The following is a 111,557-nucleotide window of genomic DNA, read 5'->3' as shown; positions in this document are numbered from 1 at the left end:
CTACATCGAAATTCATAAGCGGTTCGCCGCCAAAGAAATCGATTTCACAGTGCTGCCGCTTGCCTTCTGTGCTTTTAATAAGCAGATCGACGGCCCGTTTTGCCACGTCGAAGCTCATGAGTTCCCGTTTATGCGTGTCATAATCACCCTGGGATGCAAAACAGTATTTGCAGCGCAGATTGCAGTCGTGGGCAATATTGAGGCACAACGATTTGATGACCGGTTCTTCCTCAGCCACGACTTTAAAATTATCACACATGGGTGCGAAGAGCATTTCTTTTTCTATCAGTTCATCCAGTTCGGAAAGAGATTCATCTAGTTCACTCCGGGAATACGTCGTCCCCAGTCCTTCATAGACGGCGTTTTTATTCGTGCCGTCATAAATGTCGAGGATATCGTAAGTCACCTTGTCGATGACATTGATGATGCCGCTATTGACGTCGAGCAGCATGTACGTTCCGTTCTGGCAATATTTATGGATCATCGGATTAATTTGTTCAGACATAGTTCCTCCATACAAAAAGAATACCCTTTACCTTCCGGTAAAGGGTGTCCCCTCAGTGTTCAACCTTATTTTGTGCAGACCTGATTGCCTACCGTGCAGGATGTCTTGCAAGCGGACTGGCAGGATGTCTGGCATTCGCTGCAGCCAGCGTGCTGCGCCGTCTTCTGGATAGATTCTGTATTAATAGTAATGATGTGTTTTGCCATGATATTCACCTCTCATAATTATAACTGGTATTATTGTAACATAGAACCGTATTTTCTACAATGTCTTATAAAAGACTGAATCCTTCAAAAACAAAATTTTTCCCAACCCGCACGACGATGGATCGTTCCTGGAACAGCTCATTCGTGTCAAAGAAAATGTCGAACCCGCCACGATAGGTGACATAGACGGAGTTGATATGTTTCAGATATCCCCGGATTTCTTCAGCGGAAATTTCCGGTTCCCCGTCGGACCGCCATTTCTTATTCTTAAAATTGGCAATGAGCGGTGCATGGGCCAATACACGGACATGATGCTGATGAATCCAGTCCCATATTTCTTTGCTATACCGTTCGGCTTCTTCCTTCTGGTCTTCACCGAGACCTTCCAGCGTAAATAATACAGGCTTGTCACCGTACATGACTTCATCCATATAACTGCCTTTTACATATTGTAAACTCATATCGATTGAACCCTCCACCGTACAAATTCACAGACACATATCAATCACTGTGCCCTTTTATACTACAAAATTCTACAACATTTGTCAAACTGAGATAGCAAAAACAGGACAATATATTTTATATTTTTCAATTTCAGTACGTTATATACAGATACCCCGTCAGATGTTCAGGCCCCGTTCCGGTTCATAAATTCACCTTTTTCAATCTATCTCTACACAACCCATTCTTTTCATGCTACAATGATACCAATCTTGAGAATACCAAAGAGGCGATACGTATGATTGAATATATCATCCGTCATACTGTAAAGAATTACAGCAATACAACTGACAAAAAGGTCCGCGAGCAGTACAGCATCGTCGGCGGCATCCTGGGTATTATCTGCAATCTCTTCCTGTTCATCGGGAAGTTTCTCGTCGGCATGACCAGTGGCAGCATCGCCATCATTTCCGATGCCTTCAACAACCTGAGCGATATGGGATCGTCTTTTATTTCTATAATAAGCGCCAAGCTGAGCAATCGTCCTCCTGACGAAGACCACCCCTTTGGTCACGGGCGGTTTGAATACCTGGCATCCCTTACTATTGCCATCCTGATTCTCATCGTCGGGTATAAGCTCTGTGAAGCATCGGTTACGAAATTCTTTGAACCGGAAATATTGGATTTCTCGTTGTGGGGAGTCATCATCCTCGTCGCATCCATTGCCGTCAAAGGATGGATGTGCCTGTATAACCGCTATATTGCCAGGCAGATTCACTCCAGTGTCAATGAGGCGACTGCATCCGACAGCATCAACGACGCCATCGCCACGACGGGTGTCCTGCTGGCCACCATTGCCCAGCAGTTTACGACTCTGCCCATCGATGCCGCTGCCGGTACGCTCATCGGACTGCTCATTCTCTATTCCGGTGGCAGCCTGGCAAAGGAAGTCATCAACATTCTCCTCGGCAAGGCACCAGACCCGGAACTGGTACGGGAAATTACCGACTGTGCTCTGCACTGCCCCTATGTCGTCGGCGTCCATGACCTGAAAATCCACGACTACGGCCCCGGTCGTACCTATGCTTCCATCCACGTGGAAGTGCCTGATACGTCCGATATCGTAGAAGTCCATTCGGCTGTCGATGAACTGGAGGATATTCTGAAAGAGAAATTCCAGATCAATATCAATGTTCACATGGATCCGCTCTGCACGGATGAGAAAATCATTTCGGCCATGCGCCACGATATCGACACGTTGATCCAGACGGAATATCCCCAGTATCATACGGATAATCTCCGCTTCACTGCCGGTGCGCGCCATCCGAATATCATCTGCGACCTCCATATCCCGCCGGAAGAATACTCCGAAGAAAACATCATCGCCATCCGTAAAAAAATCAATGCATCCATCAAAAAATATAACGAACGGTACCACGTCGTCCTGGCAAACATCCTGCCAGAAGGAAAACAGTGACCGGCAACAGGCCCGGTGGCAACTTCCATGAGATTGCTGCCGGGCCTGTTAGTTCTGATACTAAAAAATACAATCCTTTTGCCGGCTGTACCGCCTATCCAGCCGAAAATAGTGTATAATAAAAGCGATAGACAGATTCTGAGAAAGGTGGCATATATGTGAACATTCCCAAACTAATAGAAGCAGCTGTTGCCTACGACCATGGCGATCCCCGGCGTATCCAGCATTTCCTCAAAGTCTACGCCTACGCCGATTTGATTGGTCAGCTGGAACACCTCGCTCCGGATACGCAGGAAATCCTGGTAACGGCAGCCGTACTCCACGATATCGGCATCCACGCGGCAGAAGAAAAATATGGCAGTTCGTCCGGCAAATATCAGGAATTGGAAGGGCCGGCTATCGCCCGCAAGCTGTTGGAACCCTTCTCTTCTTCTTCGTCTTTTACCGACCGCGTCTGCTGGCTCATCGGCCATCATCACACCTATACGGGCATCGACGGCCCCGATTATCAGATACTTTTGGAAGCGGATTTTCTGGTCAACGCCTACGAAGATCAGCTGGATGCAGACGCCATCCGCACCTTCCGGGATAAGGTGTTCCGCACCGGGTCAGGTATTTCGCTGCTAAACACTCATTTTGATATATAGATTAGTTCAGAAGTAGTTTTTCGCGTTTGGAAAGGAGCGGTCCTCATGTCTGCTATTGATACGTTTCTCCAGATGGTCCATGATTCGGACAATATTGTATTCTTTGGCGGTGCCGGCGTTTCTACGGAAAGCGGCATTCCTGATTTCCGCAGTAAAGACGGACTCTATAACCAGCACTACAAATATCCCCCTGAAACGATGCTCTCCCATACGTTTTACGAACAGCATACAGACGAATTCTATCGGTTCTACCGGGATAAAATCCTGAATGCGTCTCTTTCGGCCCAGCCTAATATGGCTCACAAGAAGCTGGCCGAACTAGAACAGGCAGGCAAGCTGAAGGCTGTCATTACCCAGAATATTGACGGACTGCATCAGAAAGGCGGCAGCAAAAATGTTCTGGAACTGCACGGCAGTATCCACCGCAATTTCTGCCAGCACTGTCATAAATTCTTCGATGCCGAATATATCAGGCAGACGACAGGTATTCCTAAATGCGATGCCTGCGGCGGTACCATCAAGCCCGATGTCGTTCTTTACGAAGAAGGCCTCGACAATGATGTCATCGAACAATCGCTGTACTACATCAGTCATGCCGATATGCTCATCATCGGCGGTACCAGCCTGGTTGTCTATCCGGCCGCCAGCCTCGTGCGTTACTATCACGGCCACAAACTGGTACTCATCAACAAATCAAGTACCGATATGGACCATACGGCCGACCTGGTACTCCACGATTCCATTGGCGAAGTCTTTTCCAAGATAAAACTCTGACCCAACCGGGCCCGGGATATACCAGACAGACAAAAACAGCTGCGTTACACAGAATGTAATGCAGCTGTTTTTTAGTATAAAGACGATAATGGTAGATGTAAACACACCTATTTTCCTGCTTCCTCTTTCTGCAATACGCTATGACGGTTGCCATATACGAGGTAAATCAGCAGTCCCAGTACAGACCATCCGCCAAAGAGGAGGAGCGTATGGGGAGATAATTCCGAGAAGATGAAGGCACAGCAGATAAATCCCAGGGGAGCAATGATGTGCACGGCCGGGCAGCGGAATCCGCGCGGCTTGTCGGGATAGACGCGGCGCAGGATGAGAATGCCCACGCAGGAGCAGAGGAAGGCAAAAATCGTTCCGGCACTGCACGTTTCCGCTACGATGTGTATGGGTGTGAATCCCGTGATACAGGCGACGACTATGCCTATGATGATCTGAATGATATAAGGCGTATGGAATTTCGGATGCACTTTGTAGAGACTCATAGGCATGAGGCCGTCCCGGCTCATAGAATAGAGAGCACGGCTCTGGGCAAAGAGCATGCCAAGGACGACTGTGGAAAGGCCACAGATAGCGCCCGTACCGACGATAGCCGACCCCAGGTGCAGGCCGATGTATTCGAGGACATACGAAGCAGGAGCCGCCGTATCCAGCATCGGATATGGTACGACGCCGGTCATGGCCGCACAGACGGCAATGTACAGGATGGTGCAGATGGCCAGGGCCAGAATGATTCCGATTGGCATATCCCGTTTCGGATTCTTCGTTTCTTCTGCTGCCGTAGATAAGGCGTCAAAGCCAAGGTAGGCAAAAAACAGCACGGCTGTGCCGGCAAATACGCCCTGCATGCCAAAGGGCAGGAAGGGCTGCCAGTTGACCGGCTCAATGTGCGGCGCTGCCAGGAATAAGAACAGGAAAATCGTGCCGATTTTGACAAAGACGAGAATCCGATTGACCCTGGCACTTTCCCGGACACCGACTACGAGAAGGGCCGTTGCCAAAAGGACGATGAGCACAGCCGGCAGATTGATGATACCACCATCAGCGGGTACGCTGGTCAGTGCCTTGGGCAGGTCGATACCGCAGGAATGAAGGATGCCGACAAAATAGGCAGACCAGCCACCGGCCACGGCACTGGCTCCGACGGAATATTCCAGAATCAGGCTCCAGCCGACCCACCAGCCGAATATTTCACCCAGCGATGCGTAGGCGTACGTATACGAGCTCCCCGATACGGGAAGAAACGATGCCAGTTCGGAATAGGCCAGACAGACAAAGGCGCAGGTAATGGCCGCGAATACAAAAGACAGCATGAGTCCAGGGCCGGCATATTTGGCCGCTCCAATACCCGTCAGGACAAAAATCCCCGTTCCGATGATGATACCCAGCCCCATAAGGGTGATGTCAAAGGCGCCCAATGCCTTGGTCAACTTTTTCTCCTGCGTATGGGCCAGCAAGTCGTCGAATGATTTACGACGTAATAAATTCATATACTTTCCTCCATTTCTTACTATATTTTCCCATTTTACGAGAAAACATAAAAAATATCCCTTTGTGGACCTATTCTATCATATAACAACGCAAAAATCCATGACTATATTTCATCGCCTGTATAAATATTTGTAAATAGTAAAAAGACGCGGAAACAGTCATTACAACGTAATTCCGCGTCTTTTTACTATGCTAAAAATATACTAAGGTGACACCGTCTCCGCCATTTTGGGCATCGTCGAGTTTGTACTGTCTGACAAAGGGCTGTTCATCCAGGAAGGCGTGGACGGCTCTTCGCAGGGCACCGCTGCCTTTGCCATGGATGATGCGGACCGGACTGAATCCGGCAGCCAGTGCCTGATCGAGGAACCGTTCGATTTCGGGGATGGCTTCGGGTCCGGTCTTGCCGATAATGTTGAGCTCTGTCGCAACAGGGCCGGTCCGGATTGGCCGGAAGGACGAACGGCTCTGTTCCCGTTTCTCTTCCTGCTTTTCTTTCTTAATTTCTGACAAATAAGGGGCACTGATATCCTGTATCTTGACGCGGACGGTCATGCCGCGCACCGATACGGTCACCTTCTTGCCATGGATTTTTTCTACTGTTCCCAGCCCGTCGAGAGAATTGATATAGACCTGCTGACCCGTTTTGAGCTGGGCCGGGTCGATGGGATCGCGGTGCGGCTTTTCTGCTTCGGGCAGGGAAATCTGCTGGATGGCGCGGCGGGCCTGTTCGATGGCCTTCATCCGTTCCTTTTCACTCAACGATTCTTTCGACTGGGCTTTTAACTCCCGGATGATTTTTTCTGCCTCCAGCCGCAGATTGCGTTTCATATCGACGGCCTGACGCCGGCTGGAATCGATAATATCCTGCCGCTTGGAAGTGACTTTTTCTTTTTCCCTGCGCAGTGCCTCTTCTATCTGGCGCGCGCTGGCCAGTTTCGCCTCTAGTTCCTGTTCTTCTTCATCCATGCGTTTGGACTGGGCATTTAGTTTGGTCAGGATGGCTTCCATATCGACGTCCTGAGCCCTGCTGCGCAGTTCTTTCGCTTCGTCGAGAATCTCTTTGGGCATGCCCAGCCGTTCACTGATGCTGAAGGCATGGGAACTGCCTGCCGAACCAATGCGCAGCTTGTACGTCGGTTTCAGTGTATTCACATCGAATTCCACATGGCCATTTTCGATGCCCGGCGTATTATAGGCAAAGTTTTTCAAATCATTATAGTGGGTCGTCACCATGACATAAGAGCCCTTGGTGTACAAATTCTTGAGGATGGCGATGGCAATAGCACTGCCTTCGGCAGGATCCGTGCCAGATTCCAGTTCATCTGCCAGGATCAGATCGTCGGGACCACAGTGTTTCAGGATATAAATGAGCTGCTTCATGTGGCTGGAAAAGGTACTGAGATTCTGGGAAATATCCTGTTCGTCACCAATATCGGAAAAAATGTCGCGGAATATGGGCAATTCCGACCCCTCCATGACGGGCAGGAACAATCCGGACTGATGCATGAGTGCCAGAAGGCCCAAAGTCTTCATGGAAACGGTCTTGCCGCCCGTATTGGAGCCCGTAATAAGGAGTATGCGGTATTCTCCCCCTATGACAATTGTATTGGGTACGACCTTGACTGCATCAATTAGAGGATGACGGGCCTGGATGAGTTTTACCATCCGCCTTTTGGAAATAACCGGCCGCGTCGCTTTCATAGAAAGAGCCAGCTGTGCCTTGGCAAAGATAAATTCCAGCTTTCCTACGGCATAGGTACTGTCGTAGAGATTTTCATAATCTCCGGCGATAAGGGCCGTCAGGCGGCGGAAAATTTTTTCGATTTCCCTCGTTTCTGCGATACGGGCCGCCTGCAGGTCGTTATTGGCGTTGACGATGGCCATGGGTTCAATATACAATGTAGCCCCGCTGGCGGAGGTATCGTGGACAATGCCGGGGAAGGCATGACGGTATTCCTGCTTGACAGGAATGACGTAGCGGTTGTTGCGGACCGTTACCAGGGCATCCTGGAAATACTTCTGATATTCTTTATTTTGGAGTACATTGTGGACGTACCGTTTCGTCTGCCGTTCCAATTCAGAAATCCGCGTTCTCAGGCGCAAAAGCTCGACAGACGCATTGTCGCGGATCTGGTGGTTCTGGTCGAATACCTGGGCGATTTTGTGAATGATGAGGGAAAAATCGCCGATGTGGGAGGCCTGACCGGACAGACGTGGATAATCGCCTTCTTTTTCCGCAAAATACACCCTGATTTCTCCGTACCGCTGGGCATTGTGCCAGATATCAATGCAGTCCTGCCCGTCGAGTGTCACATCGCGCTTTGCCTTTTCCAATGCCGGACGGATATCGGTGATTCCTCCGAAGGGCACAGAGGCTTCCCGCTGCAAGCAGTGCCAGGCTTCTTCCGTATCAGCCAGGCGCGCTTCCACTACATCTGCATCGGATTCAGGACGCAGACGGCGGGCTATTTCCTTGGAAAGACGTGACGGAGCCAGCCTGACGAGCTGGTTCTGCACCTGATAAAATCCCAAAATCCGCATACTACGTTTATTCATATAGGGTAAAACTCCTTTTATTTCGTTTACTAATCGCTATCTTTATTTCTTATATAATGCCATGGAAGAAATGCCCCCGCGTGACATGCTGGTCTTCTTTCCCCAGAAGCATTGTTTCCCGGCCTTCCCATAATCGTACGTATCGGGCTGTCTGCACCGATACCCAGTCTGCACTGCGGCCCCGGCCTTCGATACGCAGCCGGCTGATATGGGCTGCCCGGAGATCCTTATAGTACGGAGCCATGTCCAGATCACGGTTATTGAGGATATGATTGCGGCAGAACGGGTCAGTCACGACAGGAAAATGCATGCCATGGCGGTCTTCCAGTGACAGATGGCGGCCGCTACAGGCACCATTGCAATGCCCTTTCCCTTCTTTGCTGAGACAGGCCGCCGCCTGGCAAAATTCGGTAATCATCATTTCCAGCCGGCCTTCTGCCAATACTTCTATGGAAACGGGTACCTGCCGGATAATCCGTCCAATCTGCCTCAATGTTAGTTCCGGAGACAGAGTCAGTTCACTACATCCGACATGAATGTAGGCCTGGGCGCTCTGGTTGTTAAAAATATTGAGTGACCAGTCGGCACTGCAGGGAAAGGACAGTCCTTCTGATTCCAGTAACGGAAATATCCCCATATTGCCAGCATAGATGCCAGATATACCCGCTTCTACTGCCAGGCGGAGTTCCGTCCGCACGGCAGCCACCTGACGAGGCCACAGGACCCGCGGCGTCGCGGCCCATAATTCACGGCCATACGATGCGGTCAGGGCCGATACCCGTTTCCATTCCTCTGCCGTCACGAAATGATGATCGTACGTTTCTCCTCCATATATGATACGGCCGGCTCCTGCCCTGAGTGCCGCCTCGGCCTGAGCGGGTGAGTCACAACGCACGGTAATACAGGGTGCCGTATCCGCTATAGATGCCGCCCTTACAAAAGTCGTATCCGTTTCTGCCCTTCCCGCAGAGGGGCGATCATAACCGGATAGGATATCCTCTTCTAGCCGGTCTGCCGCCTGACGGCGCAGTTCATTCAGGATACTGGCCGGAATCATGTGCGATTCATTCCAGACAGATGCATCTGCCAGAGTAAAACAGGTGTCACCCAATCGTTCCAGCTGCCCTTTGACCCAGTCACGCGTCGCCGGCCGTCGTGTTGCCCGTTCCGGCTGAAAAGAAGAGACGGCTTCAGCCGTATGGCCGTCTTCGTCCCACAGGGTCAGGCGCAAATTTCCCTGGTCAGTGCAATCTACATGACCGTAGACGGGTATATGACGGGTCAGGCCCGGATCTCCGCCTCCCGTATTGGGCACGCGGTTTCCCGGTATACCTGCCGTGATGGTGTGCCGGCCCAGATGATCCTTCAGAAAATCGGCCTGATAGGTGCGGTTGAAACTCTGTTTCAGCTGTTCTTCCGCTTCACGAAGACAGTGTTTCTGCTCTGTCGCAGGCTGATGCCAGCTATCCAAAAGGCTGCGATAGGCTCCCACAACGGTACGCACGTAACCGCATCCTTTCATGCGCCCTTCAATTTTGAGGGAGGAAACGCCGGCAGACAGGAGTTCATATATCTTAGAAGAACTGTTCAGGTCTTTCAGGCTCAGTATATAAGACGCTTCTCCGGTCAGGAGATCATCGCCGTCATACAGCTGATACGGCAGGCGGCACGGCTGGGCACAGGCGCCGCGATTCCCGCTGCGGCCGCCGATAAAACTGCTCATCAGGCACTGTCCGGAATAAGCCATGCACGATGCGCCGTGAATGAAAACTTCAATGGCAGCGTGAGCATGGGCACAGATATAGCGGATTTCCGAAAGAGGCAGTTCCCGCGCCAGTACGACCTGGGTAAAACCGAGCCGTTCCAGGAAACGCACGCCATTCAGATCGGATACGGTCATCTGGGTGCTCCCGTGAAGCGGCAGCTTTGGTACGACGCGCCGGGCAATCTCCGCCACAGCCAGGTCCTGCACGATGATGCCATCGACAGACAAATCATCCAGCTTTTTCAGATAGGCCGTCAAATCAGATAGTTCCGTGTCTGCCACGAGAATATTTACGGTGACATAAATCTTAACGCCCATCAGATGGGCTATCCGCACGGCCTGAGCCATTTCCTCATCGCTCAGATTGTGAGCAAATTTGCGGGCATTAAACCCTTTCCCACCCAGATAAATCGCATCGGCACCGGCGTCGATTGCCGCCCGTACCGTATCCAGTGAACCTGCCGGAGCCAGTAACTCTGCCATAATTCCTCCTTATATTCTCCTTCGTATGCCAGCTATCCTGCAGAGATACCTGGACAAACTAACTCTATATTCTGAAGTGAAATATACTCAACTATCTTGTATACGTGACTTTTATTGTACCACTTCTGTTTTATCCTTAGCAATGTCTTTTATTCGAGCCATCAACGTTCTCCCAGAAAAAAAACGGCCACATGCCAAAGCATGTGACCGTTGTACGACCTGTGAAATTAGTGTTTCTTTGTAATCTGGCCGGAGATAACGATTCTCTGTACTTCGTTGGTGCCTTCATAGATCTGCATGATTTTAGCATCACGAACGAGTTTTTCAACCGGATATTCACGGCTGTAGCCGAAACCGCCGAGGATCTGGATAGCATCGAGAGCTACCTGTACGCACATATCGCCGCAGAAGCATTTGCAGATAGCAGCTTCACGGGAGTAGTTGTAACGGCCATTCTTTCTTTCGTCATAGTATTTGTTGAGGAAGTTGATGATGGAGGAACGGCCAACTTCTGTCTGGATATCCATATCAGCCAGCTTGAAAGCGATAGCTTCGTGTTTGATGATCGGCTTGCCAAATGTCTGACGAACCTGAGCATATTTAACAGCTTCGTCGATACCGCGCTGAGCAATACCAACTGCCAGGGCACCAATCATAGGACGGGCGAGGTCCAGTGTCTGCATAGCATAGATGAAGCCTTTGCCTTCTTCGCCTACGAGGTGATCAGCCGGGATATGAACGTCCTGGAAGATAACTTCTGTCGTGTTGGAGAGGCGGATGCCCATCTTGTTTTCTTCAGCGCCAATGGAAACGCCTTCGCGGTCACGTTCAACGATGAAAGCAGAGATGCCTTTTACGCCCTTCGTCTTATCCGTTACAGCGAATACGGTGTAAACGGAAGCAACGCCGCCGTTGGTGATGAAGCATTTCGTGCCGTCGATAATATATTCGTCACCAACTTTTTTAGCTGTCGTCTTGCTGTTGGAAGCATCAGAACCAGCATCCGGTTCGGTTAAGCAGAATGCGCAGAAGCCCGGTACCGGAGCTTTTTCAGACGTCTTTTCGCCGTTGAGGAAATCGGCATAGAGTTTTTTCTGTTCGTCATTGCCGTGCTGGAGGATCGGTTTCAGGCCGAGGGAAGAAGCGGCTACTGCTGTAGCAAAGCCAGCATCAACTTTGGACAATTCTTCGTATGCAGCGGCTACGGTGTAGTAGTCCTGGCCAAGGCCGCCGTATTCTTCCGGAATTTCCAGAGTCGTCAGGCCAAGGTCAACAGCGCCCTGATAGAGGTCGAGAAGTTTTTTGCCTTCTTCTGTTTCCGGTGTCAGTTCCGGAGCGTTGTCCAGTTCCGGTACGAGCGGCATAACTTTCTTTACTGCATAGTCTTTTGCCAAATTAACGATGTCCATCTGGTCTTTGTTAAGAATATAACCCATTTTACATCTCTCCTTTGATTAAAGTCATAGCCAGGAAATAGTATAGTACAGGCTATGCCATTTGGGGCTATTAATTATATCATACAGCTACCCGTTATGACGGTGGCTGCTGAAATCAATGATAGGTACTCGGTGATTCACGCTTTATGTTCATTATATCACATAATATCTGTTTTGTAGACTCTTTATTTAAATATTTACAAAAATATTTAACGATGGCACCGTATACCGGACACAGGGTCCTTCCCTTTCTGCTTGCATGCCAGAAATACGGAGGAGCAACGATTCCTTTTATGTTATTTCCATCACATACTCAGTATGATATACTTTTTTTTCGCAATTGTCTATCCCTTTATGCCAATAATTTCAAAATATTATGCTTGTATTGCATTTTCTTAGTTCTGGCTTATCATGTATATAAAAACCGGCTCTGTGTAAAGCTATCCCTTTTCACACAAAGCCGGTTTTCATCCGGTACGGCACTCACGGTACCCGTCTGGTTCAGGCCAGTTCCCGGTACAGACGGGCAATGACTTCACCATTCACTTCATAAGGTGTGGACGCAACTGCTCCCGTAGGCAGCGTCAGCCGGACATACTCTTCTATTTCCTCTTCCGTAAGGAAAACCCGTTCCGGCATGAGACTGTGCAGGCAGTCCGCAAAGTCCTGCAGGCCGGAAAATCCCAGGATGTCCCAGATTTTTTCCACCTTATCTTCCATCGTTTCTGTCATGAGCCGCATATACCCCGGCAATAACAGGCCATTCGCCCGGCCATGGGACAATCCTTTATAATAAGTCAGCTGATAACCCATGCCGTGTACCAGAGTCGTTCCCGTCTGGGCGATGACCATACCGGCAGTCGTCGCGCCGTACATCAAGTCTTCCCGGACGACATAAGGGATATTTCCTTCCAGATCAGTCAGATGGGGACCGAGGAAGCGCATCGCTTCTTCTGCCCATACGTCACTCATGGGAGTCGATTTCCGCGACATATATCCTTCTATGGCATGGGATAGGGCATCAACGGCCGTATCCATAGTCACAGTCGTACTGACGCTTTCTGTAAAGGACGGATCCGCATAGGACAGTACGGGGAAAATAAGGGGTGTATTGACCGATTGTTTCGTCCCGGCATGGTGATTGGTCAGTACGCCTACTTTCGTCACTTCACTACCCGTTCCGGATGTCGTCGGAACGGTCACGATAGGCAGCGGCCGGACATAAGGACCGGTAAATAACGCCGCATCATCCAGTTCATTCGTACACAGAAGGGCTATGACTTTCGCCGCATCCATAGGGGAACCGCCGCCGATACCGATAACGAAATCGGCATGCTGGGATTTGCCAAAGTCAGCGGCCCTGCGGACGGTGTCGATAGAAGGATTGTTTTCTATCTGGTCAAACAATACCCAGGCTACACCCTCTGATTCCAGCGCATCCGTTACTGCCTTCTGAGACCCATTGATTTTCGCGGAATGGCGTCCCGTCACGATCAGTGCCTTTTTCCCCAGCTGCTTCAGATCCTTCCCTGCTCCCTTCAGACAATCTTTGCCAAAATACAGGCGGGTCGGCATTTCATACATAAACATGAGTAATCCCTCCTATTTTTTCTGCTGCATCGTTTTCTGCATGGCCTTGTATTCCTGCCCCAGCGCCTCGTATTCCAAGATATCTTTACGAACGGCATCGACTTCCTCCTGCCGCAGAGATCGGACGAATTTAAAGGGCGTCCCATACACCATGGAACGGGGCTGGATAACTTTATTCTGCGTAATCATGGTTCCTGCCCCAATGATGCATTCTGCTCCGATATCGGCATTAGCCAGTAAAATGGCACCCATGCCAATCAGTGTACCACTGCCGATATGTTTGCAATGGATGACGGCACTGTGGCCAACCATGCAATAATCGTCCAGGACGAGCGGATCGCCGGGATCCACATGAATCACCGTATTGTCCTGTATATTGACGCCTTTACCGATGATAATTTCGTTATCATCACCACGGACGACGACGCCAGGCCACAGGTTTGCTCCTTTTTTTATGGTAACCTTGCCGACAACCGTTACATTATCTGCCAGATAGGCGCCGGGATCAATATCCGGCCACTGGCCGCGGAAGGGATAAATATATGCCATACGAATTCCTCCTGTACTATTTCATTATGTTACACGCATCTATTATATACCATTTCGATGGCAGGCACAAAAGGTACTGCCTATTTCAGATTGTTCCGGAAAAACTCCCGGTCCTCCGGCAGGATGCGCCAGGCCTGGGAATCGTCAACTGTAATGGGCCGGATGGGCTTGCAGGGAACGCCAAAAGCCAGATAATTGTCAGGAATATCCTTTGTCACGACCGATCCGGCTCCGACGACCACGTTGTCACCGATATGAACACCGCCCAGGACGGCTACATTAGCAGCAATCCAGACATTATTACCGATATGGATATCCTCGGCAAATTCGGCCATAGTCATCCGCCCTTCTTCACTCAGGCCCAGCCGTTCCTGTGGAAGAAGGGGATGATTCGTTGCCAGAAGTGATACATTGGGGCCGATACATACGTTATCGCCAATGAATACGCGGGCATCGTCCATGACGACCAGATTGAAATTAGCAAAAAAATTTTCCCCGATAAACGTATGACAGCCATAGTTGAACTGGAGCGGTCCCTGAAAATAAAATATCCGGCCGATGGATCCCATGACCTGACGCATGATATCCGTTCTTGCGGGGTCAGCCTCATCGAGGCGATTATATTCCCGGCACAGCCGGTGGGTGCGCCGCTTGATTTCTACCAGTTCACTACAACGGTTGTTAAAGATATGACCTGAAAATATTTTTTCTTCTTCTGTCATAATATACCTCCATTATTCTACTCCGGGAAAACTATGGACAAAACGGATACGGATATCAGGGAACGAATCGACAAACTGGATGGTAAAATCTTCCCCATAACTTACAAACTGCCACTCACCAATGCTATCGGGAAAGGAATCGACAACTTTAACACGTAAATCAGGAAAGCTCTGAACGACCTGTACCCGTATATCGGGAAAGGAATCGACAACCCGTACTTTTCCTGCAAGGCGGATATCTTTATAATAGCCATCGCTGTTGATGACGGTCGCTGCCTGCACTCCAGACAGGACAAAGAAACAACCAAAAATTAGTAAAATAAAGCGCATGAGGGACATCCTGTATTTCATAGTACGAACATCCTTTCTATGGTTTTCTCTATTAAATCGGTTCATTCCATGATACAATCAGTACGATAACAATTCTGAAACGAGGTGTTTCTATGCCAAAAAAAATATATGCCGTACGAAACGGCCGCCAGACTGGACTGTTTACCACCTGGGCTGAATGCCAGAAACAGGTAACCGGCTATGCCGGAGCCCGTTTCAAAGGATTTACCAGTGCAGAAGAGGCGATGCGCTGGCTGTCTGGTGATGATTCCGCCGGTTCTCATACGGCACAGTCCTCCGGTCATCGCCTGTTCCACGGGGAAAAGGTCCCCCGGCTGCATCAGGAACAGCCGGCAGATACAGATCAGGACTACATCATTTATACCGACGGGTCCTGCCTGAGAAATCCCGACGGTCCCGGCGGCTGGGCTATGGTTGCCCGTACTATTGCCACAGGGGCCGTTTCCGAACAATCTGGCGGTCATCCTTCTACGACCAATAACCGGATGGAACTGACAGCAGCAATCAAAGCCCTGCAGTGGGCCCCGGCCGGTTCACGGGTCGCTCTCTATACGGACAGCCAGTATTTAAAGAACGGCATCACCCGCTGGCTGGCTGCCTGGAAGCGCCGGGGCTGGAAAAAGGCCGATGGGACTCCCGTACTCAACCGGGAACTGTGGATGGCTCTCGACGCTCTCTATGGCAGTCATCACGTAACGTTTCACTGGGTCAAAGGCCACGCCGGTGTCGATTTGAACGAACGATGCGACCAGCTGGCAAAAAAAGAAGCCATGAAATACTAAAGCCGCCGCCAGACGATACCGGCCAGGACGATTCCCACACAACCCGTTACTATCTGAGGCCAGCTCATCATAAAGCTGAGTGTCTGCCCCACTACATCCGGTAGTGCCACTATGGCTAGGACGATGTTTGTACCTCCATAGAGGATGCCCGCTTTCACGAGCGGCCCGGCAAAAAGGGCAGCCCGGCTGCGGCGGAAGCGATATACCCAGGCCATGAAGCAGGCATTGCCCAGACCGATGACAGGAATCAGGAAAACCAGTGGCAGTTGTCCCTGCAGAAATGCCCCCATAGGCAGTATCAGACCGATAATACAGGCCCGGTACGAACGAGTCTGCCAGATAGACAGAATCATGACTGCATTGAGCAGACTGCCAATAAAAAACATATTTACCGGTCCCGGCAGCGGTACGACCAGGCGGATGCTCTGCAATACCAGCGCCAGTGCCAGAAACGATGCCAGCCGGACCGAAACTTTCCAACGATCTTGCATATCCAGTTCTCCCTGCCTGCTTCTGTCTTGTCAGAAGCAGGCATTTTTCTATGACCTCAACGCCGGAACGACGTTCTTGTCTGAAACGATTTTATTGACTAACTACATTGATAGGATTCCCATCGAAGAAATGACGGACGTCATCGGCTATGATATGAACCAGCCGCTGCCGCGTTCCCAAGCCTTTCCAGCCCATATGAGGTGTGAGGATTACATTGTTCATCGTATAAAGCGGGCTGTCCGCTGCTGGTGGCTCCGTTTCCTGCACATCCAGTCCTGCCCCCGCCAGACGATGCTCCTGCAGAGCTTCTATGAGTGCCGGTTCATCAATGATGGCACCGCGGGCCGTATTGATGATGCAGGCTGATGGTTGCATCAGTGCTATGGCGTCCTTATCGATAAGATGACGCGTCTTGTCCGTCAGAGGGCAGTGAATAGATAGATAGTCGCAGGTCCGGAGAACCGTTTCCAGATTCGTATAGGTAATGTGATTTTCATCCGGCCGGGGCGTACGCGTATACACGACGACTTCCATTCCGAGAACGATGGCTATGTTCATGACTTCCCTGCCAATATGACCGGCTCCAATAATGCCCAGTATTTTTCCATTGACTTCTCCATGGGGCACCATGAGATGTTCCGTAAAGTTGCGCCGGTCTCCCTTTGCCAGCATAGCCATCTGCTCTCTCATGGACGATGCCAGATTCAGGAGAAGCATAATGGCCGTGTGGGCCACGCGCTGTGTGCTGTAGGCCGGGATATTGCATACGGTAATCCCTTTTTCTCTTGCTGCCTCTATATCAATATTGTTATAGCCCGTCCCTGCTTCCACGATGAGTTTCACGCTGTCGGGAAACCGTTGTATAATATCAGACGGAACGGGCATTTCCTTCGTGATGACGGCCGCCGCCCCGTCAATCCGTTCCACAATTTCGTCCGCCTGACTGTCATCATAAACGACCGTATCGGGTGAAAGGACGGAGAAATCCAGTTTCCCATCATAATTCATCTTGGCACCATTCAGTACGACTACACGTTGGTTCATCATCATTCACTCCTTATGTATAGATATTATAAACAATATTTTCATCCTTTATCTGCCGGCAGTATCCGGTCAGCCAGATGTTCTTCACCCCAGGCACACATAGCCTTCACAATCGGTGACAGGGTTTCTCCATACGACGTCAGGCTGTATTCCGTCTTAGGCGGAACGATAGGATAGACTTTTCGATGAATAATACCGGCTGATTGCAGTTCACGCAACTGCTGGGTCAGCATTTTAGCCGTTGCCTGCGGAATGAGGTGGCGCAGTTCAGAAAAGCGGAGCGTCCTTTCCGCCAAATGGTATAAAATGATGCATTTGTATTTTCCGCCAATCAGACTCAGCGTCGCTTCAACGGGACAATGAAATACTTTTTGTTTATTCGTACTCATAAAATCCTCCGATAGTTTCTTTTAGAAACCTCATCACTTAAAAGTGCATACTTACGTATTTACACTATTTATTTTATACTAAAGAATAGAAAAAAACAAAGGAGGAATCTGATTCATGAAAATAAAAAAAATGATATTTGCCACGCTTTGTATGTTTGCAATGGGCAGCACAGCATCGGCCCAGTCATCAGAAGATACGATTAAGCCGGTTTCTGCCAAAGGGACTATCCTCGTCGTCGCTTCGAGTCAGCCCCAGATGGAAATGAAAGATGGATCACTAAGAGACATCGGTTTCTATCTCAATGAACTGGCCGTCCCATCAGAGTATCTGGCAGACCATAACTATCGTATCGTCCTGGCTACACCAAGCGGAAAAAAGCCCCTCATGGATGCCGGCTCAAATGACAAAAAATTTTTCCAGAATGACGATAAAACCCGGGCAAAGGCAGTCCAGTTCGTCCATAATCTTCCCGTCATTTCTCTGAAAGATGCCGTCAGACAGTTAAACGAATACGATGCCCTTTTCATCCCTGGCGGCCATGCCCCCATGGCGGATCTCATGCAAGACCCACAGCTCGGCATAATCCTGCGGGATTTCCACACAAAAGACAAGCCGACGGCCTTCATCTGCCACGGTACGGTTGCCGCTCTTGCTGCACTGCCCGACGCGGCGGTTTACCGCAAGGCCTTAGTCAGCGGTGACTTCCCATCAGCCCGGAAGGCTGCTGCCGGCTGGATTTATCAAGGCTACCACATGACGGTATTCTCCGATGCAGAAGAATGGCCCGGGGAAGTCCACAGTGGTATCGAAATGCCTTTTCATGTCGAACCGGCACTGCAAATCGCTGGTGCCCATATGCATGAAGGCCCGCTCTATCAGAGCAATATCGTACGCGACCGCGAAGTCGTCACCGGCCAGAATCCGGCCAGCGACATCGCCCTCGCCCAAGAACTCTTGTCTATGCTGAAAAAATAACAGCTGAAGACAGACCGGAAACATGCAAAAGAAATAACCAATAGACTATATAGCCAAAAGACTGGTACACGGGAAACGGATACTCCTGCACCAGTCTTTTTTGCCGCCTGTATGAAGCGAAGCAGTTATAATTTATTGTTTTTGCGCTTGTACGGTAGCAACCAGCCCTTTTAACCAATCCTGATGACCTATATTCATGGGATCCGGATTCGCTTCCTGTAATTCCCGGGCCGGTTTTCCTACCTGTGATTCCTGCGTCAGGATGCGGACCCGGTTTTCCGGCAAATCTTCGATTAGCCAGGCGTGAACGACATCGAGCCGGTGGTCAGCATCCCCTTCAGCCCAGCCATGCCATGCCAGACGGCCCGGACGGCCATCAGATGGCTCTTCAAATTCAATAATCTGGGCTTCAATAGGAAAACCAAATGTCTTGAAGCGAAAACGTGTATTTTCTCTTAAAATAGTTCCCGGAGTATTGTCGAATTCGACATCAGCAGAATTTTTGTAATACGATTCCCAAAGACCGGCATCAATCAATGTATCAAACACTTCTTTCGCCGATGCATTGCGGACGATGACCTCATTTGAAGCAAAATTATCTGTATATCCTGGTAAATATTCGTGTGGCCATTTGATTTCGTGTAACATATCTTTCTCCTCGTGTATTAATTCATCCATTTTATTTCTACCTGTTTATATGGCATCAGACAAGCCAATCATAAAACGGTAATCTGTATATAGGTCATAATTATTTATCCATATACATCACTATCACTGGGGCCCTTGTGATGATTGCATTATATCTGCTTTAGTATATTTTAACAAGTATGTACTTTAAAGTCATATAGTATACATTTATATACTTAATTACTTTTTAATTAATAAACCATCAAAACAGGGTAAACGAAAATCACCTGGCTATGCAGGAAAACAGAAAACACCATCACTGGATGCTCTATGCACCTGCGATGGTGTTTTTACCGTACGGCTTACCAGGCAATGCAGCCACACGACCTCTATGTCTCATTTTAGTATATCAATGTTTTTCCTGTCTGTTATACCAGTCGTACGTCTTTTGTATCCCTTCGGGAAGTTCCATAGCCGGAACAATGCCCAATGCCTGTTTCAATGCATCATGACTCAGCACGGAACGAAGGATGTCTCCCGTACGCGCTTCAGTGTAGTGCACGTCGGCAGAGTGTCCGATAGCGTCTTCAAAGCAGCGGATCAAATCATTGATGCTCGTTTCTTTTCCCGTCGATACATTGAACGTGTGAAATCCTTTGAGCGGCAACGCTTGTATGATGGCATCGGCTATATCCCCGGCATAGACAAAATCCCGGGTCTGCCTGCCGTCGCCGTATACCGTAATGGCCTTGCCCATCGCCAGGAGCTTGCAGAAAATGCTGACTACGCCGCCCTCTCCTTTTTCTCCCTGACGTTCGCCATACACGTTGGCAAAGCGGAAGACCGTCGCATCAAGGCCGTACAGTTCATGATAGACCCGCAGATACTGTTCTGTCGTCATCTTCGTAATCCCATACGGCGAAGAAGGCATAAGCCGTTCCGTTTCCACCAGAGGAACATGCGGATTATCCCCGTACACAGCAGCACTGGAAGAAAACAGCACGTGATGTACATGGTAGGTCCGGCAACATTCCAGAATATGCAGGATTCCTTCCAGATTAACCTGAAGATCCATCACGGGATCGGCAACGGAAGTCGGCACTAATGTCTGTGCAGCCAGATGGATAACTGCATCAAAATCATGGCTGGCAAACAAACTTTCAAGGGAATCCGTATCCCGTACATCTCCCCGTACCAGTTCCATACCCGGCAGTACATTATCGGGTGAACCACTCGTCAAATTGTCAAAGACTACGACCTGCCTGTCTACCATAGCATGAAGTTTTTCCAATACGTGGGAGCCAATAAAACCAGCCCCACCTGTCACTAAAAGCTTCATCATATCCCTTTTCCTTATATCAGTTTTATTATCTGATAAAATTACCAATATTTTATCATTACGAATTCTATTATACACCTCTTATAACGTAAATGGGATATGCGCTAATAAAATTTAAATTTATTTAAAGACCATCCTGATTCTGCTGATTTCCGAGGCACTTTACGAGACTGCGGATTTCATCCATCCGGGCTTCTGTCTGCCGATTGCGGGAATGGAATTGGAGGAGTTTTTCATAATAGCCCTGTTCCTTTACCAGTTCCCGGCTTACAGCATATGACAGTTCAAAATATAGGCAGAGTACGCCTGCATAAAAATCCATGCGGGTCTTTTTGTCTTCTGTACGGATAGTCCGCATCCTTCGGGCCTGTGCCATGACAGCATTCGATATGGGCTGCTCTTTCAGCCGGGACAAATCGGTATGCCAGACATTATCCGGTTTCTCCAGATGCGTTGCATAGACACGGAAAATGTCAATCTTATCGGCATCCCGGATGAGCTGGCAGAACTGCCTCTGCCGGGGTGTGAGCTCACAGGGGAGCTGAAAGACGTTGTGCAGTCCCACGGCCAGCCGGATTACGTCGTCTTCGGACGCATCAGTCAGGAAATCCCGGATATGGCCTTCGCCGAATAAGTACTTTGCGCCATATTTTGCATGGTCTACAGAGCGGTAATCAATGAAGGTATGATATTCCCGGAGCTGTTCAAACCGCCCGATATCATGGAGCACCCCTATGCACCAGGCAAGATTTACATCCCCGTCAGACAACGATATACCACGGGCAATATCCTCTATAATCCGGCTCACCCGCATGGAATGCTCATATTTGAGCACGACGCCGGCATCGGTATGATCAAATTTCTGAACGTATGCTGTAAAGCGCTGGATGACGCGATGGCGGTCTATGTTCATGTTCCCGCTCCTTCATAATCGCTGTGTCTGAAACAAGTCTGGTCCATAGCCTGTCCCCGGTCCATCTTATTTACCCTGTTCCTTTCCCGGGCACAGATCTTGGAGGAAACACTGGTCACAAAGTGGTTTCCTCGCCTTGCAGACACGGCGTCCATGCCAGATAAGCCAGTGATGGGCCCGGCTCCACCACTCTTTGGGAATGGCCCTCTGAAGCCCTTTTTCCACTTCAAGGGGCGTACTGCCAATGTCCAACTGAAGCCGGTTCGCCACGCGGAATACATGGGTATCAACGGCGATGGCCGGCGTATCGTATAAAATGCTTACCAGTACGTTGGCCGTCTTGCGGCCCACGCCGGGAAGTTTGACCAGTTCATCAAATGTGTGCGGTACCTCTCCATGATATTGTTCACAAAGAATGGCACAATTAGCCAGAATATTTTTTGCCTTGCTGTGATACAACCCACAGGTACGGATTTTTTCTTCCAGACCTTCAAGTCCCAGTGTCAGTATTTTTTCTGGCGTATTGTATGCAGGAAACATTTCTGCTGTTACTTTATTGACCCGTTCATCCGTACACTGGGCTGACAGGATGACGGCTATCATCAGTTCAAAGGGCGACGTATAATGGAGAGCCGGTTTCATGATGCCATATTGATCTTGAAACCGCTGCAGCATTTCCTGTTTGATTTGTTTCGTTACTTTCATTTATCTTCCTCATCTGTTTCAATTACTTCATTGAGACTTCCCATTTCGTAACCGCCCAGATCGAGCGACACATAGGTAAATCCACAACGGCGCAAAGCCTGTACGATATCCTTGCGGTGAGCCAGGATAGCCGGGATTTCATCTTCTCTCACCTCGATGCGTGCTACATCGCCGTGATAGCGGACGCGCAGCGACCCTGTGATATAGGGCGCAATGTATTGTTCTGCTTTATCAATCATGGAAAGGCGCTGCGGTGTCAGTTCCACACCATAAGGAATGCGGCTGGCCAGGCAGGCGGCACTCTGTTTATTCCAGGTCCTGAGGCCCAGTTCCTGCGAAAGTGCCCGGATATCGGCTTTGGTAATTCCCGCTTCTATCATCGGACTGCGGACGGCATCAGCCATTTCTTCCAGAGCTTTCATCCCCGGCCGGAAATCGCCCAGGTCATCGACATTCCCTCCATCAACAACCCAGTGAAAGCCCTCCTGTTTTGCCAGATTTACCAATGCAGTAAAACGGATTTTCTTGCAGATATAGCAGCGGTTCTTAGGATTTTTTACAAACTCCGGATCAGAAAATTCCGTCGAATGGACGACGAGATGACGGATACCAATGCTGGCAGCCATATCACGGGCATCCCGTTCTTCGCTTTCCGGCAGCGTCGGTGAAACGGCGGTTACAGCGAGGGCCTGGTCCCCCAATACATCGTGCGCCGTATAGGACAAAAATGTACTGTCTACGCCGCCGGAAAAGCCGATGACGACGCTTCCCATTTCTTTTAATATAGCGCGTAATTTTTCATATCGTTCTTTCATTTCTGGTTCTATCATGATAGCCCCCTCTTTCTGTTATGTATATAGGCATACAGCCGCTCAACCTGTTGATGAATGTCTGCTGGCAAATAGGATGTCGCTTTCTGGCACATCCTTTCCGGTATGCCATAATATGCTTCGGCCATACTGCCGGCTATGGCGGCCTGTGTATCCGTATCTCCCCCGAGGGAAATAGCATTGCGGACGGCATCTTCATAATCGCTGCTTTCGAGAAATGCTTCGATGGCTTCGGGTACGCTCCGGGATGTCCGCGAAGTAAACCCATAATCCCGGCGTATCTCATTGAGGCTGCGGTCCAGTGGATAAAAGTGGTCTTGGAGATACACACGTATGTCATCGCGCCGGATGCCCGCACGGGCCAAATAAATCGCCGACGAAACAGCCACAGCCCCCTGGATAGCTTCTTCCGTATTATGCGTAACTACGGCCGACAGTTCTGCCAGATATTGTGCTTCTGCCAGAGTATCTGCCAGCCATCCTGCCGGAGCGACGCGCATAGCGGCTCCATTGGCCCAGCTTCCATAAGGCCCCATGTCATCACTTTCATACCAATGGATAAAACGCGGCCCGTACCCGACGCCGGGAAACCGGCGGCACCAATAGCGGAGATACCGACAGAGTAGAGGCGTAACCGCCTGTCCTTTCATCCGGCTTTCCATCAGTGCCTGTCCGACCGCCACCGTTGTCACCGTGTCATCGGTAAACCGGCAGCCTGTTCCCCAGAACGGGAAGTCTTTTGTCTTGATGGAAGCAGCCCCATCTACGGGCATTTCATAAACAGAACCGGCTATATCACCGATAATTGTTCCCCACATTTGATGATCACCTCACCGGTAAAGAAATTAGAATCGTATTTATTATATCACAGGGGATAGGAGAAAAAAAAGCATACAAAAAGAGATTTTATCCCCGTTTGTACGCTTTTGAACCAGATTCTAATTATTGAAAATGAGCAGCTTCTTCTGTCAGAATCTGATGACGCAGTTCAGAGAGGCGCGTGCTGCGCTGTACCCACATGGTTTCCGGATTGACAAGTCGCTTGTATTCCGGCCACAAAGTATCAATTTCCTGGTCTGCATATGCCATGATATCCTTCAGCGTCGGCGGCGTATAGACGAGTTCGCCTTTGACGAACACCGGCTGCAGCATCGTTCTTACCGTAAAGGAACCAGCCGGAATGATACGGGAGCGCCAGGGCGTCTTATCACTGGAAAGGCGCAGATCTTTGGACGGATCAATCGTTTCTCCTTCGAGAATGATGATATCGGCCTTCATCTTGCCCGTCGTTTTATCGTAAATGCGCAGTACATTCTTGCGGCCCGGATTGGAAATTTTTTCAGCATTATCGCTCATCTTGATTTTAGGTATGAACTTGTCACCTTCATATTGGCCAGCCATCTTAAACACGCCACCCATCGACGGGCTGTCCTTGGCGGTAATGAGATTAGTCCCTACTCCCCAGGAGCTGATAGCACATCCCTGGAGCTTCAGTTCGGCAATCAGGTTTTCATCAAGATCATTGGAAGCGGCAATGACGGCATCAGGGAATCCCGCTGCTGCGAACATTTTATGCGCTTCTTTAGAAAGGTATGCCAGATCGCCACTGTCCAGACGGATGCCATAGAAAGAAGGCAGTGTTCCCGCTTCCTTCATTTCCCGGAATACCGTAATAGCATCGGGAACCCCTTGTTTCAGTGTATTATACGTATCGGCCAGGAGGATAAGACTGTTGGGATAATGTTTGGCATACGTGCGGAATGCTTCCAGTTCAGTCGGAAAACTCATGACCCAGCTATGGGCCATCGTCCCCATGACAGGCATGCCAAATTTAGCTCCCGAAAGCATATTGCTCGTGCCATTGAATCCGCCAATCATGGCAGACCGTGCACCATACACACCGGCAGAAGCCCCCTGGGCACGGCGCAGGCCGAATTCCATCAGGGTATCATCACCAGCAACACAGCGGACACGGCGGGCCTTGGTCGCAATCAGGCTTTCGTGATTCATGATCATAGACATGCACGTTTCCAGTAAAAGGGATTCATCTTTTGTCGTTTCTACACGCAGTAATACTTCCTGCGGAAATGCGACAGTCCCTTCTGGCATAGCATAAATGCTCCCCGTAAAATGGAATCGTTTTAGATAATCCAGAAAGGTATCTTCGAAAATCCCCGTACTCTTCAAATAAGCCAGATCATCATCACTGAAATGGATATTCTTGACATAGTCAATGAGATGTTCCAGTCCGGCCACTACCGTATAACCCCCATTAAATGGATTATGCCGGTAATACCGGTCAAACACGCAGGCCTGATTGTGTTTGCCTTCGAAATACAGTCCCTGCATCATTGTCAGCTGATAAAGATCAGTCAACAAAGCATTTGTATACAATATTCTCGCCTCCCAATCATATTGACTTTATTATACATCAAATTTCAGCCCCATGCCAATGATTCGTTGACATTTTCTTTACATTGATGATTTACACCTGTCATGTCATCTTGTAGTAGGCGTATATGAACAAAACTACTTGCAGAATTATAGTAAATAAATACGCCGCTATATGGTATAATACGTATATTGTAAATTTTTCAAAAGGAATGGATAACCATGATAAAAGACCGTTTTTTCTTGTTAACCGCCACGTTTTTCTGGGGTTGTGCCTTTGTCGCCCAACGGGTAAGCACCGATACGATCGGTGCCTTTGCCTTCAATGGCATTCGCTTCTGGGTCGGAGCCCTTTCCATTGTGCCCGTCGTCTGGTGGATCAGTCGTAAACAGGCACCGGATTTTGACACGCCTCCTTCCTACTTGTCACTCCCGGCTGCTTGTGCCATCCTCGGGTTCGTATTGTATGCCGGCGCATCACTGCAGCAGATAGGCATGTTTTATACGACAGCGGGCAAAGCCGGCTTCATTACTGCTTTATACATCGTCGTCGTCCCGATTCTCGGACTGTTCCTGCGCAATCCCCTGCGTCTGTCCCATATAGCAGGATGCCTGACCGCTCTGGCCGGCCTGTACCTGTTGGCCTTCCACAGTGACGGCCAGCCACTTAATATCGGCGACGTGCTGGAACTGGCCGGCGTCCTCTTCTGGGCCCTCCACATCCTCATTGTCGATCGCTTCGTCCGCTATTATCGCGGCGTCTACCTAGCTTTAGGCCAATTCATATTCTGTGGCATTTATAACTTTCTTTCTATGCCCCTGGCGGGAGAAACACTGACCCTGGATGCCGTTGCCGCATCGGCTATCCCCATCCTCTATTGCGGCATTTTTTCCAGCGGTGTCGGCTATACCCTACAGATTGTCGGACAGGAACACGTGCCACCTACAGAAGCTTCACTCCTTCTCAGCTGTGAAATGATTTTCAGTGCCCTTGCTGGATTCTTTATACTCGGTGAATCGATGACTCTGCGGGAATTATCAGGATGTATCCTCATGTCTATCGGGATTTTTGCCGCCCAGATTCCCAGCCGTATCCTGTTTAACCCGGACAGAAAAGAGCAATAGATAGTCCTCATCAGATTTTTCATACCACACAGGTCCGTATAGCTGTATATACAGACCTGTGTGGCATGAAATCGGCTTTATCTCATTGCATCTGTATAAATCGAAAAAAAAGACTTGCATTTTTTCTTCAACTGGTGTAATATTATCAATGTGCTCAGCAAGAAGACACATCGCATGGACCATTAGCTCAGCTGGCAGAGCACCTGACTCTTAATCAGGGTGTCCAGGGTTCGATCCCCTGATGGTCCACCATAAAAGACACGGATAGCCATCGCATTTGTGCGGTGGCTATTTTTTATACGGTTACCGGACCCGTTGTCTTTGCCCCCATTTTGACCTCTGCTGCCTATAGGACCCAGGAACCATTCCACGCACGGGTATTTACAAAAAGCCCCTATCTTTTCAGAGAGCAAAATGATAAAATTAGATGTTCATACAAAAGGAGGAACTATGTTAGAAAAATTTCAAGAACTTAATATCAGTGAAGTCATCATCCGTGCCCTGAATGAAATGGGTTTTGAAGAACCAACCCCGATTCAGGCAGAATCCATACCTGTCGCCATGGCCGGCCGTGACATGATTGGCCAGGCACAGACCGGTACGGGAAAAACAGCCGCCTACGGCATCCCCGTATTGGAAAAAATCCTGGCAGCCCCACCCAGCAAAGAAATCCAGACAGTCATCTTATCGCCTACACGCGAACTGGCTATGCAGGTAGCGGAAGAAATGAATCATCTGGCCCAGTTCACACCGATTCAGGCACTGCCGATTTACGGCGGTCAGGATATGGAACGGCAGCTGCGCCGGCTCCGGAAATGTCCTCAAATCATCGTCGCCACACCGGGGCGGCTCATCGACCATATGAAGAGAGGCACTATCCAGCTCAGTCATATCAGTACGATTGTCCTGGACGAAGCCGATGAAATGCTGGATATGGGATTTATTGATGATATCAATCTCATCATGGGAGCGACACCGGAAACGCGGCAGACACTGCTCTTTTCGGCGACTATGCCCAAACCGATTCAGGAACTGGCAGAAAACTTCCTACACGATCCCAAGATTATCCGCATGAAAGCCAAAGAAGTAACCATCGACTTAATCGAACAGTCCTACATTGAAGTGCCGGACCGTCAGAAATTCGATATTCTCTGCCGCCTCCTCGATTTACAAGAACCGGATCTGGCTATTATCTTCGTCCGCACCAAACGCCGCGTCGATGAAGTATCGGAAGCACTGAAGAAACGCGGTTACTCGGCAGAAGGCATACACGGCGATCTGACACAGGCCAAACGCGATACGGTCATCCGCCAGTTCAGGGAACGCACGATTGATATTCTCGTCGCTACCGACGTGGCTGCCCGCGGCCTTGATATCAGCGGTGTTACGCATGTATTTAACTACGATCTGCCCCAGGATCCGGAAAGCTATGTCCATCGCGTAGGGCGTACGGGTCGTGCCGGCCAGAGCGGCGAAGCAACGACGTTCGTCATCCCCAGAGAAATCGAACATCTGCGTACGATTGAACGGCTCATCAAACGCCGCATCCAGCGCCGTAAGGCACCTACATTATCGGAAGCACTGGAAGGAGCCCAACAGACGGCTATCCGCAATCTGGTCGGTGCTGTCGAATCCGGAGAATATGGAACCTATAAGGAAAATGCGGAAGAATTGCTCAGCAATTATGACAGCACGGCTCTCGTCGCCGCCGCCATCAAACTTTTGACTAAAGAACCGGATACGACACCAGTCAAAATCACGGAAGAAGCACCGCTGCGCGTCAGGACCAGCCGCCGGCAGGGATCTGGCCGGGGAAATAACCGTCGCCGTGACCACAGCCAGCACTCAGGAAAGCAGCATGACGGCCAGCGTCATTTTCATTCCAAAGGGAACCGGGACAATCGTAAAAAAGATACAGGTGATACGGCCCGCCGTGTTTTTAAACCGCGTAAAAAAGAACACAAAGAACCCACCCGTTCTGTTTTCAAGCCCTACTTTAAAGATTAATCACAGACTGGCATAGCATATTCAGACATGAAAAAACCATGGAAACGTAATCATCAGATTACAATTCCATGGTTTTTTCTATCCCATCTGACGGGTCATATAATTGTATACAGCGTATTATCTGCCAATCAGAGAAAGTCTTTAATTTTTTCCCGCTTACCCCAATTCCGGAGTTTGCTCAGGGCCTTTCCTTCAATCTGGCGGATACGTTCACGGGTGACATTAAAATGCTGCCCTACTTCTTCCAAAGTACGGGGACGGCCGTCTTTCAGTCCAAAGCGCAGATAGAGTACTTTCCGTTCCCGGTCTGTCAGACAGGAGAAGACGTCTTCTATCTGTTCTTTCAGCAGAATAAAGGAAGCCGCATCATCAGGAGCTACTGCTTCCTGGTCTTCGATGAAATCACCCAGATGAGAATCTTCTTCTTCCCCGATTGGTGTTTCCAAAGATACCGGTTCCTGGGCAATCTTCATGATTTCCCGTACCCGTTCGACAGAAATATCCATTTTTTCCGCGATTTCTTCCGGCAGTGGTTCCCGGCCTTTATCCTGCAGAAGCTGACGGGAGATGCGAATCAGTTTATTGATTGTTTCTACCATGTGTACAGGGATACGGATAGTACGGGCCTGGTCAGCAATAGCCCGGGTAATGGCCTGCCGGATCCACCACGTAGCATAAGTACTGAATTTATAGCCTTTACTATAATCAAATTTATCAACAGCCTTCAACAGACCCAGATTGCCTTCCTGTATCAGGTCCAGGAACAGCATGCCCCGGCCGACATAGCGTTTGGCAATACTGACAACAAGGCGCAAATTGGCGTCCGTCAGTTTTTTCTTGGCAACGCTTCCCGCTTTGATTTCTTCTTCCGTCGCATCAGGAGAATTGCCCCGTTCAATAGTCTTAGCCAGAGTGATTTCTTCTTCTGCTGACAACAGAGGGACACGGCCGATTTCTTTGAGATACATGCGGACCGGATCATCAATATTGATGCCTTCGGGAATGCTCAGATCCATATGGATTTCCGGGACCTTTTCCGCATCATCGTCATCGAGATCATCATCCATAGTCATCTGGTCATCTTCACCGATGATATCGATGCCTTTGTCAGCAAACACCTCATACATCTTGTCAATCTGATCGGGAGTCAGATCATCTTCTTCCATCACATTCATGATTTCTGTATAGGTCAGGCTCCCCTTTTTCTGTCCCGTCTTAATCAGCTGCTGGATATGCTGCAGCGTCAGTTCCTGCCGTTCTTTTTCGCTCAGTTGGGGCGCATCCGTTTTTTTCGCACGTTTGCTGCCCCGTGTCGTTTTCTTTGTCTTTTTTTTGACTGCCTTATTTTCATCCTTTATATTTGCCATAAAGTACTAGCTCCTTTCTTTCTCCGTCAGGACCAATGTTTCATTTCTTCTAAAATCTGTTTACACGCCGCCAGCGCATCTACGAGACGGGGATCATTACTCTGTCCGTAGGCGGCTGCCCGGGCGCTGTATTCTTTATACTTTTTCTGCAATTCCGCCAAGCGGAACCGTTTTACATAATCGAGTAAAACAGCTTCGTCTACGGGAACATCTTGCAGTACCATGATTCTTGCAAGTTCTTCGGCCTCCTCAGGAGTCAGATTATTCTGGATGTCACTCGTAGTGTACATTCCCTGTGCATCAGCAACTGCCAATATTTTTTCATAAATACGGCGCCGCACAGTATTGGCAAAAAATCCCGGGATGATCTTTTCCCGGATACGGGTACAGGATTGGGGATGATCCATGAGAAAACGCAGGATATTTTCCTCTGAAACCGCATTGGGGCCACCGCCCCGGGCTGCAGCATTTTCCTGCGAAACGGAATGGGAAATAGTGACCTGCTGCTGTCCTGCTTCCGGATGAGCTGCCACGTATTTGTTAAACTCACTGCGGATTGCGTTTTCATCGATCTGAATGCGGGCTGCCATTTTTTTTAAAAAGGCTTCCAGGACGACGCGGTTGCTGACTTGCGCCAATACGGGAAGAAGTGTCGCCGTGATGGCAGCTTTGCCTTCAAGGGTCGTTTCATCCGATTGCTGGAGTGCCGTCATGAGCATGTAATCCAGCACGTTGGGCGCATTATCCACAGCTTCGCGGAATTTGTCAGGGCCGGCGCTATTAATATATTCATCAGGATCCTTGCCCTGCGGCAAAGATACGACACGGATGCGCATCCCCAGATTACGAACGATTTCCATGGCACGCAGCGTTGCCTGCCTGCCCGCCCCATCCATATCATACGATAAAACCAGCTCTTTTGCCTGACGCTGGAGAAGCCGCGCCTGTTCATCGGTAAACGCCGTCCCCAGGGACGCTACCACGTTGCAGATTCCCCGGTTATGAGCCGATATGACATCCATATACCCTTCAACCAGGATAGCTCTTCCTTGTTCATAAATCGCCTTGTGGGCTTTGTCCATAGCAAAGAGCAGGCGGCGTTTATTGAAAATCATTGTTTCCGGGGAATTCAGGTATTTGGGCCGGCTGTCATCGAGCACGCGGCCGCCAAAACCAACGATGCGTCCCCGGCCATCCCGTATGGGAAACATGACACGGTTGCGAAAGGCGTCGTAGTACCGGCCGTTTTTTTCTTTGGCCAGTCCGACTTCGACGAGTTCCGGCCCGGTCACTCCCTTTTTTTCAAAGGCATCGGTCAGTTTATTCCAGCTGTCCGGGGCAAATCCTAGCTTAAACGAATAAATCGTGTCGTCGCTCAGGTGGCGGCGATGAAAATAGGCAAGGCCCGGTTCGCCGTAGTGGGTCTTCACCAAACAGTTATGAAAGAAATTGCCGGCCAGTTCATTAATTTCAAACAGGCGGTTCCGATGCGTATCCCGTGCAATGTCATCGGCTGATTTTTCGACTTCCGGCAGCGGGATATGCGCCCGTTCAGCCAGTCGTTCCACGGCTTCACTAAAAGAGATGTTTTCTTTCATCATGATGAATTTGAAAACATCTCCGTGGGCATGACAGCCAAAACAATAATAGAATCCTTTATCAGCAGCGACACTGAACGAAGCCGTTTTTTCATTATGGAACGGACAGCATGCCCAGAAATTGCGTCCCCGGCGCTGGAGAACCAGATAATCGGAAATAACACTGACGATATCATTGGCCTGCCGTACTTGTTCTATAAATTCATTTGTAAAACGCATATGCCACATCACCTGTTAAAGAATTCGTGTAGTAATACATTCTAGATATACAGCCTGATTCCTGCCTGGCATCTGTATAGATTTTGCATATCACCTATGACGGCAGGACATTTCTCACAGACCTTACATTATATACTATTCCATAAAAATCTTCAAAATCCTTTTTCTACCGGTAATTTTTCTTTGTACCGATAAAAATCCCCAATTTTTTCTGTTGATTTTATCAGCCTCTTCCGTTACAATATAGCTGTGCAGTTAACATCCTACGTTGATTTCCCGGTTTCTCTTTTGTACAATAGATGTGTATGTATCTTTTACCGATAAAGGAGATGCCATGATTGAAGTTATCGTAGGCAGACTGGAAAAGAAAACATCCCTGCTGGGTGCCTTGCGCCATGCCGGTGTTTCTGCCACCATGCGGCGGCGAATCAAGCACAACGGCATCTGTACCTGTAACGGCAGAGCCGCTGATACTCGTGATTTCGTTTCTACAGGCGACGTCATCCGCGTAGAGCTTCCGGAATCCAATCCCTTCCAGCCGGAACCGATTCCCGTTGAAATAGCCTACGAAGATGATTATATCATAGCTGTCAACAAGCCTGCGGGATTATTGATGCATCCTACGTCAGGGGCTCATGATGGAACGCTGGCAAACGCACTGGCCTGGTACTATCAAAAGACAGGGCAAAATTGTTCTTATCATCCGATGCACCGCCTGGACCGTAATACCTCCGGACTGTGCCTGATTGCAAAACAGCCCCAGATACAGTATGCTTTCAGCCGGCAGCATCTGGACTATCACCGGTATTATCTGGCCGTAGCCGAAGGAAGATTTCCCGCCCGGCGCCTAACCATACACTGGCCCATTTCCCGGGCTCCGGACAGCATTATACTGCGCCGTACCGATGCTGATGGCAAACCGGCCCATACCGATATTCAGTGTCTGGCTGACACAGATGACTTCAGCCTGCTTCAAGTAACTCTTCATACAGGGCGCACCCACCAGATCCGGGTGCATTGTGCCAGCCTGGGCCATCCCTTATGCGGCGATGATTTGTATGGCGGCAGCCGGACCAAGATAGCAAGGCAGGCACTGCATGCATTCCGCATTCAGTTCACTCATCCGGTCAGTGGTACATTCATTACGGTTAATTCCCCGTTGCCGGCAGATATGCAACAGTTGTTCTGCTGTGCCGGCTGGGATTATCATAATCTGGTCCCGCTCTGAGGACCACCATATCTACACGTATACCTTTATTAAAAGGAGGAATTTTCCTATGCCATTAGTTACAACTACAGATATGTTCAAAAAAGCCTATGCCGGTCATTATGCCATCGGGGCTTTCAACATCAATAATATGGAAATTGTCCAGGCTGTTACCGACGCGGCAGCAGACCTTCAATCCCCAATCATCCTTCAGGCCTCGGCCGGTGCCAGAAAATACGCCAAGCCGAGTTATCTGAAACATCTCGTAGAAGCAGCTCTTGAAGACCATGACCTGACGGTAGCCCTTCATCTAGATCACGGCGCCGATTTTGAAACGTGCAAATCCTGCATAGACGGCGGGTTCACATCCGTCATGATTGACGGATCGAAGCATTCGTTCGAAGATAACATCGCCCTGACCAAGCAGGTCGTCGAATATGCTCATGCCCATGGCGTCGTCGTCGAAGGGGAACTGGGTCAGCTGGCAGGCATCGAAGATGATGTCAAAGTAGCTGCCCATGAAGCTTCCTATACTCGTCCGGAAGAAGTAGAAGAATTCGTAAGCCGCACTGGTGTCGATTCCCTGGCTATCGCTATCGGGACCAGCCATGGCGCCTATAAGTTCACGCCGGAACAGTGCACCCGTAACGAACAGGGTATCCTCGTGCCGCCGACACTGCGTTTCGATATCCTCGAAGAAGTAGCTAAACGGCTTCCTGATTTCCCGATTGTACTGCACGGCGCATCCTCTGTCGTACCGGAATACGTAAAGATCATTAATGAAAATGGAGGTAATCTCCCTGATGCTATCGGTATTCCGGAAGACCAGCTCCGCAAGGCAGCTCGCCTGGCAGTCTGCAAAATCAACATCGACTCCGATATCCGCCTGGCTCTGACAGCCGGTGTCCGTCTCCATATGGCCCAACATCCGGATCACTTTGACCCGCGCCAGTATCTGAAAGACGGCCGTCAGAACGTCTATGACCTTGTTTCTCATAAAATTACAGAAGTGCTGGGATCGGCACATAAAGCGTAATTCCCCAAAGTTTCTATTGATTTTTGTTCCGTTTTATGATAGAATTTCTTCTAGTGTTCTTGTAAATTAGGAGGTGAACCCATTGCCGCAGATTAAATCCAACATCAAATCGATGGAAAAAGATGCAGCCCGTCACGCCGTAAATTCCCAGGTCAAATCTTCCGTTCATACTGCTATCCGCCGTACGACCGAAGCAATTGCCACAGGTGATGCTGAAGCTGTAAAAAAAGCATTTGATAAAGCCAGCAGCGTCATCGACAGTGCTGCACAGAAAGGCGTTCTCCATAAAAATACTGCAGCCCGTAAGAAATCCCGTCTGGCTGCCAAAGTAAACGAAATGGATAAATAATCGTAATGCTAACAAGCCCCACGGTCCGTGGGGCTTGTTTTATATATCAATTCTTTTTTAAGGAGGTGTCTGCATATATGCCGCAAATATACCAGATACGGCATTTTCTTACACTTTTCTTTCCACTATTGCTTACCCAGATGGCCCAAGTTGGCAGCGGCGTCTTTTCCAGTATTTTCAGTGGTCAGGCCGGCACCGTCGATCTGGCGGGCGTCGCCGTCGGAGTCAATATCTGGTACCCGGTCTTTGCTGGTATGTGCGGCGTCTTTTTTGGCGTTTCCCCCATTCTTTCCCAGCTCCGGGGCGCTGGGAAAACAGGAGATATTCCCGGATACATTTTACAAAGTCTCTACGTCGCTGTCATTACGACGGCTGTCGTCCTCGCAGCAGGGATGCTATGCCTCAATCCGTTTCTGGGCATAATGGGTCTGGAACCTGCCGTATATACGATTGCCCGCGAGTACCTAATTGCACTGGCCTGGGGCATACTTCCCACGTTTCTCGTAGCTACGCTGCGTTACATTACCGATGCCCATGGCAAGACCCATGTGTCTATGGCTATCTTATTCTTCAATATGGCTGTCACAGTGGCATTGTTCCGCCTGCTCGTATTCGGTGGATTCGGCATAGCCCCCATGGGAGGCGTTGGAACGGGATATGCTATTACCATAGCAGCCTGGCTGACACTGGTTGTTTTTCTAGTATTGTTTTCTTTTCTGGAGCCATTCCGCTCATACGGTCTGTGGCATCAATTCACTAAACCGGACTGGCACACAATCTCTGAGCAGCTGCGCATCGGCATCCCCATGTTTGTCGCTATTTTCTGTGAGACCAGCCTGTTCTCCATCATCGGCCTGCTGATGGCCGAATTTGGTACGGTATTCCTGGCAGCTAACCAGGCAGCTATCAGCTATTCGACTCTGATTTACGTATTTCCCTGGAGTCTCAGTCTGGCATCGACGATTGTCATCGGATATGAAGTGGGTGCCCGGAATGGACGGGCTGCCCGCCAGTACGCCCATATCTGTCAGGGATTAGCTCTGATCATTGTCTGTCTTACAGCCAGCATGACCTATACATTTATAACTCCTATCAGTGCCTTGTTCTCCTCGGATGCCAGTACACTCATACATATCCGCCATTTTCTCTTACTCGCTGTCATATTTTCCTTCTGCGATGCAGCAGGGACTCCTGTCCAGGGCATTTTAAGGGGATATAAAGATGTTCGCATCATTACAATCGTAGCGTTTGTTACCTATTGGCTTATCAGCCTTCCTATGGGATATGGTGCAGCCCATCTCCTCCCATATGGGGCATACGGGTACTGGTACAGTCTGATCATCAGTCTTGCCATTAATGCACTGGCCCTGAATATCCGCCTATGGAAACGGACTGCCTGGACTCTGTAATCACCAGTTAATGTGTTAATTATTTATACTAGGAGTGATACATATGCATCTCGATTCTTCTATTTCCTCTCTGCTACCCGGGTATGCCCGGGTATTGCTCAAAAAGGGATTAAATCTGCAGCAGGGGCAAATTCTCGTTATCTCAGCCCCCGTAGAATCCCATGATTTTGTCACCATCCTCACCCGTGAAGCATATGAAGCGGGTGCCCGTCAGGTCGTGATGAATTGGCGGTCCGATGACTCCGCCCGGCTGCGTTATGAATATGAAAATCTGTCAGAATTTACAACTATGCCTGACTGGCGCCGCGATTTCAGCCTTTGCTATTATCGCCAGAATGCAGCATTTCTTAGCCTTATTTCTGCTAACCCCTACCTCATGAAAGGCATAGACATGCAGAAATTAGTCGCCTGGCAAAAAGCCTCAAATAAGGCGTTAAAAGAATACATCGACGGCATGATGGCATCCAGGACGACCTGGCTCGTCGCCGCCGTTCCCAGCCTCGTATGGGCACGTATCCTGTATCCGGAACAATCGGAAGAAGCTGCCTACGAAATGCTTTGGAAGCAGATTCTCCAGTCTTCCCGCGCTGATGGCGAACATCCGCTGGCGGACTGGGATGCTCATCTTCTGGAACTGAAGAAACGCCGCGATTGGATGACCAGTCAGCATTTCACAAGTTTGCACTATACGTCCGGGCAGGGAACCGACCTGACCATCGGTCTGTCAGACAAGCATATCTGGCAGGGAGGTGCAGAAGAAACGACATCACATATACTGTTCAACGCGAATATCCCTACAGAAGAAATTTATACGGCTCCTGATGCCGCCCGTGTCGATGGCATTGTATATAGCACGAGACCGCTTGTATACAACGGAAATCTTATCGATAACTTCCACATCATATTCAAAGATGGACGAGCCATAGAATCGAAGGCAGAAACAGGGGATGATGTGCTAAAACAGATATTGTCTATGGATGAAGGCGCTGCCCGTCTGGGAGAAGTAGCCCTGATTCCCTATCATTCCCCTATTTCCCTGTCCCATATTCTCTTTTATGAAACACTCTTCGACGAAAACGCCTCTTGCCATCTGGCATTTGGCAAGGCCTATCCAACCTGCCTGTCTGGCGGCAGCGAGATGAATGATCAGGAACTTCTCGCTAATGGCCTGAATGATTCTATGATTCACGTCGATTTCATGGTCGGAAGCGACGACTTATCAATCACAGGTACTCAATCTGATGGAACAACAGTTCCCGTATTTATAAATGGAGACTGGGCATAAATCAGCAAAAAAAGCTCCTTGCAGGCAACCAAGAGTTTAAGCATATCTCTTGATTGCCTGACAGGGAGCTTTTTACATGATACCGGAAAATCTTTTAACACATAATCCGATTATTTACCTACATAAGCAATGACTTCGACTTCAACGAGGGCATCTTTCGGCAGTTTGCCAATTTCCACGCAGGAACGGGCCGGAAGAGTCTTATTGAAGTATTTAGCATATACTTCATTGACAGCTCCGAAGAAGTTCATATTGGTGATGTATACCGTTGTTTTGATGACATCATCATAGGATGCACCGGCTGCTTCCAGAATAGCGCCGACATTTTTCATGCACTGTTCTGCCTGGCCTACTACGCCGCCGCCTACGAGTTTGCCTTTTTCCGGATTGATAGCAATCTGACCAGAAGCAAAGAGGAAATCGCCGGCTTTAATTGCCTGGGAATATGGTCCTACTGCACCGGGAGCTTTTTCAGTACTAATAACGTTTACTGCCATGATAAAACATCTCCTTAAAAAAATTTATCTATCCTGTTTATTATTATACAACATCTAATTTCATATTTCCACTGTATATGATATATATTTACACAATACTCTTGGTGAACTATACAAGACTTCTATATAATAGCATATACTAAATCAATAATATTACGTAAAAATCAGTCATTCTCAGTGCCTTTGTTTTCCGATGCCGTCTTTCCACCATCTGCCACAGTCAGAAGATGGCCTTCTTTATCATATTTCTTCTTGTTCAGGCCACACAGGAACCATGCCGCCGTAATAGCCGCAATGAAGACCCATGAGGAAAGGATAGACATACGGGTATCCGGATTGTACAGCATGCCAATCGTTACCAGAATCAGGAAAGCTATGCAGAAGTAATTCGAGTACGGATAGAGTGGCGATTTGAACGGATGCTTAGCCATGACTTCCGGTCCCCAAGCCTTGCGGAAATTTTTCTGGGCCCAGGCCAGGACAAACCAGGCAACCATACCTGGGAATACCGATGCGCTATACAGATACAAAAACAGTTTGGAATCGGGAATCAAGTAATTCAGGACAACACCGATGGCCAGTACGATGACGGTAACTCCAATTCCATTGCGGGGCACACCTGAAGGTGACAATCTGGCAAATATACGCGGTGCCTGGCCATTCTGTGCCAGTGTATAAAGCATGCGCCCTGAACTGTACATCCCAGAATTACAGCCTGATAAAGCGGCCGTAAGAACGACGAAATTGATAATTCCTGCAGCAGCTGTAATACCTACTTTGGCAAAAGTCATAACGAATGGACTGCCAATGTAGCTGACTTCTGTCCAAGGATAGATACAAAGAATAACAAAGATAGAACCAATGTAGAATATAAGGATACGCCATACGATGTTATTAACAGCCTTTTTTAGCGTCCTTTGTGGATCCTGGGCTTCTCCGGCTGTAATCCCAATAAGTTCAACTCCTTGGAATGACGCCGCTACGACGCACATAGCCGCCAGCATTCCTCCCCATCCATTAGGCATAAAGCCACCATGAGACCAAAGGTTGCTGATGCCAACAGGCACGCCGTCATTACCAAATCCAAAGAGGATGACCGCTGCCCCGACGATGAGCATAACGATAATCGTAACGACTTTTATCAGGGCAAACCAGAATTCAAATTCGCCGTAATATTTAACGGCCGCCATATTGGCCGATGCGACTATAGCCATTCCAGCCAGAGCCGATATCCATTGCGGCAGGTCCGGGAACCAGTAATGTACATAAATCCCCACGGCTGTAATTTCTGATAACCCGACGACGACCCAGAGAAACCAGTAAGAACAAGCTGTCAGATATCCCACAAAAGGACTGATATATTTGTGACCATACGTTGCAAAAGAACCAGTCACTGGCTCCTGATACAACATTTCCCCCATAATACGCATAATGAAAAACATGACGACACCCGTCACAGCATAACATAAAAGTACCGACGGACCGGCCATCTGAATCGTGTTGGCGGACCCCATAAAAAGGCCAACACCAATGGTTCCCCCCAGAGCTATCATTTCTACATGGCGCGGCTTCAGACCGCGTTCCATTTTCTGTTGTTCCATTTCTACCTCCATAGCTTTGGAATCATTATGGTCTTATGATTTGATACATATTTTATTTCATCGTTACATAATAATGATGATCTTTTAATGTGGACATCAATTGTTCCACGTGTTTTTCATTTGCCGTTTCCAATTCCAGTGATACGGCAGTCTGTCCCATATCAACGCCATGCTGGCTCCGTTCGTGGACGATAGAGAGTACATTGGCATTGGCGTTGGCAATGATGGTCAGAAGTTTAACCATTTCGCCCGGTACGTCAGGAATAATCGTCTGGAAGAAAATCTTGCGGCGGGACTTGATAAGACCCTGATTGATGACACGCTGCATATTATTGACATCAATATTGCCACCACTTACGAGAGCTGCCACCTTTTTATTGTGAAGGCCGGAAATCTTACCGTTCATAAGAGCTGCGGTAGGTACGGCACCAGCGCCTTCAGCAACCGTTTTGCAGCGTTCCAGTAGCCAGAGTATCGCCTGCGAAATTTCATTTTCGTCAACGGTTACTATATCATCCAGATAACGGCGGCAGATATCAAAAGTCAGATCTCCTGGCGTTTTAACGGCTATCCCATCTGCCAGCGTCGCTTTCCCATTGTATGTAATAATCTTCCCTTGTTCTACCGATTCTTTCATAGAAGGCATGTTTTCCGTCTGTACACCGATGACTTTAATTTTAGGATTGACACTTTTTGCTGCAACAGCCAGACCGGAAATCAATCCACCGCCACCAATAGGCGCAACAATGGCATCCACATCGGGTAATTGTTCAATAATTTCCAGTGCAATCGTCCCCTGCCCTGCAATAACTTCCGGATCATTAAAGGGATGGACAAAGGTGTACCCATGTTCTTTCGTCAATTCTACCGCTTTAGCAGCCGCTTCATCAAAAAAATCTCCGTGCAGCACCACATTAGCCCCGTATCCACGCGTAGCCGCTACTTTGGACAAAGGAGCATGCTTGGGCATGCAGATGGTAGACTGACAGCCATAAGCGCTGGCAGCCAGGGCCACACCCTGGGCATGATTGCCTGCCGATGCAGCAATAACACCTTTTTCCCGTTCTTCCGGAGTAAGGGATGCTACTTTATTATAGGCTCCGCGCAATTTAAATGAACCAGTCCGCTGTAAATTTTCCATCTTCAGGTATACCTGGCAATCAGCTATTTTACTAACTGAATTGGCAAAAGACAGACCTGTTTTCTGCGCTACGCCCTGCAACCGTTTCTGTGCTTCCTGTACCATTTCTAATGTAACAGCTTCACTCATGATAGATTCAACCTCCTTAATATACGTAAACCATAAATCCAATTGGCTTTACGGATACGTGTCAAACGTATCTTATGCTTACACTATACTTCTCAAATAGTCTACTGTCAATAGATATACTTGCGATTTAATTTTCGTCTAATGCTACCCCGATTTTAATATAATTGTGCATTACATCTGTGTTTATGAGAAGAATTTAATTATTTTCCATACTTTTTATTTGATGTTTTTTATTTCACTCTGTATTTCTTGTCCATTGTAATAGTACATTAGGCTTTTGTAAAAAGATATATGTTATATACAATTAATTATCATGAACGACATGCTTTTTAATCATCTATCTGATTGTGCTGCCTTATAAAGAAATTGATTTTCGTATATAGAAATTATAAGTTACGGGATTGCTAATATCATATTGATATTAGCAATCCCGTAATCGTATCAAATACACAATAAAACAACCTAATGGTAAAAAACTGCCTCAAGAATCGGCAAGCTCCTGCAGCTTGCCTTGTCTTTCCCTTTCGGTAGTACCGCGTTGCGGTTCATCCTATCCGTGCATAACGTAAAACAGCACATCCGAGTGGATGTGCTGTAACCTGGTGGGCGATAACGGGCTTGAACCGCTGACATCCTGCTTGTAAGGCAGGCGCTCTCCCAGCTGAGCTAATCGCCCAAAAAATGGTGACCCCTGCGGGATTTGAACCCACGTTCACGCCGTGAAAGGGCGGTGTCTTAACCACTTGACCAAGGGGCCATGGCTCCTCAAGTAGGACTCGAACCTACGACAAATCGGTTAACAGCCGATTGCTCTACCGACTGAGCTATTGAGGAATGTCTCATGTGTTCTGTATCGAACAATAAAGATTATACTAGGTTATGAAAAAAAAAGCAAGTACTTTTTTCTATTTTTTTGCTTTATTCCATTTTTCTTTTCAGCACTGGAATAAAAACTGCCAGACAATACAAAGCTGCTATGGCAGCAATGCATCCTCCTGCATATCCGATATCACCCAGTAGTCCCGCATCAACCGCTTTTCCTCCTATCCAGGTTCCACTGCCGATTCCCAGATTGAAAATACCGGAAAAAATCGACATAGCTACGGCTGCTGCTCCGGCCGGAACACATTGAATCAGTTCAGCCTGAAACGTCACATTAAAAACCGTTGCCGTAATTCCCAGCAACACACAAACGAAAATAACCATCATGATATCTTGTGACGCCAAATCCAGCAGGAAAAATAACCCTGCCAGACAAATCAGGCTCAGGCGGATGAGTAGAAATCGGAACTGATTATAAAAGTGTGAAAAAATAATACTCCCTAACAATCCGCTAACACCAAAAACAGTCAGAATCAACGTAATCCACGTATCGCCCATATGGGCAATCTGCTGCATAAACGGTTCAATATAACTATACACCGTATAATAAGATGTAGAAAACAATACCGTAATGATATAAATAGCCAGGAGTATACGATTTTTCAGCATATGTGGCAGATCAGAAATATAAAAGGGCTGATTTTGTTTTAAGCGGGGAAATACGACAGTTAGATATATAATAGACAGGAGTGAAATACCTGCCAGCCATAAAAAGGTCATGCGCCAGCCCACATACAAACCAATAGCCCTTCCGATAGGTAATCCGGCAATCATGGCAATAGACGTACCGGTTATAATCATACTCAATGCCAGAGACCGTTGCTCTTTTGGTACAAGCCGGACAGCAATAGGAGCTGCAATAGACCAGAAAACAGCATGGGCACAGGCAACACAGATACGGGCCAGCAACAGCATCCAGAAAGAGACAGCCAGACCGGAACCAATCTGTCCGGCCAGAAATAATGCCATGGTTCCCAGCAAAAGACACCGGGATTCAATATTGCAGGTAGTCAGCATCAGAGGCAGGGATAATCCGGCTACGACCCAGGCATAAAGGGTAATCATCGTACCAGTCTGTGCTTCTGTCATAGAAAAAGACTGGGAAATGTCTATCAATAAACCAATGGGCATAAATTCAGATGTATTGAAAATAAAAGCTGAAATCGTCATTCCTGCTAATGGAAGCATCTGTTTTAAAGGTACTGTACCAGTCATTTGCCCCTCCTTATACTAATCTGGAATCTTATAGCTCATTTATCATAACCCAAAAACATAATTTAGTCAAAAAACATCCCCGTGACTCGAAATCACGGGGATGTCGTATTACATTTACCTCACACGTTACCTGGCAAAAATAAACCGTTCCGTCTTATTCTTACATCATGCCAGGCATTCCGCCCATGCCTGCCGGAGGAACAGCAGGACCAGCCTGAGCCGGTTCCGGTTTATCAGCAACCAGCGTTTCTGTTGTCAGAACCAGAGCAGCAATAGAAGCGGCATTCTGTAAGGCTGTGCGTGTAACCTTAGCCGGGTCTACAATACCAGCCTGAACCATATCAACGTATTCTTCTTTCAACGCATTAAAGCCTACGCCGTCTTTAGCGGCTTTTACCTTGGCTACGATAACGGATCCTTCCAGTCCTGCATTAGCGGCAATCTGGCGTACCGGTTCTTCAATAGCACGTTTTACCAGATTAATACCAGTCTGAACGTCCCCTTCTTCATGGAATTCATCAAGAGCCGGAAGAATATCAATGAAGGTCGTACCACCACCTGCTACAATGCCTTCTTCAACGGCTGCACGTGTAGCATTCAGTGCATCTTCCAAACGCAGTTTCTTATCTTTCAATTCAACTTCTGTAGCAGCACCGACTTCGATGACAGCTACGCCGCCGGACATCTTGGCCAGACGTTCCTGCAATTTTTCTTTATCAAAATCAGACGTTGTTTCAGCAATCTGGGCTTTAATCTGGGCAATACGGTCTTTAATTGCCTGCGGATCACCGTGGCCTTCTACGATAGTCGTTTCATCTTTCGTTACACGTACCTGACGTGCCGTACCAAGATCTTCCATTGTAATGCTGTCCAATTTACGGCCTACGTCTTCCGAAATAACGTTAGCACCTGTAAGTACAGCAATATCCTGAAGCATTGCTTTGCGGCGGTCACCAAATCCCGGAGCTTTTACAGCAACGGCTTTGAACGTGCCACGCAGTTTGTTGACAACGAGGGTTGCCAGCGCTTCACCTTCGACATCTTCAGCAATGATAAGAAGTTCCTTACCAGCCTGTACTACTTTTTCAAGGACCGGCAGCATTTCCTGGATAGATGCAATCTTGCGATCCGTAATGAGGATATACGGTTCACTCATGACAGCTTCCATTTTTTCTGCATCCGTTGCCATGTACGGGGAAATATAGCCACGGTCAAACTGCATGCCTTCTACGACAGACAGCTGTGTACCCATCGTCTTGGATTCTTCAACAGTGATGACACCGTCTTTACCAACTTTTTCCATAGCTTCAGCAATCAATTTGCCTACTTCTTCATCGCCTGCAGAAATGGAAGCAACCTGGGCAATAGATGCTTTATCAGAAACAGCGATGGAACGGTTCTTGATTTCTTCAACGAGTTTTGCTACGGCTTTTTCAATACCGCGTTTAAGGATCATCGGGTTGGCACCAGCAGCAACATTACGCATCCCTTCCTGGATCATGGCCTGGGCAAGCAGCGTAGCCGTTGTCGTACCATCACCAGCTACATCATTTGTTTTAGTTGCTACTTCTTTTACCAACTGGGCACCCATATTTTCAAACGGATCTTCCAGTTCGATATCGCGGGCAATAGTAACACCATCATTGGTAATGGTCGGTGCGCCAAATTTCTTATCAAGAACTACATTGCGGCCTTTCGGTCCTAATGTTACTTTTACTGCATTAGCTAATGCGTCAACGCCTTTGCCTAAAGCACGGCGTGCATCTTCATTAAATAAAATCTGTTTAGCCATGTTAAACACTCTCCTGTATTATAAGTATATATTCCATGATAACGACCGTTACAGGTCTCGTATTACATAATTGCCAGAATATCGCGTTCGCTGACGATTAAATATTTTTCTCCTTCATATTTGACTTCTGTTCCTGCATATTTAGAGAAAATAACTTTGTCGCCTGCTTTGACATCTAACGCAACGCGGGAACCATCTTCCTGAAGTTTGCCCGGGCCGGCTGCAATAATTTCACCTTCGCACGGTTTTTCTTTAGCTGTATCAGGCAGATAAATCCCACCGACAGTTTTTTCTTCCTGTTCCAATACGCGGATGACAACGCGATCTCCTAAAGGTTTTAACATTGTATATTCCTCCTAACATGTTATGTCATTCTCTTTATTAGCACTCACTATATCCGAGTGCTAACTACAATATATATATTACCCAGTAAAGGTAAAAAAGTCAATAGTTTTTTTTAATTAGGAAAAAAATACCAGGCAAAAATCTGCCTGGTACAATCCACTATCGACGATTATTTTGCTTTGCCATACTGGCAATGACTGCTTCTGCAACATGTTTCAACGTCGTCCGTTTTTTCATGCTGTATTGCTGCAACCGGCGATACGCTTCTTCTTCCGGAATATGGTATAAATCCATGATGAGGCCCTTTGCCCGTTCCACGATTTTGCGCGTTTCTATCTGCTCATTCATCTGTTCGAGCTGGGCATTTATTTCCTGCTGCTTTTTAAATTGAGACACGGCAATTTCCATAGCAGGGAATAAATTAGTAGGTGATACGGGTTTTACCAGATATCCCAAAACACCCGAATCCTTCGCTTTATCGACGATATCACGCTGGCTGTACGCCGTCAGCAGCAACACGGGCGCCAGATGGTCATGAGCCATCATTCGGGCTGCATGGATTCCATCCAAACGCGGCATCTTGATATCAAGCAATACGATATCGGGTCGCATTTTACGCACCAGCTCCAGCGCTTCCACTCCATCGGCAGCTTCTCCGACTACTTCATGACCGGCATCTTCCAGCATTTCCGCCAGATCCATTCGGATAATCGATTCATCATCACCGATAACCACACGATACCCCATTTTAATCTCCCCTTTTTTCTATTGGAAAATGAATTACTGCCCGGGTTCCCTCCGGTTCTGCCCCGGAAAAAATGATGGTCCCGTGCAGATCTTTCTCAACCAACGTTTTGATGATTTTTAGTCCCAGATGGTGACGCTTGTCCTTAGTCATCGTTTCCGGCATACCGCAGCCATTATCCTCTACCGTGATATCTGCTGTTTCCCCTTGACAACAGATTTGCAGCGTAATAATGCCTTCTTTGCGACCAGACAGCCCGTGCAGTACAGAATTCGTAATCAATTCATTCAGGACCAGTGATAACGATGTGGCTGCATCAGACGGCATCATCAATTTCTGCCCATGGAAAACCGGTATAATATGGCTTTCTGTACTCACGAGACTATGCAATACCAGTGACAATAGTTTTTCTGCTACATCAGATATATCAATATATTCTTCATCATGATGGGATAAGGTCTCATGAACGAGAGAAATGCTGATAATGCGATTCAGGCTTTCATTCAACGCTTCCTTTGCCTCTTCGCTCTGGACGCGCCGCAGCTGCATGCGCAATAAACCGGCTATGGTCTGCAGGTTATTTTTGACGCGGTGATGGATTTCCTTGATGACTGACGTCTTAATCATCAATTCTTCTTCCTTTTGGTACAGCTCCGTCCGTTCTGTAATAACCACAATAATCCGATCAACACGTCCCCGCCGCAGAATAGGGATAATCCGTCTCGTAAAGACATTTTTTCCATGCTGTACATCTACGACCGAACCCTGCCGGGTTTCCAGTGCCTGTTTTACTCCGGCAAAATGGAACTGACTGCTATAAATATTTTCACCAGTCAGTCGTTTGAAACGTCCCCGCAGCTGCATGATGCTTTCCGCCATATCGTCTACATAGCGGATTGTACCATTACCATCGACGAGAATAATGCCATCTTGCAAAGATAAACGCTGATATAAGCGGTTCATGTGCTCTTCAATGGGTACCTGCAAAGATAAAAAAGCCGTTTCCGTCAAAACATCCCGGCTGTTTTCAATCCGTCCCACAAAAGAAATGACACCAATAGTAAGTCCTCCATTATCGACAAAGGGATAACAGGAAATGGGCTCCATTTGGCCATAATTCGTTTCTATCGTCCCTTTCAAAGGAGTCCCAGTCGTTAATACCTGCCATACAATCGGCTCATCATACCGGGTAACGACTACTCCGGAATCAGGCAGTGCAGTCAAGCTGTCTGATTCCTGAAAAAAAGGGCGTCTCTGTGCTGTCAGGACCAAGGTCCCCGCTTCCTGGCCTGGGACATACACATAGATTTTCCTGTGAGATAAATCACTGGCAAACTGTAACAATTTTTCACTATTTTTTAAAATGTGGATTTGCACATCTGATAAAGAACTGGCACTCTGGCAAATCGATTCTATGGGAGACATATCAGTCACCTCAGCATGTCGTAATAGATAATGCAGGGCGTGCATTCAACGTCAGATCGGCAAATCGCCCGTCTATAGCCATATAATATGCCCTGCAGCCTATCATAGCCCCATTGTCGGTACATAAGATGGGATCCGGCCGGTACAACTTATACTGCCTCTTTGCACAAGCAGCTTCCATCGCAGCCGCAAGGCCGCTGTTGGCAGCAACGCCTCCGGCTACGGCAATTTGTTTCATACCACTCCAACGGGCTGCATCCATTGTCTTTTCTACTAATGTTTCCACTACGGTTTTCTGGAAACTGGCAGCGACATCTTCCGGGCTGTAACCGACATGGCGCTGTTCCTGTGTATGCAGGTAATTAAGAACAGCCGATTTCAGTCCACTGAAACTAAATTCAAAATTATGTTTTTCGTGCAATGCCTTGGGAAAGACAATCGCATCAGGATTTCCTTTTTTTGCCAGTGCATCAATCTGTGGCCCACCGGGATAGGGATATCCCATGACGCGGGCAATCTTATCAAACGCTTCCCCAGCTGCGTCGTCCCGTGTCTGCCCCAGCAATTCAAAGGAGTTATAGTCTTTAATCGTAACCAGCTGGGTATGGCCGCCTGATACGACGAGAGCTAAAAACGGCGGTTCCAGTTCAGGATGACTGAGGAAATTTGCAAAAATATGACCTTCCATATGATTAACGCCAACCAGCGGTTTATCAAGGGCAAAACTGAGTGCTTTCGCAGCGGCAACTCCTACCAGGAGAGCCCCTACCAGGCCAGGGCCATATGTGACACCGATATGATCAATATCATGGATATCGACTCCCGCCTCATCCAAAGCTTCTTTGATGATAGGCATAACATATTCAATATGCTGGCGTGATGCAATTTCTGGTACTACACCGCCAAATTTGCGATGAATCGGTACCTGCGTCGAAATGATGTTTGAGCAGATGTGACGACCGTCCCGAATAACAGCAGCCGATGTTTCATCACAGCTTGTTTCCAAAGCTAATGTATACATAATACGTTCATCCTTTTTATTATTTTACAGCCCACTTATATTTTTCCTTCTGACATCCCATGACATAGGCATCTTCCACAGGCTCAGAATAATAGCTCTTGCGTACAGAAAGGACTTCGAATCCCAGTTTGCGATATAATCCCAGCGCCGGTATATTGGAGACCCGTACTTCCAGAAATATATCCATACAACCTTCTTCAAAAGCCTTTTCCATCATAACCCGGACGAGCAGCTCACCATAGCCCTTGCCCTGCACGTCTTTACGCAGAGCAATATTAGTGATCTGGCCTTCGTCGGTAACACGCCACAACCCGGCATATCCGGCTATATATCCGTCATCGCGAACCAGTACGTAATACCGTGTCAATTCTGTATGTTCCAGTTCGTGGTCGATGCTTTCTCTGGACCATGGAACAGAAAAGGATTCTGTCTCAATATCATAAATTCCAGCCGCATCTTGTCGCACGGCTGGCCGTACAATCATAGACATAGCTTTTCACCATGCCGTTTTTCCCATAATACTTCAGCTTCACTGCGTCGTTTATATGCTGGTGTCAGCGTCATACAATCATCACAATCACCGGCATCAAGCCGTCTGACCGCCGCCATTGCCAGGCTTCCTGCCCGTGGGATGCGCATTGTCGGCGGGGCAAGATAAAACGCAGGACATGCATTCTTTATCTGTTCCTGATAGAGAATAGCCCCATCACCACAAAATACAACCGGTCCGCTTTGTGACTTGCAAGTCGCCAGAACATCCGTCAGGGGCATGACCGAAATCGGACTGCATTCTTCGAGATCCCATTCATGCCAGAGATATGTAGAAGCATATACATTCCCCTTTTGTGCATCAATGAGTACACAGACAGGATAAGACATGCCAATAAAATTCCAGGCTAATGCCTGAGGCGTCTCAATTCCCACGATGGGAACCTGCCAACCGAAAGACAATGCTTTAGCAGATGCCAGGCCGATGCGCAGTCCCGTAAATGAACCAGGTCCTATGGAAACAGCAACGCCATCAATCTGATTTTTTTTGACAGATGCCTTCTCAAGCATATCGGCAATATGAGGCATGAGTTGCTCCGAATGGGTCAGTTTTGCCTGTATCGTCAATTCCGCACGGAGAGAATCTTCATGCAACAGGGCTACACTGGATACGAGACTTGACGTTTCAATGGCTAATAGCATATTTCTGTACCTCTTTTTCTACTTGTAACCAGCGATCACCGATAAATTGAAATTGGAAAACCCGCCCGGTCAAACTGGTCTTTTTTATCGTAATATGTAATGCATCGTCAGGAAGACGATCAGAAAATTTTTCTGACCATTCTATAACCGTAACGCCACTGGTAATGTAATCATCAAATCCCAGGTCATCCAGCTCATACTCTTCCTCTAGGCGATAAAAATCAAAATGCTGCAACGGAATATCGTGTTCATAGAAGTTCAATATAGTGAAAGTAGGACTGACTACATTCGCATCAATTCCCATTCCCCGGGCAATCCCCTGGACAAAATGGGTCTTTCCTGCCCCCAGATCACCATGCAGTGCCAAAACATCACCCGAATGTAACGCGGATCCTATAGCCATACCCAGATTGATAGTTTCTTGTTCTGACTGTGTCACAATGTCCATATCAGAGCCTCCTTAAAAATGAGTCCAGCCAGTAGGAGCCAGAATTGATTCAGAATCACCGTCTACGAGAAGTACATCTCCACTACCCGAACGGACCACACCAATTTGAGTCACATCAGAATATTCCGCCTGAAGCGCATGAAAATCAGCCGGTTCCATCGTAAAGATCAATTCATAATCTTCCCCGCCATTAAAGACATACTTCCAGACATTTGTCTTCGATTCTCTGGCCCAGGCTTTTAGTTCATCACTAACCGGAATGGCTTCTTTCTTTAAAACCAGACGTACATCACTGGCCTTGGCTATTTCATTGCTCTCGCTAGCAAGTCCATCACTGATATCATTCAGACTATGACAGTTGTATTTAACCAGAAGCCGCCCAAGTTCAACTTGCGGGACAGGAAATCGATGAGCCCGCTTCAGCTGGGAATAGCCATCATGATTTTGTAGAAGCACTGCCAATCCACCACTTGAATTGCCGATTGTGTGCGATACAGCCACGATATCTCCTGGTCTGGCACCGCTGCGGCGTATCGCCTTTCCTTCTTCTATTTCACCGAAGGCCGCAACGGTTATGACCATCCCTTCCTTAGAAGTGACTGTATCTCCGCCAAGGATGTTGACGTGATAAGAACGGCAGATATCTTTAATGCCATCATATAGAGAAACAAGGCCATCCACTTCCATATCCGGAGCGATTGCCGTAGACAAAACGATATGCGTAGGAACACCACCCATAGCAGCGATATCACTGAGGTTAGAAGCTACAGCTTTATATCCAACATCATACCAGTCTCCCGTGCGATGAATGATAAAATGGCTGTTTTCCACCATCGTGTCAATAACAGCAACCTGTTCCATACCGGCAGAAGTTTTATATACGGCACCATCATCACCTATCCCGATGACGACAGGGTCCGGATTGAACAACGTATCTTCTTTAATGGCATCAATAAAGCCAAATTCACCAAGTTCAGAAATTTTCATAAGAGTACTCCTTATAAAAAAAACAAAGGTACACTACCCAAGTATCTATTGTATATAAAAAAAAGATACTTGTAAATGACAAGCTTTGAACCTCTCACGTATATAGAAACGGAAGATTCTTAGGAAGATCGCGGATAAAAAAAGCAGCTCACACAAAATGTATGAGCTGCCTGTGGTGAACCGTATAAATGTTCACTCTAACCTTCTTGCATTTTATATAAATCATTTTATATGTTCAAAATATGTAGCTTAATGTTTTGGTTCTGGTCCATAAAGCCTTTCCATGCCAGCACGGGTTACAAGCCACGTCCCAGCTGACTTTCTTGCTTCTGTATTGATAAATCTGGGCGGAGCCTTTTTATAGCCTGTGCAAGCTTGTCTGACTGTAATTGGTGCCAGCCCCCAACGCTCAGCCGCTTCTTTTGCAGTCATAATGTCCTCCAATGCACTCATTATATCACCTCTTTTTTAATATTACACAAGCCAGTGCCACTGTGATAACTATTGAAGCAACTATCGACAAAATATCTTGCGAAAAATAAACACGAATCCAACTCAATACTGCTAAAATCGTAATCAGTAATTGTAGAAATTTTTTATCCATTGTGTTATGATGGGTATATAAGGAGTAGAGCTTTCGCCCCACCCCTTTACCAACTAGTTGCCTTTCATGAATTGGTATAATGTAATGAATCCAGCCAAGATTGTAATTACATTTGCCAAATCCTGAAGGGCATTTTCTATACCCGTCATATCTCTCACCTCCTGAATATATTATACATCTTTTTCGATGTATTGCCAATCTTTTGCGATTGATTAAAATAAAAAAATATGCCCGCAACCACAGATAAACACTGAGGTTACGGGCTTTTCTGTATCTATTTGTTATCAGATGTCGTACTCTTGCTCAACACTAATTTTACAAGCCAGATGCCGCCATTAATCAGCAATGGTAAAACAAATTTATCGCGAATTGCATTCCATCCGGTTTCTAACGAAGCCTGTTCCTGAATTTGAGCCACGAATTTATCCGCTACTGCTTCAATCGCATCCATGCCTTCAGTTGTCATACTTGATACAATCTGATTTTTGGCAGCTTCCGTAACTTCATCAACGTTAAGTGCATCTACTAAGCCGTCCCGTACTTCTGTCCATTTGCTCATAATCTAATCCTCCTTACAGTAATTGATAGTCCGTTACGCCCCGTGCAATAGCCGCTGCAAATTCATCTGTTTTGTCGCGGAGCTTGGTACCATCTTCGTTATTGTCGATAAACGCGGTTTCAACCAAAACAGCCGGCATAGAAGTGTTATTCAGCACATACAAACCATTAATCCCAGGGACACGTTCTTTTAAACCGCGGTCAACCGTATACAGAGAATCAACGATTTCTGTTTGAATGCACTGACCCAGTTTGTGTCCTGCTGTAGAGCCTGGGTATACGCATACTTCCGTGCCTTTTGCGCTGCCATTAAAGCTGTTACAATGTATGCTTATAAACAGGTCTGCGCCACTGGCATTGGCCGCTTCACAAATCTCTTCAAGACTATCACTTTGCATATTGCCGACGACTTCTACATCTGCAGCGACAAGATAGCCTTCTAATTCATCAGCAATATTTTTAGCGATATCGCATTCTCTTAATCCCAATTCTTCATTGACGGCCCCCGGATCCGGCTGCCCGTTCGGCGCATGACCGGGATTTAAAAATACTCTCATTGTTTTTCTTCTCCTTTCTTATCGGTCAGTTGTTCTAGCGTATCTCGTAGCTTTTTAGGGATAGGCAAACCCGCTTTAGCTGCATTCTCAATTATTGATAACCCTTCATTCCCGAGGAAAAACCACACGACCAGTGATTGTACAGCAGGTTGCCCAGTTGCTCGATCTAATTCATGAGCCAATGCAACCAATAACAATATCACAATTTTTTTGCATATTCCTTTAAATCCACGTTGACTATTGAGTTGCATATCAGGATTGATATATGCTGCCAAAATTCCCGTAATATAATCAATAGCCATGGCCACTAAGAGAGCCTCAATCACATCATTCCAGCCAATTAAATACGAAAATCCAGTACCAATACATGATATTACTGTCCCCCATCCTATTTGATGTCCGGATGGGGCCATCTCGTGAAAAAAAGCAAGTAGTGAATTCATTACGATTCACCACCTGCTTTCGTTTCCTGGTCTTTACTTTCGTTCTGTTCTTCCGTATAGTTCACACATTTTGGATTCTGGCAGGTCCCGTCATCCCTCAGCGTGTGGGCGCAGAACTTGCATCTTTTCTTCAGTTTAAAGGCCATTATTTATCACTCCCTTCTGCGGCTGCAGTAAGTTCGGCGGCGATAGCATCGCTCTGCTCTTTGTAGTATGTATTCAAACTCGCAAATTCTCCTTGAATACTTGCCGCAGCATCGGTGTCGCCATTAAGGTTAGCAACCAGTAACGATTGCCCCAGCTCCTGCTGGGCTGCTGTATACTCTGCATCCAGTGACGCCTGCTTACTTGCGGCTTTTTCCTCTGCCGTTGGTTCTGGTGGGATATATTCGGTTGGTTTCCCGTCAGATCCGCGTATTTTACCATTTAAATATTCGCAGAAATCTTCTGCTGTAATGATTTCAATTGTGGCGGCATCGGATACGGCCTTTTGGGCCTTGTCTTTGAGTACCTGCACTTTATCCGCATTTTTGTCTTTCGTCGGGTCGAAATCGCAGATATCTGAGTAAATTCGCTTGCCGTTGGCATCAAATGCCGCACAATAATAATCAACGTTAGTATTTGCCACTTGGCATCACTCCTTATCTTATAATTATGATAAAAAAGGTTGTGGTAAAAATGAAAAATCCAAACGGTTACGGCTGTATACGTCTGATGAGCGGCAATCGGAGGAGGCCGTACGCATTTATAGCAACAATTAACGGCCGACAAAAATACATTGCAGCGTTTGAAACGATATATGATGCTAAAGTTTTCCAGGCTAAATTTTTTGAAGATAATCATCGCGACTTCCTCCCTTCTCATAAGAAAATTTCTTTCGCTGAATTGTATTTCCGCTGGTTATCATTTCATAAAGACGAGGATCGCATACTTTCCAAGAGTACGCTTACTGGATATGAATATGCCTATTCTCATTGTTCCACTCTTTATAATAAGTGCTTCCCCGATTTACAATATTTGGATCTGCAAGCTGTCATCAATTGCATGCGTAAAAACGGTTTGTCATACAGCAGTTGTAAGAAGGTAAAAAACCTGTTGAGCTTGATGTATAAGTACGCTATCAAGGCAAACATCTGCCGGACAAATTATGCTCTGCTCTTATCCATCGGGCGTAATCACCCAGTTTATCCGCATCATGTCATCAGCCGGCAGAAAATCAATCGGCTGTGGAATGCGCTTGATTATCCTGGCGTTGATACGGTCCTGATTCTTCTCTATACAGGTATGCGTGTTTCTGAAATGCTTAATATCGTGAAGGCGGAAGTCAACCTCCGGCAAAAATATATCCGCATCACGCACTCAAAAACGGCTTCCGGAATTCGCGTCATCCCTATTCACTCCAGGATTCTACCGCTGGTGCAGGCTCGAATAAACAAGCCAAGTCAATATCTTATCTGTGACAATACTGGTAAGCCTTATGACTATGCCAGGTACAGAGCAACTGTCTGGCATAAGGTGATGAAGCAAATCCGGGGTGAAAAGCATACGCCGCACGATACCCGGCATACGTTTACAACGCTCCTGGACAATGCCGGAGCCAATGAAAACGCGAAGCGGAAAATTCTGGGCCATGCCACTGGAGACGTGACCGACCGGGTATATACTCATAAAAGCCTTAGACAACTACGAAAAAGTATTGAGCTACTTAAGTAATTGCTCATGATCTGCTCAAAATAAAAACGCCTCGAATGGGTTTAAATCCGCATTCGCTGGCGTTTTTTCACGATCATGATTTGCAATGATAAAATTCTATAAATTTTCCCATATTACAACATTTTAAAATCAAACAATTTCGCTCACCCCCGTACTTCCGTATTTCTCATTTAACTAAATATTTTTGATAATCATGTTTTTTTTATTTGATTTACATGATTTTCTAACTCATCATAGAGCCCTTTTATAAGGTCATCACTAAATTGCATTCCATAGCTTTCAGATATCTCGACAAGTGCATCAATGGCATCTTTTACCCCTAACCAACATGCCGCTACGCTCTCTTTTTCGTTTTCTTCTCCGAGTAATAATAAAATCTGTTTTTCCATAAAATCACCTTCTTTCGACAGTGGGGATTGTTAGCGGAAGAACAATGGGTGTATCCTCCGCTTACACCACCAACAGAATTGCTATGCGTAGTTGCAATACATGAAACAACGTCCAACACTACAACTCCACTTGCGAATGAACTAGGTACTGTCAGATTTAAAATACATAATGAATTTTCGAGCGGAAATGACGGAACTAATAAATCACGTTGCATTATTATTTGCCGATAGCAATCCACCCCAAACCGTATGGAACGGTTGATGCGCAAAATGCTAATGTCATAGTAGTCGTTTTTTCATTCATCCAACACAGGTAACATATGCTTGATGGGTTAGATGATATATCGTACGGGATAGCGCATATAACATTCATTGTGACATTTAAATTCACGTTGAAACTAGTACTAGTTTCTTCTGACATAACTCCCCACTGTTTAATATCCTAGGATAAAGTAGCATACTTCTAATGGATTCCCTTGACGACTGCTTGCTATTTTCACATTCATGCTGCTTTTGCCCAGGCCGCTGCACTCTGCTTTTTCATCTACAACGTTTCCAGCATCACCCAAAACATTGGCAACCGCAAATAAACCCGAGTTTTTAAAATTTATGGGCAGGGTTGCGACAACTCGTACTTCGTACCCTTTTGTGGTATCCCATGTATTTAAATCATTAGGCGTCCCCGATACTCTTCCCCACTGTCTACTTGCCTATTGCGATGTAATAAACGCCGATGCTTCCGCCTTGCCGATATACGGAAAAGCCAGATGATGATTCATTCGCAATTGTCCATGCATATGATTGCTCCGTACCGCCTCCAGCCCAGGCAGGCACGACTGCAAACAATTGGTTAAATGCAAGCGGGAAAGTTACTCCCAAATCTGCACGGCCATAAACTCCCCACTGTCTATTTACAGAGAGCAATGTATAGTAGGGCTAATTCCGAGTCGTCTCCAATCCATTTATTTTGCCTTGCCGAGTAAGTCACAACTTGTTTAGTGGTGCCTTCGTGCATCCCGACAATACTTAATATCGCTGCCGATAAAGGCAGGTTAAGTGGCATAGCCTCGTTGCCATATCCCCACTGTCTAAATACCAATCATGATAATATTGCAAGTTGTAGGGGTGGATAGACCTGGACCATAGCAGACAAGCTTATCATGGTTGAATCCAAATGAAAGCCGTGCATCACCATAATCAGATACAACGCCAGCCAAGCACCTACTAAAAGCAATTGGGGTTGTAATAGTGAAGCTTGTTCTATTAGTCATGCTCAGAACTACCCACTGTTGAACAGTGGGGAAGATATAGCTTGAGCAATTCCGGTGGCGGATGGGTTACATTCCCCATTTCTTTTTATAATACCCAATATGTTATAAATACTACTCATTACAACAGTCTTTCATCAAGAATAGATATATACTTAGAAATATCTTATTTGAATACAAGCCAGTGCTACATACGCTCATCGATAGACTCTGCTGAAGTTTACGTAATAGCAATGGGATACTAAACAGTGGATAAAAGGACAAGGTATAGAAGTAAAATGCACTTACCCTCTGGCAATGATGCAGTTTTTTACAGCGACCGCTGTGCATCTTGACAACTCGCCAGATATTGATCATGACAGGACGACAATGTTTCAGATTCATGCTCCGTCAAATACTTCTTTAACGATTGCATCACAAGCAGCATCTGGGGACCCAGAGTTTTTGGTTTTGATAATCGGAAGGTAAACAGTGGGGAATTAGTGATGTGATAAAACTTGTAAAGCTATTTGACATACCCGAGTACAATCCACTCACAAGGAATATTATCATTGCTACTGTCAGTGTCTAACAAAAAGAATTTACCGTTTTTCTTTATGAATCTGACATATATATCGTCGTTTACTTCGCTAGACACTTGACTTAATCCAATTAATACTTTATCCATGACAATTGGGTATTTTATATAATAACTCGCATTATTTGTGTCCGGATCTGAATATCCATATCCGTTTCCCCACTGTATAATTAGGCCACCGAAAAGCGACCCGAAGCAGAAGTATCCATTCGTGCCCATGCTGTACTTCACTCCGGTAGCATCAAGAACCATCTTTACGACTTTAGCTGCAAAAGAATCGGATGACAGCGTGGTTATCAGACTTCCGAGTGTTGTTTTTGCAAGCGTAGCGCCGATACCGGCGTCCCAGTCTGTGATTTGTGCAGATTCCGTTTCCGGATGAATGGTATCATATGAGCTGCTTGTTTTATTCCAGTGATGTAAAATGCCTTTTAAAATGCTCATGTTGTTATCCTCCTATTCGCTTACTTCAAGCCAGATTGTGTTCTGGCTAGTTGGTTCCGTTCCGCCTATATACATGTCCTCTGTAGGCACTTCTATCCAGGTACTTGATTCCGCTGAAGCTTCGACGCTAAGTGTGACGTTTGATGGACCTTGCAAGTATGGCAGACTACTCCAGGCTGTCGTTCCGTCACCGGCCTTCATCCGATGTGTGTCGGACTCAATGCCAAGTTCCCCGGCCAATAGTATCGGGTTAACGCTTTGCCAATTTGCCGCAGTATCGATTCTGGTCTTAACCTGGCCGTTTATTGTTTTTGTGGCCATTGAATCACCACCTATGCATTCCCGCAGTTGATGACCACGGTGTCAGTCGTATGGACGATAGTTGCCCCGTCCTTGAGCTCCGTGGAACTTTTATCGGCAAAAGCCGTGTCAAACCGCGCCTGGGTCCAGTATAGGTTTGACCCTTCTGAGATGTTGGCGGTGGTCAGGGTGACTACGCCAGTCTTTCCGTTGACGCTGGTCACTGCATCGGCAGGCGGTGTCAAGAGCGGTCAGTTTGAGCATGTCCGCCTTGCTGGTGGCCGTAAACGTGTCAGTAATAGCCAGCGCTGGCAGTACTGCAGTGTCCAATTTTCCGTCGCTCCCCAGCACCGGGATATTGCCGGAGGCCGTACCGGTGTTCTTGGTGGCTGCCGTCCCCAGGCCGCTGATTTTACCAGCGCTTATCCCGCCAGGCACATCAGATGCGCTCAGCTGGGCCACACCGGTCACGATGCCCTTGGTGTTGACGGTAACTTTGGTGTATGTGCCGGCAGTAAAGGCCTGCCCTGCCAGAGCAGTAGTGATGGCCAGGTTAGCAGATCCGTTAAAGCTCCCGGAACCAGTTACGTCACCGGATAGACTGATTGTTCTTGCGGTAGCCAGCTTGTCTGCACTGGTTACGTTGCCTACAGAGGCGGTGCCAGTCGCACTGTCCACAGTGACCTTGCCGGTGCCGCTGGCGGATTTGATGCCCCCCAGGGTATCGCTGGTGGCTGTTGGCAGAACGTACACTACCACGTCCGCTCCATTGATTGTCAGGGCTCCGTTGGTGCTGCTCTTACCGATTGCTGCGCCGGACCAGGGCAGTGCAGACCACAGATTAGTACCGTCACCTATCTTGATTCGTCCAGAGTCGGTCTCTACGCCGGGTTCGCCCACGGCCAGGATTCGGGTGGATGCGGCCCACTGGGTTGCAGAGCCAGTCCGCAGCTGTAAGATTACGTTTTTAAGAATTTGTGTTGCCATTATGCTTCCCCTCCATTTATCACATTAATTTGATGCCAATCGCTGGCTATGGGTATATACGTCAATGCATCTGCATCCCATAAGTAGATAATCCCTTCATTTTCATCGATATAAAGTTTATCCACGTCTCCCAGGCTAGGAAAGTAGCTTTTTCTGGGCATCCGTACCATTGCTTTCTTACTGTATCCACTGGTCTTGATGGATGTCTTCAGGGGTACGCCTGCCGTCATTTTTGCGGATATGATTCCAGATGCTGACAATACAGCGTGTAGCTTTTCCATCGTATCACTCCTTAAATTGTCACATCCGGCAATAAATGGAACTTGCCTGGCCCAATAGTCTGACGGATGCCATCTGCCAGAGTAAGCTCAACGTCCCATATGTAATCGCCATACGCCAGATTCTTCGTCTTATCATGCGTCAGGTTCACTACAGTCCCATCCATCGGACACTGCAGTACATAATTTGTGTCATCATATGACTTCTTTACTGAGAATACGCCCGTGAAACCCGTGATTTCCGTGCCATCGTCCGCAGTCGGCTGGATACTGAATCCGTCATCGTCGCCGCGGATATAGTAGATGTCCATGTCCTTGATTTTTAGCATAGTGCATCACCTACTCGACGATTTCGACCCACATACCCCGGTCTGACATAGATGCTGGCTTATCCGCTGTCGATGTTACCATCAAGATATTTTCATGAGCCGCTTCGTCCGTGTTATGAGCCACCGTCAAAAACCCATTAGGATTAATTGTTGCTGATACATTGCCGGTATTGCTCATTGTAAATACAAGTTGAAATTCCTGCTGTACGACTGTACTGCTTCCTTCTGCCGGCATATAGTCCGGATTATCATCAATAAGGGCTACATACATGATTTCTCCGTCATCAGGATCAGTTGCAAACAATCCCATTTCTGTGATTTTGAAACCCGTCGTAATGCCGCTATTGCTGATTGTCAGGTCCAAGGTAACAGTACTCCCATTCTGGGTGATACTATTAATGCCCAATGTGAGTTCCTCTTTTACCAGCCCGGTCGCACTGCCTAAATCGCCAGTTCTTGTCCCGGATCCGATGGCCACACGTGTGAATTTCAGTGTCGTCAATCCGGCATTGACTTTAGCCTGCAATGCGGCCCCGACAGCTGTCATGGTTATCTTATTCCAATTTGCCATTAATCGTTACCTCCTTATATACACCGACGCCAGCTAATACATGTATGCTTTTTTGCGTGATTATCGTCTGTTTTATATCAAACGTAATCGTCGTTTTCCGTACCAGGTTTACATTTCCACCAAATAAAAATTTCTGGCCATACCGTCTGCTAAACTGTACATAGTCCAGCCAAGAACGGGTATTTTTGTACGCATTAATCAGCCGTACCAGTTTATTGATGGTCTTTGTTTCATTCATCGGTGCCGTTATACCTGCCACCCGGAAATGATAGGGCTCTCCACTGTATTCCGGCCATTCTTCGACTTTCGCCGACTGGTACACTGTCGATACCGCTTTCTGCACCGCATACTTTGTACCTTTCAAGCGATGGAGCAGGAAAGATTGCTTGACTTGCTGCCTTTTGATATCTAAATCGGCCGTATCGTCATATTCGTCCACATGCATCTGGACAGCTAAATAGTCTATCAACTGTTCGTTCAAGCTGTCTATAGCCGGATAAATCAAAAGCAGGTCCGGGTTTATTTTCTCTATTTCCGCATCAACGACATTGGCCAGGGTAGATATAGGTTCCGCATCAATGGATGACGGCAAATGTTCAGCAATCTTGTATTCATCGTCATTCATCTTCGCTACCTCCTAAGCTGGCCGTTACTGTACCTGCCTGCGCCACCTGCACATTTGTCAGCTCCGTAAATGTTGGTGAGGTCACGACTACACGCTTGACGCCCGCTACGGCCATCACATCGGCAATCAGCCTCGACGGGTTGATATCCCGGCCAATTTTCTTTGACTGCCATAACTTATAGCTGTCTATAGCTGCAGATACCGCTTCCTGTACTGTCGATTCGGATGTTCCCTGGTCAATGTAATACGTCAGTGTGATATCATAACTAACCGCTTCCGGAGCCTTGACCTGTACCTGGTCTGTCAGTGGCCGTACTTTTTCCTGATTCAGGATACTGGCAACTGCATCCAGCAATTCCTGTTCCGGAATTGTACCACCTGTCAGCAATGGCCGTATTTCTACGACGCCTGCCGACGGACTATATACTGTCACGTCAATGATGGAGCTGTTGGCCGATTTTGCCCAGTACTCATAGGCACCTGTCGGCCCGGCCGTGGAAAACCGTTCCGGCGATTCATGAATCCGTTCCCGATATGCGTCATCGTCTTCTTCATCTGCGCCACCATCACTTGTTGTCGTATTGGTAATTGATTCCACGTACGCGATGGGATCCACAATATTGTTGATTTCCCCGGGCAGGAAGCCGTTCCCCGTCGCCCCGGTCGTCTGGCAGGTTGCTTTTACGGTTATTGTTGTATTGCCGGCTAACACGGCTACATCTTCATCGGTGGCGAAATATATGCCACTGGCAGTTGCTACCCGTGTTCCGCTGGGAATAATGGTTTCCTGTTCTCGTACTGCCGACAACGTAATCTTGAGTGTCGTTGTGGCGGCAGACGCCGGAATCCGGTCAGTGTCGGAAAACGTGCCCAGCTCATCCAGATTATCCCCTGTTGCATACTTCAACAGATTCTGTTTACCCGTATAATTCATCTTGTTCAGCAACCGGATAATGAGTTCTGCAATCACCAGCAGGAACAGCCTTGTCGGGTCTCCTGTTGCCAGTGTCCGGCCCGTGATTTCTGTATAGTCTGCCAGCACTGCCGCTTTTACAGTCTCTTCATCTGCATCGGCAAATTCAATGTCTGGTAAATCTGCTAATTTCATATTGTAATCACCACCTTTGGAATCAATTTCCCGGAAATATCACCATCGAATGTAATGTTATCAATAGATACTCTGGGCTCATATCTCCGGATTGCCTGGAAGATTTCATTCGTCAGGTATGCTTGCGCCTGCATCGTCGGCATATCAATGACAGATCCATCAATACCAAATTCCCGGTCCAATGGTATCGTCCCTTTAGTCGTTGCCAGTATCGTACGGACGTTCTGCAATATTTCGGTTACTTCATTTTTCGGCGAAATATCTATTTTCTCCGGGTCTTTTGTCGATACTTCGTATTGCATTACAATCCACCTCCAACTAATGTAGTGACAACGTTGTACGCTCTGCCAGCTTTATTGATGCTCGATTCTTCATCCGTATTTTCCAAATCATATTCTTTGAGTTTGACATTGGCCGTAATATACAAGATTCTTCCGTATGCGTTGTAGATAGCTTCTGCCTCTTCCACACTTTCCAAATACCAGTAGTTCTGAGATACTGGCTTCCCGCCGATAATCAGAGGAAACACCATCCCATTGTCACGCATCTCCCGCAGTGTCTTGAGCTGTCTTTCTGGAGTCGCATTATATTGCGTCATGAGCCGTAATTTAAACGATAGTTCTTCCTGCCCTGGCCCGATAAACTGTGCTACAGGCTTATTCATGATCAAATCATGTGTCTGCCATCGCGCCTCCCCGGACCTGCTGACTTCATCCGGCGTAACAAGATAATGCTCAGATACCCCGAATATGATTGATCCCATATATCCGATATACATAAGCCTCTCTCCTTACTGCGGTTTGCCCGTATTGCTTCCGCCGGACTGTACGCCACCGTGAGTATGATTGACCAGAGAAATGCCATTTACTGTAACATCTCCGGCACCAGAAGAGATATCTAAACTCCCACAGGTAATATGTAAATCCCCTGGCACATTGAGTACCCGTGAACCGCCACCAGGAGGCGCATCTACAGTGCTGTAAATCGTACCCAGTATGTATCCGGCCCCCATGCCTTTTCCCCCACCATCTGCGGCATAAAGGCAAACTACCTGGTCATCCACAGCAGGCATCCAATAATCTTTTTCTACTTTGCATCCTCTCATGATGACTTTCAGCGGTGGGGATACCACGTCGTCATGGTCAGGAAATGTCACTCTGGCCGATGCATCTGCCGGATCCACGGACGACACTCGTCCTACACGCACGCACCGCATCAATAATTTAATAATATCGTTATCAATAGCCATCTAAACACTTCCTTATTTCTACGCTGCTGGTGAAGCCACTGCTGCTGATGTCATGTTTGGTCTGGGTGATGATATATTTTCCGGAAAAATTTCCAAATCCCAACATCTCAATGGTTTCTCCTGCACAAAGGCCAATATTTCCATCAGATGAAAAACTGCCCGTGAATTCTTCACAATTCTTTTCCCGTAATTTAATTTTAGCCAGTCGGTCAGCTTCCGCCTGAGAAGACACCTGCTGATGTATTTCCAGTGTCGCCCCGTCTTTATCTTGCTTATCCGGAGCAACGAATGTCGATTCTATGACCGACTTATCTTTGTCTTTAGCATATTTGACATGACATTTTTTATATACGTCCCGTATTTTTGCTTTAAAGCTATAACTCAACAGCGCATCTGTCTGAACAGGTTTTGTTTGGTCCTCTACATTATCCAATATGGTTGTACCCGGATGATAATACTCTGCATACACATCATTCTGCTCAAACTTTTTAACATCAAAAATGATGATGGTATCTGTTGTGACTTTCAATGCAAAGCCGGCATCATCACAAATTTTCTGCAATACATCCAGATCCGATTCATCACTCTGTTCAAGCTTGTCTATATTTGGATTTTCATCACAGTACCACTGCAGTTTCATGCCATTCTGCCAAGCAATATCATTGGCTGCTTTCCATACGGATATATTTTCCCAAGTATGCGAGCGCAGTGTACTGCGCAGTGTACTGTCATCACCGATGGATATGGCCACAGCTTTGATTGTTACGACATTCGGTGCACTGCTTGCTTCAATTTCATCAATTTCAAACTTTCCCAGCTTTAAATCCTCTTCTTCACTGTATAGATCTGACCAGTTATATGTACAAATCGTAATATCTAATGTAGCGCCTCTTTCTGGCATCCAGTCAGCTTCCCACAGTTCAGCGCGGTCTTCGAGAGTAATAGAGATATCATCTACCTGCCCGGTCAGATTGTCTGTATAGCTAAAACTCAGCACGTACTGTACAAGTGATTCCGAAATATCCTTCCCATTGTACGTTACACTCAGCCATGCGCGCCGGCTGATATGCTCTTGTGCGAGTAAGCCGGCTGTTGCCTGCGCTTTTAGTATTGTTATTTTTTTCTGTAAGGATTGCAGTACTGCCATTTAATCACCGCTTCCACGGAGGTAGCTTTGTTGTATCTGTCGGCGTTATGGTCGGACATGTCAACACGATATCAGCCGGAAAAACAACGACATCCCGATATTCCGGATTGGCTTCCAGCAATATCTTTACATACTTTTCAGAGCCGTAAACACGATAGGAAATCATGTCCCACATGTCGCCCTGCACGGTACTGTATGCATTACTCATAGCTCAACCGCCTCCTGTTCGATTCTACCCGCTTCATCATCTGTTCAAATTCACGCATCTTCTGATCCATGAGCTGGGATATTTCCTGTTTGGTGTTCGGTCCGGCACCCTGCACCACAATGGTCGGACTAAATGTATATTGCCGGCCACTGCCGCCGGAAACAGATGGAGCTGACACATTGACTGATGTACTCGGAGATACGCCCAGCATCTGCCCTGCTTTAGCCCACAGGCTATAGGCGTTGGCGTCATGGGTAATCGGGACAATGACTTCTGGATGTCCGGCTTCGGCTACCCACGTCAAATATGGCCTTGTAAAAACGCCACCGCTTGCGGATTGACCGGCTTCATCTCCACCGCCTGCAATGTTCTTTACGATATTGATAGTTCCCTGTATCGGATCAGACAGGAAGTTTTTCATGCTATCCCAATATCCTTGTATCGTATTTACCGCATCGCTTACGGTACTCACAATTGTATTCCAACAGGAAGTTGCCGCGCTTACCGCTGAATCCCAGACAGCTTGTGCCGCTGCGGCGATGGAATCCAGGATACCTACAATGAAGCTGTAAGCGCTGTCCACGGCACTGGTTATATAGTCCCAAGCTGCACTGGCCGCATCAGAAATGGTCTGCCATGCGCTGGATACAGCTGAACTAATGGATTCCCATGCAGCTATGCACGCAGCTCTAAAGCCTTCATTCGTATTCCACAGGTATACCAATACCGCAACTACTGCCATAATAGCAATAACAATCAAAGCAAACGGATTCATAGACATAACTGCATTGAGTGCCATTTGTGCCGCGGCTGCCAATCGTGCTCCCACTGCGAATGCCCGCTGTGCTGCTCCTGCAGCAAATGTGGCCGCAGTGGATGCTCTGCTGGCAACAGTAGCGGCTACGTGAGCATCCCGTATCATGTGGATAGTGGCAACCATATATTTATAATAGGCAACGGCGGCACGAATGGTCAGTGCGGCCATAGTTAGTGCGAGTACAGCTCCTATGACGCCAATGATGACTGTTGCCAACTGCTGATGCTGAGAAATAAACGAGGCGATTCCTCCTGCCGCTGTGGCCAAAGTCCCTGCCACTGATGAAATAGCCGGCAATAGGATACTGCCTATATTAATGGCCACCGCCACTAAATTGTTTTTGGCCAGCTGTAACTGATTGGCTGTAGTCGCTGCCCGTGCCTGATATTCTGCTTCCATCGACCCGGCATATTGCGTTGAATCGCCAACTTTGTTGAAGTTATCCTTTAAAGTATCCAGCTGCGTCAATAGTGGCGCAATAGCATTGATAGATTCTTTGCCAAACAAATCACTCAATACAGAAGCCTGCAGTTCTTTCGGCAGTTGTTTAACCCGGGACAGCACATCAATAATCGTTCCCTGAGCATCTTCCTGCATCCGCTTGGCTACATCCTCCGCTGAAAGTCCTAATTGCTGAAAAGCTTCCGCTTGTGACTTGGTTGCCCCTTCACCTGCTACCAGACCCAAGGCCATGTTTTTGATGCCCGTTGCTGCTACGTCTGACTGTACGCCAACGGATGCCATAGAAGCACCAACAGCGGCTACCTGTGCCGCACTCATGCCAGCAACCTGGCCTAAAGGTCCGACTCTGGTAACAATATCCGATATAGAATCACTGCTTGCCGCTGTTGTGTTCGACAGGTAATTGACCTGATCCGCCAACTGTACAACCTCGCCCTGACTCATGCCAAACGCTGTGCGCCATTTGGCCATCATTTCGCCGGCCTGGTCAGCGGTAATGTCAAATGCAATGCCCATCTTGACCGCATCAGTAGCAAACTGTTTCAAATCTTCACGTGCGATGCCTGCCTGCCCACCAGCGGCTACAATCTGGGCAATACCTTCTGCCGACATAGGTAATTCCTGCGTCATCTGCAGGATATCAGCGCCCATTTGCTTGAATTGCTCAGGCGTGTCAAAATCTACTGTTTTCCTGACATCAGCCATGGCCGATTCATACTTAATGGCTTCATTGGCTGCAATGCCCAGAGGTGCCGCAATAGCCGCCGCGGCGACAGCTCCGGCTTTGAGATTGCTTACAGCCTGGGATAAATTTGCCGATGCCTTTTGCTTTGCATTGATACGGTTCATTGTCCCTTCGTATTGCTTGGCCAGCTCGTTCTTTCTGACCTGAGCTTGTAAAACAGCCAATTCAGTATCATATTCGACATATCCTTTGCTGTTTTGCTGTTTAGCCGCCTGTTTCTGCAAGTTCTGCAGTTCCCGGTTTGCAGTTTTAATCTGTGACTGCATCTGTTTGGCCTGAGCAACAGCCCGCGACATGGCACTGCCAACGCTGCCATCCAGCTGTCCCTTTATCGCAATGGCCATTTCAAGTACTCTATTAGCCACGGCGTCCTCCTTTCCCAGCGCTTTCTATCGCTTTATTTTCTCTTTCGATTTCAGCGTTGATGATAGATTGCCAGGATGCATACTCCTCGACAGGCAAATCCAGGAAAAAGCCTATCGAGGTATGTGTATATTTTGCCATCCTGACCGTATTGAGCATAAACAGTTTTGCTGTTATTCCGTGTCGTCCGGCGAGGCCGTACCTAGCAAAAAACCTTGCGTCTTAATCATGATAGCTGTGAAATCTTTAGCCGGCAGAGACAGGATATCATCGTATTTAATACCTGCCGCTACAGCGGCTACATGAGACTGGTAAACCTGGGATAATGCCGGCACAACAATACTTGCATCCTGCTTTTTGGCTTCTTTTTCGCACTTTAGCAGGGTATAACCTGTAATCTTATCAAAATCCAGATACAGAGTATCTTTGCCGTCGGGCAAAGCCCTCGACAGATGAATAACCTGATCACTGGGCAGTGCCAGCTGATTGTCTTTGACAACTTCCGCTTCAACTACTGTTGTGTCTTCTTTCTTCATTCTGAGATACCTCCTATTTAAATGCCCAACGCATCGCGAATCGGCTGCATGATATCCGTACCGCCGACAACAAACTTATATGCATACTTATCTACTTCCAGGAGCGTTTTGCCATTGACTTCGTATTTGATATACGTCGTTTCAATCGTGTTTTCAGCATCGGTTGTAGATGCCGGTTCCCAAGAACCGCCGGACATCTGTTTTGTTCTGCCACGAATGACGACACGTACCTTTTCCATGACATAATTGTTATTGGCGCTGTCCCAATACTGGTTAGCCGCTCTGGCTTCCAGAGCTACCGCTTTCCCACCTACCATGGTCAGATTCCACTTATCATTGATGTTATGCGTGAGCTTTGTTTCCATAGATTCAAACTGCCCTAAAACCGGGGCTTCGATTTCGCCGCCGACGCCTACACCTTTGATGGTCGCTGTAATGCTCTTAAAGTCAGGCAGTTCGAGTTTTGCGACACCGTATAAGGTGTCGCTGTTTTCGTCATAAATCCTGAAATCATTCAGGACTTCAGGCATTTTATTGATTTCCATGTGCTGTTCACCTCTATTCAAACAGTGCGTTAAACGCATTTACATCATATTCGGAAATAGTATCAATTTCCTGCATCGGGATTGGCGGCGTACGCTTTTTGTGGAACCGGAAGATACCTGCTTCCAAATCAGTCGTTGGATTTTCTTCTTCCAGGAATTCAACACTCCCGTCCAGGATATAGCCTCGAGATTTCAACCCATTCAATCGAATTTGTTCCGAATCCAGAATAATCTGGATATTACGAGGAACGCCCGGTTTGTCGAGACGCTGCCAATATGTCAGGATAAACACCTGATCGTCCCAGTCAAACATACGACGGACAGCGAGGAATGTATCTTTCGGATCTGTAGAGCCCGGATAGGCGCCTGTATAATTGCCCCAGAGTCTCCAGCCACCGCCAAAATTCAATGCCGTTGTAATGCCCTGGCTGTTGAGCAGGTTGGCCTGCGTCAGTTCCAGTGTTACGTCTGTCCCATCTTTCAGGCACAGCCCCGTAATCGGTACAGATTTGTTGGATGTGGATTCATAAGGAATATCATCATTCGAGGCATCCACCTGGCCAATAACGCCCATTTCAATGGTGGACATGTAGTAGCAGTGGTCTCCCATTTTGCCCATCGGCCAGCAAACAGATTCAGCGACACCAGTATAGCCATTGCCACTTTTCCAAAGATTACAGCCACTATACGATTTGACTTCCGTCGTATCGATATCGGTCAGGATACTGCAACGGAATACATCGTTGATATTGCGGGATTTTGCCCGCATCACAGCGGCAACTTCCGGATGCTGTGACCATCCAGGCGCGGCGATAATACCAGGTACGAGAGAGAATTTGCTGTAAATGTAGTTAATCAGTTCCAGGCCTGTGACCGCATCATTGGTGCCAACGCCCCCGATAATATCACTATCTTTGACCAGAGATGCATCGACCGCATCATAGGCAACGTAAATCGTCTTTGCATCTGCCAGTGCCCCTCCATCCAAGATGGAAATCGCCGTGTTACCGTCGTCATCGTATGCAGCTACATAGTCAGTGCCTGCTGTTGCTGCAGATCCTGCCGATGTCGCTGATACAGTTAATGACGACAGGATGACATCATCTTCGATTGTTGCCGCTTTTCGGCTAACCGTCAAAGCTGTACTGGATATACTCTTTTTGTGTTTAGTTGGGTCCAATACATTGATAAATACGACTGGAGCTACCGCAAAAAGTTTAAACTCTGCATACATCGGCTCACACAGTGTATATTTGTCCCAGTCTTCGTGATAGCCTAAGTACTTCTTTGCTTCAGACCAGGAATAGCAAATGACTGGCTCATTGATTTTCGGGTCTGCTGCCAGATGCACCGGTGCAGTTCCGAATACAACAGGAAGCCCAGCCGTTGTCTGGGCTGTAGCTACGACTGCGGTATCAATTTCCGATGTCTTGATGCCATGGAAAAATGCCATTGTTAATTACCCCCTTTATTGTTCTTGATTGCTTTTTGATAAAACGTATTGAGTGCCGTCCCTTTTGTCTTTACAGCCTTCAATGCGTCATTCAATCCTGCCGGCTTGACAAAAAGATGCTTCAATACATCGTCTTCTCCTTCCGGTGTAGGAATCTCAGAAAAAATCATGCAATGATTCAGCCTGGAATTCCGGAAACTCGGGCCTACATATATCACTGGCCCTTTATATGCAGTTGTGACAGCTGTCGTTTCTTCTGTCACCGCATTCTGCGTCATTTCTTCTTTAGTCGTTTCCAAAACGCTTCGGACCTCCTAATATAAATTCACTGACTTCCCGTGGCTGTTGTACATTGACATCAAAATCAATACGGCCCCACCAAATAGGGTATGGTTGTTCATCCGGGATGGTAGATTCCATCGTCCCGTTCTTGATTTCCCATCGCATATTGATGGGATTGTTGACCAGTAGCAGCTCTCTTACCGCTTCCATGAGTTTATAGAGGCTCTGACAGCCATTAATCATGTCGTCATCATATGTCGTGACCAATACTGCCATGGAAGCCGTAGATTCTGTTTCCAAATCGGATATAGTCGTCGGCCTGATAACAACAGCCGGGCATAATGTCTTTTTCGTTTTTTTATCTGACACATAGGGCAGGAAACCAGGATATATCTTGATATTTCCTGTCGTTACATCAAGCAGGTTGGAATACTCCGATGAAGATTTTATTTGTTCTTTTAGCCAATCTGCAATTTCCGATGCACATTGCCATGGCGTGAGGATTTGCGACATTATGCACCACCAACCAATCGTTCAAGCTCATGCATCATTCGTTCTTCATAGACACGCATTCCTTCCTGTTCCATAATTTCCACTACTGCTTTATTGCCATATAGCTGAGGAACAGCCGGTCCATGTAATCCTTCAATCGGATATCGTTCAGGCCCGATTCTTTTACGGAAGACGCCCCCATTACCACCTTTAGAGAATGACATGTGAACCAGTGCGCCACTCCCTTTTTTGATGGTCACGAATATGCCCTTGGCCCTGCTGACTGCCCGATAATGTTCTACTGGCAAAAACGGGCCTTTGATGTCAATAGTAGATACTAAACCGCTTCGTTTAATCGGTGCCGCACTTCGAAGTTCCCCGGATTTAATGGTGTAAATACTGCGTATTTGCTTGATTGCTACCTTTCTGGCATGCAATGCACCACGATATGTAGCCCGGTCAATGCACGCGGCAATCTTATCTCCGGCAAAACCGGCCAGTGTTTTCTCCAATTTTTCTACGTCTTGGTTACGTACTTCGATTGATATCATTTTTATCCCTCAGATCCATGCAACAAGATGACAACCATGCCCATTTCTTCTGATGCTTTATTGACAATCAATGGTTCGTCGTCTACCCTGAATACCATGCCTTCCGCTGGAATCTCCGGCAAATCCGACGCTTTGACATACACTTTTATCAACCGTCCGGAAATACCGCCGTAGGGTTCATACGTCTGGCCAGTATAAAAATTCTCCTGGCTGTCCATCGTGTCAACAACTGCCTTGCACAGCGTCCCATTTAAATCATGGTCTTCGGCAAACTCATCGCCATTTACAAAAATGTCGAGGTCTGCCGATACCATGTCTTTAAATTCGCTCATTTTCGGACAGCTGCGGACGGATCAGCGGAAGGAAGGCCTACTTCTTTTTCTGCTTTCGGTTCGTCTTTGGCTTTAGTGTCTTTGGCCGGCTCTGCTTCCGGCTGTGTTTCCTGAGCTGGTTCCACCTTGCCTACAGCCTGGCAGAATTGATCCGGACTGCGCATAATCAGCTCTTCACCCAGGGCATCATCAACACTGACGATAGAGCCTGTGCGGTACAGTTTATTGCCTGCACTGAGAGCTCCATGCATTACCATAATGTCCATAGTACTACCTCCTATTTGGCTTTGATAACAGCCCAGTCGTCCACACATTCCGGAGCCAGTACGCAACGGCTGTACATAGCCAGTGCTACCTGCTGGGATTCTTTGGAGCCCATGTAGTACGGTACATACTTAGCTGCATAGGTATCGTAGCCATTACCCGCATCATTGACCAGAGTAACTGCACCGTGGAGCTGACGGCCTTTTCCAGGTACTGCCAGGACAGCTGTATCAGAATCAAGGAAGCTCTGGACCTTGCCGTCATCATCTACATAGGTTTCTGCATAGGTGTAGACTTCCAGATTCAGCGACTGAATCACACCAATACGCATAACCTGCGGACTAACAATTGTCGGCTGGATGTTCATGAGAGATAAATTGGAAGCCAGCGGGATGGAGAGCCATTTCATAATCTGGTCGTTATTGAGCAGGTAATCGGCAATATTCTTACCACAAACCATCACGGTCGGCACCAATCCTGCATCTTCCTGCACCATTTCCGATGCATTTTTGATATCGCTGTAAATTGTAGCTCCTGCCTGGTCCCATTTCGTTGTCGGCGTCACCGTATGATCAAAGCCATAATCTACCGTATCCAGGAGATCGGTCTTGCCATCGTCTGCGTAGCCATAAATATCGCATTTGCCTGTTTGCAACAAATCTGCCGCCATTTTGCTCTTGCGGTTGATAATGCTATTCTGCAGTTCTACCAGGTCCTCTGCCTGCTGTGCGGCTGCGCGCTGTGCAGGTGTAACGGTACTGTAAATGTTTTCTCCGAAACCACGTTCATTGACGATATCCGGGTCGAGAATACGACGCGGGCCAATCATCGGCGGAGTGTAGATGTCCAGCTTGGAATCTTCCCGATCAAGATTGAGGCCCTTACCTCCACGAGTTACAAACGGAGCCAGACGACGGCCGCGTTTGCGGTATTCTACGGCAATCCGTGTCTGCACAGCCACCTGCGGAATGACCGGGAAAAACGTATCAAGCAGGAACGATGCCGGCGGTGTAATGCGCTCCATAGCCTGTAATAAAGAAACTGTATCTTTGTAATCAATAGCCATTGTGTATTCCTCCCTCTACTTATAAATTTTTAGTCAGATAAATACCATAATCGCGAAGCTGGTCTTCATGCGCGGCTACAGTATCGCCATCGGCAGCATGAAGCTGGTCGCGATTGAATCGGCCGGATACGTACACTGTTGCCGCCGTTGCTGTTGCATCGACATCATACGCCAGGATAGCATTCGCCGTACCATCGGAAGTAGTTGCAACTGCCGTTGTGCCAGTAACGGTCATGAGTGTGCCTTTTTCCAGTGCTTTTCCTGCCGTGATGGTTACATTTGCCATCAGGATTTCCTTTTCCGGACCACCATACATCTGTTCGTGCGTAATTGTTGTTGTCTCTTTGATAGCCATTATTTAACACCTCTCATCTTATTAGCAGCCTCAACGACATCATTGATATCCTGCAATTTCTGTGCAGCATTATCTGTTGCCATGCCAGCTTTCGGAGCCGGTTTGACATTCTGGCTCCCGGACTGCATCTGGTCTTCAATCAGTGCCCGGATGCTGGCCAGGGCTTCGCTGGCTTCGTCTTTCGGCGCTTCTACTGCGTTTACCGCATCAATGTACGGCTTCACATCAGCTGCTGTCCGGCCTTCCTTAATTGCCTGATCAATGACTGCATTGCCATATACATTATCCGTTTTCAGTGCTTCCAGTTCGGCAATGCGCTGTTTTTCTGCCTGGTTTTCATGTACCACCGGTTCTGCCGGGCTGATGCCCAGCACATTCGCAATTTTTGCTACAAGATCGTTATTCTTCATGTGCTTTTTCTCTCCAATCATTTTACAAATCTTTTGGATATCGCCATGGCCGTCATAAGCGATATCGTTCAGGAATAACATGTTGTTCCTGATTTCTGCCGTAACGAGATAGTCGTCGATTTCGTCAATGAAGCCGTACTCTTTCGCTTCGTCTGCTGTCATCCACATTTCATCGTCCATCATGTGCCCGATTTCTTCTGCAGTCAGCTCTCCATCACACTTGCTTACATACACGTTGACAATAGTCTGCTTTACCGTGTCCAGGATATCTGCTGTCTGGCGCATGCCGTCTGCATCAAGATTGCCAAACGTAAACGTTTGCGGATTGTGAATCATGTACAGCGCATTCCGTGGCATGACGATTTTATCGCCAGCACAGGCAATCAGTGTCGCCGCACTGGCGCACATGCCGTCGATGTGGACAGTAACGTCGCCTGTATACCCTTTCAACAGCGTATAAATGGTCTGTGCCGCGAATACATCACCACCGCCGGAATTGATACGTACGGTCAGATTCTTCCCGCCACAAGCTTTCAAATCGTTCCGGAACTGTACCGGGTAGACACTGCCGTCATCATCGTCGCTGTACCAAGGCTTTGAGCTGGCAATGGCTCCGTAAATCAGTAATTCCGCCGTGTCGCCTTCCGTTTCATTGACGAATTTCCAAAATTTATTGGTTGGTTCCTTCATTTGTCGGTTCTTCTCCTTTCCCGTCATCCCCAGTTGTTTTTTCATTCCCGGCAATGCCGTATTTTTCGAGCATCCGCTGTTCATACGCCAGCTGTTCGATGTTTTCCTCGAAGTCTGTGCCGGTCATTTCCGCAGCTTCCCGTTCCCGTGTGCTTAATCCATATTGTGTGCGTAAAGCACTGCCGTTTACATCCTTGAGAGGGTCCAAGATGCTCATGGTCGGACCATACCAGTTTGCATTGCACCAACACTTCCTGACCAGCGGATCCGTGAAGAATCCCGGGGCTTCAATCCGTCCCATGGCAATAGCTTCAGCCAACCACATTTCATAAACAGGCTGACAGAAATCACGGGCAAACCAGGTACGGCGCCGTTTGTATTCCTCCCAGGCCTGCAATAAGGCCGCTCTCGAGGCGGAATAGGATGACGTGAAATGCTTCATCAGCACTTCGTACGGTTGGCCAATTGCCGACCCTACCATTTCCAACAGCTTAGTCGTAAACGTATCAAACGTGGACATGCTTCGTGAGGCATCAATGCTTTTTACGTCTACTCCTCTGGGCAATGCATTCATTGTACCTGGACCGAGGCTGTATTCATCGACATCGATGACGGGGGCCATCGGGTCGTCATTGTTTGTTGGTCCCAGAATGTCATTTAACGTGGCGCCGCTTGTATTGCTTTCTGTGAAAAACAGAGCAAAGAATGACTTTACAATAGCTGCTGTCAGCTCTGCTGTCGTGTATCGGCTGACCTGCTTCAGCGTCTCGATGACCGGTGCCAGATAGGGAACGCCCCTATACTGTTCCGGCCGCGTGTCGTGACAGGTCTGCACGATATTCGGCATACCGCAGATGTCGCCAAACGCCTTGATACGTACCCAGTTCGGCACCTCCCCTACGTCTACCGGGTCGCCTGGCACCTTATTGCTGACCCAATAGGCAACAACAGCTCCGTCAGAATCTATCTCTACCCCGGAAATAATCCGGTTTCCTGGCGTCGGCGCCTGCATTTCCACCGCATACGGTCCCATGACGCCGTAATAATCACGCCCCATGGGATTACTTACCCTGTTGCCCTCCAGCAGCTGTAACCGCAGGGAATACGGATAATCCTTAGTTGGAGGCCTGCGCCGGAACACACAGAATGCATCGCCATCGACCAGATATCCCGTATAATTGATATCCTGCAGGTCATAGAAGCTGTTTCGATGGGAAATATCACAGGCCGTGGAAGAGGCCCACAGGTCAAATTCCTGCGCTACCCTGCGCGACCAGTCCCGTGCCGTCTCTGCATCCATACCCAGCATTTTGAACTTTGGACGTGGGAATACATGCAGGCCGATGCCAATCGTATGCAGCGCACTGGTATTGATAGCTGCTGAGCCGATAGGCGTATTAATCGCCTGGTCGGCACTGCGATTGCGTAATGTAAATAGATTGGCATTGATATCCGACTTGGCCGAATACTTGATAGGCCGATAAGCCTTCAGAATATTGCTTCTATTTGAAGCACCACCTTCGGAATACCCGCTGTTTGTAATTTCTCTAGTCGGCATTCTCGCCTTTGCTTTGGCTGCCGTTCTCTTTTTCTTTCTCATGCGTACCTCCTAGCCTAAAAATACAACCCGTTTTGCCCGGCCTTTTTGCGTGATATCCGCATCATCCAGCGTTGCGCCGCCGGCAATCAGGTCATCAATCGCCGCACGGATTGTCGATAAATCTGCCCGCGTCAGTGTCCGTGTGCCAATCGTGTAAGACTGACCCATCAGTACAGCTTTTTCCGCTTCCAGATACCGCTTCAGGCGTTCGTTTTGTATTGAATTGCTCATTGTCTTATCACCTACCAGATATTCGTTGCCCGGCTGACTTTACGCATCCGTGATGGCCGTTTCTGCGTTGTCGCCACCGGCTTTACAGGCCGTCCGGTCTTAGCGGCCAGCAGGATTTCTTTCAGCTGTTTCCAATTCGGATTACAGCTGTACATGCATCCCAGGTTATACACCCGCAAATCCAAAGGTTCATTGCGTACGCCGGCTGTTGTCTCCCAGATTTCCCGGATAACGCCGTTTCGTTTTATCCGTTTCTTGTGTTCTGAGATGATGCCCTTGAAATAGAGTTCATCATAACCCCGGTTTCCCAGCTCCTTTTCTTCTTCATTAAGAGGGAAATGCATGTACTGCGCCCCAGGCTGTGTGATGGCCAGGCGGTTCATGATCTGCTGTTTTCCGTCATCGACACCCAGGATAACGAGTGGGATTGGGCTGTTGCTGGCCTTGCCTATCTTGTAATTGAGCGGTATGCCCGGGCTGTTGGCATAGCCTTTGATAGCAAAGCGCTGTCTGGTGAAATTCTTTTCACAGTAGCGGTATACACTGCCCGTGTAATGGCCGCCGGAATCAATAAACGCCCGGAGAATCTTCAAACCCGTTCCATCAGCGAATGTATACGTATGGTCCAGGATGGAATCCAGTTCATTCCATGTCGCTTCCTGGTCAGGCTTGCCCAGGATAACGCCTTTCTTGATGCCCCAGGACTCCTCATTTTCGCCCCATCCACAGACTTCGTATTCCAGGCGGTTATCCTGCGTATCGACAGCCGCCGTCAGCATCAGCACGCCGTCCGGAAGCTCCGCGCCGTAGGCTTCCCGCCGTCTGAGGAATATTTCATGATCCTCGAAGGCTCCCGGTTCACGATAGCTTTCCCCGAACCGTGTATTGACGACAACCTTTTCCCTAGCCGGATCGCCTTTAGCTTCCAACCACTCCCGCATGATGTCTTTCCAACTCAACCAGGGTGATGTAAAAGCGTTCACAAAAAAACTGCGAATGCCATTTTGCACCGCAGTCGGGTTCTTCGCTATGTACTTTTGATTGGCGTCTTTCATCTGCCGCTCTGTAAACTCAAAGCCGCAGTCAGGACAGCGCCACTTCACGGATTTTACGACGACATGCTTCTTTCCGTCCTCGCTTTTATACTCTTCTGACTCCGTGACGATATCAATATACCGGATAAGATGATACTCTCCACAATTCGGACAGGCATGCTGCCATTCTTCCTGTGTGCCCGCGTTGTATTCCAAATCGATCCGGCTGGCCCCTTCATTTGTCGGCGTCGAGAACAATCCCATGACATGATTCCAGTATGTCGTCATACGTTTGGATGCCAAATCTACCGGATCACCTTCACTGCCGGCACTGTCCGGGAACCGATCCACTTCATCGGCCAGCAATATCCTGATTGGCCGGCTTGCCAGTCCGGCCGGGCTGTTGGCTCCGCACATGATTAGGCGGCCGCCAGGAAATATTTTACTGAGTATGGTGTTGTTGCCGTCCCTGGTTTTCGCCGCCTGTGCATCGGATTTGCTTTTCACATTATAAAAAATCTGGCTCAATACAGGAGTATCTCTAATCATTGGCGCAATACGGCTCTTGCTGTAGTCCTGCGCCATGTCGATAGTCGGCTGTATCATCATGATTGTTGCCGGATCCAAGTGAGCAAACCGGCCTATGACGTTGTTCATGATATCGCTTTTGCCAATTTGCGCCGCTGATTTCACTACAACCCGATGTATTCCCGGCTGTGTGAAGGCGTTCATGATTTCCCGCTGATATTCAGCCCGATCGGTCCGCCATTTGCCTGGCTCCGCCGATACTCCCTGCGATAGATAGCGGTATGTATCAGCCCATTCGCTGACCGACGTTTTCGGCAAAGGCTTCAACCCGTGGACGGAAATATAGTTCCACAGTGCCGACGCCGATTTCAATCTATGCGTCGTCATCGTCTACCACCTCTTCATCTGTAAACAGGTCCGGGCTGTACTCGCTCAGCTCTGACAGCTTTTCTTCTATTTCCCTGGTCAGTCGTACATAAATTTGCTCTTTAGTCTTGCCTTCCAGCTGCGGAGCCAGCTTTGTCGGCAGTCCCAACAGCTGCGTGCGCAGGTTTGATAACATTTCTGTCATGACCAGTTCGACAGTCCTGGCACTATAGGCATTGCCTTCCATGATGGCCAACTTATGTTCAGCGATTTCGCGTTTTATTTTCTCATGCTTGGCCTTTTCTTCCATGTAATCCAGCTCACTGCCACCATCACTGCCACTACCTTGTGTACGGTAGTAGTTTTGCAAGCTGGCTATCACCAGAACGGCTCCATGGTCGTCACGTTCCACAATGCCTTCTTGTATAAGCTGATGTATCCGGGGTTGTGTCAATCCCAGGGCTCTGGCAAGCTCGGTTTGTGTAGTTGTCAAATGCTTCAAGTCCTTAGAGATTTTCACATCCATACCCCTTTTTACTTATACTTTTTTGTAAACTTTAGTTTTATTAAATTATTAAAGCTAATTTAAAACTTATTTGATTACCCCAAATTCTAAGGATTTTACTTTATTTCGTTATAAATAAGCGCTAAAAAAGTTAAAAATCTAAGCGTTTTTTGGGCGCCGCGGTCGCGCAAGGCTTTATTGTTAACCAGAAGGACCCGCTAAATTTCCATTTTCTCATGCGTTTTAGTCATCTAAATACTCTCTTCCTTGAGCCTTGGCGCACAGGCCCGTGGTTCAGATCACTCCTGTGGTCTTCCATCTTCATCTTGTGCAGGAAGGACAAGCAACGCTCGCCTTTGAGCGTGATATGGTCGGCGATGCATATGCCATGCCTGTTGTGAGCACATCGGTAGTTGTTGCAATCGACAATCATTCCACTCCCTCCCCGCACCAGCACAGGTATAAAAAAAGAAGGAAGCCAACTTCCTGCTTCCTTCGCCCTTATTTACACCTTACATTATATCACATTGAAAGCGGTACTTTCCGGTACTTTCCGGTACTTTTTCGGTACACTTTCATCTTTTTTTCTTTCTTTTGTACAAATCTGAATTTACCAGAATCTTGTAGAAATTTTCCAGAGCAATTCCATGTAGTTTTTTCCTAGTATATACCTCGGAGTATTTCATGAGCCTGGCTATTTCATTCCAGCTTCTCCGATTCACATACCGCTCAATCAATACCGTCCGCATCCGCACTTCGATGATATTGTCAATCATCTGTATGAGTGCATCACGTTCTTTCGTCAGTGCCTGTATCTTCTTCTGCTGTTCATCACGCAATTGCAGGTAATGGTCGATGTTCTCCGCATTCCAGCCATACTGCCTCGTACCATGAGCCGGAGCCAGGGAAATTTGTGCAGTCAGATGATTACTCCCCGTTCCTCCCACAACTCGTTTCCATTCCTTTTCAATGACAGATCTACGCGCCGCTATCTCACCTCCTATATTCCCCAGCTGCTGTAGATACTTCTTGGCAACTAATTGTTCTTTGTTCATGTGTTCTCATCTCTCTTCCTTGCTTCCCTGTCTTCATCGTTTTTCTCTAGTCATTTCGGTTCATGATAGCCCTGGCCATCTGCACAGCCCGCCGGTGATTCTGAATTAGTTCGCTGGTGTCTTCCGGAATATCAAATGGTTCAAGAAAAGAGAAGTCACTCTCATCTTTGCTCCCTACTATGCATCGGTCTTTAACCGCACAGGTTAAGCATCCTTCTTTTCTCCATTGTTCCCGGCAAAGTGCAATAAGCGTATTCATGGCCTTCTTGGCCGTCACGTCATCTATCACATTTGGCATTTTATCCCTCGTTTCTTTACAGTTTAATAATTACATCATGGTGCTTATCATATTCATAACCACTCTTAGTCCAAAATATTTCATTGCCTTTGCTTTCCCATATGACAATCCCTCTGGTATGTTTGCTATAAATGTATTCAGACTGTCTTGTTTATTCCTTCTTCGTTCACTGCATTCCATTATTTTCTGCTTTTTAATTTTATTATTTCTTAAATGACTTGCCCGATATCTGTCCCGGACAAATTCCATAATATGAGCACATTTAACACTACATGTCATTTTGTATTGTTTGTTCTGTATTGTATTCCCACAAACAATGCATCGGCTCATCCTGATATGTTTCCCTCTTATAGTATCTGCCCATTGTTTCCCTATCCGTTCTGTACAATCATGGCATACGATATGTATCATGCCACTTTTATTCTGAAATTCTTTTCCACAAACCGTTCAATGATACACCATAATCATTCATCTCTTTTCCTGGCTTTCCCTGTCAATGTATTGATTCCCCACTTCGGTCCGACCTTGATTTTCCCATTCTTCTTTTCGTATTCTGTCAAAATATCATATCCAATGCCGCATTCCTTCTTCATGACTGCCATAAAATCGTAGATAGTGATTCCCAATGCTTCATCCCGCAATGAATAAGCATATCCATATAAACGCCTGGATAATCTCTGCAGTTGTTCCGCATCAAACCGGAAATGTTGAACGAGGATATGATATGTAATCACTACTGCTCCCAAGAGTACGTTATGAATCCTGTTTTTGTATTCTCTCCCGTTTACCTTATTCTTCCTCATCAGCCCGGCCGATGCCAATGGCAGTACTTTTACAGCATACTTCCTGTCCATTTCTTTATTGTCATATCCATACCCCGCTATACATTGTATCCATTCCCGTAAATCAATGTCCTTTTCTGGCAATTCATTCTAGTATTTTACAATACGCTCCATGCGCTTTTGGCCAAAGCCAAATTCATCATGAAGCGCCATAAAAAGAAGAGTTTCTGAAAACTGTGCTCCTGCCTCTTCATAGATCCACAATCGTTGTTCATGTTCACAAGCTCTTATGCTGGCACTAATCATAGTGTTTTTCCTCTCTTTCAGCTTTTCTTTCGTGCGGAATCGCGGGAATGGGGTCCCAATATTGCACTTCGTTCAGCCTGACAGGCCTGGAATATTCATCAACAATCCAATATGTTCCGTGATATTGGCCAACAGCTATTACTGGCTTCACGGCACGTACATACATAGCTACCAGTACTCTGTCTGCCGTATCCGGAAGACACTCTCTGACATCTACCCATCTCATTTCTTCATCACTCCTTATCTGGAAATGAACCATAGCACAGACCAGATATACGCTCCTGCCACGGCGGCCATCGTCCATTTCAGCCGCTTGCAAAGGGTATACAAATGATTGTTCTGGACGATATTGCGATCTGATTCCATCTTCCACTTTTCGTATATATCTGCTATGTTGTCTTCGATTTTAGTCAGCTCTTCATCATGGTCATCCAGCCTGCCTTTCATCTTACGAATTTCCTGTTTGATTTCTTCCGCTTTCTGGCAACTGGAAGTGGTAACATATTGATATTTTTGTTGGTATTTTTGCATGATTAAACCTCCTCAGATACTGTTGTCGCATTTTGTATCGTCTTGTCATCAAATAGTTGCATTTGCGCCCGCTTGCCATGAACGTACAGTTCACCTTCATTGATTAATTTGCAAACGGCAGCCGTCAGCTCTTCATTCTGCTGTGGACTAATTTTGTCAGTAGTGATAGTACTGAATCCCATATAGTCCCAAGCCATGACACCACTGAGACGGAATTCCTTAATAACGATATCCCCGTTTATGTTTTTCACATATTTGATGCTGACCGAGCTGAACGAAAAATCCACCCACGTTTCATCTTCTCTATAATCTGGATGCACCCTTTGATATGCGACATTAATTGCCGCCCATGCTTCTTCCATCTCCGGTCTGGCAATTTCGAAACTGCTGAGTTTGTAATTGTCCTCAATCCCATTATTTTCTTTCACGTAACAAATAACAATGCGCCGTCCCTTGTTGCTTGCGCTTTTACTAATATTTGTAATCCGAATACTCATAGTCATGCCTCCTATACATGTTTCCATAACAGCATTGTCCAGCGCCGGAGCTCTTTGAAGAATTCATCCGCATCCGTCGGCTCATAGATCCGGACTTCTACCCGCGGATTCATCTTGTCTATGTAGAATTCATCAATGAATCCCATAATCTGCTCCCAGCCGTCATTCTCCAGTACATTCATTTCTTGGAGTGAATCAAGGATGAATTTTTTGGCCATGGCGATGTTGTCTTTGTCCCGTCTTCTGTTCGGCTCGTACCAGCGGAACACCGGCATACATTTCGGCAGCATCTTCCCCCGGATTGGCAAAGCGCCCAGGCGACAGATATAATGTGCGTCCCTACTTACCCGGCTTCCTTTATACGCATTGGCTCTATTTGCCTTTACGTATTCATTCAGCCCTGGCAAAGTTGCCGGAATCGTAATCTTTAACATGTTATGTCTCACCCTCTTTCTTACTCATCTTCACTGTAATATGCCAACCAGTCAGTTCATTAAAAGTGCTCTCCGCTTCGATGAACGCATAGCCGGGATATAATTCTTCCCACACTTCCGCACAATCTGTCAGGCCGGCCAGCTCTACTAATTTTCTGTGGCTGAATCGCCAGTCTGTTTTTGTGACTTTGGGTTTTTCCAGATTGCGTGATGAAATGATCCGGCTTTTGAATTTTTCTTCATTTCGTGATTCTTTCAGCAAGTACTTTACAAGCTTCTGCATAATCTCTTTATCGTTAATCTTTAGGCGCCTGGCATTCGCCAAACCTTTTCCCCAGATTTCTTCCATTTCATCACGGCTGATGCCTCCACTGATGACAACATGGAAATGATACTTGCCACTTTTCGTTTCTAACACGCCCTTGTATTTTGCCGGAGGCAATCCTATCTTTTTCCTCCTTCGGTTTAATCTACGGATATAGTTGTGGAATTCTTTGTTCGCTTCTTTGGCATTTGTCGGCTGATGCTCTTTATCGAATGTCAGCGTCTGGAAAATATCTGCCCTGGTAAAATTCGTCATGATTTCCTGCAGGAGTTTCCGTTCCGCTCTTTTCTTGTTCCGACGTTTTTGATCAACGGAAGATTTCTCAGTCTTGGGCTTTCTGATTTTTCTTCCACGTTCTCTCATGTCTGCCAGCTCAAAGAGGTCTGTTTCAAAATATTCTTTTCCGCAGAAATATTTGATATTACGAACAAAGCCCATAACGTTACCTCATCAGTATTGGAAATTGGCACTAAATTTAACGCCTACTACCAGCCCTTAAAGGGGAGCAATCCCCTTTAAAAAAATCGCATATCATATGTATATATGATATAAGGGACTATCTTATTTCTCCTCGCTTTTCCAGTTCCTTAAATACCGCATCATAGAAACGGCCCCAATCCTGTATATCACAAGCATCCCCAAGACTGGCAGCGTCCTCATAATCCCGTTTCATGATATGCAAAACCTTTGTATCCATATCTGAAATGAGTGGCATGATATACGATACTGTCCAGTTGACTATGTATGTCCGCCGGCCCATAGCATACCTGACAGCGCTGATCAACATATGCTGTAGGTCCTCATTCAACTCAATCTTTCTTACCTTTTCTGCCATGATTTTCACCTCTTACATATTTTCAACCATGGCCAGGGCGACAATCATTACTATCCCCAGCATAGCCATACAGATGATAAAGCATTTAAATTTTTGTACATCCTGTTTCAGCTTGCACCGATAATTAATCTCTTTCATTGTTCTATCCCTTTCCATGAATGTACTTCCATGCGTAATGTGACGCATGGTTTAAACATACACAGCAATCAAGCTCAGCACCTCGCAAACCTGCCTTTTGCATCAAGTACGCTTCTTTGTGCCGATTATATGGCAAGCCATCTACATCCCCAGCCCGCTGTTTCCGCCCAGTCTCGTACATTGCAAAGCTGTCCTCGACAGTCAATGGCACTGGCGACCATATCGCGACCGCCAGTGCGCACCAGTTCCGGCCATTCAGTTCATCGAAAGCCTTAGGCGCTCTCATTGCTTCACCTCTAAACATATTGCTGCAGACGGTTCAGCATCTTCCTGGCCGCGTCCACAAATTTCTGCCTTTTGTCGCCATCATCGATATTTTCAATGTCATTCAGCATGGCATTGAACTCATTTTCAAGGACTACCAGATGTCCCTGGAAGACAAGCTTGTCCTGATCGGGGCCGTTGTCTTCCAGCTCCTTGATTTTCTGCTTCAGTTTGTCTATTTCTTCCGTCTTGTCTTCAGAGACCATCGGACGGGCTTCCAGTTCTTTTACTCTGGCAGCCAGTGCCTCTCTCTCTTTTCGTGCCTGTTCCAGGATATCCGTTTTCTGCTCATCTGCATTTCTGAGCTGTGCCTTCACGTTCTCCAGATTCTTTTCCGCCAAATCGGCTCGTTGCTGTTCCTGTACAACCATGCGTTCCGCATCACTGGCCCGAGCTTCCGCGTCATTAGCCCGTGCTTCCGCATCCACTTTCGCTTTGATAGCATCCTGCATTTCCCGTGTGCTCATGTTGGCCACGTCATTTTCTTCCACGAACTGCTCCCGTTCTTCTTCGGTTGGCAATGATAAAAGCGCCAGCGCTTGCGTATATGACAATTCTTCAAATACATTCGGAGCGCCGGAAGCAAAGAGACTGTCCATTTCGGTCATGCCAAACTTTTCCCCGTACTGGTCATAGACCCGCATCAGGTTCTGAGCTGTTCGCTCGGAATAATTTACATTTTTCTGTAACCACTGGCTCCATTGCCCATGATCCACCAGTTCTTTCGCTTCGGTCAGACGTTTCCCGATTTCGATGGATGACGCCAGCATGATTTTCTGCGTCTGTCTCTTGATTGTATTTATTTCTGTGGCAATCGTTTCCGCTGTTCGTATACCTACCGCCTGGCTTTCGACGTTTATGATGTCTGTCATACTACGCACCTTCCCTTCGTAATTGCTGTTTCGGCTTTAATATCATTTTTTCGTAGAGCTTTACAAAATCATCAATGGCCGTACCCTGAGCAACAGGCACATTATTCTTTGTCCGGCACTGCATGATTTTATTGTCTTGGATTTCCATGGTATAAAAAACGGTGTCCGGATCATCAATCTTGCGTATGGCCATGATGGCTGTATGTCCTTGGGCACATCTTGTGATATATGTGCCAACGCAGTTATGATTTACGCTGCCTTCACGAATGAATTCGTCTACTGTCCGCAATGGCCGTATAAGGTACGTGCCATCTGTAAATACATAAGACTGCAGGTTCTTTACCTGTTTGGCCAATCCGGCTTTTTGTAATTCCAATTCTTTCTGTCTCATTACCTTCATTTTCGCTTCATGCCTGATTCTCAGCAGTTCCGATGTATGCCGATGAGCCTCATATAAATCACGGGGCCGGATATATGTCCGGTCGTTCAAATCATAACCGAGCCGTTTTATTTCCTCGTAATAATCGATGTAGTCCCGGCAGATAGTGCCAACATTTACGTTTTTCCATGGGTTATCTCCATCTTTTCCCCTCGCTTTAGCCAGTTGCCTGCTGCAGTATGCCACCAGACTATGTAAATCCATAAAGCGTAAATCGTTTAATATATTCCCATGCAAGAGCCAGTAACAACTTTCTACAGCAATAGCATCAGAGAGCGTACACCGCCGTTTAAGCTGTTGCTGTATGGTTAAGATATTAAGTGCATTCACAGATACGTCTTTCCCGGTCTGATGTAATTCAAAGATCCATTTCCGTTCCTCTTTTGATAGCTTGACCCGCAGCATATCTTTGGGATTTTTGTATTTCCGCCAGAAAACCGCCGGCTTCGTCGTATCACCGTTCAGCTTCGCTTTGACGATGTTTGCCAGGCCGCTCTTGATGAGATATTCAATCTGTGGGAACCGGGAATACAAATCCAGATATTTTTCTATTTCACATGCATACCTTGGCTGATTTTCCGATGTGTAATATTCATCTTTCCCACAATATTTCCATGCGGATGTCTTGATGATCTGATTCAAGGCATCATAGTCGGCATATTCAGCAAATCCAAAGTTCTCCCATTCTGTGGCCAGGCCATATCCTATCGTTTTTCTCCGTATCCATGGTCTGCCAATATCATCCTCTCCGCCTGCTTCACCCCAAAAAAACGAATGACAGAAATTTCCATCGTAATAATACGCGTTCCTGACGTAGTAGGTCGTAGGCTTTCCAATTTCCAACCGCATCATGCCCACTATATACGTCTGAAGTTTACAGTCCCTATAGCCGTTTTCTATTGGCAGGACAGCTGCCACCACTTTGGCCAATATCACATTTTTACTCTTCCGGCTCCGTGAAAAAAATGTGACCTGCCGTTTTATTGATTTATTTCCCAGTCCGCGATAGCCGGATATAAGCTCATGTTTTCGATGACAGTGCGGACATTCATATGTTTCAAATTGGTCATAAAATCTGCTGGCCTTTTTTATAGTCCATGTATCAGGTAAGATAAAAGACTGATGGCACCATGTGCAATAACCGAAGCGTGTCTTTTTGGTAATTCTGGTTTTGTTCTTTGTTTTGCTCAGTTCCGGATGATCCCGGAAGAATTCGTCTTTGCCCTGCGTTCCATGGGTGACTACGATATACTGTTGCATCATCGTATGATTGAGTATCCATTCTTTTTCTTTATTCGAGACATCAAATGAATAGAATTCTTTTTTCAGTGCTTCAGCCGGTACAATATCCTGTTTCATTGGCGCACCTCCTAGAATAAATCATCCATGCTCAGGTTTACCCGTTTGGCCATCGGCTTAGGTGCTGCCGGTTCTGGTGCCGGCACCGGCTTTGAGTGTGTCCCGAGGTCGCCCATATCTTCATCGCTTAAAATAGTCGGCGCTTTGCCTCCAAAATGAAAGTAATCATACAGATCATCCAGCGTGGCCACCCCAACTCCATTTTTCTGATTGCTTTTGGCCCGGTCCCGCATAAAATCCATACAGCCATTCAATGTCAATCCCGTTGTAATCTTGTCCGCTTCTTCCGGATGTTTTTTAATGTAAGCAATAGCAATCTTTCCAATCAACTTGATATATTTATCGTTGCTGTTAGAATATTCTGTTTCCCATATTTCAATGACGTTCTTTACGTCCATATAAATCAGCCCCTTTTATCTGTCTTACGTTTTCAACAATCCCTTTGCTTTTTCAATCAAGTCCCTGGTGTAATTGATATCCACACTATGGCAATTAAACAGCCGGTTCCGTTTGACATCTTCTCTAAATACGCGTTCGTTTAACGCCTGCTGAATGTCCTCTACGCTGAATGTTTGATAGATGCCCATGTATTTACTCTGTAGCTGTTCCACCGTACAGCCCAAACTGTATTTCCAATCGCCAGAAAAATAGATAATATCTGACCGTCTGAGTAGTTCCAGCGTATACGACAGTCCCAAATCATACGGAGTACCCGCGTAGTCGCTCCGTATGGCATGGATAGGAGATATGACAGCAATATTGGGGAATTTTTGTTGCAGATCCGCTGCTATCATGCTGGCCTCTATGGCATTTTCCTCTTTCCCACCATATGGATGGGAAACATATAATGTAATCATGGTTTAGTACTGCCTTTCTAAAAAGTCACAAAATAAAATTCCGCATCAAAATCAATTCTTGTCGTGTTCCTTGTCGTATTGGCTCACCAGCTTCTCAACTTTGGCCATAATAGATTGTTCATTTTCAAATGTATCCAGTGTCTTTATAGCCAGGAAATACTGGACAAGTTCTTCCGGCTTCCCTACGTATTCAATACATTTATCTGGATATTGTGTGATTTTCATAATGGTCTCCCTTCTTATCTTTCTTGTTTGTTTCGGAAATAGCCCAATGGCACCGTGATACTTGCGGCCACAATTTCCGTAATATACTTTTTTTCGCCATCCTTTTCATAAGAATGCGTACTTTCTGCTCCTTTTACTTCTACATAGTCACCTTTAGAGAGCAGAGTGGCATCATCAGCCAAACTATTCCAAGCTATAATTCTGTGCCAGTTCGTGATTTCTTTCGTTTCCCCGTTGCTATCTATATATTTTTTCTTTGAAGCCAGGGAAAAGCGGGTCACAGACTGACCGTTTGTAGTCATGCTGTTCCGGGGATCATCTCCCAGATTGCCACTGATGAAACACAGGTTCATGATTATTTCCTTTCTTTTAAATCTGTTCACAGCTGTTATTTTTACATCTTGTAATTTAATTTCGTATCGTGCTATAATGAATGTACAATTTAATAGGGACTGCCGGAATCATAGCCACCCGGCAGAACTTTGGCTCTGTATATCATGTCTTATACAGAGCCTTTTTATATTCCTATTCACCAGCAACCGCATTCAGTTGCGTATTTGCCGCTTTTTCCTGTTCTTCATGATATTTCTTTTGCCATTCCTTGAATTTTCTCATATTCTCTGGATTACGATAAAATTCAACTATTTTTTCTGCCAATGTAGATGTATACATTTCCATGCCTCCTTTTTGACGTATCCGAACTTACCATTTACTTACCACTTACTTACCAATCTCTATGAAATCATGATGTATACAAAACCGAATGATCCGAGAAAAGCGGCTGCCCCCAGCCCTGCCTTTATGATTTCTCCTATCGTCATCGGATCACCGTAATCCTCTGCATACGCTCTTTCAATCTGTGCATCCAGTAATTCCTGCCGGCGCCTCTGAATCCTGGCACTCTCATAATTACTGTTTACCCAGGCCGGAATCGCTTCATATGTTTTCGCTGCCATCATCATCTATCTCCTTTCCATCTCTCGTTATTTTTTTATTCCTAATCGTTGTAATCCTTCCCTACTCATATTCGTAAAATAGCGTATTTCTCCATTTTTTAAATCGAACCGGTAATAGAGATTCTGGCTCTTGTGCCCTTCTCCGTACTTCTCCCAATATTTTTCAAGTCCGACATCAAGGATATGGTCCACCAACAATTTTTCATAGTCTGCTTTCTTCATGCCATCTACCTATAAAATTATTAGGCTAATAACAATGACTCCTATGGAAATCCAAATATATGCTTGTGCATCTTTTAGCCTTTCATCATCACTGTGATAATGCTTCCTGGCCAATGCATCCTTTATCTGTCGAGCCATGCCCCTGTACGGCTCTTGCAACTTTAGTGATTTTTTTGCCAGTTCAACAAATAAAGCGTATCCTGGACATTTGCTATGTCCGCAATCATATGGCTTATAAAGGATGCTGCATTTGCAATATTGATGTAGCTTTGTGCCACATTTAATGCAAAAATTACTATCCGGAACCTTACAATGACATTGAAGACAATCAACATATTTTTTACCAGCCAGAGCTGTGTTCCCACACGGCTCTTTTTCCTTATCTGGCTTCATATTTATCTCCTTTCCGTTTTCTTTCCCTCCGTGTTATACTCATATCAACAGGAGGCGAATACAATGCTTGAAATTGTTTTTACTGGAATTGGTTCAGCCATTTTCAGCATAGTGATATATTTTTATAAAAATTGGCGTAAAACCGTGAATAAGGATAAACAAATATATCAAAATTACCTTTGGTGGCTTCAGCTAAATAATGAAATAATTAAAAATATGAAACACGGTCAGTTACCCATTGAAAACTCTTGCTCCCAATTTCATCTTCTTGAACCCTACACGTTAAATTACATCGAATTTTTTGATGATTCTCTACGTATACAAATGCTTGCTTATGACATATTGATTCAAGGGGCTTTGGTAAAAAAAGGAATCTCTTCCACTGACTTAAATCAATTGGAATTTGAATCACAATCTATTCATCATACCCTTTCCCAACGCATAAAATTTATTGATGAATATATTGGCAAATTTGCTATTTCAAGCTTTATTTTGTTCTTTGCATTACCCCCTTTAATCAAGATCATTGCCAACAAATACTTAATCAGGAGTAATACTGGCAATAAAAAATAATATGAATCCAAAAAAGATCATTCCGCTTAAACCTGCTAATGGTGTTATCCAATCTCCACCAATTACGGCTTTATATCCGGCATCTATGAGCAGTGCAAAAAGACAACACCATAAGATGTATAAAAGGCAACTATTTTCTTTCTGAAATCCTTGTATGTATAGCAGTCGGTATATTTTTTCAAATCTTTTCTTCTCTTCCTGGCTAAGCGTTCCCTTACAGTACTCTTGATATTGCCTCAGAAGTTCTTTTTGAGCCTCGTTCATGCGAGGCTCTTTTTCATTCACCATGTCCATGCCCTCACCTCTTTAATTACTTCAAAATAATTCTTTCCTGTTTTCCCTTCTCTCTAGTACTGCCTGATTTAGGCAACTTTATTGCCTTCGGTAGCAAACAAAACTTCTAAAGGAGTATCCACCCCTAAAAAATCCTTTATTTTTTTTGCTAATGCAAGGCTAATGTCGCTTTTGCCTGTCAACTTATCAGATATTGTAGACAATGCTAATCCCAATGCTTTAGCTAAATCTATTCGTCTGATATTTTTTCTTTTTAATTCTGCTTCTAAATTCGGATAATACATTTTTTCACCTCCTTACATCGCCTGTATTAACGAAAATTCGTTAACTTTAATTATATTATATTTGAATTTTCGTTAATGTCAATATGTATTTACGAATATTCGTTAATTTATATTGATTTTTCGGTATTCTAATGCTATGATATGTTTAGAAATAGGTTGTTCAATTTAAGGTGGAGTGATAATTGTGACTATAGAAGATAAATTAAAATCATTAATTTTATCAAAGCATAAAAGTTTAAGAGACTTTTGTATTACAATTAATATTCCTTATTCCACTATGACTAGCATCCTTAAACGTGGAGTCGATAATGCAAGTATTAGTAATATCATTAAAATTTGCAGTTATTTTGGCATCAGCGTAGATGAACTTTCAAAAGGTAATATTGTTCCAATTTCTTTGGTTACCTCTCCATCCCTCATTTCAGAGTATACTGAACAAGAAAAAAAACTAATAATTGAATTCCGTATGCTATCACCAGAAGCTCAATCATCAGTGTGTGATTTTATCAAGTTTAAATTGGCCTCAGAATCTACAAAAAAAAAGCCCGAAAAAGATAACTTGATGGTAGCAGAATCCCAGTTACCCTATGACGATAAAAAAACAGATGTATGAAAAATCAATTCAATATAATAGCACGAAAGGACTTGATATCATGTACATTGCAGATCCGGATAATCATAATAAATTATACCGACAAGATATTGAAGAAGGTTATTACGAAGGATTATCGGATTACTTTTTTGAGCGTTATGAATCTAAAATAAGTAAATGGGAAGACAAAGCTGATAATATGACAAGTAAGGTTTATAATCCAGGCACTCACCCTGATAAAGCCTTACAAATTTTCGATAAGGCTTTACAGTATTTATCTGATGAAGCTCTTCCTTTTTTCAAGGAAAAAGAAGAGTATTATGGTCCGGAAATTATTGATGATTATAATTCGATGGTTGATTCAATAAAAAAAGGTAAAGAAAATTTCAAAGAAAATGAGTATGATGAAATGCTTATTGAGTATAACAATTATATTGCAGAGAAAAATAAGCTTAAGCAAATAAAAAAAGAAATAAAAGCGAAAATAAAAAAGGAAAATATCATGAAACGCTCCGATTTAATGAAGTGCTTTGATAAAGAGGATGCAGCGCTTGTCCGTCGTTCTTTAAAAGAATTTGCTGATAAAGACATTATTGAAATTTATAAAGACGGATCCCGATATATGATAAAGTTTTTATAAGAAAGGTGGTTGTACTATGTTTGAAATCATTGATAGCGGCCGACACAAATCTGCACTGTCCGGCGATTTAACCCCATTGAGCGTAGATATTGAAAATAAATGTGGTAAATTTGTCGGCAGTGAAGGTTATATCTATGACACCTCTTTAGAGCATTGCACATGTGCTGATTTTACTATCCATGACGGAACCATGGCCTGTAAACATATGATTCGCCTGGCTATGGAGTTAGGTGAACTCCCCAATGATGGAATGATTACAGACCATGAAAAAGCCCGCATAAAGTATTATACGGGTATTCTAAAAGTCTTCGTCAAAACAGCTCCTATCATGGATACAGTCCATTTATTCCTTATATTGAATAATTTACTTAAATCTACAGGCATGACTTGCGCTGGAAATGAGCTGGCTTTTGCTGGTATCCCTGATCTTCTCAAATCCGGTCTATTTGAATTGACTAAAAATGGGAAAAAGATTAAGGTAACAAAAACCAGTAAGAAGGACATGAAGTCATTACAAAAGTCCGTAGAAAGTCGAGTAGGTGCGTTTGTCCTAGAGCATATTGATAATGAATCATTATCAGTATCTTTAGAATCTTTGTCTGATAAATATGATGCTGAATTCTAACCATCCAAATATTCGCAAGATACCACCGAAAATAATTTATCTTGCGAAATTCCGGTAACTATCAACAGATAAGCAAAAGAAAGGATGAATAATCTACTAAATATCTAAATAAAAAATCCCGTCTCCTGGATCAACAGGAAACGGGGGTGCCAGCAGCATTGGCGTACTGCATGGCAAGTGTAAATCTTGTGTTTGCTTGGGCTGATTTACGTATTTATTATACCACAATCAGCCTTGTTTTAGAAAGAAGGACTGATTATATTATGACAAAAAATGCAGTTATTTACGCCCGCTTCAGCAGTGACAAACAGCGGGAAGAATCAATTGATGGCCAAATTCGTGAATGCCGGGCCTTTGCAGAGGCCAATGAAATCAATATTATCAATACCTATATCGACCGGGCCATGTCTGCCCGCACGGATCAGCGTCCGTCATTTCTGCAAATGGTCAAAGACAGTGCCAAACATCTATTTGACTATGTAATCGTTTATCAGCTCGATAGATTTTCCCGCAGTCGCTACGATTCGGCCATATATAAACACCGCCTCAAGAAAAATGGAGTCAAAGTATTGTCGGCCAAGGAAAATATCAAAGACGATCCCAGCGGAATCCTGCTAGAATCAGTCATCGAAGGCATGGCAGAATATTACAGCGCCGAATTATCTCAAAAAGTTAAACGGGGAATGACAGAAAATCTCCTGGAAGGCAAGTGGATTGGTGGCATTGTTCCCTTTGGCTATGAACTCACATCGGAAAATAAACTGGCCATCAGTCCCGCAACAGGCCATCTGGTTTCCGAAATCTATAATAAGTGCTTATCCGGGGTGAAAACGACAGATATTTTGAGCAAATTAAATAGCCTTGGTATCAAAACCCAGAGAGGATGCAACTTCACTCGCAACAGCCTGAACCGCATCCTCAAGAATCAGATTTACACGGGGACATTCACCTGGGCCGGTACATCCTATCCTGATTATGCCCCAGCACTCATCACACAGGAGCAATATACAGCTATGCAGAATTTATTTGAATCTCGCAAACGAAAAAGCAATACCGCCCGCCGCGTCTCTCCCCAGTATGCCCTGACAGGTAAAATCTACTGTGGCACATGCGGACTTCCCATGACCGGATATTGTGGCAAGAGTCATACAGGCACCACATACTACTATTACCAATGTTCTTCCAAAAATAATAAATCGGAAAAAGCTGCGCGGTCCCAGATTGCCTGTGATGCCAAAAACATAAGCCGTGACAAGCTGGAAAAATTAGTCCTTGATACCACTATCAGCATACTCAAAAACAAAGACGCCGTAAAATGCATTGCAGACCAGTGTATGACCATCCAGAAAGCAGAACTGGAACACAAGCCGGCGGAACAACTGCGCCTGGAATCTCAAATCAAAGAAATTGAAAAACGACTGAAAAACAGCGTAAAAGCCGTTGAAAACGGCCTTATCTCCCAAACAATAACAAACAATATTGAGACCTATGAAAAACAGCTCACAGAGCTAAACGCTCAACTTGACGGGCTTAAATTAGAGACTCACATCATTCCCATTACAGAAGAAGCGGTCATCTATTATCTGAACCAACTGACAGAACGGGCAAATAAAAAAGACGGATATAGCCTCGATACCTTCGATGACTTCATCCGTCGTGTCGTAGTGACTGGAAAGCGTGTAGACATATATTATAACTACACTGCAGTTCCCAATATACTCGAAAACCCCGCAGTCAAAATGCTGCGGGGTTCGAGTGAAGATTATTTGGTGACCCGGTAGGGATTCGAACCCTAGACCTACTGATTCGTAGTCAGTCACTCTATCCAGCTGAGCTACCGAGTCATGTAGAGGGATATCGGTCTCCTGCAGATTCCTCTCCCTCTGTGTTTTGGCAGGGGCAGAAGGAATCGAACCCTCAACCAATGGTTTTGGAGACCACTACTCTACCAGTTGAGCTATACCCCTACGTATAATCAGCGGCTTCCTATCCTCCCAGGGGGCTTCCCCCCAAGTACTTTCGGCGTTTGCGGGCTTAACTGCTGTGTTCGGCATGGGAACAGGTGGATCCCCGCAGCTATCGCCACTGAATTCTCTTGTCAGGGCCGTGCCCTGACAACTGTATAGAAAACGTATTCCTTACCTTACCTTTTAAGTCAAGTCCTCGGTCTATTAGTACCGGTCCGCTCCGTACATCACTGTACTTCCACTCCCGGCCTATCTACCACATCGTCTCTGTGGGACCTTACTTACTTGCGTAATGAGAAACCTCATCTCTAGGCTGGTTTCACGCTTAGATGCTTTCAGCGTTTATCCGTCCCCGACGTAGCTACCCAGCTGCACAACTGGCGTCATGACTGGTACACCATTGGTCGGTCCACTCCGGTCCTCTCGTACTAGGAGCAGCCCCTTTCAAGTTTCTTCCGCCCGCGATGGATAGGGACCGAACTGTCTCACGACGTTCTGAACCCAGCTCGCGTACCACTTTAATGGGCGAACAGCCCAACCCTTGGGACCTACTTCAGCCCCAGGATGTGATGAGCCGACATCGAGGTGCCAAACCTCCCCGTCGATATGGACTCTTGGGAGAGATAAGCCTGTTATCCCCAGGGTAGCTTTTATCCGTTGAGCGATGGCTATTCCACTCTATGCCACCGGATCACTAAGCCCGACTTTCGTCCCTGCTCGACCTGTCCGTCTCGCAGTCAAGCTCCCTTCTGCCTTTGCACTCTTCGTGCGGTTTCCGTCCGCACTGAGGGAACCTTTGGGCGCCTCCGTTGCTCTTTCGGAGGCGACCGCCCCAGTCAAACTGCCCGCCTGAGACTGTCCGCAAGCTCGTTACGCTTCTCGTTAGAATTCCAATAAAACAAGGTTGGTATCCCACCATCGGCTCCGCGAATACTGGCGTACTCGCTTCTCCGCCTCCCAACTATCCTGTACATCTCCTACCAGAATTCAATCTCAGGTTACAGTAAAGCTCCATGGGGTCTTTCTGTCCAGTCGCGGGTAACCTGCATCTTCACAGGTACTTCAATTTCACCGGGTCCCTCGTTGAGACAGTGCCCAAATCGTTACACCTTTCGTGCGGGTCGGAACTTACCCGACAAGGAATTTCGCTACCTTAGGACCGTTATAGTTACGGCCGCCGTTTACTGGGGCTTCAATTCTCTGCTTCGCTTGCGCTAACAAGTCCTCTTAACCTTCCAGCACCGGGCAGGTGTCAGCATCTATACGTCAGGTTTCCCTTTAGCAGACGCCTGTGTTTGTGGTAAACAGTCGCTTGGGCCTCTCTTCTGCCGCCTGCCTTAGCTCCGTGCGCTTCTGCACTTCACTGACTACAGGCTATCCTTTTCCCGAAGTTACGGATATATTTTGCCGAGTTCCTTAACGAGGGTTGTCCCGCGCACCTTAGAATTCTCTTCCTGCCTACCTGTGTCGGTTTCGGTACGGGTGCTGCCGTTCTCACTAGAAGCTTTTCTTGGCAATATAGTGCCGGCCCCTTCGCTTCTGTCTCCAGAAGCTCCCCATCACATCTCGGCCTTATGGAAGACGGATTTGCCTGTCTCCCGACCTACCTGCTTGGACGTGCTCTTCCAGTCGCACGCGCGCTTTCCTTCTTGCGTCACTCCGTCGCTCAAACAAACGGCTGCAGTACAGGAATCTCAACCTGTTGTCCATCTCCTACGCGTCTCCGCCTCGGATTAGGTCCCGACTTACCCTGGGTCGACGAGCGTTGCCCAGGAACCCTTAGGCTTTCGGTGGAAAGGATTCTCACCTTCCTTTTCGCTACTCATACCGGCATTCTCTCTTCCTGCCTGTCCACGGCTCCTTCCGGTACCGCTTCTCCCATGCAGGAACGCTCCCCTACCCATGTATCTACATACATGCCAAAGCTTCGGTTCCGTACTTCAGCCCCGGTCATCTTCGGCGCAGAGTCTCTCGACCAGTGAGCTATTACGCACTCTTTTAATGGTGGCTGCTTCTGAGCCAACATCCTGGTTGTTTTCGAAATTCCACATCCTTCACCACTTAGTACGGCATTGGGGACCTTAGCTGTTGGTCTGGGCTGTTTCCCTCTTGACTACGGGTCTTATTACTCGCAGTCTGACTCCCATGTATAAGTACAGCCATTCGCAGTTTGATTAGGTTCAGTAGCCGGATAGGCCCCTACCCTGTTCAGTGCTCTACCGCCTGTACTCTCTCCATGAGGCTAGCCCTAAAGCTATTTCGGGGAGAACCAGCTATCTCCACGTTCGATTGGCATTTCACCCCTACCCACATCTCATCCAAAAGCTTTTCAACGCTCACTGGTTCGGTCCTCCACACATTTTTACCTGTGCTTCAACCTGGACATGGGTAGATCACTGTGGTTTCGGGTCTACTCCCTCCAACTCATCGCCCTCTTCAGACTCGCTTTCGCTGCGGCTCCGCATTTCCTGCTTAACCTCGCTGGACGAAGTAACTCGCCGGTTCATTCTTCAATAGGCACGCCGTCGCACGTATATAGTGCTCCGACTGCTTGTAGACATACGGTTTCAGGTTCTCTTTCATTCCCCTCCCGGGGTTCTTTTCACCTTTCCCTCACGGTACTATGCGCTATCGGTCTATATCAGTGTTTCGCCTTGGAGGGTGGTCCCCCCTGCTTCCCACAAGGTTCCTCGTGTCTCGTGGTACTCTGGATCCTGCTCCCTGCATCTGCTTGCGCTTACGAGGCTCTCACTCTCTCTGGCTGAGCTTCCCAGCTCATTCTGCTTCGCTCGTGCAGTTTTCCGCAGTCCGCAACCCCGGATTGGTTTCCCATCCCGGTTTGGGCTCTGCCCCTTTCGCTCGCCGCTACTCAGGGTATCTCTTTTGATTCCTTTTCCTCCGGCTACTTAGATGTTTCAGTTCACCGGGTGCCCTTCCTCTTAAGAGGATGACGTGACTCCTCACGCCGGGTTTCCCCATTCGGACATCTGCGGGTCAAAGGTTACTTGCACCTCACCGCAGCTTATCGCAGCTTATCGCGTCCTTCTTCGGCTGATATAGCCAAGGCATCCGCCGTACGCCCTTACTTACTTGACTTGCTCTTTTTTTCTAAGGTTCGTTAAGTCTCTTTTCTTTTCAAAAAAGAGGTGTTTCTTCGTTTTCTATACAGTTGTCAAGGTACGCCATAAAAGAAAATCTGGTGGAGATGAGGAGAATCGAACTCCTGACCCCCTGCTTGCAAGGCAGGTGCTCTCCCAGCTGAGCTACACCCCCACTATCCCTTTACCCTTTCCAGGATAAAGTATGGTGGGCCTAGGTGGACTTGAACCACCGACCTCACGCTTATCAGGCGTGCGCTCTAACCAGCTGAGCTATAGGCCCATATGCGATTTTCTCCTTGAGAGGATGGCCTCTCAAAACTAAACAATGCTTCATACTCTGCCAGAATGCCGACCTAAGAATCGTCAGAAGTCTGACTTTCGTCTTCCTTCCGGCCTCTATCCCTAGAAAGGAGGTGATCCAGCCGCACCTTCCGATACGGCTACCTTGTTACGACTTCACCCCAATCATCGCCCCCACCTTCGACGGCTGGTTCCTTGCGGTTGCCTCACCGGCTTCGGGTGTGAATGACTTTCGTGGTGTGACGGGCGGTGTGTACAAGGCCCGGGAACGTATTCACCGCAGTATGCTGACCTGCGATTACTAGCGATTCCTCCTTCATGCAGGCGGGTTGCAGCCTGCAATCCGAACTGGGACTCTGTTTTTGGGGTTTGCTCCAGGTCGCCCTTTCGCTTCCCTCTATTAAGAGCCATTGTAGTACGTGTGTAGCCCAAGCCATAAGGGGCATGATGACTTGACGTCATCCCCGCCTTCCTCCGCATTGTCTGCGGCAGTCTCTCCTGAGTCCCCACCATCACGTGCTGGTAACAGAAGATAGGGGTTGCGCTCGTTGCGGGACTTAACCCAACATCTCACGACACGAGCTGACGACAGCCGTGCACCACCTGTTTTCTCGTCCTCCGAAGAGGAACTGGATATCTCTATCCATTGCGATCAATGTCAAGGCTTGGTAAGGTTCTTCGCGTTGCGTCGAATTAAACCACATACTCCACCGCTTGTGCGGGCCCCCGTCAATTCCTTTGAGTTTCAGCCTTGCGGCCGTACTCCCCAGGCGGGGTACTTATTGCGTTAACTCCGGCACAGAAGGGGTCGATACCTCCTACACCTAGTACCCATCGTTTACGGCCAGGACTACCGGGGTATCTAATCCCGTTCGCTCCCCTGGCTTTCGTGCCTCAGCGTCAGTTGTCGTCCAGAAAGCCGCTTTCGCCACTGGTATTCCTCCTAATATCTACGCATTTCACCGCTACACTAGGAATTCTGCTTTCCTCTCCGATACTCCAGTCTCCCAGTTTCCGTCCCCTCACGGGGTTGAGCCCCGCACTTTTAAGACAGACTTAAGAGACCGCCTGCGCACCCTTTACGCCCAATAATTCCGGACAACGCTTGCCACCTACGTATTACCGCGGCTGCTGGCACGTAGTTAGCCGTGGCTTTCTCTTACGGTACCGTCACAACAGGATGGTATTAGCATCCCGCCCGTTCGTCCCGTATAACAGAGCTTTACAACCCGAAGGCCGTCTTCACTCACGCGGCGTTGCTCCGTCAGACTTTCGTCCATTGCGGAAGATTCCCCACTGCTGCCTCCCGTAGGAGTCTGGGCCGTGTCTCAGTCCCAATGTGGCCGTTCATCCTCTCAGACCGGCTACTGATCGTCGCCTTGGTGGGCCGTTACCCCTCCAACCAGCTAATCAGACGCAAGCCCCTCCTGCAGCGATAGCATATTCAGAGGCCATCCTTTCAAGCTGCCCCCATGCGGGAGCTGCTTCGTATTCGGTATTAGCAGCCGTTTCCAGCTGTTGTCCCCATCTGCAGGGCAGGTTGCTTACGCGTTACTCACCCGTTTGCCACTCGATTCCATAAAAAGCAAGCTTTTCATGTCCTCTCGTTCGACTTGCATGTGTTAAGCACGCCGCCAGCGTTCGTCCTGAGCCAGGATCAAACTCTCCATGATATGTGAAGAGCGCTAGCTCATTCTTACTATTATTGGTTTGTTACTCATTGTTTGACGTTCTATCTCTAGAACCTCGCACTACCGAGTTAATCTCGGTATAAGTGATTCGCTCATGTTTGCGCGTCGCCTTTCGGCTCCTTCAAACATGGCTCTCTACTTATCTGGCGTTCATTCGTATGTTGCATTGTTCAGTTTTCAAAGGTCATCTGCCATCGAAGTTTGTATCTCCAACAGCTCGTTTAGTATATCACATTATTCCGTTTTGTCAAGCACTAATTTTAAACTCTTTTGTATCAAAACTGTATTTGATGTTCTTCGGTCTCATGCGATGTAAAGAATTTTACCATCAAAAAAAGGAGCTGTCAATAGGTACAACTCCTCTTTTTGCAAAATTATATCTCATAACGTCTGTTTTACACTTTTTGAGCGATTCTGGACTGCCGTGATACTTTCCAAATCTCTCTGCTTGCTTTCGATTCCCAATCCCATGACAACGGCAGCTACTGCAATGAAAACAAAGGCAAACATATAGAACACCGCGCCAAAGCCAAAACTATGCCCTATCATAACACCAACCATTACAGGAGCTGCCATACCGCCAAATCTGCCAAACCCGGCAGCCCATCCGCTGCCAAGGGCTCGGATAGTTGTCGGATATTGTTCTGGCGTATATGTATAAAGCACGCCCCATGCACCGAGATTAAAAAACGACATAACCGAACCCCACATCATCAGAGCCGCTGCCGTCGAAGCATGTCCGAAGAAATAACTGGCAACACCGCTGAAAAGGAGAAATACAGACAATGTATACTTCCGCCCCAGCCTGTCAACCAGCCATGCGGCGCAATAATACCCGGGCAATTGGGCCAGCGTCATGATAAGTACATATTCAAACGTTTTAACTACAGTAAATCCCTGTTGAAATACCAGAGACGGCAGCCACATAAATATTCCATAATAACTAAAATTAATGCCAAACCATACAAGCCATAGCATAATCGTCCGTTTCATGTAAGGTTTTTTCCACAATTCCCGGAATGAAACAGTTGTAGCCGGTGGCAGTTTTTCCACCGCATCATTAAATGGAAGTACAGGAACATGGAGTTTCCGTTCCAATGTTATGACAATATTTCTCGCTTCTTCGACCTTCCCCCTAGACAGAAGATACCGAACCGATTCTGGCATATGCAGGCGGATTAAAAATACATATACAGCCGGAACAGCCCCCAACGCGAAGGCCATGCGCCATCCATATACAGGAATAAAAAAATAAGCGATGCACGCTGCAGCAATCCAACCAAGTCCCCAAAAGCTTTCCAAAAGAACAATAAAGCGGCCACGCACCCGCGACGGAGCATACTCGGACACCAAAGTAGCGGCAACCGGTAATTCTCCGCCCAGGCCAAATCCAACCAGAAATCGAAATATGAGAAGAGACTGATAATTCCATGATACAGCGCAAAGTGCCGATGCAATACTGTAGAGCAATACAGTTATAGAAAAAACCTTTTTCCGTCCCAGATGATCAGCTATCGTCCCCGAAACGACCGCTCCCAGCGCCATCCCGATCAACCCAATACTGCCAATCAATCCCATCTGGCCCGGGGCCAGTTGCCATTCTTTCGCCAATACAGGAAGTATAAACGCAATCAATCCTGTATCCATCGAATCAAAAAGCCATCCCAAACCAGTAACTAATAAAAGTTTGTAGTGAAACGAGCCAACTGGCAGCGCTTCCAGACGTTCCAAAACCATGTTAATACCTCCTCAATACGTTCTTTACAACTGTCATGACAGCTGTAATATACAGTGTATTGTACACGCAAAAAAAAATAAAAGCAATAGGAAATCAACCATTCCTGCTGCTTTTATTTTTACGATTCAAGAATTATATAAAATCCCAAGTTTATCCAATGCATGTTCAATGGCATCCATGTCTGCTTCTGTATCAGCTTCTATCAAGTGTGAGTGGATGCCGCCGCTGATGCGGCTGAGCAATTCTGCATGTGTTTCCTCCATACGATGAATATATTGATCTACATCGCGGCGTGACCGGAGATTCAGTGATCCTTCCAGGTAGCCATAAATTTCATGTTCGACAACGACATTATGCACCCGTCCACCGTTATCCACAATAGCTTCTAATTCGGTCCTCATTTGTTCCGGACCGTGGCAGACGACAATCATGCGCTCGATACCGCCATGCCTTACGTGTTCTAATTGATATCCACGGGGCGTAGAAATAATAGAAACGCCCCGGGCACGCAACAGAGCTACATCGCCTACAATAATCTGGCGGCTGACCTGGCATCTTTTTGATAATTCAGCTCCTGTAACCGGGCCGCTGGCATGGGTTAATACGTCAATAATCTGTTTTCTTCGGACTTCGCTCTCCATATTTTATACCTTCTTTATCACAAAGTCTTCCACTTCCTGATTGGCAGAAAGAAAAAAGGCGGCAAACAAGTTTCCCAATAAAAATCCAATTCCCAATCCCGGTATAAAACCAAGCAATTCATTAAACAACCAGGAATGTACCAGAAGGGGCATATAAAACACCAGACACTGGATTCCCGCCAGAACTACGGTAATACTCAGCAGGAAAAAAAACATGCATCCCGCACAGGGATAGTAAAATTCTTTCTCTGACTGTTCATAATAAAAATGCCGCAGCTGTTTTCTTAAAAGTACAGCCAGACCAACACTGAGAAAATTTCCCAGCAGGAACCAGAGAATAGCCATAAAAAAGAAATCAGCAAAATAATATATGACAATGCAAGCCCAAAGAATATACAGAATGGGCACAGGCAAAAAATATGTCAAATGTTCCGAACAGCCTTTCCGATAACGGAACGAAAATACGGAGAGGAAAATGACCATACAAATCTGAAAACCCGTCAGTGTATCAAATCCGGCAAGCATGGTTTCCACTCCTTTCTTGTATGATAAACACAGCTTATATTTGTATTTTAACATAAAGAAGAAATAAATCCTATGAAAATCAGACAAAATTTATAGGAAATCAAGAGCAGATAGTACACAAATTCATTTCTCACAACATTTGACAAAGAACCATAAAAAAGCCCACCAACATGGTAGGCTTTTTTATGTATTGTTCCAGCTCTTATAAATCAGAAAAATCTAACGTAGCAAACAAATCATCAATCGTTTCAGCACGGCGGATCTGTGTTACTGTGCCATCATCATGAAGCAACAATTCGGCCGAACGCAGTTTGCCATTATAGTTAAATCCCATAGAATGGCCGTGTGCACCAGCGTCATGAATGACCAGGATATCTCCATCATCAATGCGTGGAAGGCTGCGGTCAATTGCAAATTTATCACAGTTTTCACAAAGCGAACCCGTTACATCATAAACATGGTTTTTCGGTTCGTTTTCTTTCCCCATTACAGTAATATGGTGGTAAGCACCGTACATGCCCGGACGCATCAGATTAGCCATGGAAGCATCGACGCCAATATATTCTTTCCAGATATGCTTATGATGAATGGCCGTTGTTACGAGATACCCATACGGTCCCGTGATAGCACGGCCACATTCAAAAGAAATACGGCAATGGCCCAAACCGGCTGGTACCATTATAGCATCAAAATGTTTCTTGATGCCTGCACTGAGTTCATCGTAATCAACGAACGATTCTTCTGGACGGTACGGCAGGCCGATACCACCGCCAAAGTCAAGAAATTCAACATTGATACCAAGCGTTTTCTGCACATCCAGGGCCAGTTCAAACATCATTTTAGCTGTATTAATCAGTCCGCTGGCATGAAGTTCATTGGAAACGACCATGGTATGCAGGCCAAAATGCTTGACCCCTTTATCTTTCAAAATACGGAATGCATCTAATACCTGTTCCCGGGTCATACCATACTTGGCTTCTTCCGGTGTCCCGATAATATCATTTCCGCCTTTGAGAAGAGGACCCGGATTATAACGTACACAAATCCATTCCGGCAGCGGACCCCGTTTTTCCATGAATTCGATCATGGAAATATCATCCAGATTAACCAGCGCGCCTAATTCCATGGCTCTGGCAAATTCCTTATACGGCGTGTCGTTAGAAGAAAAAACGATGTCCCGCCCCTTGATGCCTACTTTATCACATAATTCCAGTTCCGGAAGAGAACTGCAGTCTGCGCCGACGCCTTCTGCCTTTAGCAACTTCATAATGTACGGATTCGGTGTCGCTTTAACGGCAAAATATTCTTTAAAATCATAAGCCCAATCAAAGGCTTTGATCAACTTACGAACGTTGTTGAGGATAGCCTGTTCATCATAAATATGGAACGGCGTAGGATACGTAGCGATAATATTACGAATTTGTTCTTCCGAAAAGGGAACAGTCTTTTTATTCATCCTATTCAACTCCATTGACAAAAAAATAATTCTAAATTGTTTCTTTTCTATACGTATTATATAATGAGTAAGGATGATTTGTGAAATAGATTATATTAATTTTCGCAATTTGTTTTTCGAATTACTCAGCCAAACGAAGGTGACTTTATGGATACAACGACACTGCGTACATTTATTGCACTGGCTCAAATAAAAAATTTTACTAAAACAGCACAGCAATTATTTGTCGCCCAATCCACCGTAACCAATCGCATCCGTGATTTAGAAACCGAATTGGGCAAATCCCTGTTCGTCCGCAATCATAAGCAGGTAGAACTAACCCCGGCAGGAGAAAAATTTCTCGATTACGCCCAACGATTTATCGCTTTAGAGATCACGGCTTTCCAGGATTTGCAGAGCAGTTCCACGTTTGCCCAAAAAATCCACATCGGTTCAACAAATACGATTTATGAATGCCATCTTCAAAAAAGTATCCGCGCTTATATGAAACGGAAACCAGCCGTATCCCTGAACATTACCATCAGCCATACGCCTGAAATGCTCCGCAGCCTCCAGGACGGCTTATTAGATGTAGTATTTACGTATTCAGCCCTATACCGGGATGGCATTATCTGCAAATTATACCGCACAGACACGTTGGATTTAGTCTGCAGCAGCGCAGATACAACCTATGCCAGGGGCATACGCAAAGATGACCTGCAAAAGATAGACTACTTATTCTGTAACTTTGCGCTTCAGGGAGTCGGCCTCTACATCCAGGACTTATTTCCCAGGCACCACCGGTTTCCTATGGAAATTGACAACAGCACTAAATTGCCTCAATATCTGGCAGAAGGTCTGGGGTATTCCTTTCTTCCCCACAGTCTGGTAGAAGATGACCTGGAACAAGGAATTCTCCGTTCGGTCCCGCTCCTCGATTTTGCCCCGCCCCGCGTAAGCAGCTATTATGTCACCCGGTCATCCGCTTCTCTTCCTAACGATCTGGAAAAATATTTATTAAAATAAAAAGCAACCCTGCTTATGTAGAGCGGGGTTGCTTGCATGAAATACCAGTAAGATATGCTTATATTTTACTGAGCTTTTGCTACTTCAACAAGTTTGGCAAAGGCAGCAGCATCATTAACAGCCAGGTCAGCCAGCATTTTGCGGTCAACGATGACATTGGCTTTATTCAGGCCATAGATAAACCGGCTGTAGCTCATGCCATTTGCACGGCTTGCCGCATTGATACGGGCAATCCAGAGTTTACGGAATTCACGTTTCTTGGCACGACGGTCACGACGGGCATAAAACAGAGCCTTCATGACACTTTCATTTGCTTTTTTGAAAAGGCGGGAACGTGTTCCACGATAGCCTTTAGCCATCTTTAAGATTTTTTTATGACGAGCGTGTGCAGTAACGCCAACTTTAATTCTAGCCATGATTCATTTCCTCCAAATCTCTATGTTAACTACGTGAGTATACCCTTAGATGTAGGGGCACATTTTACGAACAGCATCGACCGTCGTTTTGGCAACCAGTGCTGCTTTTCTCAGATTCCGTTTGCGCTTCGGGGATTTAGATTCCAGAATGTGGCTCTTGTACGGTTTCATCCGTTTGAATTTACCAGTACCAGTAGTAGTAAAACGTTTGGCCGCAGCACGGCGGGTTTTTAATTTCGGCATAATATATATCCTCCTCTTACTTCGCTTTGTTGACAGCGATGACCATGGTCATGTTTCTGCCTTCTACTTTAGGTTCCTTTTCTACATGGGCAACGTCCTTCAGTTCATCAGCAAAACGCATCAATAATTTTTCGCCCAGTTCCGGGTGGCTCATTTCGCGGCCGCGGAACATAATCGTAACTTTGACTTTGCTGCCTTCCCCTAAGAAGCGCTGCGCTGCTTTCATCTTGACATAGAAGTCGTGATCCTCAATATTGGGACGAAGTTTAACTTCTTTCAACGTCAGGATTTTTTGTTTCTTTTTAGCTTCTTTTTCCCGTTTCTGCTGTTCGTAACGATATTTGCCGTAATTCATGATACGGCATACAGGCGGTCTGCCATTAGGCGCTACTTCCACCAGATCAAGGTGCCGTTCTTCGGCAATCTGCCGGGCAGAACGAAGGGACATGACTCCCAGCTGTTCATTATTGTCGCTTACCACACGGACTTCGCGGGCTCTGATTTGATCGTTGATACGTAATTCCTTACTAATCGTCGTTCACCTCCATAAAAAAAGAACGGAAAGCATGCGCTATCCGTCTGTATCGGTATACATCATTTTACCTTAGTAACAATTTCAGTCATGTAAGGTGAGAGGCGGACAGCTTCTGCTTTGTTTTCAACATTGCAAGTATACCAAAACTCCTACAGCTTGTCAATGGATAGTTTTGTTGAAATTTTAATAATTTTTATTAGCACTCTATTGACATGATGGCTAACAAGGAATATACTATAGGCGTAGACAGAAAGAAGATGGTTCTAGAGCCTTAAAGGTCAAAAGAACTAAAGGATAAAAAGTCTACATCGTCATTACTATTACATATTCACCTAAGAAAAGAGGTTTTATATTATGAGAAACTTATTTCCAGTAAGCACTGATTTTGCATTTCCTGACAGTACATTTGATAATTTCTTTAACGGTCTGTTCCAGCCAACAGCAGAAACACAAGTAAAACTGCCAAAAGTTGATATCGAAGATACAGGAAAAGCTTATATTCTGACAGCAGATTTACCGGGTATGACCAAAAAGGATATCAGCATCACCTATGCCAATGATATTCTGACTATCGGAGCCCAACACAAAGAAGAAACGGAAGAAAAATCTCCAGAAGCGAATACTAATGACCAGAAAATTTCCAACAACAGTGACGTTGCTGAAAAGAGCAGCAAAGCTCCGGCAAAAGAAGAACGTCATTTTATCCGTAAAGAACGTACTAATACTGTGTATAGCCGTCAATTCGTCGTGCGTAACATCCAGCGCGACGGCATCGAAGCTTCCTTTGAAAACGGTGTTCTGACTATTACATTGCCTAAGCAGGATCCTGATGCGATTCAGGCCAGTCAGAGAATCGACATCAAATAACACCTGAGTTTCCCCTTTGATTTCTTACATCACTTTCCCAATCCCCCTAAAGCAAACGGAGCTGCAACAACATGGGCAAATAAGCTCATCTCGTTGCAGCTCCGTTTGTGTTTAATGGCCTGATTTCTTACATTATTATCCATCAGTACCACATAGAGTCCCCTTCCCCTGTCACTCTGCTTTTCAAAAGCCAAGCCGAAAAGTCTGGTTTTCCGTACCTGCAGCCTGTCAGTGTCAGGGGCTTTTTTATCAAAATCCAGGTCACCACAAGACCGTTCTCAGGCATTTTTTACAAAGCGGTAATCTTGTTCTGCCTTAGGATATTTTTCCTTATCAATTTCACTCATGAAATCTTTCAACGGGCGGGCATAGGTTTTCATCGTTCCCGATAAAGCCTTGTAAATAACAAATTTTTCACCTGTTTCCGTATGTTCGGCAAGGGTAATGATCTGATATTTTCCACCCTTGAAATGAAGCCAAATTTCATTTGCTTTTGGAAGTTCTCTCATGAATACATCCTCCTGAAAATAACCGGTATTTCCCTGCCTGTTCATTTATTATTCTCTTATGATCCATAATAGGCCATTGGCAGGCTAATTCTTATTGTATCACATTTAGAGTGAAATAGATATCGTCAAAAAGTAGTCAGTTCATCAAATATTTTCTCCGCATACGTGTCAGTCATACCGGCAATATAGTCAATACAGGCCCGTCGGTAATCTTGTTCTGAATTGGAAATATGATAGATAATTGTATTACCAAAACTATTTCCGAATTTATCTTTTTTTGCAATATGACGGCCTATATCGGAAAATTTTCGCATCCGTTCCAAAAAATGTTTTCCCAGAGTAGGATAATCCTCTTGCAGAAGCCGGATATTGTCCAATGTCTTTTCACCAGCATAACATTCTTTTAAAATTCCATAAATCGACTCAAGGATCAAGCGGGCATAGGAATGATATACTTCCAGCCTTTTATTATGATAAATATACTGATAATTAAATTTCATGACGCAATGCATCAGGTTAAGATGATTCTGGGACAGGATCAGGCCCTTATCCGGAGAACTTTCTTTGCACAAATCGGTAATAAGGGGATACATAATAGCCGTATTACTGACAGACGGCAAATGAGCATGAAGATGCCCATTTAATTCTTGTTTAAGCTCCTGTAAAGGATATCCATCTTCCGTCAGAATATGGAGCCGTACAGCATCTTCTATATCGCGTCCGAGATAAGCGATTTTATCAGCGATTTTGACAACACAGCCTTCCCATGTATAAGGTTCAAATTCATTAGGGCGCTGAATAGATTCTAAATCAATGGCCTCTTTCCGCGGACGTAAAACGGTCTGGTGTACTTCTCCGCAATGACAGATAATACCATCACGTACAGCATATGTTAAAAGCAAATTAGAAGTTCTTCCTTCGGGGTCAAGTAGTGTTTCAATGTCATCAACTACACGCAAGCCTTGTTTTTCATGCCAGAATGTTTCATGCAGTTCTTTCTCACTGATTTGCCGTAAAACCCGTTCTCCCAGATGACCAAAAGGAGAGTGTCCCAGATCGTGAGCATTGGCAATAGCCTGTATCAATTCCGTATTCAACCCCAAATATTGCCCGATTGTCCCGCTGACTGAAGCGACCTGATTGACATGTTCGATACGCGTACAAATATGATCATTTTTTGTCGTAAAAAAGACCTGTGTCTTATGTTTCAGTCTGCTATAAGCAGTTGAATGGATGATGCGCGTAAAATCCCGGCCAAATTCTGTACGGAAATCATCTGCCCGATGATATAGCTTTCCTCTGCGGGAAACAGCCATCTGCCAATGCGGATGCTTCTCATCCATCCGTACTAACGCAAAAGCTCGTTCCATCTGCACCCCTTCTATCTTTTCTTATACTGCCTGTATGCATAATAAACTGTCAGAATCAGCGTTGCCCATATGATGATCCGGCCACCGTACTGTCCAAATTTCAATAAGTCATGCCCCAGCCATACTTCAACGATGACGGAAGGGACTTTGCCTATAATGGTAGCTACCAGATGATTGGCAAAACTGATGCGGCTCATCGAGGCCACTGCCGTAATGACCAGATTCGGTGAATACGGTATAGCCCGGGCCAATGCTATCGTCTTTATCGTACTGTACTTATCCAGTTTTTCTGTCAGATGGCTGCGTTCCACTAGTTTGCGTGCCTTATCCCTCAGCACGGTCCGCATGATGACAAATCCCAGAATATTTCCTAATACTTCCCCTATCCAGGAAATGACAATGCCCGGCAGCAGGCCAAATATAACACCATTAACCGTTAAAAAAGGAATAGATGGCAAGCCGGTCATATTAGTCAGTACAATCATAAATATAGTAATTGCAATGGCTCCATATCCAAAAGAAGATATGTACTCTGTCAGCCCTTCTACATTGCCGTCAAGAGTAAGCCGGAACAGAGTTTGATAGAAATCAGGAATAAAATATTGAACCACTGCCAGTTCAACGATAATAATCACGAGGACAGCCAGTTTCATCAACTTATCTAATAAAGAACTTCGTATCATGCCTATACACTTCTCTATCTATGAATCAGAATTGTCTTTATTTCGAAACCGTTGCAAGGAAGCCTGTGCTTCTTCTACATGGATATACTGTGCTTCTTTCTCTGCTACATCGACAGACAGCCACCTCTTTGCTTCCTTTTTGATTAATTTATACAAATCCCGGGGGAAATCAGGGCAGGTCGTCGTGATGCCTCTGGGTTGTACGGCTTCCCGTTCCAGATAGTAATTATGAGGATACCACCCACTCTGGGCCCGATGCCATGGATCTAAAAATAGATGGTCTGCAAACTGGCCGCTTACATTGGTCAGCTCAAATTCATCAACAGACCCTATGGTACGTAATTTATGAAAGAAAACGCGTCCTCCTGTCGATTTCATGCGCAACCGGGATAAATAAGAAAATTCACCGATAGGGCCATTGACAGGAATTGGATTATGAATATCATGGCCAAAATCGCCGCTGGCACCAGGAACTGTATCACAGGCATTGCCAGCCAATACAGTTTCACGTATATCTTCTGGCAGCCGTTCGTTCTGTTTTTCTACGTCATTCATAAGAAGCAATGCATCATCATATAATTTTTCACTCCGCGTGCGCTGCGGACCTTCTTTATACATCTTTTCAAAAAATCCCATCCTGTCATCCTCCTTTTTCCTGCCATTATTATAACACGCCGAAAAAAAGCAGTGCAACAAAAGCGGCATGGCAGGTATTGTTTATGCGATAGATGTGCGATAAAATGTACTCATATGACAAATAAGAAAGAAAATAAGATGGATATTTTCAACTGTCACGAGGTGATTTATATGATAACGGAACTGACCGCATTTCTTGTGTACTGTATAGGCATGTCTTTTACACCAGGTCCTAATAATCTCATGTCCTTATCGGTCAGTCAGAAAGTAGGATTCAAACGGGCTGTCCCTTTTCTCTGGGGGCTTTTTTTCAGTTTTTTCATCATTAATGGCGCTGCCTACTTGTGTTCGTCTACCTTACAGGAACTGATTCCACAATTGGAAACCCCTTTCAAAGCACTGGGCTCATTATATATCCTCTATCTGACATATAAGATAGTTAAACCTCCATCAAAAACGTCAGAAAAAGAGGAAAAAAACATAAAAAGTCGTCTTTTTATTTCCGGTTTTGTTCTCAATCTGACAAACATCAAAGTCATGCTTTTTTTCCTCATGGGATACATGGTCTTTATCCTGCCGGCATTTACTTCTCTTGTTCCCCGTCTTCTTCTGGGTATCATCATGTGCCTGCTATGCTCTGTGTCTAATGTGCTTTGGGCACTGGCAGGAGCTGCTTTCCGCCATTATTTTGCAGCCCATGAACGAGTTACATCTATCGTCCTCGGTTTACTCCTTTTATTTTCAGTTGTCGAAATCTGGCTGTAATTACGTCTTTGCTCCTTTATTATTGTTAACCTATTAATAATCATATAAGTTGACTATTTTATAAAAAGGCGCTATAATGCTGTCTGTATCCATTTTACATGACAGAAAGGTGATTCATTATGACAACTCGTGAAGCAGTTTTACATGCGGATTATTCCATTCGCACGGTAACCAAAATGTCTATCTGCGTAGCTTTGTGCTGCGTTTCTGCTTATATTTCCATTCCCCTGCCTTTTACTACTGCGATGATTACGGCTCTCACAGTAGTCATGAATCTGACTGCATTCATATTAAAGCCGAAACAAACACTTATTGTCATGCTCGTCTGGATTCTTCTGGGAAGCGCTGGTCTACCCGTATTTGTTGGCGGAACAGTCGGTTTCGGCAGATTATTCGGTCCAACGGGTGGATTCATCATCGCCTTTGCTATTGCCTATCCCATTGTCAGTCTTTTAAAAGGCCGTAATAACTCCTTTGTCCGTTATTCTCTTGCAGCCATCACCGTAGGAATCCCTATTACCTATTTAGGTGGCGTCATTTCCATGATGCTGGTACTGCAGGTAACATTCTGGCAGGCTTGTGTTATGGCCGTATTCCCATTCATTCCCGGAGATATTGCCAAAGCTGTCCTGGCTGCGTTTTTAGGGGTTCGGATCAATAAGCTCTATCACGATTGACTATCCTTTTATATCAAAGACTGCGTATGATGAAAATTCATAGGCAGTCTTTTTTACATTGATACTTTGTTTCTGCTATGCTACCATTGTTATAGAACTACTCCGGAAAAGGAAGTGATTTATTGGATCTCTCTCTTATAACGGCCCATTTGATGCCAGCGTTTGTCATATTTCTGGCGGCCCTCATGCAGGCCATTACCGGTTTTGGCCTGGTCATTATTGCAGCCCCCTTATTAATGATTTTTTATGACCCCAAACTGACCGTACTCATCATGTTTGTCGTAGCCATGTGCACAAATATTGTGCAGCTTCCTTTTGTATTCCGGGAAGCCCGCACACGAGTTGTTGCCGTTATTATTATTGGATATATGCTTGCCCAGCCTCCGGGACTGCTCATTTATCATCATTTTTCCAGCATCCAGTTAAAAATTCTCGTAGGATCCGTCATTTTTATTTCTTTGCTGGCTATGCAGTTTTCACACTACCATTTCCGTCAGTGTCAGCGTAATGATATTCTGACAGGCTTTCTTTCCGGCCTTTCCGGAGTCACAACAGGGATGGCCGGTCCACCTCTGATTATGTATTTTGCCTATGCAGATTTTACGCCTCAGCAACTGCGCGGTACAAGTGTTCTCTTTTTCTTTGTGAGCGGGTTCATCTCTATATCCTTTTTCATCGCTAATGGCATCGATTTTACACCTGCCGTATATGAGTCGGTGTATATGATACCGGCACTGGTTCTGGGAATTCTACTGGGACAAAAACTCCTGAAACATGTATCGCCCCGATTATTCCGCCGTCTTATTTTTTGCATGCTTTATTTCGTCTGTCTGTATACATTTTACAGTGTCCTGGCCAGTTAATTCCTGACAGTATCCCCATAAGGAAACAGCCCATACCCAGTTTATGCAGCTGGATATGGACTGTTTTTTATTTATTTACAATCTTGGCAATATTTTTTAATTCAATAGATAAAGTACCGTCGGGATTATTGATGAATTGTATATAGTCAGAATTATCAATATATTCCGATGGAAAAGTGATTTCTATTCCTGTATCTGTCTTTATTTTATGAGTTTT

The 111,557-nt window shown here is 46.4% G+C and carries 130 protein-coding genes, 8 tRNA genes, 3 rRNA genes and 1 pseudogene (2 of these 142 only partly in view); 25 read left to right on the top strand and 117 right to left on the bottom strand.

From position 1 onward, the window contains the following. The 3 genes from scfB to ACGTIC_RS06440 form a co-directional block, all read right to left on the bottom strand. Window positions 1-505, bottom strand: partial view of a thioether cross-link-forming SCIFF peptide maturase gene (gene scfB / locus ACGTIC_RS06450; protein WP_059077333.1) — the 5' end (the start) only. 890 nt of this gene lie to the left of the window's left edge; only the first 505 of its 1,395 coding nucleotides appear in the window; its start codon is at window positions 503-505; its stop codon lies off the left edge, out of view. Between the two features lie 65 nt (window positions 506-570). Next, window positions 571-711 carry a six-cysteine ranthipeptide SCIFF gene (gene scfA / locus ACGTIC_RS06445; RefSeq protein ID WP_059077334.1) on the bottom strand — a complete coding sequence of 47 codons (141 nt, stop codon included), beginning with the start codon at window positions 709-711 and terminating at the stop codon, window positions 571-573. Between the two features lie 65 nt (window positions 712-776). Next, window positions 777-1,172, bottom strand: coding sequence for a hypothetical protein (locus tag ACGTIC_RS06440; protein WP_059077335.1), 396 nt, complete (start codon window positions 1,170-1,172; stop codon window positions 777-779). 278 nt (window positions 1,173-1,450) lie between these two features. On the opposite strand from ACGTIC_RS06440, the gene ACGTIC_RS06435 reads away from it, so the two are divergent. The 3 genes from ACGTIC_RS06435 to ACGTIC_RS06425 all read left to right on the top strand — a co-directional run bounded on the left by ACGTIC_RS06435 (window position 1,451) and on the right by ACGTIC_RS06425 (window position 4,050). Then, a complete protein-coding gene (locus tag ACGTIC_RS06435; RefSeq protein ID WP_113856199.1) occupies window positions 1,451-2,629 on the top strand; it encodes a cation diffusion facilitator family transporter in 1,179 nt (392 codons plus the stop codon). Between the two features lie 158 nt (window positions 2,630-2,787). Continuing rightward, window positions 2,788-3,276, top strand: coding sequence for an HD domain-containing protein (locus ACGTIC_RS06430; RefSeq protein ID WP_075582154.1), 489 nt, complete (start codon window positions 2,788-2,790; stop codon window positions 3,274-3,276). A gap of 45 nt (window positions 3,277-3,321) precedes the next feature. Then, on the top strand, window positions 3,322-4,050 hold the full coding sequence (locus ACGTIC_RS06425; protein WP_113856200.1) for an NAD-dependent protein deacylase: 729 nt from the start codon (window positions 3,322-3,324) through the stop codon (window positions 4,048-4,050). A gap of 107 nt (window positions 4,051-4,157) precedes the next feature. On the opposite strand, the gene ACGTIC_RS06420 is transcribed toward ACGTIC_RS06425, so the two are convergent. The 8 genes from ACGTIC_RS06420 to ACGTIC_RS06385 form a co-directional block, all read right to left on the bottom strand. After that, window positions 4,158-5,549 (bottom strand): amino acid permease, encoded by a 1,392-nt coding sequence (locus tag ACGTIC_RS06420; protein ID WP_059077339.1) that lies wholly within the window; start codon window positions 5,547-5,549, stop codon window positions 4,158-4,160. A gap of 193 nt (window positions 5,550-5,742) precedes the next feature. Further along, entirely contained in the window at window positions 5,743-8,109 is a 2,367-nt protein-coding gene (locus ACGTIC_RS06415) for an endonuclease MutS2 (protein ID WP_113856201.1), read from the bottom strand. A 49-nt stretch (window positions 8,110-8,158) separates the two neighbouring features. After that, the gene (locus tag ACGTIC_RS06410) at window positions 8,159-10,357 is read right to left on the bottom strand and encodes a DUF3656 domain-containing protein (protein WP_113856202.1); all 2,199 of its coding nucleotides are present in this window, start codon (window positions 10,355-10,357) and stop codon (window positions 8,159-8,161) included. Window positions 10,358-10,584: 227 nt separating this feature from the next. Continuing rightward, a complete protein-coding gene (locus tag ACGTIC_RS06405) occupies window positions 10,585-11,793 on the bottom strand; it encodes an acyl-CoA dehydrogenase family protein (protein ID WP_059077342.1) in 1,209 nt (402 codons plus the stop codon). 501 nt (window positions 11,794-12,294) lie between these two features. Continuing rightward, window positions 12,295-13,383: an iron-containing alcohol dehydrogenase family protein gene (locus tag ACGTIC_RS06400; RefSeq protein WP_113856203.1), complete on the bottom strand. Its 1,089-nt coding sequence runs from the start codon at window positions 13,381-13,383 to the stop codon at window positions 12,295-12,297. 12 nt (window positions 13,384-13,395) lie between these two features. Continuing rightward, window positions 13,396-13,932, bottom strand: a complete 537-nt coding sequence (locus ACGTIC_RS06395; protein WP_113856204.1) for a gamma carbonic anhydrase family protein — start codon at window positions 13,930-13,932, stop codon at window positions 13,396-13,398. An 80-nt stretch (window positions 13,933-14,012) separates the two neighbouring features. Continuing rightward, entirely contained in the window at window positions 14,013-14,654 is a 642-nt protein-coding gene (locus tag ACGTIC_RS06390) for a sugar O-acetyltransferase (protein WP_113856205.1), read from the bottom strand. A gap of 12 nt (window positions 14,655-14,666) precedes the next feature. Continuing rightward, window positions 14,667-15,005: a hypothetical protein gene (locus tag ACGTIC_RS06385; protein ID WP_113856206.1), complete on the bottom strand. Its 339-nt coding sequence runs from the start codon at window positions 15,003-15,005 to the stop codon at window positions 14,667-14,669. 92 nt (window positions 15,006-15,097) lie between these two features. Here ACGTIC_RS06385 and rnhA point away from each other — a divergent pair, with 92 nt between their 5' ends. Further along, window positions 15,098-15,787 carry a ribonuclease HI gene (gene rnhA / locus ACGTIC_RS06380; RefSeq protein ID WP_113856207.1) on the top strand — a complete coding sequence of 230 codons (690 nt, stop codon included), beginning with the start codon at window positions 15,098-15,100 and terminating at the stop codon, window positions 15,785-15,787. Here rnhA and ACGTIC_RS06375 read toward each other — a convergent pair. The 3 genes from ACGTIC_RS06375 to ACGTIC_RS06365 form a co-directional block, all read right to left on the bottom strand. After that, complete coding sequence (locus ACGTIC_RS06375; RefSeq protein WP_113856208.1) at window positions 15,784-16,278, bottom strand: hypothetical protein; 495 nt, start codon at window positions 16,276-16,278, stop codon at window positions 15,784-15,786. The genes rnhA and ACGTIC_RS06375 overlap by 4 nt on opposite strands. Before the next feature lie 91 nt (window positions 16,279-16,369). After that, a complete protein-coding gene (locus ACGTIC_RS06370) occupies window positions 16,370-17,323 on the bottom strand; it encodes a 2-hydroxyacid dehydrogenase (protein WP_113856209.1) in 954 nt (317 codons plus the stop codon). Window positions 17,324-17,364: 41 nt separating this feature from the next. Continuing rightward, the gene (locus ACGTIC_RS06365; RefSeq protein ID WP_113856210.1) at window positions 17,365-17,712 is read right to left on the bottom strand and encodes a helix-turn-helix domain-containing protein; all 348 of its coding nucleotides are present in this window, start codon (window positions 17,710-17,712) and stop codon (window positions 17,365-17,367) included. Window positions 17,713-17,827: 115 nt separating this feature from the next. On the opposite strand from ACGTIC_RS06365, the gene ACGTIC_RS06360 reads away from it, so the two are divergent. Continuing rightward, window positions 17,828-18,688 carry a type 1 glutamine amidotransferase domain-containing protein gene (locus tag ACGTIC_RS06360; RefSeq protein WP_257536538.1) on the top strand — a complete coding sequence of 287 codons (861 nt, stop codon included), beginning with the start codon at window positions 17,828-17,830 and terminating at the stop codon, window positions 18,686-18,688. A 132-nt stretch (window positions 18,689-18,820) separates the two neighbouring features. On the opposite strand, the gene ACGTIC_RS06355 is transcribed toward ACGTIC_RS06360, so the two are convergent. The 7 genes from ACGTIC_RS06355 to ACGTIC_RS06325 all read right to left on the bottom strand — a co-directional run bounded on the left by ACGTIC_RS06355 (window position 18,821) and on the right by ACGTIC_RS06325 (window position 25,496). Continuing rightward, a complete protein-coding gene (locus tag ACGTIC_RS06355) occupies window positions 18,821-19,336 on the bottom strand; it encodes an SRPBCC domain-containing protein (protein ID WP_113856211.1) in 516 nt (171 codons plus the stop codon). A 388-nt stretch (window positions 19,337-19,724) separates the two neighbouring features. After that, complete coding sequence (locus ACGTIC_RS06350) at window positions 19,725-20,657, bottom strand: NAD-dependent epimerase/dehydratase family protein (RefSeq protein WP_257536539.1); 933 nt, start codon at window positions 20,655-20,657, stop codon at window positions 19,725-19,727. A 121-nt stretch (window positions 20,658-20,778) separates the two neighbouring features. Then, window positions 20,779-21,567, bottom strand: a complete 789-nt coding sequence (locus ACGTIC_RS06345) for an HD domain-containing protein (protein WP_257536540.1) — start codon at window positions 21,565-21,567, stop codon at window positions 20,779-20,781. A 66-nt stretch (window positions 21,568-21,633) separates the two neighbouring features. Continuing rightward, window positions 21,634-22,272, bottom strand: coding sequence for an endonuclease III (gene nth / locus ACGTIC_RS06340; protein WP_113856212.1), 639 nt, complete (start codon window positions 22,270-22,272; stop codon window positions 21,634-21,636). Continuing rightward, window positions 22,269-23,102: an ATP-dependent sacrificial sulfur transferase LarE gene (gene larE / locus ACGTIC_RS06335; protein WP_059077351.1), complete on the bottom strand. Its 834-nt coding sequence runs from the start codon at window positions 23,100-23,102 to the stop codon at window positions 22,269-22,271. The genes nth and larE overlap by 4 nt, the downstream gene beginning before the upstream one ends. Next, window positions 23,099-23,920 (bottom strand): ADP-ribosylglycohydrolase family protein, encoded by an 822-nt coding sequence (locus ACGTIC_RS06330; protein ID WP_059077352.1) that lies wholly within the window; start codon window positions 23,918-23,920, stop codon window positions 23,099-23,101. The genes larE and ACGTIC_RS06330 overlap by 4 nt, the downstream gene beginning before the upstream one ends. Window positions 23,921-24,044: 124 nt before the next feature. Beyond that, on the bottom strand, window positions 24,045-25,496 hold the full coding sequence (locus tag ACGTIC_RS06325; protein WP_059077353.1) for a nicotinate phosphoribosyltransferase: 1,452 nt from the start codon (window positions 25,494-25,496) through the stop codon (window positions 24,045-24,047). Window positions 25,497-25,715: 219 nt separating this feature from the next. Between ACGTIC_RS06325 and ACGTIC_RS06320 the strand changes: the two genes are divergently transcribed. The 3 genes from ACGTIC_RS06320 (at window position 25,716) to ACGTIC_RS06310 (ending at window position 28,625) form a co-directional block, all read left to right on the top strand. Further along, on the top strand, window positions 25,716-26,618 hold the full coding sequence (locus tag ACGTIC_RS06320) for a DMT family transporter (protein WP_113856213.1): 903 nt from the start codon (window positions 25,716-25,718) through the stop codon (window positions 26,616-26,618). A gap of 176 nt (window positions 26,619-26,794) precedes the next feature. Beyond that, window positions 26,795-26,870 (top strand) — tRNA-Lys (locus tag ACGTIC_RS06315). Between the two features lie 198 nt (window positions 26,871-27,068). Beyond that, on the top strand, window positions 27,069-28,625 hold the full coding sequence (locus ACGTIC_RS06310; RefSeq protein WP_059077354.1) for a DEAD/DEAH box helicase: 1,557 nt from the start codon (window positions 27,069-27,071) through the stop codon (window positions 28,623-28,625). Window positions 28,626-28,753: 128 nt separating this feature from the next. Here the strand turns inward: ACGTIC_RS06310 and rpoD are convergent, their stop codons facing one another. Next, window positions 28,754-29,992 (bottom strand): RNA polymerase sigma factor RpoD, encoded by a 1,239-nt coding sequence (gene rpoD, locus ACGTIC_RS06305; RefSeq protein ID WP_113856214.1) that lies wholly within the window; start codon window positions 29,990-29,992, stop codon window positions 28,754-28,756. 26 nt (window positions 29,993-30,018) lie between these two features. After that, a complete protein-coding gene (gene dnaG / locus ACGTIC_RS06300) occupies window positions 30,019-31,809 on the bottom strand; it encodes a DNA primase (RefSeq protein ID WP_075582143.1) in 1,791 nt (596 codons plus the stop codon). A 334-nt stretch (window positions 31,810-32,143) separates the two neighbouring features. Here dnaG and ACGTIC_RS06295 point away from each other — a divergent pair, with 334 nt between their 5' ends. From ACGTIC_RS06295 to ACGTIC_RS06275, 5 genes are all read left to right on the top strand, one after another. Continuing rightward, window positions 32,144-33,037, top strand: a complete 894-nt coding sequence (locus ACGTIC_RS06295) for an RluA family pseudouridine synthase (RefSeq protein WP_257536541.1) — start codon at window positions 32,144-32,146, stop codon at window positions 33,035-33,037. A gap of 49 nt (window positions 33,038-33,086) precedes the next feature. After that, complete coding sequence (fba, locus tag ACGTIC_RS06290) at window positions 33,087-34,052, top strand: class II fructose-1,6-bisphosphate aldolase (RefSeq protein ID WP_113856215.1); 966 nt, start codon at window positions 33,087-33,089, stop codon at window positions 34,050-34,052. 82 nt (window positions 34,053-34,134) lie between these two features. Next, window positions 34,135-34,401: a 30S ribosomal protein S20 gene (gene rpsT / locus ACGTIC_RS06285; RefSeq protein WP_059077359.1), complete on the top strand. Its 267-nt coding sequence runs from the start codon at window positions 34,135-34,137 to the stop codon at window positions 34,399-34,401. Between the two features lie 77 nt (window positions 34,402-34,478). Continuing rightward, on the top strand, window positions 34,479-35,810 hold the full coding sequence (locus ACGTIC_RS06280) for an MATE family efflux transporter (protein WP_113856216.1): 1,332 nt from the start codon (window positions 34,479-34,481) through the stop codon (window positions 35,808-35,810). Between the two features lie 43 nt (window positions 35,811-35,853). Further along, on the top strand, window positions 35,854-37,095 hold the full coding sequence (locus ACGTIC_RS06275; protein WP_113856217.1) for an aminopeptidase: 1,242 nt from the start codon (window positions 35,854-35,856) through the stop codon (window positions 37,093-37,095). A gap of 110 nt (window positions 37,096-37,205) precedes the next feature. Here ACGTIC_RS06275 and ACGTIC_RS06270 read toward each other — a convergent pair whose 3' ends face one another. From ACGTIC_RS06270 to ACGTIC_RS06165, 22 genes are all read right to left on the bottom strand, one after another. Further along, window positions 37,206-37,592 (bottom strand): RidA family protein, encoded by a 387-nt coding sequence (locus tag ACGTIC_RS06270; protein WP_059077362.1) that lies wholly within the window; start codon window positions 37,590-37,592, stop codon window positions 37,206-37,208. Between the two features lie 164 nt (window positions 37,593-37,756). After that, complete coding sequence (locus ACGTIC_RS06265; protein ID WP_075582140.1) at window positions 37,757-39,193, bottom strand: amino acid permease; 1,437 nt, start codon at window positions 39,191-39,193, stop codon at window positions 37,757-37,759. Window positions 39,194-39,245: 52 nt separating this feature from the next. Beyond that, window positions 39,246-40,439, bottom strand: a complete 1,194-nt coding sequence (gene ilvA / locus ACGTIC_RS06260) for a threonine ammonia-lyase (protein WP_257536677.1) — start codon at window positions 40,437-40,439, stop codon at window positions 39,246-39,248. A gap of 624 nt (window positions 40,440-41,063) precedes the next feature. After that, window positions 41,064-41,139 (bottom strand) — tRNA-Val (locus ACGTIC_RS06255). Window positions 41,140-41,145: 6 nt separating this feature from the next. Further along, window positions 41,146-41,220, bottom strand: a tRNA-Glu gene (locus tag ACGTIC_RS06250). Window position 41,221: 1 nt separating this feature from the next. Next, a tRNA-Asn gene (locus ACGTIC_RS06245) sits at window positions 41,222-41,297 on the bottom strand. 84 nt (window positions 41,298-41,381) lie between these two features. Next, window positions 41,382-42,560: an MFS transporter gene (locus ACGTIC_RS06240; protein WP_113856219.1), complete on the bottom strand. Its 1,179-nt coding sequence runs from the start codon at window positions 42,558-42,560 to the stop codon at window positions 41,382-41,384. 160 nt (window positions 42,561-42,720) lie between these two features. Next, window positions 42,721-44,352, bottom strand: a complete 1,632-nt coding sequence (groL, locus tag ACGTIC_RS06235; protein WP_059077365.1) for a chaperonin GroEL — start codon at window positions 44,350-44,352, stop codon at window positions 42,721-42,723. Window positions 44,353-44,414: 62 nt separating this feature from the next. Further along, window positions 44,415-44,696 carry a co-chaperone GroES gene (groES, locus tag ACGTIC_RS06230; protein ID WP_059077366.1) on the bottom strand — a complete coding sequence of 94 codons (282 nt, stop codon included), beginning with the start codon at window positions 44,694-44,696 and terminating at the stop codon, window positions 44,415-44,417. A 160-nt stretch (window positions 44,697-44,856) separates the two neighbouring features. Then, window positions 44,857-45,444: an ANTAR domain-containing response regulator gene (locus ACGTIC_RS06225; protein WP_059077367.1), complete on the bottom strand. Its 588-nt coding sequence runs from the start codon at window positions 45,442-45,444 to the stop codon at window positions 44,857-44,859. Between the two features lies 1 nt (window position 45,445). Beyond that, complete coding sequence (locus ACGTIC_RS06220) at window positions 45,446-46,867, bottom strand: sensor histidine kinase (RefSeq protein ID WP_206085100.1); 1,422 nt, start codon at window positions 46,865-46,867, stop codon at window positions 45,446-45,448. Window positions 46,868-46,877: 10 nt separating this feature from the next. Further along, complete coding sequence (tsaD, locus tag ACGTIC_RS06215) at window positions 46,878-47,888, bottom strand: tRNA (adenosine(37)-N6)-threonylcarbamoyltransferase complex transferase subunit TsaD (protein ID WP_059077369.1); 1,011 nt, start codon at window positions 47,886-47,888, stop codon at window positions 46,878-46,880. 19 nt (window positions 47,889-47,907) lie between these two features. Then, on the bottom strand, window positions 47,908-48,372 hold the full coding sequence (gene rimI, locus ACGTIC_RS06210; RefSeq protein WP_075582502.1) for a ribosomal protein S18-alanine N-acetyltransferase: 465 nt from the start codon (window positions 48,370-48,372) through the stop codon (window positions 47,908-47,910). Then, window positions 48,369-49,079 carry a tRNA (adenosine(37)-N6)-threonylcarbamoyltransferase complex dimerization subunit type 1 TsaB gene (gene tsaB / locus ACGTIC_RS06205; RefSeq protein WP_113856220.1) on the bottom strand — a complete coding sequence of 237 codons (711 nt, stop codon included), beginning with the start codon at window positions 49,077-49,079 and terminating at the stop codon, window positions 48,369-48,371. The genes rimI and tsaB overlap by 4 nt, the downstream gene beginning before the upstream one ends. Then, entirely contained in the window at window positions 49,063-49,527 is a 465-nt protein-coding gene (tsaE, locus tag ACGTIC_RS06200) for a tRNA (adenosine(37)-N6)-threonylcarbamoyltransferase complex ATPase subunit type 1 TsaE (protein WP_075582127.1), read from the bottom strand. Before tsaE ends, tsaB begins: the two co-directional genes overlap by 17 nt. 12 nt (window positions 49,528-49,539) lie before the next feature. Continuing rightward, entirely contained in the window at window positions 49,540-50,514 is a 975-nt protein-coding gene (thiL, locus tag ACGTIC_RS06195) for a thiamine-phosphate kinase (protein WP_059077372.1), read from the bottom strand. 249 nt (window positions 50,515-50,763) lie between these two features. Continuing rightward, window positions 50,764-50,967: a helix-turn-helix domain-containing protein gene (locus tag ACGTIC_RS06190; RefSeq protein ID WP_113856221.1), complete on the bottom strand. Its 204-nt coding sequence runs from the start codon at window positions 50,965-50,967 to the stop codon at window positions 50,764-50,766. 425 nt (window positions 50,968-51,392) lie between these two features. Beyond that, the gene (locus tag ACGTIC_RS06185) at window positions 51,393-51,677 is read right to left on the bottom strand and encodes a hypothetical protein (RefSeq protein WP_113856222.1); all 285 of its coding nucleotides are present in this window, start codon (window positions 51,675-51,677) and stop codon (window positions 51,393-51,395) included. Between the two features lie 13 nt (window positions 51,678-51,690). Continuing rightward, a complete protein-coding gene (locus ACGTIC_RS06180) occupies window positions 51,691-52,233 on the bottom strand; it encodes an N-acetylmuramoyl-L-alanine amidase (protein WP_113856223.1) in 543 nt (180 codons plus the stop codon). Then, window positions 52,230-52,676 carry a holin family protein gene (locus ACGTIC_RS06175; RefSeq protein ID WP_113856224.1) on the bottom strand — a complete coding sequence of 149 codons (447 nt, stop codon included), beginning with the start codon at window positions 52,674-52,676 and terminating at the stop codon, window positions 52,230-52,232. The genes ACGTIC_RS06180 and ACGTIC_RS06175 overlap by 4 nt, the downstream gene beginning before the upstream one ends. Continuing rightward, the gene (locus tag ACGTIC_RS06170) at window positions 52,676-52,822 is read right to left on the bottom strand and encodes a hypothetical protein (protein ID WP_162816278.1); all 147 of its coding nucleotides are present in this window, start codon (window positions 52,820-52,822) and stop codon (window positions 52,676-52,678) included. Before ACGTIC_RS06170 ends, ACGTIC_RS06175 begins: the two co-directional genes overlap by 1 nt. After that, a complete protein-coding gene (locus ACGTIC_RS06165) occupies window positions 52,822-53,304 on the bottom strand; it encodes a hypothetical protein (protein ID WP_257536542.1) in 483 nt (160 codons plus the stop codon). Before ACGTIC_RS06165 ends, ACGTIC_RS06170 begins: the two co-directional genes overlap by 1 nt. Window positions 53,305-53,354: 50 nt before the next feature. Between ACGTIC_RS06165 and ACGTIC_RS06160 the strand changes: the two genes are divergently transcribed. Further along, complete coding sequence (locus tag ACGTIC_RS06160; RefSeq protein WP_113856225.1) at window positions 53,355-54,389, top strand: tyrosine-type recombinase/integrase; 1,035 nt, start codon at window positions 53,355-53,357, stop codon at window positions 54,387-54,389. Window positions 54,390-54,580: 191 nt separating this feature from the next. Here the strand turns inward: ACGTIC_RS06160 and ACGTIC_RS06155 are convergent, their stop codons facing one another. The 3 genes from ACGTIC_RS06155 to ACGTIC_RS06145 all read right to left on the bottom strand — a co-directional run bounded on the left by ACGTIC_RS06155 (window position 54,581) and on the right by ACGTIC_RS06145 (window position 57,388). After that, the gene (locus ACGTIC_RS06155) at window positions 54,581-54,778 is read right to left on the bottom strand and encodes a hypothetical protein (RefSeq protein ID WP_113856226.1); all 198 of its coding nucleotides are present in this window, start codon (window positions 54,776-54,778) and stop codon (window positions 54,581-54,583) included. A gap of 1,773 nt (window positions 54,779-56,551) precedes the next feature. Beyond that, a complete protein-coding gene (locus tag ACGTIC_RS06150; protein WP_394522599.1) occupies window positions 56,552-57,067 on the bottom strand; it encodes a hypothetical protein in 516 nt (171 codons plus the stop codon). 12 nt (window positions 57,068-57,079) lie between these two features. After that, window positions 57,080-57,388, bottom strand: coding sequence for a hypothetical protein (locus ACGTIC_RS06145; protein ID WP_113856228.1), 309 nt, complete (start codon window positions 57,386-57,388; stop codon window positions 57,080-57,082). 168 nt (window positions 57,389-57,556) lie between these two features. Here ACGTIC_RS06145 and ACGTIC_RS06140 point away from each other — a divergent pair, with 168 nt between their 5' ends. Continuing rightward, window positions 57,557-57,967 carry a hypothetical protein gene (locus ACGTIC_RS06140; protein ID WP_257536543.1) on the top strand — a complete coding sequence of 137 codons (411 nt, stop codon included), beginning with the start codon at window positions 57,557-57,559 and terminating at the stop codon, window positions 57,965-57,967. A 255-nt stretch (window positions 57,968-58,222) separates the two neighbouring features. Here the strand turns inward: ACGTIC_RS06140 and ACGTIC_RS06135 are convergent. The 48 genes and pseudogenes from ACGTIC_RS06135 to ACGTIC_RS05900 form a co-directional block, all read right to left on the bottom strand. Further along, a pseudogene (locus tag ACGTIC_RS06135) lies at window positions 58,223-58,354 on the bottom strand (hypothetical protein); the annotation flags it as partial. Continuing rightward, window positions 58,354-58,635: a hypothetical protein gene (locus ACGTIC_RS06130; protein WP_113856230.1), complete on the bottom strand. Its 282-nt coding sequence runs from the start codon at window positions 58,633-58,635 to the stop codon at window positions 58,354-58,356. The gene ACGTIC_RS06130 and the pseudogene ACGTIC_RS06135, both read right to left, overlap by 1 nt. An 11-nt stretch (window positions 58,636-58,646) precedes the next feature. Next, a complete protein-coding gene (locus tag ACGTIC_RS06125; RefSeq protein WP_113856231.1) occupies window positions 58,647-58,961 on the bottom strand; it encodes a hypothetical protein in 315 nt (104 codons plus the stop codon). 10 nt (window positions 58,962-58,971) lie between these two features. Beyond that, window positions 58,972-59,532, bottom strand: a complete 561-nt coding sequence (locus ACGTIC_RS06120; RefSeq protein WP_113856232.1) for a phage tail protein — start codon at window positions 59,530-59,532, stop codon at window positions 58,972-58,974. Further along, a complete protein-coding gene (locus tag ACGTIC_RS06115; protein ID WP_113856233.1) occupies window positions 59,516-60,157 on the bottom strand; it encodes a phage tail protein I in 642 nt (213 codons plus the stop codon). The genes ACGTIC_RS06120 and ACGTIC_RS06115 overlap by 17 nt, the downstream gene beginning before the upstream one ends. Then, window positions 60,150-61,265 (bottom strand): baseplate J/gp47 family protein, encoded by a 1,116-nt coding sequence (locus ACGTIC_RS06110; RefSeq protein ID WP_113856234.1) that lies wholly within the window; start codon window positions 61,263-61,265, stop codon window positions 60,150-60,152. The genes ACGTIC_RS06115 and ACGTIC_RS06110 overlap by 8 nt, the downstream gene beginning before the upstream one ends. After that, a complete protein-coding gene (locus ACGTIC_RS06105) occupies window positions 61,262-61,567 on the bottom strand; it encodes a GPW/gp25 family protein (RefSeq protein WP_059076853.1) in 306 nt (101 codons plus the stop codon). The genes ACGTIC_RS06110 and ACGTIC_RS06105 overlap by 4 nt, the downstream gene beginning before the upstream one ends. Further along, complete coding sequence (locus ACGTIC_RS06100; RefSeq protein WP_059076852.1) at window positions 61,567-62,043, bottom strand: phage tail protein; 477 nt, start codon at window positions 62,041-62,043, stop codon at window positions 61,567-61,569. The genes ACGTIC_RS06105 and ACGTIC_RS06100 overlap by 1 nt, the downstream gene beginning before the upstream one ends. A 12-nt stretch (window positions 62,044-62,055) precedes the next feature. Continuing rightward, entirely contained in the window at window positions 62,056-62,514 is a 459-nt protein-coding gene (locus ACGTIC_RS06095) for a phage baseplate assembly protein (RefSeq protein ID WP_113856235.1), read from the bottom strand. Continuing rightward, a complete protein-coding gene (locus tag ACGTIC_RS06090; RefSeq protein ID WP_113856236.1) occupies window positions 62,504-63,661 on the bottom strand; it encodes a phage late control D family protein in 1,158 nt (385 codons plus the stop codon). The genes ACGTIC_RS06095 and ACGTIC_RS06090 overlap by 11 nt, the downstream gene beginning before the upstream one ends. A 4-nt stretch (window positions 63,662-63,665) precedes the next feature. Further along, entirely contained in the window at window positions 63,666-63,869 is a 204-nt protein-coding gene (locus ACGTIC_RS06085) for a tail protein X (protein ID WP_059076850.1), read from the bottom strand. Beyond that, window positions 63,862-66,258, bottom strand: coding sequence for a phage tail tape measure protein (locus ACGTIC_RS06080; RefSeq protein ID WP_257536544.1), 2,397 nt, complete (start codon window positions 66,256-66,258; stop codon window positions 63,862-63,864). Before ACGTIC_RS06080 ends, ACGTIC_RS06085 begins: the two co-directional genes overlap by 8 nt. 171 nt (window positions 66,259-66,429) lie before the next feature. Continuing rightward, on the bottom strand, window positions 66,430-66,792 hold the full coding sequence (locus tag ACGTIC_RS06075) for a hypothetical protein (protein WP_059076848.1): 363 nt from the start codon (window positions 66,790-66,792) through the stop codon (window positions 66,430-66,432). 17 nt (window positions 66,793-66,809) lie between these two features. Then, the gene (locus ACGTIC_RS06070; protein ID WP_059076847.1) at window positions 66,810-67,337 is read right to left on the bottom strand and encodes a phage major tail tube protein; all 528 of its coding nucleotides are present in this window, start codon (window positions 67,335-67,337) and stop codon (window positions 66,810-66,812) included. Between the two features lie 13 nt (window positions 67,338-67,350). Further along, complete coding sequence (locus ACGTIC_RS06065) at window positions 67,351-68,790, bottom strand: phage tail sheath family protein (RefSeq protein WP_113856237.1); 1,440 nt, start codon at window positions 68,788-68,790, stop codon at window positions 67,351-67,353. Window positions 68,791-68,792: 2 nt separating this feature from the next. After that, window positions 68,793-69,089 carry a hypothetical protein gene (locus tag ACGTIC_RS06060; RefSeq protein WP_059076845.1) on the bottom strand — a complete coding sequence of 99 codons (297 nt, stop codon included), beginning with the start codon at window positions 69,087-69,089 and terminating at the stop codon, window positions 68,793-68,795. Beyond that, on the bottom strand, window positions 69,076-69,585 hold the full coding sequence (locus tag ACGTIC_RS06055) for a hypothetical protein (protein WP_059076844.1): 510 nt from the start codon (window positions 69,583-69,585) through the stop codon (window positions 69,076-69,078). Before ACGTIC_RS06055 ends, ACGTIC_RS06060 begins: the two co-directional genes overlap by 14 nt. Then, window positions 69,585-70,115 (bottom strand): hypothetical protein, encoded by a 531-nt coding sequence (locus ACGTIC_RS06050; RefSeq protein WP_113856238.1) that lies wholly within the window; start codon window positions 70,113-70,115, stop codon window positions 69,585-69,587. Before ACGTIC_RS06050 ends, ACGTIC_RS06055 begins: the two co-directional genes overlap by 1 nt. A gap of 2 nt (window positions 70,116-70,117) precedes the next feature. Beyond that, the gene (locus ACGTIC_RS06045) at window positions 70,118-70,447 is read right to left on the bottom strand and encodes a hypothetical protein (protein WP_059076842.1); all 330 of its coding nucleotides are present in this window, start codon (window positions 70,445-70,447) and stop codon (window positions 70,118-70,120) included. Then, on the bottom strand, window positions 70,444-70,713 hold the full coding sequence (locus ACGTIC_RS06040; protein WP_059076841.1) for a hypothetical protein: 270 nt from the start codon (window positions 70,711-70,713) through the stop codon (window positions 70,444-70,446). The genes ACGTIC_RS06045 and ACGTIC_RS06040 overlap by 4 nt, the downstream gene beginning before the upstream one ends. Before the next feature lie 11 nt (window positions 70,714-70,724). After that, entirely contained in the window at window positions 70,725-71,777 is a 1,053-nt protein-coding gene (locus tag ACGTIC_RS06035) for a major capsid protein (protein ID WP_059076840.1), read from the bottom strand. 19 nt (window positions 71,778-71,796) lie between these two features. Then, window positions 71,797-72,132 (bottom strand): head decoration protein, encoded by a 336-nt coding sequence (locus ACGTIC_RS06030; RefSeq protein ID WP_059076839.1) that lies wholly within the window; start codon window positions 72,130-72,132, stop codon window positions 71,797-71,799. After that, window positions 72,132-73,232, bottom strand: coding sequence for a head maturation protease, ClpP-related (locus ACGTIC_RS06025; RefSeq protein ID WP_113856239.1), 1,101 nt, complete (start codon window positions 73,230-73,232; stop codon window positions 72,132-72,134). The genes ACGTIC_RS06030 and ACGTIC_RS06025 overlap by 1 nt, the downstream gene beginning before the upstream one ends. After that, on the bottom strand, window positions 73,213-74,832 hold the full coding sequence (locus ACGTIC_RS06020) for a phage portal protein (RefSeq protein WP_059076837.1): 1,620 nt from the start codon (window positions 74,830-74,832) through the stop codon (window positions 73,213-73,215). The genes ACGTIC_RS06025 and ACGTIC_RS06020 overlap by 20 nt, the downstream gene beginning before the upstream one ends. Before the next feature lie 9 nt (window positions 74,833-74,841). Further along, entirely contained in the window at window positions 74,842-75,063 is a 222-nt protein-coding gene (locus ACGTIC_RS06015) for a DUF6148 family protein (RefSeq protein WP_059076836.1), read from the bottom strand. A gap of 11 nt (window positions 75,064-75,074) precedes the next feature. Beyond that, window positions 75,075-77,012: a phage terminase large subunit family protein gene (locus tag ACGTIC_RS06010; RefSeq protein WP_070807758.1), complete on the bottom strand. Its 1,938-nt coding sequence runs from the start codon at window positions 77,010-77,012 to the stop codon at window positions 75,075-75,077. Then, window positions 76,999-77,484 (bottom strand): hypothetical protein, encoded by a 486-nt coding sequence (locus ACGTIC_RS06005; protein ID WP_236699674.1) that lies wholly within the window; start codon window positions 77,482-77,484, stop codon window positions 76,999-77,001. Before ACGTIC_RS06005 ends, ACGTIC_RS06010 begins: the two co-directional genes overlap by 14 nt. A 587-nt stretch (window positions 77,485-78,071) precedes the next feature. Further along, a complete protein-coding gene (locus ACGTIC_RS06000; protein ID WP_059076834.1) occupies window positions 78,072-78,551 on the bottom strand; it encodes a hypothetical protein in 480 nt (159 codons plus the stop codon). Window positions 78,552-78,597: 46 nt separating this feature from the next. Beyond that, complete coding sequence (locus ACGTIC_RS05995) at window positions 78,598-78,849, bottom strand: hypothetical protein (protein WP_113856241.1); 252 nt, start codon at window positions 78,847-78,849, stop codon at window positions 78,598-78,600. 464 nt (window positions 78,850-79,313) lie between these two features. Next, the gene (locus ACGTIC_RS05990; RefSeq protein ID WP_162816279.1) at window positions 79,314-79,583 is read right to left on the bottom strand and encodes a hypothetical protein; all 270 of its coding nucleotides are present in this window, start codon (window positions 79,581-79,583) and stop codon (window positions 79,314-79,316) included. 198 nt (window positions 79,584-79,781) lie between these two features. Further along, on the bottom strand, window positions 79,782-79,937 hold the full coding sequence (locus ACGTIC_RS05985) for a hypothetical protein (RefSeq protein ID WP_162816280.1): 156 nt from the start codon (window positions 79,935-79,937) through the stop codon (window positions 79,782-79,784). Further along, window positions 79,930-80,163: a DUF551 domain-containing protein gene (locus tag ACGTIC_RS05980; RefSeq protein ID WP_113856244.1), complete on the bottom strand. Its 234-nt coding sequence runs from the start codon at window positions 80,161-80,163 to the stop codon at window positions 79,930-79,932. Before ACGTIC_RS05980 ends, ACGTIC_RS05985 begins: the two co-directional genes overlap by 8 nt. Before the next feature lie 14 nt (window positions 80,164-80,177). Then, complete coding sequence (locus ACGTIC_RS05975) at window positions 80,178-80,468, bottom strand: hypothetical protein (protein WP_059076830.1); 291 nt, start codon at window positions 80,466-80,468, stop codon at window positions 80,178-80,180. A gap of 2 nt (window positions 80,469-80,470) precedes the next feature. Further along, window positions 80,471-80,965: a hypothetical protein gene (locus ACGTIC_RS05970; protein ID WP_113856245.1), complete on the bottom strand. Its 495-nt coding sequence runs from the start codon at window positions 80,963-80,965 to the stop codon at window positions 80,471-80,473. An 11-nt stretch (window positions 80,966-80,976) separates the two neighbouring features. Next, window positions 80,977-81,399 (bottom strand): hypothetical protein, encoded by a 423-nt coding sequence (locus ACGTIC_RS05965; RefSeq protein ID WP_113856246.1) that lies wholly within the window; start codon window positions 81,397-81,399, stop codon window positions 80,977-80,979. Window position 81,400: 1 nt separating this feature from the next. After that, window positions 81,401-82,162, bottom strand: a complete 762-nt coding sequence (locus ACGTIC_RS05960; RefSeq protein ID WP_059076827.1) for a hypothetical protein — start codon at window positions 82,160-82,162, stop codon at window positions 81,401-81,403. A 118-nt stretch (window positions 82,163-82,280) separates the two neighbouring features. Next, a complete protein-coding gene (locus ACGTIC_RS05955; protein ID WP_059076826.1) occupies window positions 82,281-82,559 on the bottom strand; it encodes a hypothetical protein in 279 nt (92 codons plus the stop codon). Window positions 82,560-82,571: 12 nt separating this feature from the next. Beyond that, window positions 82,572-82,697: a hypothetical protein gene (locus ACGTIC_RS05950; protein ID WP_255355352.1), complete on the bottom strand. Its 126-nt coding sequence runs from the start codon at window positions 82,695-82,697 to the stop codon at window positions 82,572-82,574. 296 nt (window positions 82,698-82,993) lie between these two features. Further along, window positions 82,994-83,893, bottom strand: coding sequence for a DUF3102 domain-containing protein (locus ACGTIC_RS05945; protein ID WP_059076824.1), 900 nt, complete (start codon window positions 83,891-83,893; stop codon window positions 82,994-82,996). A gap of 1 nt (window position 83,894) precedes the next feature. Further along, window positions 83,895-85,691 (bottom strand): PcfJ domain-containing protein, encoded by a 1,797-nt coding sequence (locus tag ACGTIC_RS05940; protein WP_113856247.1) that lies wholly within the window; start codon window positions 85,689-85,691, stop codon window positions 83,895-83,897. A gap of 11 nt (window positions 85,692-85,702) precedes the next feature. After that, a complete protein-coding gene (locus ACGTIC_RS05935) occupies window positions 85,703-86,089 on the bottom strand; it encodes a hypothetical protein (protein WP_113856248.1) in 387 nt (128 codons plus the stop codon). A 24-nt stretch (window positions 86,090-86,113) separates the two neighbouring features. After that, complete coding sequence (locus ACGTIC_RS05930; protein ID WP_059076821.1) at window positions 86,114-86,548, bottom strand: hypothetical protein; 435 nt, start codon at window positions 86,546-86,548, stop codon at window positions 86,114-86,116. Window positions 86,549-86,599: 51 nt separating this feature from the next. Further along, the gene (locus tag ACGTIC_RS05925) at window positions 86,600-86,773 is read right to left on the bottom strand and encodes a hypothetical protein (RefSeq protein WP_162816281.1); all 174 of its coding nucleotides are present in this window, start codon (window positions 86,771-86,773) and stop codon (window positions 86,600-86,602) included. Between the two features lie 14 nt (window positions 86,774-86,787). Further along, window positions 86,788-87,156 (bottom strand): single-stranded DNA-binding protein, encoded by a 369-nt coding sequence (locus ACGTIC_RS05920; protein ID WP_162816282.1) that lies wholly within the window; start codon window positions 87,154-87,156, stop codon window positions 86,788-86,790. A 142-nt stretch (window positions 87,157-87,298) separates the two neighbouring features. After that, window positions 87,299-87,445, bottom strand: a complete 147-nt coding sequence (locus ACGTIC_RS05915; protein ID WP_162816283.1) for a hypothetical protein — start codon at window positions 87,443-87,445, stop codon at window positions 87,299-87,301. A 62-nt stretch (window positions 87,446-87,507) separates the two neighbouring features. Next, complete coding sequence (locus ACGTIC_RS05910) at window positions 87,508-87,729, bottom strand: hypothetical protein (RefSeq protein WP_152333772.1); 222 nt, start codon at window positions 87,727-87,729, stop codon at window positions 87,508-87,510. 27 nt (window positions 87,730-87,756) lie between these two features. Continuing rightward, complete coding sequence (locus ACGTIC_RS05905; RefSeq protein ID WP_059076818.1) at window positions 87,757-87,951, bottom strand: hypothetical protein; 195 nt, start codon at window positions 87,949-87,951, stop codon at window positions 87,757-87,759. A 9-nt stretch (window positions 87,952-87,960) separates the two neighbouring features. Further along, window positions 87,961-88,344, bottom strand: coding sequence for a hypothetical protein (locus ACGTIC_RS05900; protein ID WP_059076817.1), 384 nt, complete (start codon window positions 88,342-88,344; stop codon window positions 87,961-87,963). 63 nt (window positions 88,345-88,407) lie between these two features. Between ACGTIC_RS05900 and ACGTIC_RS05895 the strand changes: the two genes are divergently transcribed. Continuing rightward, window positions 88,408-88,917, top strand: coding sequence for a hypothetical protein (locus ACGTIC_RS05895; protein WP_113856249.1), 510 nt, complete (start codon window positions 88,408-88,410; stop codon window positions 88,915-88,917). On the opposite strand, the gene ACGTIC_RS05890 is transcribed toward ACGTIC_RS05895, so the two are convergent. Together ACGTIC_RS05890 and ACGTIC_RS05885 are read right to left on the bottom strand one after the other, a co-directional pair. After that, window positions 88,885-89,211: a hypothetical protein gene (locus ACGTIC_RS05890; protein ID WP_059076815.1), complete on the bottom strand. Its 327-nt coding sequence runs from the start codon at window positions 89,209-89,211 to the stop codon at window positions 88,885-88,887. The genes ACGTIC_RS05895 and ACGTIC_RS05890 overlap by 33 nt on opposite strands. Before the next feature lie 68 nt (window positions 89,212-89,279). Next, the gene (locus ACGTIC_RS05885) at window positions 89,280-89,495 is read right to left on the bottom strand and encodes a helix-turn-helix transcriptional regulator (protein WP_113856250.1); all 216 of its coding nucleotides are present in this window, start codon (window positions 89,493-89,495) and stop codon (window positions 89,280-89,282) included. A gap of 184 nt (window positions 89,496-89,679) precedes the next feature. Here ACGTIC_RS05885 and ACGTIC_RS05880 point away from each other — a divergent pair, with 184 nt between their 5' ends. The 4 genes from ACGTIC_RS05880 (at window position 89,680) to ACGTIC_RS05865 (ending at window position 93,133) form a co-directional block, all read left to right on the top strand. Further along, window positions 89,680-90,108, top strand: a complete 429-nt coding sequence (locus tag ACGTIC_RS05880; RefSeq protein ID WP_113856251.1) for a helix-turn-helix transcriptional regulator — start codon at window positions 89,680-89,682, stop codon at window positions 90,106-90,108. Between the two features lie 40 nt (window positions 90,109-90,148). Then, entirely contained in the window at window positions 90,149-90,727 is a 579-nt protein-coding gene (locus ACGTIC_RS05875) for a hypothetical protein (RefSeq protein WP_162816284.1), read from the top strand. Between the two features lie 16 nt (window positions 90,728-90,743). After that, window positions 90,744-91,352, top strand: a complete 609-nt coding sequence (locus tag ACGTIC_RS05870) for a hypothetical protein (protein WP_113856253.1) — start codon at window positions 90,744-90,746, stop codon at window positions 91,350-91,352. A gap of 263 nt (window positions 91,353-91,615) precedes the next feature. Further along, a complete protein-coding gene (locus tag ACGTIC_RS05865; RefSeq protein ID WP_070807757.1) occupies window positions 91,616-93,133 on the top strand; it encodes a recombinase family protein in 1,518 nt (505 codons plus the stop codon). On the opposite strand, the gene ACGTIC_RS05860 is transcribed toward ACGTIC_RS05865, so the two are convergent. The 11 genes from ACGTIC_RS05860 to ACGTIC_RS05810 all read right to left on the bottom strand — a co-directional run bounded on the left by ACGTIC_RS05860 (window position 93,120) and on the right by ACGTIC_RS05810 (window position 102,771). Then, window positions 93,120-93,196, bottom strand: a tRNA-Arg gene (locus tag ACGTIC_RS05860). The two genes, ACGTIC_RS05865 and ACGTIC_RS05860, sit on opposite strands and share 14 nt — an antisense overlap. A gap of 47 nt (window positions 93,197-93,243) precedes the next feature. Next, window positions 93,244-93,319, bottom strand: a tRNA-Trp gene (locus ACGTIC_RS05855). A gap of 6 nt (window positions 93,320-93,325) precedes the next feature. Then, window positions 93,326-93,442 (bottom strand): 5S ribosomal RNA (rrf, locus tag ACGTIC_RS05850). Between the two features lie 61 nt (window positions 93,443-93,503). Next, window positions 93,504-96,415 (bottom strand): 23S ribosomal RNA (locus ACGTIC_RS05845). Window positions 96,416-96,516: 101 nt separating this feature from the next. After that, window positions 96,517-96,592, bottom strand: a tRNA-Ala gene (locus ACGTIC_RS05840). Between the two features lie 31 nt (window positions 96,593-96,623). Then, a tRNA-Ile gene (locus ACGTIC_RS05835) sits at window positions 96,624-96,700 on the bottom strand. Window positions 96,701-96,826: 126 nt separating this feature from the next. After that, window positions 96,827-98,393, bottom strand: a 16S ribosomal RNA gene (locus ACGTIC_RS05830). The 16S, 23S and 5S rRNA genes sit together here with 4 tRNA genes alongside, the layout of an rRNA operon. 399 nt (window positions 98,394-98,792) lie before the next feature. Continuing rightward, window positions 98,793-100,148: an MFS transporter gene (locus ACGTIC_RS05825; protein WP_113854981.1), complete on the bottom strand. Its 1,356-nt coding sequence runs from the start codon at window positions 100,146-100,148 to the stop codon at window positions 98,793-98,795. 126 nt (window positions 100,149-100,274) lie between these two features. Then, on the bottom strand, window positions 100,275-100,790 hold the full coding sequence (locus ACGTIC_RS05820; RefSeq protein ID WP_113854982.1) for a transcription repressor NadR: 516 nt from the start codon (window positions 100,788-100,790) through the stop codon (window positions 100,275-100,277). 3 nt (window positions 100,791-100,793) lie between these two features. Further along, window positions 100,794-101,315 (bottom strand): hypothetical protein, encoded by a 522-nt coding sequence (locus ACGTIC_RS05815; protein ID WP_059076970.1) that lies wholly within the window; start codon window positions 101,313-101,315, stop codon window positions 100,794-100,796. A 202-nt stretch (window positions 101,316-101,517) separates the two neighbouring features. Then, a complete protein-coding gene (locus ACGTIC_RS05810) occupies window positions 101,518-102,771 on the bottom strand; it encodes a diaminopimelate decarboxylase (protein ID WP_072235735.1) in 1,254 nt (417 codons plus the stop codon). A gap of 147 nt (window positions 102,772-102,918) precedes the next feature. Between ACGTIC_RS05810 and ACGTIC_RS05805 the strand changes: the two genes are divergently transcribed. After that, window positions 102,919-103,776 (top strand): LysR family transcriptional regulator, encoded by an 858-nt coding sequence (locus ACGTIC_RS05805; protein WP_113854983.1) that lies wholly within the window; start codon window positions 102,919-102,921, stop codon window positions 103,774-103,776. Between the two features lie 65 nt (window positions 103,777-103,841). Here ACGTIC_RS05805 and rplT read toward each other — a convergent pair whose 3' ends face one another. From rplT to infC, 3 genes are read right to left on the bottom strand one after another with little or no spacing between them, the layout of a single operon-like run. After that, window positions 103,842-104,192 carry a 50S ribosomal protein L20 gene (gene rplT / locus ACGTIC_RS05800; RefSeq protein WP_059076968.1) on the bottom strand — a complete coding sequence of 117 codons (351 nt, stop codon included), beginning with the start codon at window positions 104,190-104,192 and terminating at the stop codon, window positions 103,842-103,844. 45 nt (window positions 104,193-104,237) lie between these two features. Then, the gene (gene rpmI, locus ACGTIC_RS05795) at window positions 104,238-104,435 is read right to left on the bottom strand and encodes a 50S ribosomal protein L35 (protein ID WP_059076967.1); all 198 of its coding nucleotides are present in this window, start codon (window positions 104,433-104,435) and stop codon (window positions 104,238-104,240) included. Between the two features lie 16 nt (window positions 104,436-104,451). Next, window positions 104,452-104,967: a translation initiation factor IF-3 gene (gene infC, locus ACGTIC_RS05790; RefSeq protein ID WP_072235734.1), complete on the bottom strand. Its 516-nt coding sequence runs from the start codon at window positions 104,965-104,967 to the stop codon at window positions 104,452-104,454. Window positions 104,968-105,324: 357 nt separating this feature from the next. Here infC and ACGTIC_RS05785 point away from each other — a divergent pair, with 357 nt between their 5' ends. Beyond that, complete coding sequence (locus tag ACGTIC_RS05785) at window positions 105,325-105,837, top strand: Hsp20/alpha crystallin family protein (RefSeq protein ID WP_059076965.1); 513 nt, start codon at window positions 105,325-105,327, stop codon at window positions 105,835-105,837. Window positions 105,838-106,115: 278 nt separating this feature from the next. On the opposite strand, the gene ACGTIC_RS05780 is transcribed toward ACGTIC_RS05785, so the two are convergent. The 4 genes from ACGTIC_RS05780 to ACGTIC_RS05765 form a co-directional block, all read right to left on the bottom strand. Further along, on the bottom strand, window positions 106,116-106,346 hold the full coding sequence (locus tag ACGTIC_RS05780; RefSeq protein ID WP_059076984.1) for a DUF1653 domain-containing protein: 231 nt from the start codon (window positions 106,344-106,346) through the stop codon (window positions 106,116-106,118). A gap of 125 nt (window positions 106,347-106,471) precedes the next feature. Further along, the gene (locus ACGTIC_RS05775; RefSeq protein ID WP_113854984.1) at window positions 106,472-107,716 is read right to left on the bottom strand and encodes a deoxyguanosinetriphosphate triphosphohydrolase family protein; all 1,245 of its coding nucleotides are present in this window, start codon (window positions 107,714-107,716) and stop codon (window positions 106,472-106,474) included. An 11-nt stretch (window positions 107,717-107,727) separates the two neighbouring features. Next, a complete protein-coding gene (locus ACGTIC_RS05770; RefSeq protein ID WP_113854985.1) occupies window positions 107,728-108,399 on the bottom strand; it encodes a TVP38/TMEM64 family protein in 672 nt (223 codons plus the stop codon). A gap of 18 nt (window positions 108,400-108,417) precedes the next feature. After that, window positions 108,418-109,035 carry a hypothetical protein gene (locus tag ACGTIC_RS05765; protein WP_059076962.1) on the bottom strand — a complete coding sequence of 206 codons (618 nt, stop codon included), beginning with the start codon at window positions 109,033-109,035 and terminating at the stop codon, window positions 108,418-108,420. A 171-nt stretch (window positions 109,036-109,206) separates the two neighbouring features. Between ACGTIC_RS05765 and ACGTIC_RS05760 the strand changes: the two genes are divergently transcribed. The 3 genes from ACGTIC_RS05760 (at window position 109,207) to ACGTIC_RS05750 (ending at window position 111,340) form a co-directional block, all read left to right on the top strand. After that, on the top strand, window positions 109,207-109,800 hold the full coding sequence (locus ACGTIC_RS05760; protein WP_070807767.1) for a LysE family translocator: 594 nt from the start codon (window positions 109,207-109,209) through the stop codon (window positions 109,798-109,800). Between the two features lie 119 nt (window positions 109,801-109,919). Continuing rightward, entirely contained in the window at window positions 109,920-110,477 is a 558-nt protein-coding gene (locus ACGTIC_RS05755; RefSeq protein WP_113854986.1) for a biotin transporter BioY, read from the top strand. Window positions 110,478-110,599: 122 nt separating this feature from the next. After that, window positions 110,600-111,340: a sulfite exporter TauE/SafE family protein gene (locus ACGTIC_RS05750; protein ID WP_113854987.1), complete on the top strand. Its 741-nt coding sequence runs from the start codon at window positions 110,600-110,602 to the stop codon at window positions 111,338-111,340. Window positions 111,341-111,407: 67 nt separating this feature from the next. On the opposite strand, the gene ACGTIC_RS05745 is transcribed toward ACGTIC_RS05750, so the two are convergent. Further along, window positions 111,408-111,557, bottom strand: partial view of a nucleoid-associated protein gene (locus ACGTIC_RS05745; protein ID WP_113854988.1) — the 3' portion only. 852 nt of this gene lie beyond the right edge of the window; only the last 150 of its 1,002 coding nucleotides appear in the window; its start codon lies beyond the right edge, outside the window — the gene reads right to left on this strand; its stop codon occupies window positions 111,408-111,410.

The organism is Megasphaera hexanoica (genome assembly GCF_043520715.1).
Taxonomy (GTDB): domain Bacteria; phylum Bacillota; class Negativicutes; order Veillonellales; family Megasphaeraceae; genus Megasphaera; species Megasphaera hexanoica.
This window is presented reverse-complemented; position numbering and strand designations above follow the sequence as displayed.

What these genes read in the sequence shown, in the direction of transcription:
- ACGTIC_RS05825 (WP_113854981.1), bottom strand. Translation starts at nt 100,148, where the DNA reads ATGGTTTTGGAACGTCTGGAAGCGCTGCCAGTTGGCTCGTTTCACTAC.
- ACGTIC_RS06100 (WP_059076852.1), bottom strand. Translation starts at nt 62,043, where the DNA reads ATGTATATCGGATATATGGGATCAATCATATTCGGGGTATCTGAGCAT.
- groES (WP_059077366.1), bottom strand. Translation starts at nt 44,696, where the DNA reads ATGTTAAAACCTTTAGGAGATCGCGTTGTCATCCGCGTATTGGAACAG.
- ACGTIC_RS05935 (WP_113856248.1), bottom strand. Translation starts at nt 86,089, where the DNA reads ATGGACGTAAAGAACGTCATTGAAATATGGGAAACAGAATATTCTAAC.
- ACGTIC_RS06035 (WP_059076840.1), bottom strand. Translation starts at nt 71,777, where the DNA reads ATGGCTATTGATTACAAAGATACAGTTTCTTTATTACAGGCTATGGAG.
- ACGTIC_RS06085 (WP_059076850.1), bottom strand. Translation starts at nt 63,869, where the DNA reads ATGAGTAATGCATACAGTACCGTGCAGGGCGACATGTGGGACATGATT.
- ACGTIC_RS05785 (WP_059076965.1), top strand. Translation starts at nt 105,325, where the DNA reads ATGAGAAACTTATTTCCAGTAAGCACTGATTTTGCATTTCCTGACAGT.
- ACGTIC_RS06370 (WP_113856209.1), bottom strand. Translation starts at nt 17,323, where the DNA reads ATGAACCAACGTGTAGTCGTACTGAATGGTGCCAAGATGAATTATGAT.
- ACGTIC_RS06280 (WP_113856216.1), top strand. Translation starts at nt 34,479, where the DNA reads ATGCCGCAAATATACCAGATACGGCATTTTCTTACACTTTTCTTTCCA.
- ACGTIC_RS05890 (WP_059076815.1), bottom strand. Translation starts at nt 89,211, where the DNA reads ATGGACATGGTGAATGAAAAAGAGCCTCGCATGAACGAGGCTCAAAAA.
- ACGTIC_RS05755 (WP_113854986.1), top strand. Translation starts at nt 109,920, where the DNA reads ATGACAACTCGTGAAGCAGTTTTACATGCGGATTATTCCATTCGCACG.
- fba (WP_113856215.1), top strand. Translation starts at nt 33,087, where the DNA reads ATGCCATTAGTTACAACTACAGATATGTTCAAAAAAGCCTATGCCGGT.
- ACGTIC_RS06030 (WP_059076839.1), bottom strand. Translation starts at nt 72,132, where the DNA reads ATGGCTATCAAAGAGACAACAACAATTACGCACGAACAGATGTATGGT.
- ACGTIC_RS05955 (WP_059076826.1), bottom strand. Translation starts at nt 82,559, where the DNA reads ATGGCAGAAAAGGTAAGAAAGATTGAGTTGAATGAGGACCTACAGCAT.
- ACGTIC_RS06155 (WP_113856226.1), bottom strand. Translation starts at nt 54,778, where the DNA reads ATGGAAAAACAGATTTTATTATTACTCGGAGAAGAAAACGAAAAAGAG.
- ACGTIC_RS05950 (WP_255355352.1), bottom strand. Translation starts at nt 82,697, where the DNA reads ATGAAAGAGATTAATTATCGGTGCAAGCTGAAACAGGATGTACAAAAA.
- ACGTIC_RS06190 (WP_113856221.1), bottom strand. Translation starts at nt 50,967, where the DNA reads ATGAGTGCATTGGAGGACATTATGACTGCAAAAGAAGCGGCTGAGCGT.
- ACGTIC_RS06015 (WP_059076836.1), bottom strand. Translation starts at nt 75,063, where the DNA reads ATGAGCAATTCAATACAAAACGAACGCCTGAAGCGGTATCTGGAAGCG.
- ACGTIC_RS06025 (WP_113856239.1), bottom strand. Translation starts at nt 73,232, where the DNA reads ATGAAGGAACCAACCAATAAATTTTGGAAATTCGTCAATGAAACGGAA.
- ACGTIC_RS06400 (WP_113856203.1), bottom strand. Translation starts at nt 13,383, where the DNA reads ATGTTTATGTATGAAATGCCGACCCGCCTGTATTTTGGCAAAGATTGT.
- thiL (WP_059077372.1), bottom strand. Translation starts at nt 50,514, where the DNA reads ATGAAAATTTCTGAACTTGGTGAATTTGGCTTTATTGATGCCATTAAA.
- ACGTIC_RS06310 (WP_059077354.1), top strand. Translation starts at nt 27,069, where the DNA reads ATGTTAGAAAAATTTCAAGAACTTAATATCAGTGAAGTCATCATCCGT.
- ilvA (WP_257536677.1), bottom strand. Translation starts at nt 40,439, where the DNA reads ATGGTACAGGAAGCACAGAAACGGTTGCAGGGCGTAGCGCAGAAAACA.
- ACGTIC_RS06090 (WP_113856236.1), bottom strand. Translation starts at nt 63,661, where the DNA reads ATGGCAGTACTGCAATCCTTACAGAAAAAAATAACAATACTAAAAGCG.
- ACGTIC_RS06320 (WP_113856213.1), top strand. Translation starts at nt 25,716, where the DNA reads ATGATAAAAGACCGTTTTTTCTTGTTAACCGCCACGTTTTTCTGGGGT.
- ACGTIC_RS06145 (WP_113856228.1), bottom strand. Translation starts at nt 57,388, where the DNA reads ATGGCCACAAAAACAATAAACGGCCAGGTTAAGACCAGAATCGATACT.
- tsaE (WP_075582127.1), bottom strand. Translation starts at nt 49,527, where the DNA reads ATGGACATTGTGACACAGTCAGAACAAGAAACTATCAATCTGGGTATG.
- ACGTIC_RS05915 (WP_162816283.1), bottom strand. Translation starts at nt 87,445, where the DNA reads ATGTATACATCTACATTGGCAGAAAAAATAGTTGAATTTTATCGTAAT.
- ACGTIC_RS06040 (WP_059076841.1), bottom strand. Translation starts at nt 70,713, where the DNA reads ATGGACATTATGGTAATGCATGGAGCTCTCAGTGCAGGCAATAAACTG.
- ACGTIC_RS06185 (WP_113856222.1), bottom strand. Translation starts at nt 51,677, where the DNA reads ATGAGCAAATGGACAGAAGTACGGGACGGCTTAGTAGATGCACTTAAC.
- ACGTIC_RS06050 (WP_113856238.1), bottom strand. Translation starts at nt 70,115, where the DNA reads ATGATATCAATCGAAGTACGTAACCAAGACGTAGAAAAATTGGAGAAA.
- ACGTIC_RS06330 (WP_059077352.1), bottom strand. Translation starts at nt 23,920, where the DNA reads ATGTGGGGAACAATTATCGGTGATATAGCCGGTTCTGTTTATGAAATG.
- dnaG (WP_075582143.1), bottom strand. Translation starts at nt 31,809, where the DNA reads ATGCGTTTTACAAATGAATTTATAGAACAAGTACGGCAGGCCAATGAT.
- ACGTIC_RS05775 (WP_113854984.1), bottom strand. Translation starts at nt 107,716, where the DNA reads ATGGAACGAGCTTTTGCGTTAGTACGGATGGATGAGAAGCATCCGCAT.
- ACGTIC_RS06225 (WP_059077367.1), bottom strand. Translation starts at nt 45,444, where the DNA reads ATGGGGTATCGTGTGGTTATCGGTGATGATGAATCGATTATCCGAATG.
- ACGTIC_RS05940 (WP_113856247.1), bottom strand. Translation starts at nt 85,691, where the DNA reads ATGAAACAGGATATTGTACCGGCTGAAGCACTGAAAAAAGAATTCTAT.
- ACGTIC_RS06345 (WP_257536540.1), bottom strand. Translation starts at nt 21,567, where the DNA reads ATGAACATAGACCGCCATCGCGTCATCCAGCGCTTTACAGCATACGTT.
- ACGTIC_RS06440 (WP_059077335.1), bottom strand. Translation starts at nt 1,172, where the DNA reads ATGAGTTTACAATATGTAAAAGGCAGTTATATGGATGAAGTCATGTAC.
- larE (WP_059077351.1), bottom strand. Translation starts at nt 23,102, where the DNA reads ATGATAGAACCAGAAATGAAAGAACGATATGAAAAATTACGCGCTATA.
- ACGTIC_RS06390 (WP_113856205.1), bottom strand. Translation starts at nt 14,654, where the DNA reads ATGACAGAAGAAGAAAAAATATTTTCAGGTCATATCTTTAACAACCGT.
- ACGTIC_RS06365 (WP_113856210.1), bottom strand. Translation starts at nt 17,712, where the DNA reads ATGAGTACGAATAAACAAAAAGTATTTCATTGTCCCGTTGAAGCGACG.
- tsaD (WP_059077369.1), bottom strand. Translation starts at nt 47,888, where the DNA reads ATGTATACATTAGCTTTGGAAACAAGCTGTGATGAAACATCGGCTGCT.
- ACGTIC_RS06000 (WP_059076834.1), bottom strand. Translation starts at nt 78,551, where the DNA reads ATGAACAAAGAACAATTAGTTGCCAAGAAGTATCTACAGCAGCTGGGG.
- ACGTIC_RS05910 (WP_152333772.1), bottom strand. Translation starts at nt 87,729, where the DNA reads ATGGCAGCGAAAACATATGAAGCGATTCCGGCCTGGGTAAACAGTAAT.
- ACGTIC_RS06120 (WP_113856232.1), bottom strand. Translation starts at nt 59,532, where the DNA reads ATGGCAAATTGGAATAAGATAACCATGACAGCTGTCGGGGCCGCATTG.
- ACGTIC_RS05865 (WP_070807757.1), top strand. Translation starts at nt 91,616, where the DNA reads ATGACAAAAAATGCAGTTATTTACGCCCGCTTCAGCAGTGACAAACAG.
- ACGTIC_RS05995 (WP_113856241.1), bottom strand. Translation starts at nt 78,849, where the DNA reads ATGCCAAATGTGATAGATGACGTGACGGCCAAGAAGGCCATGAATACG.
- ACGTIC_RS05960 (WP_059076827.1), bottom strand. Translation starts at nt 82,162, where the DNA reads ATGGGCTTTGTTCGTAATATCAAATATTTCTGCGGAAAAGAATATTTT.
- ACGTIC_RS06360 (WP_257536538.1), top strand. Translation starts at nt 17,828, where the DNA reads ATGAAAATAAAAAAAATGATATTTGCCACGCTTTGTATGTTTGCAATG.
- ACGTIC_RS06170 (WP_162816278.1), bottom strand. Translation starts at nt 52,822, where the DNA reads ATGGCCTTTAAACTGAAGAAAAGATGCAAGTTCTGCGCCCACACGCTG.
- ACGTIC_RS06065 (WP_113856237.1), bottom strand. Translation starts at nt 68,790, where the DNA reads ATGGCATTTTTCCATGGCATCAAGACATCGGAAATTGATACCGCAGTC.
- ACGTIC_RS06110 (WP_113856234.1), bottom strand. Translation starts at nt 61,265, where the DNA reads ATGAAATTAGCAGATTTACCAGACATTGAATTTGCCGATGCAGATGAA.
- ACGTIC_RS06425 (WP_113856200.1), top strand. Translation starts at nt 3,322, where the DNA reads ATGTCTGCTATTGATACGTTTCTCCAGATGGTCCATGATTCGGACAAT.
- ACGTIC_RS05780 (WP_059076984.1), bottom strand. Translation starts at nt 106,346, where the DNA reads ATGAGAGAACTTCCAAAAGCAAATGAAATTTGGCTTCATTTCAAGGGT.
- ACGTIC_RS05925 (WP_162816281.1), bottom strand. Translation starts at nt 86,773, where the DNA reads ATGAAAATCACACAATATCCAGATAAATGTATTGAATACGTAGGGAAG.
- rnhA (WP_113856207.1), top strand. Translation starts at nt 15,098, where the DNA reads ATGCCAAAAAAAATATATGCCGTACGAAACGGCCGCCAGACTGGACTG.
- ACGTIC_RS05820 (WP_113854982.1), bottom strand. Translation starts at nt 100,790, where the DNA reads ATGGAGAGCGAAGTCCGAAGAAAACAGATTATTGACGTATTAACCCAT.
- ACGTIC_RS06130 (WP_113856230.1), bottom strand. Translation starts at nt 58,635, where the DNA reads ATGGAAAAGCTACACGCTGTATTGTCAGCATCTGGAATCATATCCGCA.
- ACGTIC_RS06240 (WP_113856219.1), bottom strand. Translation starts at nt 42,560, where the DNA reads ATGACTGGTACAGTACCTTTAAAACAGATGCTTCCATTAGCAGGAATG.
- rpoD (WP_113856214.1), bottom strand. Translation starts at nt 29,992, where the DNA reads ATGGCAAATATAAAGGATGAAAATAAGGCAGTCAAAAAAAAGACAAAG.
- ACGTIC_RS05945 (WP_059076824.1), bottom strand. Translation starts at nt 83,893, where the DNA reads ATGACAGACATCATAAACGTCGAAAGCCAGGCGGTAGGTATACGAACA.
- ACGTIC_RS06270 (WP_059077362.1), bottom strand. Translation starts at nt 37,592, where the DNA reads ATGGCAGTAAACGTTATTAGTACTGAAAAAGCTCCCGGTGCAGTAGGA.
- rplT (WP_059076968.1), bottom strand. Translation starts at nt 104,192, where the DNA reads ATGGCTAGAATTAAAGTTGGCGTTACTGCACACGCTCGTCATAAAAAA.
- ACGTIC_RS06265 (WP_075582140.1), bottom strand. Translation starts at nt 39,193, where the DNA reads ATGGAACAACAGAAAATGGAACGCGGTCTGAAGCCGCGCCATGTAGAA.
- tsaB (WP_113856220.1), bottom strand. Translation starts at nt 49,079, where the DNA reads ATGCTATTAGCCATTGAAACGTCAAGTCTCGTATCCAGTGTAGCCCTG.
- ACGTIC_RS06220 (WP_206085100.1), bottom strand. Translation starts at nt 46,867, where the DNA reads ATGTCTCCCATAGAATCGATTTGCCAGAGTGCCAGTTCTTTATCAGAT.
- ACGTIC_RS05980 (WP_113856244.1), bottom strand. Translation starts at nt 80,163, where the DNA reads ATGAGATGGGTAGATGTCAGAGAGTGTCTTCCGGATACGGCAGACAGA.
- ACGTIC_RS06070 (WP_059076847.1), bottom strand. Translation starts at nt 67,337, where the DNA reads ATGGAAATCAATAAAATGCCTGAAGTCCTGAATGATTTCAGGATTTAT.
- ACGTIC_RS05770 (WP_113854985.1), bottom strand. Translation starts at nt 108,399, where the DNA reads ATGATACGAAGTTCTTTATTAGATAAGTTGATGAAACTGGCTGTCCTC.
- ACGTIC_RS05765 (WP_059076962.1), bottom strand. Translation starts at nt 109,035, where the DNA reads ATGGGATTTTTTGAAAAGATGTATAAAGAAGGTCCGCAGCGCACGCGG.
- ACGTIC_RS05870 (WP_113856253.1), top strand. Translation starts at nt 90,744, where the DNA reads ATGTTTGAAATCATTGATAGCGGCCGACACAAATCTGCACTGTCCGGC.
- ACGTIC_RS05885 (WP_113856250.1), bottom strand. Translation starts at nt 89,495, where the DNA reads ATGTATTATCCGAATTTAGAAGCAGAATTAAAAAGAAAAAATATCAGA.
- ACGTIC_RS06020 (WP_059076837.1), bottom strand. Translation starts at nt 74,832, where the DNA reads ATGAGAAAGAAAAAGAGAACGGCAGCCAAAGCAAAGGCGAGAATGCCG.
- ACGTIC_RS05905 (WP_059076818.1), bottom strand. Translation starts at nt 87,951, where the DNA reads ATGAAGAAAGCAGACTATGAAAAATTGTTGGTGGACCATATCCTTGAT.
- ACGTIC_RS06410 (WP_113856202.1), bottom strand. Translation starts at nt 10,357, where the DNA reads ATGGCAGAGTTACTGGCTCCGGCAGGTTCACTGGATACGGTACGGGCG.
- ACGTIC_RS05975 (WP_059076830.1), bottom strand. Translation starts at nt 80,468, where the DNA reads ATGCAAAAATACCAACAAAAATATCAATATGTTACCACTTCCAGTTGC.
- rimI (WP_075582502.1), bottom strand. Translation starts at nt 48,372, where the DNA reads ATGATTGTACGGCCAGCCGTGCGACAAGATGCGGCTGGAATTTATGAT.
- ACGTIC_RS05965 (WP_113856246.1), bottom strand. Translation starts at nt 81,399, where the DNA reads ATGTTAAAGATTACGATTCCGGCAACTTTGCCAGGGCTGAATGAATAC.
- groL (WP_059077365.1), bottom strand. Translation starts at nt 44,352, where the DNA reads ATGGCTAAACAGATTTTATTTAATGAAGATGCACGCCGTGCTTTAGGC.
- scfA (WP_059077334.1), bottom strand. Translation starts at nt 711, where the DNA reads ATGGCAAAACACATCATTACTATTAATACAGAATCTATCCAGAAGACG.
- ACGTIC_RS06160 (WP_113856225.1), top strand. Translation starts at nt 53,355, where the DNA reads ATGAAAAATCCAAACGGTTACGGCTGTATACGTCTGATGAGCGGCAAT.
- ACGTIC_RS06095 (WP_113856235.1), bottom strand. Translation starts at nt 62,514, where the DNA reads ATGGCTATTGATAACGATATTATTAAATTATTGATGCGGTGCGTGCGT.
- ACGTIC_RS05970 (WP_113856245.1), bottom strand. Translation starts at nt 80,965, where the DNA reads ATGAGTATTCGGATTACAAATATTAGTAAAAGCGCAAGCAACAAGGGA.
- ACGTIC_RS05900 (WP_059076817.1), bottom strand. Translation starts at nt 88,344, where the DNA reads ATGAAGCCAGATAAGGAAAAAGAGCCGTGTGGGAACACAGCTCTGGCT.
- ACGTIC_RS06375 (WP_113856208.1), bottom strand. Translation starts at nt 16,278, where the DNA reads ATGCAAGATCGTTGGAAAGTTTCGGTCCGGCTGGCATCGTTTCTGGCA.
- ACGTIC_RS06405 (WP_059077342.1), bottom strand. Translation starts at nt 11,793, where the DNA reads ATGGGTTATATTCTTAACAAAGACCAGATGGACATCGTTAATTTGGCA.
- ACGTIC_RS06275 (WP_113856217.1), top strand. Translation starts at nt 35,854, where the DNA reads ATGCATCTCGATTCTTCTATTTCCTCTCTGCTACCCGGGTATGCCCGG.
- ACGTIC_RS06045 (WP_059076842.1), bottom strand. Translation starts at nt 70,447, where the DNA reads ATGAGCGAATTTAAAGACATGGTATCGGCAGACCTCGACATTTTTGTA.
- ACGTIC_RS06055 (WP_059076844.1), bottom strand. Translation starts at nt 69,585, where the DNA reads ATGTCGCAAATCCTCACGCCATGGCAATGTGCATCGGAAATTGCAGAT.
- ACGTIC_RS06435 (WP_113856199.1), top strand. Translation starts at nt 1,451, where the DNA reads ATGATTGAATATATCATCCGTCATACTGTAAAGAATTACAGCAATACA.
- ACGTIC_RS06415 (WP_113856201.1), bottom strand. Translation starts at nt 8,109, where the DNA reads ATGAATAAACGTAGTATGCGGATTTTGGGATTTTATCAGGTGCAGAAC.
- ACGTIC_RS05875 (WP_162816284.1), top strand. Translation starts at nt 90,149, where the DNA reads ATGTACATTGCAGATCCGGATAATCATAATAAATTATACCGACAAGAT.
- ACGTIC_RS06395 (WP_113856204.1), bottom strand. Translation starts at nt 13,932, where the DNA reads ATGGCATATATTTATCCCTTCCGCGGCCAGTGGCCGGATATTGATCCC.
- ACGTIC_RS06105 (WP_059076853.1), bottom strand. Translation starts at nt 61,567, where the DNA reads ATGCAATACGAAGTATCGACAAAAGACCCGGAGAAAATAGATATTTCG.
- ACGTIC_RS06150 (WP_394522599.1), bottom strand. Translation starts at nt 57,067, where the DNA reads ATGAGCATTTTAAAAGGCATTTTACATCACTGGAATAAAACAAGCAGC.
- ACGTIC_RS06075 (WP_059076848.1), bottom strand. Translation starts at nt 66,792, where the DNA reads ATGAAGAAAGAAGACACAACAGTAGTTGAAGCGGAAGTTGTCAAAGAC.
- ACGTIC_RS06115 (WP_113856233.1), bottom strand. Translation starts at nt 60,157, where the DNA reads ATGAATGACGATGAATACAAGATTGCTGAACATTTGCCGTCATCCATT.
- rpmI (WP_059076967.1), bottom strand. Translation starts at nt 104,435, where the DNA reads ATGCCGAAATTAAAAACCCGCCGTGCTGCGGCCAAACGTTTTACTACT.
- ACGTIC_RS06355 (WP_113856211.1), bottom strand. Translation starts at nt 19,336, where the DNA reads ATGTTACACGAAATCAAATGGCCACACGAATATTTACCAGGATATACA.
- ACGTIC_RS06125 (WP_113856231.1), bottom strand. Translation starts at nt 58,961, where the DNA reads ATGCTAAAAATCAAGGACATGGACATCTACTATATCCGCGGCGACGAT.
- ACGTIC_RS05895 (WP_113856249.1), top strand. Translation starts at nt 88,408, where the DNA reads ATGCTTGAAATTGTTTTTACTGGAATTGGTTCAGCCATTTTCAGCATA.
- ACGTIC_RS06175 (WP_113856224.1), bottom strand. Translation starts at nt 52,676, where the DNA reads ATGAATTCACTACTTGCTTTTTTTCACGAGATGGCCCCATCCGGACAT.
- ACGTIC_RS05930 (WP_059076821.1), bottom strand. Translation starts at nt 86,548, where the DNA reads ATGATTACATTATATGTTTCCCATCCATATGGTGGGAAAGAGGAAAAT.
- ACGTIC_RS06180 (WP_113856223.1), bottom strand. Translation starts at nt 52,233, where the DNA reads ATGAGAGTATTTTTAAATCCCGGTCATGCGCCGAACGGGCAGCCGGAT.
- ACGTIC_RS05805 (WP_113854983.1), top strand. Translation starts at nt 102,919, where the DNA reads ATGGATACAACGACACTGCGTACATTTATTGCACTGGCTCAAATAAAA.
- ACGTIC_RS05985 (WP_162816280.1), bottom strand. Translation starts at nt 79,937, where the DNA reads ATGATTAGTGCCAGCATAAGAGCTTGTGAACATGAACAACGATTGTGG.
- ACGTIC_RS05815 (WP_059076970.1), bottom strand. Translation starts at nt 101,315, where the DNA reads ATGCTTGCCGGATTTGATACACTGACGGGTTTTCAGATTTGTATGGTC.
- ACGTIC_RS06295 (WP_257536541.1), top strand. Translation starts at nt 32,144, where the DNA reads ATGATTGAAGTTATCGTAGGCAGACTGGAAAAGAAAACATCCCTGCTG.
- ACGTIC_RS06385 (WP_113856206.1), bottom strand. Translation starts at nt 15,005, where the DNA reads ATGAAATACAGGATGTCCCTCATGCGCTTTATTTTACTAATTTTTGGT.
- ACGTIC_RS06420 (WP_059077339.1), bottom strand. Translation starts at nt 5,549, where the DNA reads ATGAATTTATTACGTCGTAAATCATTCGACGACTTGCTGGCCCATACG.
- ACGTIC_RS06010 (WP_070807758.1), bottom strand. Translation starts at nt 77,012, where the DNA reads ATGACGACGCATAGATTGAAATCGGCGTCGGCACTGTGGAACTATATT.
- ACGTIC_RS06350 (WP_257536539.1), bottom strand. Translation starts at nt 20,657, where the DNA reads ATGATGAAGCTTTTAGTGACAGGTGGGGCTGGTTTTATTGGCTCCCAC.
- ACGTIC_RS05810 (WP_072235735.1), bottom strand. Translation starts at nt 102,771, where the DNA reads ATGAATAAAAAGACTGTTCCCTTTTCGGAAGAACAAATTCGTAATATT.
- ACGTIC_RS05760 (WP_070807767.1), top strand. Translation starts at nt 109,207, where the DNA reads ATGATAACGGAACTGACCGCATTTCTTGTGTACTGTATAGGCATGTCT.
- nth (WP_113856212.1), bottom strand. Translation starts at nt 22,272, where the DNA reads ATGAAAGTAACGAAACAAATCAAACAGGAAATGCTGCAGCGGTTTCAA.